Source organism: Pedobacter alluvionis (assembly GCF_003664035.1).
GTDB lineage: Bacteria > Bacteroidota > Bacteroidia > Sphingobacteriales > Sphingobacteriaceae > Pedobacter > Pedobacter alluvionis.
Map to the genome: position 1 here is coordinate 57,672 of NZ_RCCK01000016.1, position 115,343 is coordinate 173,014.

Consider the following 115,343-nt stretch of genomic DNA (forward strand, 5'->3'; position numbering starts at 1 on the left):
ACGTTCCAGTTCTTCTTTTCTGATGCCCATCCCGTTATCGCAAACGGTAATGTTGGCTAGGTCGTCTTTAATTACACAACTGATTTGGATCAGGCAAGTCTGTTTGTCGTTATACCTTACTGAGTTGGTTAATAGGTTGATCATGATCTGCTGGAGCGCGATTGCTGAAGTGCTGATCTCTATCTTTGCTTCCGGGAAGCTGATTTGTACATTTTCGGGAATGCTGAGCATAGATACCGTTTTACGAAGGAAGCCACTAAGTTCGATGGGTTCGTGTTGCGCCGTCAGAATTTCTGGTCTGATAGAATAGTCGAGCATATCGTTAATCAGTTTCGCGAGGGCTTTTGCACCATTTAGGCTGGTCGATGCCAACCTTTGCCCCTTTTGGTCACCACTATGCTCCAGGTGACGAGTCAAAAGCTCTGCACTCATAGAAATGGTACTTAATGGGTTTTTGATGTCGTGGGCAGCAGCTGTAGCAAACTGTTGCATAAATTGATTGGTCTCAGTAAGATGTCTGTTCGCCTCGCTGAGCAGTAGCAGTTTCTTTCTCAGCTCCATGTGGGCAATTACCTGTTTACCCAGTACCTTCAGCGACCATAGCTGCTGTTCATCTAGTGTTCGTGGTACAGTATCGATCACGCATAGCGAACCTAGTTGCATCCCTTCCGGGGTCTGCAGAGAAATCCCAGCATAGAAGGCAATATTGGGGTCATCTGTAACAAGCGGGTTTTCGGCAAATCGCCGGTCTTCCTTTGCGTTGCTCACTATCAGTATTCCAGATGGATCAGTAATGGTATGTGCGCAAAAAGCATGTTCTCTGGGGGTTTGCTGAACATCAATGCCCAGCTTACTTTTAAACCATTGGCGCGAGCTGTCTACCAAGGTAATCAGTGCGATGGGTGTTCCACAAATCTGGGAAGCCATTTTGGTGAGCTCATCGAAATCCTCTTCAGGCAGGCTATCCATAATCTGGTAGGAATCTAAGGCTTGCAGACGCTGTTTTTCGTAATCGGGGAGGTTTGGTGTATTGTTCAAATCTTGGTAAATGTAGCGTTAAATTTTTCTTTATGGTCAGTTCCTGGTTGCCTTGAGCTTTCCGCTCTTTTGGTACTGCTGGGTTTTGATGTTTTCCCACATGATCAGCTTGTCCTCGATTCTGGAAAATACGCGGATATCCCCATCCTGGGAAATGACTATACCAAGGCTGCCGGGATGCGACCAGCAGTGGGCGATCATTGAGCGGTGCCGGGTACCAAAATGTTTGGGATCTATGGGGATCAATGATTTAGGGGTTGCGGTGGCCGTAGAAGATATATAGATCTTCCCTGGCATCTTTTTCGATCGGATTACCCCACCAAAGCCGCGCGCCACCATGTCCTGTCCAAATAAAACTACGCCGTCTACGCAGCTTTGCGAAGCGATGAAGCTCACTGAGCCCTTAATCTCGTTTGCCACTTCTGTTTTTGCAAGTAGGGCGAGTGTTTCCTGCTGGTAGAGCGATCTGGTAACCGTTTGCTTGCCTGAAGCCAGCCGCTGGTCGATCATATGTTCCGTCACATAACTGTTTATGGTCTGTTTAAGGTAACCGCTGATGGCAAGTAGCAATCTTTTATAGTTCAGTGCATATTTAATGTCGACGGCGCTACTATCTTCGGAGATCAGCACCGCTCCGCCATGATGGTAGTTTTGAATTTTGAGCAGCAATCTGGAAAGTGTCTGGGTCCAGATACTGTCTACAAATTCTTCCCAGTCTGCAAAATCTTCCCCCGGGTGTGAGGCAAACAGGAAGGCCTTGATCTCGGCCCTTATTGCGCCGGCATTTTTCCTGATGATCTTGGATACTGGTCCAATGGTGAATACATCCAGGTACCGGGTCACCAGTACATTTTGTTTTAAGGTAGCCAGGAGTTCGTAGTCGAACATGACCTTAAGCGTGGCAATATCATCTATAAATACCTGGAACAGCCCGGGCTGCTCTGATCCCGATTCGGATTCGTAGTTCAGAAAGCTCTGGTAGTGCATCGCCTGGTCGATCATTCCCCAGATAAAAAGTTTTCCATCCTGATCATAATAGACTGCCAGCGAAGTTCCAGACGGGTCGGCTGCCTTAGACAGCTTGGTCAGTGACCTGATGTCGAGAGGAATGTGCTGGGCGAATTCTACACAGCTCCATCTTTCTGAAACGATCTGCCGTGGTGGATTGGGATCAGGATTTGCAGGATCGATCAGCGTAACGGCCACCTTTGTCAGCTCGCCCTCTTCGGTTCTCATCGAGGTGTAGAAAAGGCACTCGAAAAGTTCTTCAAGAACAATTAATGGGGGAGTTGCCAGCGCCAATCTGCTATGCTTCAGCTTGGCATGGATGTGCGCTGCAAGGTCCGTTGTTTTTGATTTTTCCTCAATCATTGCTAGATCGCACTTGTTATTTTGGTTTTATATACGGTTTATAACAACATATGGATGTATTGTGTTTTTAAAAAAAATAATTAACCACATATAGGAAGGATGCACACAGATATGAAAATCCGTGTTTATCTGTGTTCTTCTTTGGTTAAACTCTTAACTTAGTGGTATTGGGGAGTAGGGATTGGCTCAATATGATTAAGTAAAGCCATTCGACCAGCAAAAATAATTAACCACAGATGGGAAGGATGCACACAGATATGAAAATCGGTGTCTATCTGTGCTCACCTTTGGTTAAACTCTTAACTTAATGGTATAGGGATTATGGATTGGCCCAATGTGATTAAGTAAAGCCATTCGACCAGCAAAATAATTAACCACAGATGCACACAGATATGAAAATCAGTGTCTATCTGTGCTCACCTTTGGTTAAACTCTTAACTTAATGGTATTGGGATTATGGATTGGCCCAATGTGATTAAGTAAAGCCATTCGACCAGCAAAAATAATTAACCACAGATAGGAAGGATGCACACAGATATTAAAATCCGTGTTTATCTGTGCTCATCTGTGGTTAAAAGCTCTTAACTTAATGACATTAGGGATTGGCATTGCATTACTGAGCATTCTGAAATAGAAAGCTTAATATATAGTTAACATGGAGGCTGTATTTTTGGACAAAATATTTTTGGTCAATCTAATTCTTCATGGTAAAGCATCAATTTCAAAACGATCCGTTGCATAACAGGGACGTTTTCGATCAGATTTACAAGGAGTACCATAAGGCTGTATATGCCAATATTTTTAAGCTGATCAAGGATCCTTCTATCGCCGAGGATATTCTACAGGATGTATTTTTTGCACTTTGGGAAAATAAGGCTAAACTAGATCCTGAACAACCGGTATCGGCATGGTTATTTGTAGTGAGTTACAACAGATCAATATCTTACCTCAGAAAGAAAATAAAACAAAATATCAGCTATGTAGATAGTTATGATCCTTTTCATACTGTTGCAGAAGAAATATTTCCTGATCAATACCTGATCGAAGAAGAACTTAGCATGCTTGAGGAAGCTATAAATGCACTCTCACCCCAAAAACAAAAGGTATTCAGGCTATGCCGGTTTGAAGGAAAATCGCAAAAAGAAACTGCACAGCTCCTGGGATTATCTACTGAATCGGTAAAAGACTACCTCAAACAATCCAAATACTTCATCAGGGAATATATGCTTTCCAGAAATCCAACTGGCGGAATTATCAGTGTGTCGGTTTTGGTTATGTTAGTATATCTATAGTTTTCTTAATGGTAATTTAATGTTTTAATAACATAGTTAGTCACCCCCATTTCATCCTCTTCAGCGTATTTACAGGCAGATGAAAGAAATAAAGGAACTCATAGATAAACTATGGGCTAACGAGACCAGTTTAGAAGAGCAGCATAAACTTCTTGAATCTTTACAAAAAGATTCAGCTGAGTTAAAGTCTGATTTAAAAACTGGCTATGATCTGGAGCTATCAGAGGGTAAGAAAGAAATTACGGAAAAGCGATTCGACCACATTTTAGCCAGGCTCCATATCCGGATGGATGATCAGGAGGTAAAGCAAAGCGCAAAAATATTTCCACTCTACCATTGGATAAAAATGGTTGCTGCTTTATTAGTTGTTGCCTTAGCTACAGCACTATATTTTAACCATAACCATACCCCACAGAAGAAAGGACCAGCCGATCAATATGTACAGGTAAAAAAAGAAATACTCAGGCAGCCATACAATTCTGGCAAAAGTGCAATGATTATAAATCTTTCTGATGGTTCACGCGTTACCCTTCAGCCCAAGAGTTCATTGAGTTATTATGAACCTTTTGATAGCAGAAGCAGAAATATCAGCATGAAAGGTGAGGCTACTTTCAAAGTTGCTAAAGATAAGCACCATCCTTTTATCGTAAGTGCAAATGGCTTTACCACAACTGCACTGGGTACCGAATTTACCGTTAACACCAATAAAGAGAATCGGCTTACGGTAAAGCTGATAGAAGGGAAGGTCGTTGTTAAAGCTGGCTCCGAAAGCAGGATGAAAATGAGCGATGTTTATTTAATTCCCGGAGAACAGTTATCCATTAATACCAAACTCAAGGTGCATAGCCTGATCAATTTTAAAGATTCGGATAAAGCAGTTAAGCCGCAACCAGTACTCAGCGCAGCCACAAAGGATGCATTATTATTTAATGAAACAACTTTGAGTGAGGTGTTTAGCAGCTTATCGAAACGCTATGACACCAATCTTGTTTATGAAGGAATTGAAGAGGCCGAACTGCAGAAATTATACTTTACCGGTAGCGTTGGTGCTGCCGAAAAATTGAATACGATACTGCCTGTTATCTGTAACATGAACGGGTTAACCTATAAACTTACCGCTAAAAGCATCACCATCAGCAAACAAAAATAATTTTTAAACCCTGGTTTTTAACCAAAATGAATGTCCCCCTAAACGGGATAAAGGGACGCTATTGCTTAATTTTTAATCATATCATGCAAACAAACAAACTTAAAAAGACAATCAGAAAATTCAAATGTTTTGCCGCATTTGCGCTGCTGACCATGATTACCCATGCTGTTTATGCACAGCAGAATACCTCAGTTAAAGGAACCGTAGTTGATGAAAAAGGTGCTACGCTTCCCGGGGTATCGGTAATGATGGTAGATCAGACAACTAAAAAACAAGAAAGTACCGTTACCGATTTAAAAGGAATATTTGTTTTTAACAATGTTAAAATAGGAAACAGGTACGATTTTTCTTTTAATTATGTCGGTTACGAAAAGAAGACATCACCGGCCTTCCTAATCAATCCGGGTACCAATAACTCTATCCTCATCCGTATGGAAACCAGTTCTTCAGGATTGAATGATGTGGTGGTGGTAGGTTATGGCAGCCAGCGAAAAACCAAGATTACCGGAGCAATTTCGCAGGTAAAATCAGAGGAACTGAATAAATATGCTGGCAGTAACTTCGCCCAGCAACTTGCCGGTAAAGCAGCTGGTGTGGTGATTAATGATGCTTCGGCGCAGCCAGGTACCGATCCACAGATCGTGATTCGCGGTATCGGTACGCTTACGGCGGGTGTAAGTCCTCTGGTAGTTGTAGATGGTTTTCCACTTTCTGAAGGAAGTTCACTCAATACAGTGAATCCCCAGGATATAGAAACCATTGATATCTTGAAGGATCCGGCATCAGCAGCCATTTATGGTTCAAGGGCTGCCAATGGGGTGATCCTGATTACCACTAAAAATGGCCGTTCAGATAAGAATACCGTTTCTTTCGACTTTTATACTGGTGCGCAGGTGCGTGCAGATAAAGTAGATCTTGTAGACGGTTATCAGTTCGCCCAGCTAAATACCGAAGCACGGGACTGGGGCTATGTATCCAGAAACCCAACAAACAGAAGTATTAGCGATGATTATGCCACCAGGGTTTCGAAAGGTGCGAATAAAAGAGATTTAAGGTTAAACTACATTCAGCCCTACTTAAATAACCAGCCAGGTTTAACCAATACCGATTGGCTGGATGAGATTTTTCGAACGGCGCCCATCAGCAGTTATAATGTTGCGGTTTCAGGCGGAAACGATAAATCTAAATACTATTTCTCGGGCAATTATTTTGATCAGGACGGGATCGTGATAGAAACCGGACTGAAACGTTACAGCATGTCGTTTAAGTTTGATTCCAAACTCTCTAAATCATTTGATATAGGTTTGAGCATTAACCCAAGTTACAACCGTCAGAATTTTTTCCAGAATGATGCGAGCAGGAGCAGTGATGCCATTGGTGCCGCACTGATTATGTATCCTTTTTTCCCTGCAAGAAACAACGACGGCTCTTTGGCCATAAGCCAGCAGATTACTGCGAATACACCAGAAGATGGTGCCCTTGGTGAAAATCCTGTTGCGATAATGGAAAAAACGAAATACAATAAAAACCTGTTCCGCACCTTTGGTAATGCCTACCTTAATTTTAAACCAGTTGCAGGGCTTACCTTTAAATCACTTTTAGGTGGAGATTACAGCAATAGTTTTATCGACTTTTTTACCCCATCTGATGTGGGTGAATACCGTACGGCAGCACCAAAACCAGCCCGGGCGAGCGAAACAAATGGCTCGGTGATCAATTACCTTTGGGAGAACACCCTTACTTTTGAGAAGACCTTTGGGAAACACGACATCAATGTGCTGGCCGGAACCACTTTTCAGAAAGAATCTGGTAACAATACGCTGGTTTCAGGTACCGGAATTCCTGATAATAACATTGACAACATTGCCGGAGCATCTTCATTTTCTGTGGTTCCGCAAAGGTATATCTGGACACAGCTTTCTTACCTGACCCGATTACAGTATGCTTATGCAAACAAATACCTGTTTTCGGCAGCCATCAGGAGAGATGGTTCTTCAAGGTTTGGCCAGGATGCCAAATGGGGTAATTTCCCATCGGTAACCGGGGGATGGATTGTGAGTAGAGAAGATTTTTTTCCAAAGGTAAACTGGATTGATTTATTAAAGTTCAGGGCGACTTACGGCAAGGCCGGAAATAATCAGATTGGTAATTACAGTTCTTATGCCCTTGCAAATCCGCTAAGTTATGTAAGTGGATCAACACTTCTTCCAGGCTTCGCTGCAGTTAACCCGGCAAACAGTACACTATCCTGGGAAACTAAAACCTCTTATAATTTTGGAATGGACTTAGGGCTTTTCAAAGTCTTGAACCTTTCTGCCAATTATTATTCGATGGTCACTTCAGATCTTTTATTGCAGGTTCCCGTACCCTCGCAATCGGGTTATGATAGTGCATTGCAAAACGTGGGCAGGGCCAGCAACAAAGGTCTGGAGCTCGAACTCTCTGGTACAAATATTAAACTTGGTCCTTTAAACTGGAATTTTGGTGCCAACATCGCCAGCAATAAAAATAAGGTATTGGAACTGGGGCCGGGCCAGAACCAGATTGTTACTGGTACCAATAGCGCATTCAGAACCAAAGTTGGTGGGCCAATTGCCGAGCTTTATGGTTATAATGTAACTGGTTTGTATAAAAACCAAAGTGAGATAGACAACAGTCCGCACGTTGCCGGAACCCTGCTGGGCGATTATATTGTGCAGGATGTAAACGGCGATGGAAAAATAACGCCCGACGACCGGATGGGCTTCGGTACATACGCACCAAAAATTACCTATGGTTTCAACAGTAGTCTGGCTTATAAAAGCTTTGAACTGAGTTTCTCTATCAACGGAATATGGGGAAGAAAAATTTATGATAATGGATTAGTCAATATGGAATCCGGAGAAGGTTTCTCGATGGCCGATACTTATTATTACGAGAACAGGTACCATCCTGTTAATAACCCAAATGGTTTTTTGGCGCAACCCAATACCAATTATTCTGCCAACAGGCTAAATACCAATGCCTCGAATATTTTCTTCCAAAAGGCTGATTATATCCGCCTGCGTAATGTTCAGCTTACTTACAACCTGTCTTCAAAATTATTGTCTAAACTAAAAGTATCCAGGGCAAGTGTATATGTAACCGGGAATAACCTGCTCACCGTAACTAATTTTAGGGGATTCAATCCTGATGCCACCAGCGATAACGTACTTACTTCAGGCTATTCTAATTCCAACTATCCTGTGGCCAGGTCTTTTGTAGCAGGTTTCAATTTAACCTTTTAAAGTAAAGCAACATCTTAATTGTATGAAACCCTCATCAAGCTTGTCGCTTAAAAACCATAATATACCGATGAAAAAAATAATCAATAAAATACTTTTTACAGGAGGAATTTTCTGTCTTTTAGGAATAACTTCCTGTACTAAAGAACTCGATCAACAGCCCATTACGGCTAAATCACTCACTAATTTTCTCACCACAGAAATCGAAGTTGAAGAGTATGTGAACGCGGTTTACGGTACCTTACAATTAAACGGCTTATATGGCCTTTACCTGCCGGCCATCGGAGAAATTCCCTCAGACAATACATTTGATGAGGTGCCTGCAAATGACAGCGGGATGTATGGCCAGCTCGATCAGTTTACCACCGTTGCCTCCAATGGCATGCTTTCAGATTTATGGAAGAATTCCTACCAGGGCATTCAGCGTACCAATACCGTGCTGAACAGGATTGATGGTATTTCTTATGCCAGCGCTGCAGTAAAACAGGCTAGAAAAGGAGAGATGCACTTTATCCGTGCCCTGCTCTACTTTAATATGGTCAGGGTATTTGGCGATGTACCTTTAGTGACCAAAGAAACCACTAATCCTAACGAGTTTTTTGGGCAGGGGCGCACAAATAAAGATCTGGTATATGCGCAGATCATTTCAGACCTGACCAATGCCATACAAGAATTGCCTGCAAGTACCACTACACCAGGAAAAGCTGTTAAAACAGCTGCCCAATCTTTAATCGGGAAAGTCTATCTGACCTTGGGCAAATTTGCAGAAAGCAAAGCCGTACTGGCAGATGTAGTTGCCTCGGGAAGGCACCAGTTGCTTGCTGAGCCAGCTGACATTTTCGCATTGACTAACAAGAATAATAATGAAGTTATTTTTGCCGTCCAGTTTGCATCTGGCATAAACGGAAACAGCGAAGGCAGTTCAGCTTACCAGCAGTTCAGTCCATCGGGTACCATCAGCGGCGCCAAAGGCCATAATCTGCCAACCAAAAGTTTCTATCAGCTGTATAGTGCTTCAGATAAACGCAAAACAGCTTATGTTGGCCTAACCAGTGCCGGAACTCCTTTTTCTACCAAGCTGAAAGCTTCGGCAACAACTCCGGTAGACGGAGGCAGTAATTTTGTGGTGTTGCGTTATGCAGATGTATTGTTGATGCTGGCAGAAGATGAAAATGAGCTGGGGAATGCTGAGACAGCAAAAACTTACCTGAATCTGGTACGAAGAAGAGCGGGCCTGACCGATGCCACACAGCAGAGTCAGGTAGATGTTAGGGATGCAATTACGCTGGAGAGAAGATTGGAACTGATAGGGGAAGGCCATCGTTGGTTTGATCTGCTTAGAACAGGTACTGCCATTTCGGTAATGAACGCCTGGTTTGCCTCACAAAATATAACCACCAGAATTACAAACCACGATCTCTTGCAGCCTATTCCGCAAGACCAGATTGATACAGATCCCGCAATTAAACAAAATCCATAAATACCATCCAATTTTAATAAAAACGAAATGAAAAGAATTATTTTACAGTTATCAATAGCATGTATTGCTTTTAGTGGGTTTGCACAATCGGTACCAGAAGTTAGTTTAAAAGAAGTACTTAACCCTAAAAGCCAAAGGGTATTGGTTACTGCCCATCGTGGCGACTGGCGCAATACGCCTGAAAATTCAATTCAGGCCCTTAAAAACTGTATTGCTATGGGAGTAGACATTATGGAACTGGATCTGAAGAAAACAAAAGACGGCCAGCTGGTGATCATGCACGATCAAACCATTGATAGAACCACAACAGGAAAAGGTGACGTTTCTGATTATACCCTAGCCGAATTGAAAACCTTTTTCCTACGCTCAGGTTCAGGGCATCCAACTAAACACCATGTACCAACCTTTATTGAAATACTGACCATTGCGAAAAATAAGATCATTATTGATGTAGATAAGGGATATGATTATTATCCTCAGGTAATTAAGGAACTGCGTGAACAGGGAATGATCGGCCAGGCCATCGTTAATGTAAAAGGAAGTACACCATTACCCCAGATAGAACAGGAGGTAGGTAAAATTGAGGATGACATTACCATCATGCCAATAGTGGATATGAAAAGAGCTGATGCTTCAGAAATTATTGCAAGTTATAAACCCCATCAAAAAACCATTATCCAGGCCAACTTCAGTACCGATACCTTGTCGGTTTTAAAAAAAATTGCCAGCCTGAGAACAAATTATGGTTTATGGATCAATAGCTTATGGCCAGAACAGAACGGTGGTCATGATGATGACATGGCAGTTGAAGAAAACAAAAAGGATGAAAGCTGGGGTTGGCTGATTAGCCATAAAGCAAACCTGATCCAGACCGACCGGCCAAAAGAACTTATTGAATATTTAAAATCAAAAAAACTTCATCACTAGTTTTTCTAACTGGATTTTGATTAAGTATAGCTAAGGATTGCATAGAGGCTGTATCATAAAGACTCCAATAGAATGGTCATCATCTCGACCGGAGCAACGCGAAGTGGAGAGATCTATTTAGTTAGATTTCTCGACTGCGTTGCACTCCGCTCGAAATGACGGTAACACAAGGTAATTTTTACGTGAAGATTAATTAGGTCATTTATATTGATTTTTATAAAATAAATTATCCCTCAGATTGACAGTTCAATATTTATGATACAGCTTCTTGTTTAAATTTCGTTCAGTTCAAATTTTATGCGCTGGAATCAATAGTTTGAGGTTTTTCCAGACTGGCTATTAAATTTAACCGCTTTCCTTTATCTTTGCCGCTAATTTAATATTCCCAGTTCGTGATTAATGTAAATAATATCTCCGTTTCATTTGGCGGAACTACCCTTTTTAGCGATGTAACCTTTTCGATAAACGAGAACGATAAAATCGCCCTAATGGGTAAAAATGGTGCAGGCAAGTCGACCATACTAAAAATAATTGCTGATGTAGCTAAACCTACTTCTGGTAACGTAACAGGTCCGAAAGAAGCGGTGATTGCCTATTTGCCTCAACATTTGCTCACTCATGACAATGTTACTGTTTTTGAGGAAACCATGAAAGCCTTTGCAGAGGTAAACCAGATGCAAAAAGAGCTTGATGAACTGAACGAGCAACTTACTATCCGTACCGATTACGAAAGTGATGATTATATGAAGCTTATCGAGCGCGTATCGGAACTAAGTGAGCAATTTTATTCCATTGAAGAAATCAATTATGATGCGGAAGTAGAGAAAGTGTTAAAAGGTTTGGGTTTTGAGCGCAAAGATTTTAGCCGCCAAACTTCTGAGTTTTCGGGTGGATGGCGTATGCGCATTGAGTTAGCCAAGATTTTATTAAAGAAACCTGATCTGATCTTACTGGATGAGCCTACCAACCACATGGATATCGAAAGTATTCAATGGCTGGAAGATTTCCTGATCAATTCGGCAAAAGCCGTAATGGTCATCTCTCACGATCGTACTTTTGTAGATAACATTACCAACCGTACCATTGAGGTAACGATGGGCAGGATATATGATTATAAAGCCAAATATACCCATTACCTTCAACTGCGTGCTGATCGTCGTATACACCAGTTAAAGGCTTATGAAGAACAGCAACGTTTTATTGCCGATAACCAGGAGTTTATTGATCGTTTTAGGGGAACTTATTCTAAAACCTTACAGGTGCAATCGCGTGTTAAAATGCTCGAGAAGCTTGAAGTAATTGAGATTGATGAAGTAGATACATCGGCATTGAGATTAAAGTTTCCGCCATCGCCACGTTCAGGTCAGTATCCGGTAATGGTAGAAGAACTTACTAAAACTTATGGCGATCATGTGGTTTTCGAAAAAGCATCCATGGTGATCGAACGGGGAGAAAAAGTAGCTTTCGTTGGTAAAAATGGCGAAGGTAAATCGACTATGATTAAAGCCATTATGGGCGAGATAGATTTTGAAGGCGGTTTAAAAGTAGGACACAATGCTAAAATTGGCTATTTTGCGCAAAACCAGGCCGCATTACTTGATGAGAATCTCACCGTATTCGAAACCATTGATCAAATTCCTTTAAGCGACGGCTCAATAAAAATCAAAGACCTTTTAGGTGCCTTTATGTTTAGTGGCGATGATACCACTAAAAAGGTTAAAGTGCTTTCTGGTGGCGAGAAAACACGTTTAGCTATGATTAAATTGTTGTTAGAGCCTGTAAATGTATTAATCCTGGATGAGCCGACCAACCATTTGGATATGAAGACCAAAGACATTATTAAAGATGCATTGAAAGATTTTGATGGTACTTTAATTTTGGTATCGCATGACCGGGATTTCTTAGATGGATTGGTGCAAAAAGTATTTGAATTTGGTAATAAACGTGTTCGTGAACACTTTGAAGATATCAAAGGATTCTTAGCCTATAAAAAAATGAATAGCCTGAAGGAAATTGAGCAAAGCTAAATAAGTACCGCGGTCGTCAGTCTGAGCGTAGTCGAATACTTTTTGAGATGGATAAATCGCAAATAAATGCCCTTCGACTACGCTCAGGGTGACATCTTTTTGCGATTTATCTCTTAACTTAATGACATTGACCCTTAGCCCAGGTTTGAAAGCAGTTCTGAAGAGAGCTGCTTTTTTTTTAGCTAGCACCGCGAGTGGTTTCGAAGCATCGTCATTTCGACCGCAGTGGAGAAATCTTTTAACATAGTTCAAAGATCTCTCCATTTCGCTGCGCTACATCCGATAGCTATTGATAAGAGTGACTACCACCCGATATAAAAAATTGATCAAGTTAAGGAACAAGAGCGGCAATTTCCTCCTCAGAGGTTTCTACCCGGCTAACATCCGTTTGGGCAGCCGCAAAATGATCAATAGTCAAATTGGTTGCTTTGCCCATAATCAAAGCATGACGATTGGTATTACCTTTTAGTTTTAACGTACTGCTGTCGAGAATTTCAGTATATAGCCCCTCAGTACTGGTGTCAATATCGGCAAAGGCATTTCCCTTAAGAATGATCTGGAGAAATTTCGTGGTGAATTTTGCTTCTGTTTTCACTACCGCATTTTCATCTGCCTCAATGCGGTAGATATCGTTTACATAAATAATAAGTTTACACTTTTCTTTATCGAGGCTGGTAATACGTAGGATCTCGCCCTGTTGCGTAACTTTCGCACTACCTGCGTTATCATCTGCGTAAGATACTCCAATGGAAGTTCCTTGAACCAATATCACTTCTACATTGCCCTTTATCAAAATCTTTCTAAAGTTTTGAATGTTGCAAAGTAATATCCTGTTTTTTTCTGCAGCCCTTAAATTGTTTGGAAGAGTAGCCATCAAGGTTGTTAAGGCAAATGTCATGGTGATCAGCGTTTTAATTGAGGTTTTCATCTGTGTTTAATTAAATGTTATTTTTTTATACTATGGTAGTCTGTCTGCTACTGCGAATCAGTTTGTACCAATGTTATTCATTTGCAGGGTTAACCAAGCTGGTGCCAAAATACAAATGTGTCCTTAATTGCTTCTTAAGAGGTGTTTCTGCTCATTTGCTTATTGAGGGCTGTTCATTTCTGAACAGTTGATGTGCGACGGCGAACAGTTTTTTTATAGCGCTTATAAAGAACTCCTGTTAAATATGGAAGTAGTTAACCTATTGATTAATAGTTGTTTGAAAAATAATGTCAATGATGGAGTCAATTTATTGCCTAAAATCGGTATGAAAGACAGGGAATTTAAACGAATTAATTGACCGCGAAGAATCGTCATCAGATTGCTATCGGATGCGAGAAGGCTTTTTCAGCCGGCAAAGCATTCTTACAACGATCGCTACCAGCGTGGGCTTTAAGACTGCTTCGTGCCTTATAATGACGTTTATGTAAACAACTGATATTTAGTGTTATTTTTTTGACCATATAAGACATTTAAGGACATATAAGCTTAGATGTTCTTTGTATGGTGTGAAAGCTTAAAAGATTATTTAATGAATTAGATGTTCTTAGGTGTCTAAGGTGGTTAATTAAACTGCGTAGTCTTTAAATTTTACGACCATCTTAGACATCTTAGCTCAATGAGTTTTGCAGGATGCAAAATCTTAAACCTAATACTTTTGGAATTGCAATAGTACGTCATTCCTATTTTTTTCAGGCTACAGACCTGATGGTTACTCGCAATGACGACCATTTTATTGGATTCTTTCAATGGTAACCTGTCGAAGGACTAGATTAAATAGGCCTTGGCAGGGTGTTTCGACAAGCTCAACGTGACAATACGAGTTGAAATTAACTTTGTGATACAGCTTCATTATGCTTAAAAAGCTTCGAGGTTCAAAATCTGTGCCTTATACGCTGCCGGAAGAATTAAGTTTCGTAACGGTTTGTTCACTTTCAGTTTTCGGCTTATTTTATATAAAGCAAGCACTGATTTAATAGGTTTTCCTTCCCCGAGTTTAAGCAAGTCATTCACTTTAAGTGGAACGATCAGTGCCTGTATTTTTCGCATTAACAGATACCTCAGCGCACCGAGGTGTTTTTTATATTGATCAAAAAGATCATGAGAGAAGCAGCTATAAATTAAGTTTTCCTGGAGCTGTTGTTCATGCATCATTTGCCATGCCGCAAAATCGGTTGGGAGCCCGTTTATTTTCATGCGGTATCCAACTTGATAGAAAGTGGTAAATATTTCCTCCTTTTCCATTAAAGTAAGTTTTCTTTCCAGCACTTCAAAAGCGCGGATAGAATAGCTAATCAGCATAAATAATACATCTCTATAGGCCCAATCTGGAATTTTAGCATTTCTTCCAGCTTCAACATGCTGATGGATCATGTTAATCTGATCTATCGCCGCATTGGCTTCAGTTAAAGTAGAAAATACGATTTTTTGCGCATAAGCAACGGTAGAAAATAGTCTTCCTAGTGGATCTTTAGGTAGTTTGCCTGTAAAATACAACCAATCAACAGCTTTATTCAGGCTAAATTCTGCTGCGGCGCCAGCAAAAATAAAAAGAACAACATCTGTATTGCCCCATATTTTCCTTACGATGGAATGTTTATCTACAAAGTCCATAATGCGCTTCTAATATTTCAATTTTTTTAATGTTGATTCGGCATAGTATCAACGGGATAATTCCGAGAATGCCAAAAGAACAATCAATCATTTGCCAAAATATGGGGATATGACGGATATTTCCCGCAATTATAGCCAATGGTATAATTGCAATACAACAGATCATACCAAAGTCGATCACCCATTTGTTTTTTAAAGGATCTTTTAATGGGCCGATAAAAAGCAGGGCCAGCATGAGATGCGCAAAAGCCAGCCAATCGGTACCATAACTTAAAAATGGATAATGTAGATTGGTCATTTTGAGCGCATGATAAATTTCTCCAAGCCAAAGTTGCAGGCTAATTGGTAAAATTTCCACATGTTTAACCAGATAGGCCATTTCGGTTTCTAAGGGAAATGCAGTTAATCCGCTTACCGCCAATCCTGCAATAATTGTACAGATGTATATTTTGGCATATTGCCTGAGTTTTTGTTCTTCTTTGTGCATAGCTTGCTGTTAGATAATATCGATTTGCAGATATTGTAAACCTGATGGAATAAACTACTTCACTTTTCTATGTTAAGTAAAGTGCTTTGTGTTTCAAAGTAAAAACTAAAAATTGAATATTCCAAAAAAAATTGAAGGTTTCGACATGATGAATTTTTTTATCTTATTGTATTGAAATTGGAAATAGGGAGCGAGTTGTGCTTAAAGATGGTGGAGCAGGGGGGGCTACTTGAAGTGAATTTACACCAGGTAAGGGTATAATTTAAAAAGCAAAAGCGCCAGCATCGCGCTGGCGCTCTTGTTATCATTAACTAAACTAAATCAACGCACTGCTTCTGGCAGTTGTCTCATTTGTCAAACAAATATCCTTCGGATTGACAATTAAAACGAAGAGGGTTGTTAAATAGGGAAAATGTCCTGCTGAGTGGGTTTTGGCGGAATTTAATTTCGTTTGTAGTTTTAATTATACTTTTAAGCAAAATTTTGTTCTTTTTTTTATGATCTGCATAAGGGTTTAATAGAGAGTATTCATATATTTGGGTATTCATTATAAAACTAAGCCTAAAAGAAATAAATAGACTAACTACTATAATGGAATTATACACTCCTGACCAAACTGACAGAGATATTTTAGCACTTTTACAAAAAGATGCAAGGCTAACCTACAAAGAACTTGCCGCTATACTACATCTTTCAAAATCTCCGATTCAGGAACGTGTAAAACGCCTGGAACGTTTAGGGTTCATTTCATCTGTGGTGGCATTAATTGATCCCAATAAATTCGGCAACTGTATGATCTGCTATCTGCAGGTTCAGCTTACCAATCATTCTGTTAACACCTTCAGGTTATTTCAGCAGGAGGTAAGCAAATTCGATGAAGTATTGGAATGTTACCATACTACAGGCGGCTTTGATTTTATGCTAAAGGTTGTTGCCAGAAATATGGTCGCTTATAACGATTTTCTAACCAATAAATTTGGTCGTTTAGATAACATAGGTACCCTGAATAGTTCACTTGTAATTACACAGGCCAAACGCGAAACTGCTCTGCCTGTTTAGGGCTTAAAATAATATATTTTACTTTAATGATTTCTAACTGATCAACCTCATGTAAACTTGATCGAAAACTGTGTTTCGTTAGGTTGTATTGTTTTTAGCGAGAAATCAAAGTTATGGTTTAAAAGAATTTCGCGCACTAAGGTCAGTCCAATTCCCTGTCCATCTTTTTTAGTGCTGAAGAATGGGCTGAACAGCTGTTCAGTATCTTGTTGAGAGATTCCCTTTCCGGTATCTGAAATGGTGAGCATTTGCTTAGACTGATCTAACGTTAACGTAATTTTTCCTGTATTTTCGATGGCTTCAATTGCATTTTTAACAACATTGATCAGTGCCTGTTCCATTTGTTCAACATCGGCCGAGATAAAATAGCTTTCATGGGTACTTTCGAAATCAATTTTAATATTTTTTTCGTTTGCCGGAAAATACATGAGCTCAGTAACCGATTTTATCAGCTCAACCAGATTTATTTTTTTTCTGTTTGCCGCTGGTAGTTTAACCAGATCTGCAAAGTTGCGCATAAAAATATTTAGGTTCTGATTCCTGTCTGCAGCAACCTTTAACGCATTTTTCAAAGAATAGTCCTGTTCGTTTAGCCAGAGGTTTTGTTGTGACAGCGCGGTATTGATGATCGAATTTACCGGTCCTATAGTATTGTTTACTTCGTGTGCCATCATTCGTATCACTTTATTGTACACACCTTTCTCAGCCGCAAAAATTTCGGCAGTTACCTCTTCTATCATGATGAAAATACGCTCAAAACCCCGGTCAATAAACCTTGATTTCTGGATCTTGTAGGTATGCACCCCGTTAACTCGCACTACTTTAGAACTGCCTGTTTTTATTTCATGTATCTGGTTTTCAAGTAGATGCTGGTTGTTGTTTAAAATTTCGGTCGCTTTTGGGTTAATCTGTTTAACCTGCTTATCGTAATCTAAAATAATAATGCCGGTAGGCGAGGTTTGAATCAGTTTTTCGAGAAAAAAGTGCTGTTCTTGTTGTTTGGTCCGTTCGGTTCTAAGTTCATCGATCATCCGGTTGTAAACATCTACCAGCTCATCTACTTCCTTTTTGCCGGTAGACAGAAATTTAACATTAAAATCTTTATCCTTTATTGCCGAAACACCCTGACTCAAATAGCTAAGCGGCGCAATTAACTGTTTGTATAAACTCAGCGAAATCAATATCGAAATGATAATAAATACCTCAGCAAGCAAGAAAATAAACTTATTTTCTTTAAAAATTAAGTAGCTCATCACCAGACAGATCAGGTGGAGCAGCACTAAAAAAAGGATATATTTAGTCTTCAGTTTCATTAAAAGGGATTTGATATTTTTCCAACCGGCGGTAAAGTGCATTTCGCGTAATACCCAAAGATGCAGCGGCCTTTGTAATCCTGTTTTTATGGAAATTCATGGCTTGTTTAACCATTTCAGCTTCCATTTGCTCTAAAGTCATCGTGCCAACGCCAGGCAATTTAACTTTTTCGTTCCTTAAAGGGGATAAACTCAATTGTGATTGAAATTCATCGACTCCCAATTCATTTTTATGGCTGATCAATACTGTTCGTTCTACCAGGTTTTTTAACTGCCTGATGTTTCCTGGCAAGGCCAGTTGTTGCAACCAGCGCATTGCTGCTGAGGAGATGGATAAATCAGGACGGTTGTAAATCTCTTTCATATTGTTAATGAAGAAATTTACAAGTAACGGAATATCTGATGGACGTTCTCTTAAAGCAGGAAGATGAATGGTAATTAAATTGATCCGGTACAATAAATCTTCTCTGAATAGACCCGAAGCCACCATTTCGTTCAGGTTTTTATTGGTGGCGCAAACTACCCTTGTATCAACCGTTTTGGTGCGGCTGCTGCCCAAAACCTCGTAAGTTCTGTCTTGCAGTACCCTTAATAGTTTTACCTGACTCGAAGCTTCAAGGTCGCCAATTTCATCCAGAAATATGGTACCCTTGTTTGCCATTTCAAAACGGCCTGTTCTGTCAAAACGGGCATCAGTAAATGCACCCCGAACATGGCCAAACATTTCACTCTCAAATAAAGAGGAAGAAATGCCGCCCAGGTTTACTTTTACAAAAGCTTTATTCATGCGGTTGCTGTTTTCATGGATGGCTTCCGCAATCAGTTCTTTTCCCGTTCCACTTTCACCTGTAATCAGAATTGAGGCATTGGTAGATGCTACACGACCAACGGTTTCAAGAATGGTCAGCAAACCCGGATCTTCGCCAATAATCTGCTTAAAATTATATTTTTTATCGAGTTCTTTTCGGCTTCTTGATATTACTTTTTTGCCGTTTAACTGTAGTAACGTTTCTACCGACTGTAATACATATTCATTGTTCCATGGTTTATTGATAAAATCATTTGCACCCAGTTTCATTCCTTCTACAGCGAGTTCGATGCTTGCCCAGCCCGTGATCAATATTATGGGTAAAGCGGCATCGAAATCCCTGATTTTTTTGAGCAGGTCCATACCTTCTTTACCCGAAGTACCAATCGAAAAGTTCAGATCCAGAATAATAAGTTCAGGCTTTTGGGTTTTTACCACCTCAAAAGCCTGAACAGGACTATCTGTACTTACGATTTCATTCCCAGTGTTTTTTAAAAGAAGCGAAAGTGAAGTACGTACAGCTATATCGTCATCAACAATTAATATCATATGCGAAGTTAAGATAAGTTATTCTTCATGCAATGCAACAGCAGGATGGATGTTAGCCGCCTGTTTACCGGGATATAAAGAGCAAAACAAAACCAATAGATAAATGAATGCCACCGATAAGAGCATCGCAATGATATAAACACTTGCAGGAATATTAAAAACACTCAGTAATGGGAATTGGCCAGCAAAAAAACAACCAACCAGTAACGATATGGTAGCCAATATAATCGCTTCCATAACCAATTGATAAGAAACCGATCGGCCGCTTGCACCAATAGCCCTGCGCAAGCCGATTTCTCCTTTTCTCTTATTAATATTGTACCACAATACGCCAAATAAACCCAATGCTACATTGATAATCAAAAAACTGGCAATAATGATAAAAATAACCATTGGAATAATGGTTTGCTTATTTTTCGAATTGCGCATTTCATCCAGGTGTTTTATTTCCACCGCATTTTTTACTGTATTTGCCATAAACTTATACAGCTGACTTTCAAAAGTAGCATCTGCACCCTCGCGCACTTTTATTAAAATATTGTGGGTGTATTTATGAAAAGCAGTATCAATTGGGTTAAAAATAGCGCTGCCAGCAGGCAAGAAATCACCACTTGCTTTAATGTCTTGCATCACTCCAATTACCTTTAACTTCTCTTTTTCATCGTAATTACCAATTAATTTCCCAGTTGCTTGTGCATTGCCAAAAAGCTGTTTCTTAAGTGTTTCATTGATAACGATATTTTTATTGTTGCTAACTACATCTTCTGGTAAAAACCATCTGCCTTCCAATAATGGCACATTCCATACTTTTTTGTAATCGATACCAACTGTATAATTAGCTATATAATTGAACTTTTTTCCATTTTGTGTTAAACCCGTACTCGAAAAAGAATCTGAGTAGGGGTAGTTAGCGCCAGAGTATGCAACTTCTTCTATCTGAGGCATTGATTTTAAAGCTTTTTGAAGGTTATCGTAGAAAATTTTTAGCGAATCATTATTTTTGGTCAGCTCCCCATTGTTGTAAGTAATACACCAAACTCTTTTATAATCAAATCCCAATGGTTTGCTGTAGTTTTGGTAATAGTAAGTGAGGAATGAAAAAACTGCAAATATAACCAGAAAAGAAACTAGTATTTCGGAAAGAAACAGGAAATTCTGTCTCCGTTTATTCCATATCAATTTAAATAAATGTTTAAACATAATAATATATTTTAATGGTTTATTGTGCTTTAAGGGCTTTTACAACATTTAATTTAGACATTCTCCATGCGGGGTAAACACCCGAAAATAAACCAAAAAATATGCAGGCGATTAAGCTGTAAAACAATACGGTAAAATTCATGCTGAGGTGCATGTTCGAAATAAGATTTGCTCCATTGATCAAATGAATAACAATTACTGATAAAATAATCCCGATCACGCCACCTAAAAAAGTAAGAACTAGATTTTCTACAATAAACTGGTATACTAAGGTTTTAGAAGATGCACCGAATGCTTTGCGTACCCCAATTTCAGAGGAACGTTCCATAATTCTTGTAATATTGATATTGACTAAGTTTATGGTGGGCAGCAATAAAAACAATAGTGTAAAAAGACTAATGATCGAAACCACTTTTGTTAAGCCATTAGAAGTTCCATCACCTGCGATTCTTCTGGTTATATTGGCAAAAAACGGATCGGCGTTACAATATATTTTGTCGAAATCTTTCGGTAATGGTAATTTTTTAACCATCTGATCAAATTCCTTTTTCATTTTAGGCACATTAGCCTCACTTTTGGCCAGCAATATGGCATTGTATCCCCCCATTAAATCAATGTCTTTATAATCTTTTGAAATCGTGTAGGGCAGGTACATATCACCACTAAAATTATAAAGCGTTTTCGACACATTTTCTACCACTCCAATTACCCTGTAGTTAATGTTATCGGCTGATATATATTTGCCAATTACGGTTTTTCTATCACCGAAATAAGCTTTTTTTGTTTCTTCAGAAATTACCGCAACCAATTCTGCATTGTCTATTTCTCTTTGTTGAAAAGCTTTGCCTTCTAAAAACTGGTATTCCAGTACATTCCAGTAATCGGCATTGGTGTACTTGTATTCGATTACCAGTTTTTTATTGTTTACATAAGCATTTGATGCTTTTGCATTAGAAGAAATGGCCATCTTTTGCACCGTTTTTAAGGTAGAAACATAATGTTCGAAAAAATAAAAAGAAACATCGCTTCTGTTCATCCAACCTTCTTTGGTGTTTTTATATTCCATTGTGGAAACGTAAAGCGAGCGGATTCTTTTATAGTCTGGGTAATCAGGGCTTAAAATTTTATCCATAAAAGCGGTTGCCACCATTAAAATGGTGAGTGTAAAGCTGATCCCGAACAGGCTGATGAAGGTGAAGAATTTTCTCCGTTTCAATACAGCCAAGGCTATTTTAAAGTAGTTTTTTAGCATGATTTCGGGTTATTGAACTTGTGAACCATCAAATAGACGTACCAGACGGTGTGTTTTATGTGCCATGCTTTCATCATGCGTTACCATCACAATGGTGGTACCTTCATTTTTATTCAGGTTGATCAGGATATCCATAATCTCGTTCCCCATGGCACTATCTAAATTTCCGGTGGGTTCATCGGCTAAAATAATCTGTGGGTTGCCAACAATAGCCCTTGCAATGGCCACACGCTGCCGCTGACCGCCCGAGAGCTGTGTAGGGAAATGTTTTAAGCGGTTGCTTAAACCAACTTTTTCTAAAGCTGCAGTAGCAAGCACTTTTCGTTCTTTGGCTGATGAAGTACGGTACAATAGTGGCAATTCTACATTGTCCAATACCCGCAAATCATTGATCAGGTGATAACTTTGAAAGATAAAACCCAGTTTTTGATTTCTGAATTTTGCCAGTTTCTGATCAGAGAACCGGCTGATATCCTGTTCATCAATTTTAATGTTTCCTTTTGATGGCTCATCCAGTAAACCCATGATATTCAGGAGCGTACTTTTACCACAGCCCGATGGACCCATGATCGAAAGAAACTCACCTTTGGCAATATCCAGGCTGATTCCGTTGATGGCAAGTGTCTCCACTGTATCGGTCCGATAAACTTTTTCAATGTTTTGTAAGCGAATCATAATGTATAATTAGTAATTAAGATTTATTAATAGGTTATTTTTCTGTTTTTTTCGAAATCGTAAAGCGAGAGGTAACGGAGCTGATAGTAAGCACCCCAGAAATCGCGCAGGGAGGAAACATAATCGCGTTTTGCCCTGTCGTTTTCCTGAAAGGCGATACTGAGGTCCGTAATGCTCAGATTGCCCAAAACATAGCGCTCGCTGGCAATTTTATATTTTTCTGCAGCAATATTTTCGGCTTCATCAGTAAGCAGGATTTGTTCTTTCATCATATTAAAAAGTGTTACCTGGGTTACAATCTGCTGTTTAAACGTCTGTTTATCCTGCTCTACAGCGTAGGTGATAAATTGCTCGTTGGCCTGAGCAGTTTTGGTACGCGATTTAGATCTTCCCCAATCCATTACAGGGATAGCAAGCTTTAATTCGACGGATTGCTGGTTTTTTGGCGACCGGTAGATGTCGAAAGCGCTGTTTGCCGCATTGGAGAAACCGAGGTTAGCACTCAAGGTTGCAACTAAGCCATTTTCACCTTTTGCTTTGGCTACATCTCTTTTGGCTTCGGCCAAACGGCGGATAAAGCCAATGGCATCCGAACGGTTTTCGAAAGCCTCGGCCAAAACTTTCTCTGTAATTACGGTCATTTGAGCCACTACTGCAGGCATATCCAGTTTAATCCTGTCGTCGCCTTCAATGCCAATGTAGCTCCGCAAGTTTAAGGTGGCAATTTCTACATCGCGTTTTGCGGTACCTACTGCTTTCTGCGCATTTAAAACTTCTAACTGAAGCTGCAACATTTCGTTTTTAGAGATTTTGCCCAATTCGAATTTTGTACCGGCAATGGTTAAAATGCGTTTGGTGTTTCCATAATTTAAATCGGCAATGTTCAGGTTGACCTGTGCCAGTAACAAATCGAAAAAATACTCTGTAACGGTAATGGAGATTTTTTCCTGCGTTTCTATAAAAACCTGTTTGCTTTCATTGAATTTTAATGGTTCTATTTTCTTGTCCCATTTTAGGCTGTTAAACTGTAGTAAGGGCTGTGTATAACCAATGCCGTATGGGATTCCATTGTAAAGCACGCTATTCCTGTCGAAATCATCAAAACGTTGGAGCTGTGTGGTTCCATAAACAGTTCCTCCGGTAGCAGCTATGCTCTGGCTAAAATTTAATGTCAATGAGGAGTTATCGTAGTGTACCGGTTGAAAAAGGATACTTCCATTGGGCTGTTGAACCTGCGTGTAGGTTTTGGTGTATCCCGGTAAAATCCCTTCCAGTGCGAGTTGTGGTTGGTAATTTGATTTAAATGTGCGCCACTCCCAATATTTGGTTTCTTTTACGGTGATGGCCTGTTTAGCGGCGATAGAATTTGCCTTCGCCATTTCCACAACCTGCTGTAAGGTGAATTTCAGGGTGTCTGTTTTTGGCAATGCGAAACCTTCCAAAGTAACCATGATCAATAAACCCATAAATAAAAATTTCCCTCGCATAGTCTTAATTACTGATGGTTATGGTTTTTGTGTTTTTATAATCGCCCATATCTGAGGTAATTACCTCATCGCCGGCCTTTAATCCGCTTAAAATTTCTACATAATCGAAATTGCTTAAACCGGTTTTAACGGCTCTGCGTTCAGCAATCCCATTTTTAAGTACAAAAACTTCTTGTAGGTTAGAACCATTAAATGCCGGACCATTGGCAATCCTTAATACGCCGTTTCTGGTGGCAGTAACCAGAAAAACATCGACTTTTTGGTTTGGACGAAGTTCTTTACTGTCTTTTTGGTTCAATTGAATATCGAATGAAACAATGGCGTTGCTTACTGAAGGAGAGATGTTTACAATGGAGCCGCGTAGCTGTGTATTGCCTATGCGGATAATGGCAGCCATATTGTTGTGGATTTTATCCAGCAGGTTATCTGACATGCTCCCCGCAACTTTAAAACCGCTTAAATCGGCAATTTTAACTAAAGCATCACCCTCATGTACACTCGAACCTATATTTTTGTTTACCCAGGTAATTACGCCGGGCCTTGTTGCAATTACATCAGCCAGATCGAGTTTTCGTTTTAGCGCATCAAGATCATTCCGCTGGATGGCCAAAGCAATTTCAGCTTCCCTGATTTCAATTTTCATGGTCTGCTGTTTGCTCCTGATCTCATTTTCCAGTTGAAGTTTTTCCAGTTCAGCAACTTTTAAGTCAAGTTCTGCACGTTCTACATCTTCCTTTGTTCCGCCGCCGGCTTTTAATAATCTTTTAGCTGAAGAAACCGCATCTTTAAGGTTACTGATGCGTAATTGTTTAATGCTGTTATTGGATTTGATATCGAAAAAACTCTTCTCCAGATCCAGTTTCAGCTTACGGATCTCATTTTCTTTTGATTCCATTTGAAACTGAAGTTTTCCATAATCCGTTTGGCTAACCGATTTGTCAAGCGATAAAATCGATTGACCTTTATTTACTTTGTTACCGGCATCCATTAATACATTTTTAATCGATGCATTTATCGGACTTGTTAAAACCTCTTCGAATTCAGGTAGTACCTCGCCGGTAGCATTAATGGTATTTTCGATTATTCCGGTCTCTACCCTGGCTGTATTAATATCAGCATCGGTTAGCGATGGCTTAAAATAAAACCGCACCAGCCATACAATAACCGCGAGAATAATGATGATGATAAAAATGATGAGGTAAGTTTTCTTTTTCCTTTTCGAAGAAACTTCTTCTTCAATGAGTTTGTCCATTTAAATAATTTACACCAGGCTTTACAATAGGGGTGCCATTGTTAAGTTGTTGTTTATTAGTTGTTTAATTTTTGTTTTGGATTTAGAAATGCCCGATATCGAACATCCTGTTTATTATCGGGCAAAAAAATGAAATGCTGGGTTGTGAACAGATTTGCGATAAAGGATTTAAGGTCAAATATTTGTTACGGATAAAATCTTGCTGAATAACTACTTTAGTTAGATATTGGGTAACGGTTTATCTTATAACAAGATCATATTCGCTTGTTGTAGCCTGCCAAATGCCACAAAAAGTATTTTTTAGAACTGAACTCAAATTAACATCATACTATGTCGAACCAAAATAACTCAGCTGATACTACCGGAGCCTTAACAGATGCGGGGATAAGCCCGGATAAGAAAACATTTCTGCAATCACTCACCGAAGATTGGTGGGCGGTGATATTGGGAACAGTGATCATTGCCACGGTACTTTATTTAACCAGCAATGGCACTGCAATCAGTTTGCCGGCATTTAAATGGACAAACAGTGAAGATCTTTTGGGCAAGATATTATCAGCAGCTAACTTATTGCGGATTGTTGAAATGGGTGCTGTTTTTCTGGCTTTAGCTTCAGTAGCTATAGGTTTATCAGGAGGTAATGTTGCACGGTTTGCTGGTGGTTTTGTGCTTATCTATTTGTTAGCCATTGTTTCCTTTATTATCGGAGGCAATAAAAGTGTATCCTATTTTGGATTGGAATATGTGGTATTTGCATTGCTTATCGGTATTGCGTTAGGTAACTTAATCAAGTTGCCATCCTGGCTAAAAGAAGCGGTACGATCTGAGTTTTATATTAAGACAGGTTTAGTCATATTGGGAACTACTATTTTGTCGGCCGATTTGATTAAAGCCGGTTTACCTGGTATTATACAGGCGGTTATTGTTGTTACCGTAGTATGGTTTTTTTCGATGTGGTTGAGCCGCAAGTTAAAAGTTGATGATGAATTTGGTGTGATATTAGCGTCAGCAGTATCTATATGTGGGGTTTCTGCTGCAATTGTAGCAGCTGGCGCCATTAATGGCGATAAACGGAAATTGTCTTATGTAACCACTTTAGTATTGATTATGGCTATCCCAATGATGATCATTTTGCCTTGGGCGGTAAAGTATTTTCATATACCTGAAGTAATTGGAGGTGCATGGCTTGGCGGTACTTTAGATACCACGGCAACCGTAACTGCTGCAGGCGATTTGGTTGGTCCAATAGCTGTTAAAGCGGGTGTTATTGCCAAGTTTTCGCAGAATGTTTTTATTGGTGTCGCTGCATTTTTTATCGCAATATGGTGGGCCTATAAAAAACCTAAGGGTGATGATGGCGTAATCCTTAAAGCAGAACGCCCGGGATTGAAAATTGTGTGGGAGCGATTCCCGAAATTTGTATTGGGTTTTGTTGCGGCATCTTTAGTATTTTCTTTTCTTTTATCTCCTGCAGCGGCAAAAAGTGTTGCGCCAACCTTAAATGGTTTACGCACCGTGTGGTTTGCAATCGCATTTATTTCTATTGGAATGGAAGCCAAATTTTCATCATTGGTAAAACTTCAGGGAGGGAAACCCGCACTTACTTTTGTTACCGCGCAAATATTCAATATATTCTGGACACTTTTATGGTCGTACATTTTATTTGGCGGATATTTATTACCTGTGCCTGATTTTAAATAGCTGAAGCATTGGGTTTACTCTAGTCCATCGAAAAGCTACATTGACATTATTTTACAAATCATTATTAATCATAGCTTTAATTACTTTAGTATTTCCGCCCAGCTAGGCCATAGCACGATATCTCCGTTCTACTTAAATCCGGCCTAACAAATTTTTCGGGCTGCACTGTCCAAGCCAACCTACTAGCTTCGAAAGAAAAATTTTCAGCCGGTGTTTTTTGTTTCTTTTTGACAACAAAAAGAAAGAGCCTTTCGGCGGCGGCGAGCCGAGGCAAGACCGCGCCGTAGGATAAGAGGAGACAATAGTACGTCACTCATATTGATTTTAAACAATTAATTAATCCTTAGGATGACAATTCTATATTTATGAGACAGCCTCTTTTTTACTCTTTTTGTTTTGTTATTTTACCAATGCAACAATTTGAAGTGCATTTGTATCCGGGTTAGTCATTTCTGTGGTTAGTGCAGCAAATCGATCCAGGTTCAATTTTGGTGTTTTACCCATTACCAGGTTATGTTTTTCAGTAGCTCCGCTCAATTTTAGATCGGCGTTGTTTTCGATTACGGTATATAAACTCTGCTTATTTTGTTTACTTCCAATATGTGATTTTACTGATACAAAACTTAATGGGCAGATTTTATATTATCTTTAAACAAGGATCTCCGGCGCTTATAGCTAAGCTATTCGTTTAATTGGGCGAGGGGAGAACCTTGAGAATCCATTTTTAACCAAATCATTTGAATAACAATATGAGAAGTACAAAATTTAGCTATCTGGCTTTTTTGATTTGCCTGATTTATATCGGTTTTTGTGGTTTTAGTTCTGATAAACAGGTGTATCCGAGTTTAGGCATTGTATCTGGTTTAACACAGGATAGTTTAGCTTATGCTTCTGGTTTTAAGGTGATCGGCGAATCGGTTCCGAAGATACTTTCACCTGCATTAAGCGATGATCAGTTTAATGCCAATTTAAAAAAGATTAAGGCTGCAAAATGTAAAGTGCTAAGCTGTAATCTTTTTTACCCCGCAAGTTTAAAAATAGCTGGTCCGGAGGTAGATGAGGCGGAGGTTTTAACTTATACCGAAACTGTTCTTTCGAGAGCCGGTAAGGCAGGAGTTAAGTTTATCGTTTTGGGCAGCTCTGGTGCGAGGAGCATTCCCGCAGATTATAATATCGTTAAGGCAAAATCTGACTTCGTTATTTTAGCTGGAAAGCTAGCGCGAATTGCCGGAAAATATAAGGTTACCATTTTATTAGAAAACCTTGAGACTACCGAAACTAACTTTATCACCTCATTAAAGTTGGCAGCAGAAATTGTGAGGGAAGTTGATCACCCTAATTTCAAACTTAACGCCGATATATTTCATATGATGCGTGAAGGAGAATCTCCTAATGAAATTATTGAGGCAGGTGAATTGATTGGATTTTCAGAGGTTGCAGAAAAACAAAGCAGGACATTGCCTGGTGTTATGGGCGACGATTTTAAACCTTATTTAAGAGCTTTGCACAAAATAAACTATAAAGGGTTCATTTTTATTGAGGGAAGCATCAAAAATGCAGCTACCGAAATGCCACTTGCTTTTAAATATCTGTCTGCTCAGATTGCAGAAGTATATTCAGAAAAGAAAACGGATTGATTATTTCTTTCCTAATTGCAATAAGGGATGTAAATGCGGTTATTTAGATAATAAAACTAACGATTGGGTGTTTGTTTTATCTGCAGTATGATCAATATTTGGTAAACGCATTTTTGCAATGCTGGTTTCAACAGTTAAAGATGGGTTTTCTTTTTTAGCAAGTGTAGCTATGTCTCGCACGGTGCTTGATAACATTTTAAGCGTAAGCATAAATTTACGTTCGTTATGCCTGATCTTTTGAAGATCTGCATTTGGATTAAAGCGTTCAGCATTTGAACACGCACAGAGGTTAAATTGGATACTATCTAAAACAACCAGTTTGTCTGTAATTTGGTTCAATACTTTATCCGAAAGATTTAACCCCTGAATAGCTATTACCTTGTTGTTTTTTACATAATAATCTAAGCCATTAAAACTAATCAGGGTTAAGTTTTTTCTGTTTATGATGTATTCTTCCTTTGGAAAGTTATTGTCTGAAAAATTTTTATTATATGAATTGTGCTGATCTGCCAGTCGCTTAATGATCGCATTTCCGTCCAATTTCTCTATATTCTCGGAAATGTTAGCTGGTTCTGTTGGATTATTTTGGGCAAGAGCACCAATTGTTAAGCAAGAAAATGAGGTAATTAAAGAAAATATTAGAGCGGTTGATTTGATAAATTTCATACTGCAAAAATAAGTTTTTAATCCTACTAAACGAATTTCTGTAGATTTAATATTACGGTTTGTTTGTATTTTTTTAATTTTTTTTGATGATAAAAATCAACTTTTTGGTAGTTAAGTTATTTGTCATTTATGATTATACGTGAAGGTATGGCTTTGATGTATAAAATCTATGGAGCAGGACCAGTAGTTTAGGCCTATTATTTCAGCGTAATTTAATTGTTAAAAGGAAATAACTTGTTCACTCTTTTTACCTTTAGCTTCTGTTGTTAATGCATCTAAGGAAATACTGATATTTAAAGTGTAGAAACCTTCTTCGTCAATTCCTGCGGTCATTTCTGCATTTTGATGGTAGGCATATTTGAGTCGGTTACTGATATTATCCATTCCTGAACCAAAGCCTACCTTGCTTTTTATTGATCTCGGTAAATTACGGCTCTCAATATGCAATTTGCCATCAAAAGTGTAAACATCTATAGTGGCCTTATTTTCTATCTCGTTAAGGTTTCCATGTTTAAACATATTTTCTAAAATAGTAAGCAAAACAAGTGGAATTAATTTAATTTCATCAAGGTCAGGTCCGCTGGCAAACTCAATATAAATTGCACCTTGGGTAATTCGGTGCAGGCAGATCAGGTTTTCACACTGCGAAATTTCATCACTTAAACGGACATCACCTTCATTGTGTTGCGTGTTCGCTGCAAAGCGCATCATGTCGGAAAGGTAAAGCATTACTTTGGCATCTTCCGGAGCGTAAGCACTTAGTTTTTGGTGCACAAACTCAAATGTATTAAAAAGCAGATGGGGATTGATCTGTGCTTTCATGAAAGCATTTTTGGACATGGCCAGTTCTTTATCCATCTTTTCCTTCTCAATAAGCATTTGAAAACGCTGTTTTTCGATACGGGATTTTTCTGTCCTTTCACTGATAAACTGCTTTAGAAAATAGTAACCTGTAGAAAAAAGCAGGAAAAATGAACCTCTATAAAGCACCCTGGATATTCTGATCCTAAAATTCGGCAATTCCCCTGGTAAAATATTGGTATAAGTATTTAACAGAATGTCAACACCAGTAACTACACCTAAATAAATTGAAATTGTAAAGATAACAACTAGAGGAACCTTCCATACGGCTCCTTTAGGAAACGCTGTTGCTTTTTCTATCAGTAAGGGATAGGTGTAAAATAAGGTCATGTTAATCATATAATGAATAGCATAGTTGCCGAATGTTCCTAAAATACCTGTGAAATAAAGAATAATTAGCGTTTCCCAGATGATAAATACGGCCCATGCAATTATGTGTATCCGGTAAGTGTGCAGCCAGTTTCGCAACATAGTATTGCTCCATTTTAACCTATTCATAAAGACTTATTTACTATTTGTGTAACGATTAAAGTTATACCGTGCCATCGCAGCTAGTTTTCAAAAAAAAACAAATTATGAAAACTCAAAAATTAGCTAAAAGAACACTTTTTGTATTTAAAAAAAAATATAGTGCAAAGATAAATAGACCAACAACCGTTTCCGAACCAACCACGTCAGGAGTTACGACTACTTCCGGAATATATTAATACTATTCTGGTTCATCAGTAGCCGTTATTTTTTGCGGCTACTGATGATTAACCTTTCGGAAATAAAACTTTTGAATTCATTATGATAAATATCTCCAACGGTAAAACTAATGTGGTTGTTCATGGTAATCCGATTGCCATCAATATACAAAATCTTATCAATGGCTACGATATAACCACGGTGTAATTGGATAAAACCGTTTTTAATGCTAAGCTGTTCCCGAACATCTTTTAAACTTAAGTAAGCAATAATTATTTTTCCCAGGGTATGTAATTTAATATAATTATGAAAACTTTCAAAGGCAATAATATCTTCATATTTAACCATTACCGCACGGTGCTCTTCTTCCTTGTTTTTCACCAGAAAATAATCTTCGTTAGCCCCGCCAGTCATTTCATGTCCGAAAAGCCGGGTAATTGTGGTGGCAAATTTAGCATAGCTATATGGTTTAAGCAAATAAGCGTCACCTGCTGCTTCAAAAGCATCAAAAGCATACTCCTGGTGTGAAGTAGTGAAGATGAGTTTTCTGGTTCTGAAGCGAATGGCTTTGGCCAGTTCCAGGCCTGAAATTTGGGGCATTTCCACGTCCATAAAAATTATATCAACCGTTTCTGAAGTGGCTAGCTCCCTTAAGGCAGTAATTGGGTCAGTATATTGCTGCACAAGCCGCATGTTTGGAGTATCTTCTATATATTTCTGTAGTCCCACTAAGGAACTGTACTGGTCATCTATGGCTATGCACTTAATCATCTTCAAAAAATCTGGTTCTCTTATAACGAAATTACGCCTTTTTGTAACGAAAAGAATACTATCTGTACGCTTTAATTTTTAATTTTTCCCATATTCACTAATTCAAAGCATAATTTATCAATTAAGTTTACTAGATGCAGGCAATAGCCACAATCCATAAAATATATTCCACCTTTAATGGGTTTGCTAATCTATTATAAGTTTGAAATTTATTCAAATTAAGAGCACAGGCTCGTCCTCTTTGTTACAAGAATATACATATCCCTACACCTGTGTAGTTGTAGCTGATTAATTATGCCTTTTCATTTTTTGTGTCAATATATTGCAACGTGCGGTACTCATTATGTTGGCTAAACGTCATATATATTCATTTAAAACGAGACTTGGTTTTATTAAAGATATTTTTGCAATACAGATTTTATCCCTTTTATTTATGGCTGATCACTTATTGAAAAATGTACTTTATTCCGTTCTCGATCTTGCAACCGTTTTAGATGGTTTTACTGCTGCAGATACCTTTAAAACCAGTCTCGATTTAGCTAAACAATCTGAAACTTTAGGGTATACACGTTACTGGTTTGCCGAGCACCATAATATGGCTGGTGTAGCCAGTTCGGCAACGGCGGTACTTATTGGTTATATTGCCGGTAATACCAATAATATACGCGTAGGTTCCGGAGGTATTATGCTGCCCAATCACGCACCCTTAATTGTAGCAGAACAATTTGGTACATTGGCCTCACTTTATCCTAATCGGATCGATCTGGGTTTGGGTAGGGCACCAGGAACCGATCAGGTTACCGCAATGGCCATCCGCGGCGAAAACTTTAATGCTGCTCATAGCTTTCCCAGGGATATTGAAAAACTGCAACAGTTGTTCTCTGCCAGTAATAACCGTGCAAGTGTAAGGGCCATGCCAGGAGAAGGCCTGGATATTCCAATCTGGATTTTAGGTTCGAGTACAGATAGCGCACGCTTAGCTGCAGAGAAAGGACTTCCTTATGCTTTTGCAAGTCATTTTGCCCCAACCTATTTCGAACAGGCGATATCCATTTATAGAAATAATTTTAAACCATCAGCATTTTTACAGGAACCCTATGTAATGGCCTGTGTGAATGTGGTGGCTGCAGATACCGATGCAGAAGCAGAACGTTTATCAAGCTCTGTAAAACGGATGTTTTTAGGTGTAATAACAGGCAAAAGAGAATTACTAAAGCCTGCTGTTGATAATATTAATGTATATTGGGATCAGTTGGAAAAAGAAGCCGTAGAGCAGATGTTGTATTATTCTTTTATTGGCAGCGGCAATACCATTAAAGAAAATTTAGAAACATTTGTTGCTAAATATGGTATAAACGAAATCATGAGCACCTCGCATATTTATGATCATCAGGCAAAATTGCATTCGAATAAAATTTTTGCAGGGTTGTTTGGGTAAGCGATTAGGAGTCATTGCGAATATGTCTCCTTCATAATTTGTCATTTCGAGCGGAGTGCAACGCAGTCGAGAAATCTATCTAGTTAGACCTCTCCATTCCGTTGCACTTCAGTCGAGATGACGACCGTTTTATAGAAGATATCGAAGATGTGCGCAGAACCCTGTCCATCTTACCTTTTCCTTCATTCACCACCGAGTTCACAGAGAAAAAATCACAGAGAACACAAAGTTAGTCCGATACAAGTTCCGCGGTAGTCTTCTTAAATCTGTGGGAGCTAATCGCTTAATGTTCCTGCAGATATCGCTGAAGCGCGCAGAATCCCGCCCATTTTACATCTTACATTTTCCATCATCACTTACTCTTTAAGATTTCTTAATAATAAGGGAATATTGAGCTGGTAGCTTTGCAGTGAAAAAAAGCACCATCCCTTGAGCGAAACTTTACTTTCATCTTTACAGTGCGGAAGCCATCGGGCCATGGAAAAAATCTACCAGTTTTATTGGGAAGATATTTTTGATGCTGCACTAAAAAAAACGGGTGATGAAGCCCTTGCACAGGATATTACCCAGGAGATTTTCATTTCACTTTGGGAAAATCATAAAGCGATTAACCTGTCTGGAAGTCTCGGTGCTTATCTCCATGGCGCTGTAAAATATAAAGTAATTAACTATTTTAGGTCGGGCAGTATTAAAGAACAGCACCAAGCTGCGCTTACAGCCCTTATGGATGAGCAGCATATTGCTGCGGCTGATGATAAATTAATTTTAAAAGAGCTTTACCAGGAGGTAGATGCCGCCATTGCGCTTTTACCCGAAAAAATGCAATTGGTATTTTCGATGAGCCGGAAACAGGAGAAATCCATCAAAGAAATCGCTGCTGAACTCGAAATTTCTGTACAAACGGTAAAAAACCAGATCTCTGCAGCAATAAAGCTTCTTAAGAAAAGTCTTTCCTATATCCTGTTAATTGCTGTATTGATTGGCTTAACATAAAGTTAATCTATAGATAACATTTTTGGTTAGTACCGATCTTCTTTTCAACTGACATGTATTTAAATGACAGAAGAACAGGCAAAGGAACTGCTGCAGAAATATCTCGATCAGCAGGCTAGTCCGCAAGAGCAAAAAAAAGTTGAAGAGTGGTACGCCACACTTCAGGCAAAAGATGTGGTGTTATCCGCCGATCGGAAAGCAGCGATAGGGGCGCAAATGTTCGCTAACCTTCAGATCGCTATGCATGGGAAGCCAGAACGCGGCAAAGTATTCAAACTTCAGTCTTTTATAAGGATTGCCGCCGCTGTATTCTTCATCATTACAATTGGAATAAGCGTTTGGAAACTCAATACCAACGTGGTTTCTGAAAATCAGGTAACCGTAGTTACCGGAAGTACACAAAAGAAGCGAATTACTTTATCAGATGGTTCGGTGGTTTTGTTGGGGCCGTCAGCAAAACTCTGCTATCCTAAAGCCTTTGCTTCAAACAGCCGCCATATTGCACTTAAGGAAGGGGAAGTTTTTTTTGATATTGCACATCAGGAAAAAAGGCCGTTTACAGTACATACAAGCGCTGGGGTAGACATTAAAGTTTTAGGGACCTCTTTCAAAGTCAAATCTTATCAGGACAATAAACAGCTTGAGGTTGTGGTAGTTACGGGTAAAGTTGCAGTGAGCAATCAGAAAGGCAACCTGGCTACGCTGGTTAAGGATGAGTTTTTAACTTACGATAAAAATGATGGTCGCGCTGCCATCCGTAAAATCAAAGCATCTGCTTTCATCAAGTTCGCTTTCGATGGTGCGAATCTCGATCAGGTGATCTCTAAACTCCAATATGTTTACAGCATTAAAATTTTGCTGAACGATACGGCTTTAGGCAAACTTAAAACTACTGCATCTTTCAGCAGCAAACAATCGCCTGAAGAGATTTTGGATATTATCTGCAGTCTGCATCACCTCAGATTCAATGCATCAAAAAATCATAAAACATTTAATATATACAGATGAGATAGGATATAGAAATTTTCTACGGTGCCGATCAGATCGTTTGCCGCAATCTTTCTTCCTGGCAACAAAAGCCAGTATAATTAAAGCTTTACAAAAATAAAATCAAACAAATTAAGCAATGAAAACAACCTCCGCTAAGAGGACACCAGCTCTTTACAAGATCATGAAATACTCATGTTTAACATTTACAATCCTCTGCATTTTTTGCAGTTCTATCCTCGCTTCAGCAGGGATGGCACAAAAATTAGAGAAAACTACGGTTAGCATTACCCTCAATAAAGGCCGTAAGATGACCGAGATCATCAAAGAAATTGAATCCCGTACCGGAATTAGTTTCGTGTACAATCCAGATCAGCTGCAACAAAAAAATATGTTCTTAAGCGGCGATTTTAATACAGAACCCGTAAGATCACTTTTAGACAGGCTTGGTTTGCAGGTTTTGGAAAAAGGTGGATATGTGATTTTAAACAATGCCGTGATGAATAAGCCTGACCGGGTAGTTACAGGCGTAGTAAAAGATACCACAGGTTTGGCACTTCCAGGTGTTTCGGTGAAAGTATTGGGCACACAAAGTGGTACTATTACCGATGGAAATGGTGCTTATCGCATTGCAGTTGGCGCTGATGCTGTGCTGTCATTCTCCATGATCGGTTACCAGACCAAAGAAGCAAAAGTTGGCGAAAACCAGGTTATTAATATTGTTTTGAAAGAAGAACGCTCCACACTTGCCGATGTAGTGGTTGTGGGTTATGGTACGCAGAAAAAAGAAACCTTAACCGGGGCAATTAGTATTGTGGGGATGGATAAACTTTCTTCACGTTCGTTAAACAGTGTAGGTGAGGTGCTTGCCGGAAAAACCCCGGGTGTTATTGTTACTAATGAGGGGGGCGATCCAACTTCTACACCGCGTATCAACGTTCGTGGCTCAGGTGGTCTTAATGGAGAAAATGTGCTCTACGTAATTGACGGATCCATTTTTTCGGGTACGCCACAGCTTAACCCTAACGATATCGAATCCATTTCGGTGCTAAAAGATGGATCGGCAGCGATTTACGGCGCAAGAGCTTCAGGAGGTGTAATCTTAATTACGACCAAAAAAGGCAAAAATGGTAAAATGCAGATCAGTTTTGATGCCAAGGTAGGCCAACAAAGCGCCTGGAAAAAGCTAGAACCCCTAAATGCACAGCAACGTTCACAGGTGGCAGCAACAGCGGCCAAAAATGGGGGAACTACGATTTTGCCTTCCTTTGATGCCGCAAAATACCCTGACGGACAGATTACCCGCACCAATTGGATGGACGAGGTTTTTAGGGATGGATTGTTACAGGACTACAATGCCGCAATAAACGGTGGTAGCGAAAAATCGAACTATTATCTAAGTTTTAATTACCGCAATGCAGAAGGTATTGTGTTAAACACCAAAGCCAAACGTTACAACTTCAGGATCAATACCGAACATGAGGTGACCAATTGGTTAAAAGTTGGCGAAAACCTTTCTTATAGCAGTACAAATGGCAATGGTGCAAACACCAGCAGCGATTACACAGGAGCCTTGCTATCGGCCATTTATTACCCAACCAATGGTACGCCTTATAATGCCGATGGAAGTTTTGCAGGTTTGCCAGGACCGTATGCAGGAGATTACGGGGATGTAGTTAACCCTGTTGCTGAGTTGAAACGTATCGATGTCAATAACCCTATAAATGTGCTGGTAATTAATCCTTACGCCAATATTAAACTGGCCAAAGGTTTAACCTTCAGGTCTAACTTAAGCATCACCAAAACAGATGCTTCATTTAAAAGCTTTACACCTAAAAGACCTGAGGTGGGAAAACCAGTACTAAGTAATAGTTTACAAGAAAGTAGTAACCGTAATAGTGATTTCCTAACAGAGCAGGTATTAAATTACAAAACTACCTTTGGTAACCATCAGCTCGATCTTACCGGTGGTTATTCATTTCAAAAAACGCAGTATAGAAGTTTATTTGCTTCAGGATCTGGTTTTGATGATGAATCGCCACAATACAGGTATTTGATGAATGCTACAGTAATACAGCCTTCATCGAGTGGTTATATTGCACAGGCACTTTCATCACTGTTTCTGAGGGCGAACTATAACTATCGTGAAAAATATTTGGTATCGTTAATCGGTCGTCGTGATGGATCATCGTTACTCACCAAAAATAACAGGACCCGGAATTATGGTTCGGCTTCGGTTGGATGGGTAATGAGCAAAGAAGATTTTCTTAAAGATGTAAGTTGGTTAAATGAATTGAAATTAAGGGGCAGCTACGGCTTTCTCGGTAATTTAGCTTCACTAACTACCGATGCAGTTAATCCATTATTAACGCCGACGCAAAGTTATTTTGGGCAAACGCCAACTTTGCAAAATGGTTATGTGCAAAACATTTTGGCCAACCCTAATATAGCATGGGCAGAATCAAAACAAACCAATCTTGGTGTTGATGTGGCGGTACTGGGACGGATAAATCTTTCAGCAGATTATTTTATCAAAGAAATCGATAGAATGATCTTAACCAGAACATTGCCTGGAACGGCAGGTTTAAATACTCAAATCATTAATGCAGGTAAGGTAAAAGATAAAGGTATTGAGTTAGGGTTAACTTACAACAGTGATAAAAATACAGCTTTTACCTACTCGGTAAATGCTACTTTAACCAAAATAAACAACAATATAGAAGAACTTATACCGGGTATAGAAAACCAGGTTGTATCTACCAATTTCAGGAATGAGGTTGCTCCCCTTACCAATAGGGTAGGACAGCCGTTATATAGTTATTTTGTATTAAAAACAGATGGCATTTTCCAGAGTCAGGCAGAAGCCGATAACTACAAAAATGCTAAAGGAACCAAGATTCAGCCGAATGCAAAAGCAGGTGATTTTAAATTTGTTGATATCAACGGCGATGGATCTATCGATAGTAAAGACCGTTATTTCGCTGGCAGCGCTTATCCTGATTTCTCTTACGGATTGAGCTTTAATGCAAGTTATAAAAACTTCGATTTCAACATTTTTGCGCAAGGTGTACAGGGTAATAAATTGTTTAATGCGGTAAAACGTACTACTTATAGTGCCAGTGGGCCATCTTACAACAAACTGGTCGGTATTCTTGATGCCTGGTCGCCAGAGAATCCAGGAGGCAAAGTACCGATTATTTCGACCAGCGATGCCAATGGAAACTTTGCAGCTTCTGATTTTTATATCGAAGATGGTTCTTATCTGCGCATCCGCAACGTAACCCTGGGTTACAGTTTGCCAAAATCAATCGCCAATAAATTAAAAACAGGTGGGGTAAGGCTTTATGCTACGGCAAACAATCTTTTTACCATTACTAAATATTCAGGCTTTGATCCGGAAATCGGAATGGACAACAACGGAGTGGATGTTGGACGATATCCACAAGCCAGAAGCTTTATCCTTGGTTTAAGTGTAAATCTATAATCACAAAATAACAATGAAAACGAATTTAAAATATATGGCATTTGCCGCCCTTGCTTTTTTCTCTTCATGTACAAAAGAACTTGATATTGTGCCTGAAGGATCTCCATCAGCACAAAATTTCTGGAAAACCAAAGAAGATGCTGTAAAAGCAGAAGCAGGGATGTACGAAAACTACAACGCCGAAGACTTTTATGGTCGCGGGATGTTCTGGTTTATCAATGCCAGCGATGATATGGTTACTGGCCGCAACAAGCCAGAGGCCGATAACATTAAAAACTTTAACCGTACTTACGTAGGCGGTGGTTATACCGAAACGCAGTGGAGCATGCGTTATGCCATCATCAAACGTGCCAACGATATCATTATCAATGTACCAAAGATCAATATGGATGAAAGTTTAAAGAAACAGATTATTGGCGATGCTTATTTTAATGCAGGTTTGGTTTATTTTCAGCTGGCTGCAAATTATGGAAACGATAAAGCGGGTGTACCAATTGTTAAGCCTGAAACCGATGCATCTCAGCCCATTCCCCGCGCCAGCAATGTAAACGAGAACTACGATTATATTATTTCACTTTTATTAAAAGCAGCCGATAACCTTCCATTATTCTCTGCAATGAAAGCTGCAGATTATGGTAAAGCGCACAAAACTGCTGCATGGGCCTACCTATCTAAAGTGTACCTGTACAAAAAAGATTATGCCAATGCCGCTAAATATGCCGATATGGTCATCACTTCAGGTCAGCATGATTTAATTAATACGGGTTTTGCCGATGTTTTTAAAGCGTCAAACAACTGGTCTAAAGAGTATATCTGGTCGGTAGTTTGTACGCCAAGCGGTGGCGGAACAGGCTGGGGCAGCAAGCTCCCTGGTGTAATGTTAACCAATAAAGCATGGGGTATTTACAATGGATGGGGCTATTACCTGCCAACCAAAGAACTTTACGATTCTTACGAAACTGGCGATCAGCGCCGTGAAGCCACTATTTTGAAACCTGGCGATAAATTTATGTTCTTTGGTGCTGAGCGTAGCTTTACCAAAGATGCAGGAGCGACTTCAAATTACCAGTTTAAAAAATACATGGAGCCGTTTTCTTATGCCAACCCAATTCCCACACATGTTAACCCTAACGGTGATAATGGAACTACGGATTTAAATGTGCCATTAATGCGTTATGCCGAAGTTTTGCTGATTAAAGCTGAAGCTGCCATTAACCTTAGCGGTGCAGGAGCGGGCGATACCGAACTGAACAAAATCAGGCTTCGTGCAGGTTTAAGTACTAAAACAGGAATGACGATTGATGACCTTAAACGCGAACGCCGCAATGAGCTTGCCGGAGAATGGGCAGATCGTCACCGCGATTTAGTAAGATGGGGTGATGCACAATCCACTTATGCTAAACCATTACACGATTTTGATGGAACTGTAATCTGGCCGGCAAGAACTTTCAATCCACAGGTACACGATGTTTGGGCGGTGCCACAAAGAGAAATCGATAACAGCGCAGGTGTAATTAAACAAAATCCAGGATGGTAAAAAAAATAGGGATAAACTTTGCAGTGCTGGCCTTTGTGCTGGGGCTGCAAATTGCATCAGCCCAGGTAAAGCTAAGTGCGAACCGTGGCCATAGCCATAACGATTATAAGCAGGAAATACCCCTTTTATCGGCATATTATGCCGAAATGGGATCTATTGAGGCGGATGTATTTTTAAAAGACGGACAATTATATGTAGCACATGAAGCTTCAGAAATTAAGCCTGGTTTTACACTTAAAAAAATATACCTCGATCCGCTGGCTCAATTTTTTAAAGCAAAAGGAAATCATCCTTATACCAACACTGGCTTAAAACTGCAATTGGTAGTTGATGTAAAAGAAGATTACAAGCATGTACTCCCTGTATTACTAAAAGAACTCGAAGGTTATGCTGAGGTATTCGATGCAAAAAAGAATGCCAATGCAATTAAAGTAGTGGTTAGTGGTGATATGCCTGCACCAGCCGATTTTAAAAATTATAATGAGAAATTATTTTTCGACGGCAGGCCAACAACCACTTATACTGATGCGCAGTTGGCAAGGGTAGCGATGATCAGCGATGATTTGAAAAATCATACTGTATGGAATGGAAAGGGTAATCCTACCAAAACTGATGAAGCAGAGATGAGAGCCACGATAGAGCAGGCACATCGTAAGGGCAAACCTTTCCGCTTCTGGGCTTCGCAGGATAGTCCGAATACCTGGATTGTGCTCGAAAGGCTTGGTGCAGATTGGATTAATACGGATAAACCGACCAAACTGAAAGATTTTTATCTTCATCAGGATAAATTGAGTTATACCAATCCAAAACCATATACGGCCTATACACCAACTTATAAAACCGACGGACAAAACAAAGCACCCAAACATGTCATTTTGTTAATTGGTGATGGGATGGGGCTGGCTGCAATCCACGCTGGCTTGATTGCCAATCATGGAGATCTGAACATGGCAAAGTTCCATTACATTGGTTTTTCTGAAACCGCTGCTGCTGATGCCGGAAACACTGATTCTGCTGCGGGAGGTAGTGCCATGGCGATAGGTTATAAAACCAATAACCGTTACATTGGTATCGGACCTGATGATCAGAGTAAAACCAATTTGGTTGATACCCTATCCCTTTTCGGTATCAAAAGTGGTATCATCACCGCAGGCGATTTGACTGATGCAACACCAGCAGTATTTTACGCCCATCAGCTGGACCGTTCATACAACGGCGCAATTGCGAATGATCTGTTAAGCAGTAAGGCAGAAGTTTTAGTCGGTTCTAACCGCAAAGCTTTCGAGCAGAATAAAAACAGCAGGCTTTTGCCAGATCTAAAAACTAAAGGTTTTCAGGTAACAAATAGTTTAACTGATTTTGAAAAGCAACATGAAGGTAAACAATTGGTTTTGCTGGATGATTCGGCTACCCGGCCTGTAATAAAAGGCCGTGGCGATATGCTTAAAAAATCTTTATCACATACCACGCAGATTTTATTGAAAAATAAACCTGGTTTCTTCATTATGGCCGAAGGTGCACAGATCGATTACGGTGGTCATACCAACGATCTGCCTTATCTTGTTACCGAATTACACGATTTTGACCGTACCGTTGCCGAAGCTCTTCGCTTTGCTGATCAGGATGGTGAAACATTGGTTATCGTAACTGCCGATCATGAAACCGGAGGATTAACACTTTTAGATGGTGCCGCCGAAAAAGGAATGGTAAGGGGCGAATTCAGCACCAATGATCATACCGGTATTATGGTTCCGGTGTTTGCCTACGGGCCTGGCTCGCAAAACTTTACTGGTGTTTATCCTAATAACCAGATTTTTCATAAAATCATCAAGGCTTATCGTTTAGCGAAGGCTAAATAAAAAAAGAATAAACCAAATCGCAATGGCGTGTTTGTATACCAGAGCACAATGTCATTAACCACTGATGCACACAGATAAACACGGATCTATATCTGTGTGCATCCTTTTTATCTGTGGTCAAATATATTTACCTGTACCTAATGCTTAACTTATGCCATTATTTACAACACTACTTTTAATTAGTGTTGAGTTAACATATGGCTAATTTATATCATAATAAGGTATAAGTTGAAAATAATGTATAATTAGTAAGTCTGTTAATACCGTAATTTTACCCTTTCTGTGCCTTTCTGTATGGATTCGGATTAAGATTGTTAAGTTTGGTATAGCCTATCTAATTTGCCTATGTATTACAGTTGTGCAATTGTTGACGATGAACAGCACGCCATTGATGTACTTCATGATTATATTGAAGACACCGGTTTTTTGAAACTGTTTAATATCTTTAATGATCCCATTGATGCTTTAAAAACAATTAGTGCCGGAGATAAAATCGATTTTCTTTTTTTAGACATAGATATGGATGGAATGAAGGGAACTGAATTATCACGACATCTCCGCTCTAAAGCCAGGTTTGTGATCTATGCATCTTCTCATCTTGAAAATGAGGTGAGAAAAATAGATTCTAGCTTTGACTGTTATCTGGGCAAACCGATCTCAATGAAACGTTTTGCAGGTACCATTGATAAACTGATAAGACTTAATAATCTGCCGATAAACAATTGAAATAGTTTATGATCGAACTTACTTACCTTTTTAAACAGGAATTTTTAGACGATGTATCCTATCAGTTAATCCGGGCAGGTACGAAAGATCCTTGGCTAGTATTATCCGGATGCAAAGTGCTGGGTATTATCGATGAAGTTGAAGGCACATGGACACAAATTGTTGGTGAAGATATTCCTCCAATGGCTGTTAAAAAGATGGGTGATTTAATTAGTATACAGCAATTTAGCTGGTTGCCAGATCTGATTAAAAAACAATGGCCAAAATACGTACTCGATGTAGTTGTAGAAAATCTAGAATGTTACGAAATAATTTGCCATGCTGAGACTTGTTTTAAACGTTTTTTACGACGCTTTATACCAGGCATTCATGCGTTGGCGCAAAGAGAATCGGCCCTTGTTTTTAAAGTGAGGTGCTTTGGGAAATCGGATTGTTATGAGGTGTTTAAAGCGCCAGCCGCCGACCGGTACGTTTAATATTTCCAAAATATTTTAAGGTAAATACAGCTGTATTTCAAAAATTATATTAATTTCTACTTGTTTTAAGCGCTGATGTGAATGTAATATTTAAATTTGGCCCGATAAAACAACCCTCAATATGACCTTTGTAGAAAAATTGGAGGCCTTACGCCAATTAATGCTTGCTCAACAGGTAGATGCTTATATTATTACCGCTGCAGATCCACATATCAGTGAGTATTTACCGGCACATTATAAGGCTATACCTTTTGCTTGCGGATTTACAGGGTCGGCTGGTACGCTGGTCATTACTCAGGATTTTGCAGGTCTGTGGACTGATTCGCGATATTTTACACAGGCTGAATCAGAATTGAGTGGTACTGGTTACGAATTGGTAAAGTTAAAAGTGCCACATACACCAGAATATATCAATTGGTTGCTCGAAATTTTGCCAAATGGTGCAAAAGTAGGTTTTAACCACGAACTCATTACGGTGGCATTAGCACTTGAGATGCAGAATAGTTTAGCCCACCGTGAAATAGAAATCATAGATATTGATTTTGTAAGTACGATTTGGCAGGATAGGGTAGGTCTACCTGCAGAAAAGGCTTTTTTAATTGATGAAGAAGCTGCGGGCCTTAGTATTACGGCTAAAATAAACGAAGTAAGAGCGGCGTTAAAAACAAATGGAGCGGATTATCATTTTATTTCTTCGCTTGATGACATCGCATGGCTTTTTAACTTAAGGGGAAAAGATGTAGATTATAATCCTGTAACTCTAAGTTTTGCTTTAATAACACCTGCAGCGGTAAAATTCTTTATCGACAAGCAAAAGCTATTGCAAACTGATATTAATATTTTAAATAAGCAGGGCGTAACTTTGCATCCTTATGGTGATGTAGCTGAGGCATTAAAAAATCTCACTAAAGACGCTAAGATTTTTATCGATCCAAAACGTACCAGTTTCGGCTTGTTTGAATGTTTGCCAAAAAGTTCCAAGATAATTCAGGGAATTAATCCAAGTACGCATTTAAAGAGCTTAAAGAATAATACTGAAATTGATCACATCCGCAAGGCGATGTTGCAAGATGGGGTTGCTTTAACCAGGTTCTTTAAATGGATGGAAGATCATTTGGGCAAAGAAAAAATTACAGAATGGTCTGCAGCAGAGAAATTGGCCAAATTTAGGGCAGAACAAACATCTTTCGCGGGTTTGAGTTTTAATACCATTGCTGGTTATAATGCTAACGGGGCCTTGCCACATTATAACGTAACTGCAGAAAGTGATCAGGAAATTTTAGGTAATGGTTTGTTTCTTGTCGATTCGGGAGGTCAGTATTGGTATGGTACAACCGATATTACCAGGGTAATGCCTATTGGTAATTGTTCAGCAACTCACGCTGATGATTATACTTTGGTACTAAAAGGCCTGATTGAAGGTTCTAAACTAATTTTTCCCGAAGGTACCAAAGGTTATCAAATCGATTCCATCTGTAGAAAACCGCTGTGGGAACACGCTATAAATTTTGGTCATGGAACAGGGCATGGTATAGGTTTTTTCCTCAATGTACATGAAGGACCCCAGAATATTAGTCCGGCAAATGTAGATGTTGCCTTTAAGTCAGGAATGGTAACCTCCATCGAACCTGGGATTTATCGTCCTGGGAAACATGGCGTGCGTATTGAAAATCTGGTTTTATGTGTACCTAAGGGAAATAGTGAATTTGGCGATTTTCTCACTTTTGAAACTTTAACTTTATGTTTTATTGATACCACCATCATTAATAAAACACTTTTAGCAGCAGATCAAATCACCTGGTTAAATCAATACAATCAAATGGTATCTGAGAAGCTTCAACCCATGTTATCTGATAAAGAAGCGGAGTGGTTGAAATTAAAGTGTCAGCCTATTTAATCATTTTCTGGCAATGATTCTAAAGAATGGTCGTCATTCCCGCGCAGGGCTTTCATTTGGACACATCTTTTGGTTTGGGTTTTTTATACGTTTTGCTAGCTTGCTTTAATAAATTACAGGTTTTACCGAAGAACGCCGTCAATCCCAAGGGCCAGGGAAATCAAAAAAACAGGATTAGTTCATTACAACTGGCACGAACAAACCTGAAACGCAGTGGTTTTGTGTTCATAACCGATGATTTAATTTTAAAAAAGGATTGAACACAAAACAAAGTGCCGCTGTTTTTTTGATATGCGTGAGATTGTGTAAAGGGCGCATTGCTGGATTGACAAAGCGCTTTGGGTACTTTGGCGCTCCAAAATGCGCCAGCATTCTTGAGCACAGCTAAAAACAACTTGATCTGCGAAAAACTACCATGCCACCGCGCCATAGAGCGGAAAACAACAACATTTATCTCCAAAGTATATTTTTTAAGATATCAAGGATTGCTATTAGCAGGAAAGATGCTGAAATAAATCTGATAGCTATCATATGCTAGGTTTTTCCTCATGTATGATAATCAGCGCTTTTTGCGTAATCTGCGGGATAACATAATACCCGAAGGCCAAACTTCCCGTAAATACACCAATTCTTTACCGATTTTGCGTTATTTATAACTTCCATGCCCGCTTTACTTTTTAAAGTTTATTTTTGATTAACTACATTCCTAAATCTGCTTTTTCGCTATGATTATCGAACCAAAAAAGAAAAGAGTCTTATCCATAATAACTTTTAAAGCAATATTTTGCTGTATTTTAACTTTTATAAATATTGAGGTCATTCAGGCGCAATCGCCATGGATTGCTTTAGGCAAAAAGCCATCCACTTTGGGTTTGGAAAATGGTTTTTCGACTTACAATGCCGGGGCATTTAATCTAAAGCTCGTTAAGTCATCGCAAACCGTGGCAGGTCTTCAACCTAAAATGGTTAAAGATTTCGATTTTGTACCCAGCGATAGTTTAAAAGTGCGGAGTTCTGATGGTTTGTACCATTTGGGCGATATCAATTTAAAATTGCGCAATGTTGGTGAAGAAGCCTGGAAAAACTATAGCACTGCGGCAAAACGAAGCCCTATAAAAAATATAGTGCCAGGAAAAAATGTACTCGCCGCTGCCGATCTTGCTGCAACACTTCCGGCTGATATTCCATTGCAGGTTAAAAGGATCTGGGAAATGTTGAACGGAAAGCTAGTGCTGCGCTTCGAGCTAAAAAACAAGACCGATAAAAACGTCGAAATTGGTGCGCTTGGGATCCCAATGATTTTCGATAATATTTTAGAAGGCCGTACATTGGAGCAAACTCATGCTAAAAATGTATTTTACGATCCCTACATCGGGAAAGATGCTGGTTATTTGCAGGTTACCCGCTTAAGTGGGCATGCGCCTTCTTTGCTGGTTGCGCCATTAGGACATACACCATTTGAAGCTTATAATCCGCTTAATGACGACCGCACACCAAGGGGAATTGCTTTTGAAGGCTTTTACGAATGGATGGTGTATAGTAAAGCTTATGCTGAAAACGAATGGAAAAATGCCGAGCAATGGAATACGGCAACTTCAACCTTTTTAAAGCCTGGTGAAAGCCGGAGTTATGCCCTTCAGTTTATCCTTTCAGGAACCGCAAAAGATATAGAAAGCAAACTGATCGAAAATAAAAGGCCGGTTGCCATATCCGTTCCAGGTTATGTACTGCCTAAAGATGTGGAAGGGAAATTGTTTATCAACTACTCAAAAAAGGTTAAAACTATTCAGGTTCAACCTGAAAATGCCTTAACAATAGTTGCATCAGGCACAACCAAAAATGGTTGGAAAAGTTACGCGGTTAAAGGGAATACTTGGGGTAGAGCAAGATTATCTATTACTTACGAAGATGGATTGGAACAAAGCATAAATTATAAGATAATACAGCCAGAAAGCGAAGTAATAGCCAGTTACGGCAATTTTTTAACCACTAAACAATGGTTTAACCAGGCTGATCCTGTTTTTAATAGAAGTCCTTCTGCCATTACCTATGATAATGAAAAACAGCAGCAGGTAATTCAGGATAACCGTGCCTGGATAGCGGGTTTAAGCGACGAAGGTGGGGCAGGATCGTGGTTAGGTGCAATAATGAAGCAGTTCGTGCAACCCAAAAAAGAGGAGGTTGATAAACTGAAACAATTTGTTGATAGTGTAATGTTTGGGAGGATACAACTTAAAAATGGTCCTCAGAAATATGGGGTAAAAAAGAGTTTATTTTATTATGCGCCAGATTCGCTGCCTAAAGGTACTTATGATGCAAATATCAATTTTAAAATATGGTCTGCATGGCCAAAAAAAGAAGCTGATAACCTGGGACGGTCTTATAACTATCCACATGTCGCGGCAGCCCATTGGGTAATGTACCGGTTGGCTCGTAATTACAAAGGACTTGTTGACGAACAAAGCTGGAAACAACATCTTATAGATGCTGCTGAAACAGGTATGGCTATGGTTAATATTGCTCCTTATTATGCGCAGTTCGGTCAGATGGAAGGTACAGTCTTTTATCTCATCTTAAACGATCTTAAAAACGAAGGACTAACAGACGAAGCAACCAGGCTGGAAAATGAAATGAAGAAGCGAGCCAATCACTGGCGATCTTTACAATATCCATTTGGTAGTGAGATGCCTTGGGACTCTACAGGTCAAGAAGAGGTTTATGTATGGTCGAACTATTTTGGTTACCAGGATAAAGCGAATGTAACGCTTGATGCGATACTAGCTTATATGCCGGTAGTACCGCATTGGGCTTACAACGGTAATGCCCGAAGATATTGGGATTTTCTTTATGGAGGTAAACTCTCGCGTATCGAGCGGATGATCCATCATTACGGTTCGGCGCTTAATGCCATTCCTGTGTTAATGGATTACCGCAAAAATCCCGGCGATTTCTATCTATTAAGCGCCGGTTACGGTGGGTTATTGGGTTCGATCTCCAATATCACTCAGGAAGGTTTTGCGCCTGCAGCCTTTCATGCTTATCCATCCACCTTAAAAAATGACGGCATTACCGGCGATTATGGATCTGGCTTTTTTGGCTACGCTGTTAATACATCATCATACATTTTACAGCATCCTGAATTTGGCTGGTTAGCTTTTGGTGGTAATCTGAACAAAAAGGGGAACATTATCAATGTTAAATTAACCACGGCGGCAAAATCGTCGGTTTACATTGCGCCTGCCGGGCTTTGGATTAGTCTTGATGCCGGAACCATTGATGAGGTTGATTATAATACGGTAAATGGTGAAATTCGCTTGAAATTGAGTAAAGCGGATGATTATACACCTCATGCGATGTTGAGGTTAGCTCAGCCTGCTAAGGTTAATGGCATTGGTGTTTATTCAATAAAAGGCAATGGCATGAAGAAAAGGGGAGGATACGAATTTCTGCTTGCAAAAGATCATACAACTGAAATCATACTTCAACGATAATATCAATTCATCTACCTTTCTGAGCCTCGTGAAATAAAATTTACGGGGCTTTTTCGGATAATCAATGTATAAATGATGTAGATTTTTCTTGTTTATAACGAGGATGATGATAAAGGTGAATTTATTAAATAAATTAAGCATATTATTTGGTAGATCTATATAGAAAGGTCGTCATTATAAGGCACGAAGCAATCTTAAAACGATCGCTAACTGCGTGCGCATTAAGATTGCTTCGTCGGCAGAAAAAGCCTTCTCGCAATGACGATTCCTCACAGCCTATAGCTGCAATAAAAATACGCCGTCATCTATATTGATTTTTATACAATAGATTATCTCTCAGGATGACAAAAGAAACTTGATAAATGTTCTGTGTATCCGCTAAAAATTGTTAACGCTATGATAAACTTTCTTTAATCACGCTTATTGTATGTAGATTTTACCCTTATTTTTCGCTAACCTGAAATTTATTGTGATTTTTGTGCCATAACCATAGCTTATAATTTGCAGATATAAACCATATTTTATCCATTCATTTTAATTCTGATGTAATGAATATGGCTTTTTGGATATTTGCTTAACAGATGAAAAATATGTTTGAAAAGAAAGTTTACCTTCAAAGAAGAGCAGCATTAAAATCAAAGATAAATTCGGGAATATTACTCTTTTTGGGTAATGAAGAGAGCCCGATGAATTATAAAGACAATACCTATCATTTTAGGCAGGATAGTACCTTTTTATATTATTTTGGGATCAGTGAGCCATCTTTGGGCGCTATTATCGACCTGGATGAAGATCAGTCCATTCTTTTTGGCGATGAAATGGGCATTGATGATATTGTATGGATGGGCAGGCAAAAAACACTCGAAGAAAAGAGTCTGGACGCTGGCCTAACCAAAGTTCTGCCTTTTGCGCAACTAAATACTTATCTTAAACAATACCAGGACAAAAATCGTGAGGTTCATTTTTTACCTCCTTACCGTGCTGAGAATAAGATTAAATTGGCCAACTGGCTTAACCTGCCAATCGATCAACTTAAAGAAAAAGCTTCGCTAAACTTTATCAAAGCTGTTGTTGCACAACGGTCGGTTAAATCTGTCGAAGAAATTGAAGAGTTGGATCGTGCTGCAGCAATATCTGCCGATATTCATTTAATGGTGATGCAGCAGGCAAAACCTGGCATGTATGAACGCGAACTTGCTGCAAAAATTCAGGCTGCTGCGCTGGCTTCGGGTGGTAACCTGGCCTATCCGGTCATTTTGACCGTTCGCGGTGAAATTCTGCATAACCACTACCATGGCAACCAACTTCAGGAAGGACAACTGGTTTTAAACGATTCCGGCGTAGAAACTGCTTTAGGTTATGCTGGCGATCTTACGCGTACTTTTCCGGTAGGCAAAAAGTTTAGCGCCGGGCAGAAAGATGTTTATGATATTGTATTGAATGCTTATACGCATGGCAAAGATATGCTGGCGCCGGGGGTAAGGTACTTAGATGTACATTTGGCTTCGTGTAAAATGCTGGCACAGGGTTTAAAAGATATTGGCCTGATGAAAGGTAATGTAGACGATGCCGTACAGGCTGGTGCACATGCCATGTTTTTTCAATGTGGAACAGGGCATATGATGGGCTTAGATGTACACGATATGGAAGATTTAGGTGAGCAGTACGTAGGTTATACAGATGAGTTGACTAAAAACACCTCCCAGTTCGGATTGAAATCGTTAAGGTTAGGCAAAGCGCTGGAAGCAGGTTATGTATTAACGGTAGAACCAGGTGTTTACATTATCCCGGAACTAATAGACCGATGGAAAGCCACTAACCAGTTTGCCGAATTTATTAACTACGATAAATTGGAGCAGTTCAGAAATTTTAGCGGCATTAGGGTCGAAGACGATTTTCTGGTGACCGAAAACGGAAGCCGGATGTTAGGGAAGCATTTAGCTTTAACTACAGATGAAATTGAATCGATTAGGAGCGAAGCTTATTAGTAACGTTGGTTATTTGGAATAACTGCTGTTTTTTGTTTTGGAGCGCAGGGTTTCTCGATTTTTTTAAAGATAGCCCCGACAGAAGCACAGAACTAGGGTTAAATAAACCTGATAGAACTGATGCTCCCGATTCTTCATCGGAGCAGGAGGGATAGCAGGACTACCGTAACCGATGAAAAGCTGCATTTGCTTTTCAAATTAATATTTTGCTATTGCTTTTGGAGCGCAGGTCCATTCGATTTTTTTAAAGGATATTCCTGCCATCCGCTTTATCCCGATGCTAATTAAGTGCCGATTTATCGGTAAAGGATCGGAATGCCCGCTGCTGTCAGGGCTAGATACCTCGGCAGAAGCACAGAACCAGGGTTAAATAAACCTGATAGAACGGATGCTCCCGGTTCTTCATCGGAGCAGGAGGGATAGCAGGACTACCATAACCGATGAAAAACTGAAACTGCTTTTTAAATTAATAATACGCTATTGCAACATGATAACCAGCAAAAAGATATGAAAAAAATAACCTCCTTAACCCTAATCTTCTTAACGTTTAAGACCCTGCTTTTTGCACAAAACCCCAAAAAGGTTTACACTTTGGCCGATACCTTAAGGGGAAGCTTAAATGCCGAACGGACCTGGTGGGATGTACAGCGTTACGAACTTTCGGTTAAGCCCGATTACAATGATAAGAGCATAACAGGCTCAAATAAAATCGTTTACAAAGTAGTGCAGCACAATAATGGTAATACCCGTATGCAGATCGATTTACAGGAGCCATTAATCATTGATAGTGTTTTATATAATGGCGGTTCAAAGGTAAAATTCGAACATGTCGGCAGTGTCTGGTATGTACATGTGCCTGCGCAAAAGTTATCGGCGCTGAATAATGTCCATATATTTTACCATGGAAAAGTACACCAGGCCAAAAGAGCACCCTGGGATGGTGGTTTTATTTTTACTACCGATTCGCTTTCGCGTCCGTGGATGACAGTAGCCTGCCAGGGCTTGGGCGCTTCGGTTTGGTATCCAAATAAGGATCATCAAAGCGACGAGCCTAATTTGGGTGCATCTTTAACCATGACTGTTCCGGATACATTGGTAGCAGTAGGTAACGGGCGCCTGGTATTTAAAAAAGATAACCACGATGGTACCACGACCTATCAGTACAATGTTAAAAATCCAATCAGTAATTATTGCATTATCCCTTACATAGGTAAGTATGTTAATTTTAAGGAGAAATATGCAGGCGAAAAAGGTGCCCTTGATGTGAATTATTGGGTGCTTGATTACAATTACCCAAAGGCTAAAACCTACATGCCGGATCAGGTGCATAAAATGATGAAAAGTATGGAGCATTGGTTTGGCCCATATCCTTTTTATGAAGATGGTTATCAGTTAATCGATGCTTCGCATACGGGTATGGAGCATCAATCGGCAGTTTCTTATGGCAATGGTTACAAGTTTGGCTATAGAGGCAGAGATATGTCTGGCAACGGCTGGGGTTTGAAATGGGATTTTATCATTATTCACGAAAGCGGACACGAATGGTTCGGCAACAACATTACCACCAACGATCTGGCCGATATGTGGGTGCACGAAGGTTTTACTAACTACAGCGAAACCCTTTTTGTCGATTATATTTTTGGTAATCAGGCTGGAAATGAATACAATTTTGGCATTAGAAAAGGCATCAAAAATGATAGCCCGATTATCCCCCCTTATGGTGTAAATGCACAAGGCAGTGGCGATATGTATCCAAAAGGAGGTAACATGCTGCATTCCATCAGGCATAGTTTAAATAACGACGAACTTTTTAGAGCCATATTGCGTGGGCTTAACCAAACCTTTTACCACCAAACGGTAACCACTGCGCAAATCGAAAATTATGTTTCTAAAAAAGCAGGTTATAATTTTTCAAAGGTTTTTGATCAATATTTACGTACGGTACAGGTTCCCACTTTTGAATACTATCTTAAAGATGGTAAAGCCTTTTACCGGTATAGCGATTGTGTTAAGGGCTTCAATTTGCCTTTAAGTGTTAAAAAAGAAGGAATTAAACCGCTTAAAATTATTCCTTCACAAAACTGGCAGCAGGTTACGTTAGCCAAAGGGCAGGATGCACTTTTTACAAAACCGGCTATTGAATTTATGTACTACCTTCAGGTGAAAAACACAAAATAATCATTTTGAAATAAAAAGGGAAGGAGGACGTTCTCTATCTAGCTGATTTTAAAGGTATTCTTGTTTGAGGTGTTAGCTTTTTTATGGTATCTAATTTCTTTTACAAATGCTCCAGGCTTTTTCTAATTAAATCTGTCTGATTGAAATGGCGTATTTATGACCAATATCGGTTAAAATACAACAATATTGAAGTTTGGTAATTCCCTAACTTTGAATATCGTTTATATGATTCTATCTTCGATAATCTGATTAAATGATGCTTGCCAATTACATCCGGTTTTGGATTAATGGCCGGATTAATTTTTTAAAATATTTATTAAAACATAAACATTACAATGGGTATCAAATGGACTGGGGTTTTCCCTGCTGTAACTACTAAATTTACAGCAAATGATGAGTTAGATTTTCCGGCTTTCGATTTAAATATCGAAGCGCAATTAGAAGCAGGTGCTGAAGGGATAATTTTAGGTGGATCGCTTGGTGAAGCCAGTGTATTAACCGATGAGGAAAAGTTTGGTCTTTTATCGCATACCTTAACCGTGGTAAATGGTCGCGTGCCGGTTTTATTGAACATTGCCGAGTCAACTACAAAAAAAGCAATCGAAGTAGCTCAAAAAGCCGAATCGCTTGGTGCGCAAGGTTTAATGTTGTTGCCGCCAATGCGCTACAATGCTGCTCCAGACGAAACCTTGGCCTTTTTTGGTGCCATTGCTGAAAGCACAAGCCTGCCGATCATGATTTATAACAATCCTGTTGATTATAAAATCGAGGTAACTTTAGATATGTTCGAGGTTTTGACCAAATACGATAATATACAGGCGATCAAAGAATCAACAAGAGATGTGTCAAATGTAACGCGGTTAATCAACCGTTTTGGCGACCGTTTCAAAATCTTTACCGGAGTAGATCCATTAGCGATGGAAAGCATTGTGATGGGTGCACACGGATGGGTTGCGGGTTTGGTTGATGCTTTCCCAAGAGAAACCGTTGCTATTTTCAGATTGATTAAAGAAAATCGCATTGCTGAAGCACTAACGATTTACCGTTGGTTTTTACCTGTGCTTGAGTTGGATATTCATGCGAAATTGGTGCAATACATTAAACTCGCAGAGGTTGCAACAGGATTAGGAACCGAAGCCGTTCGTGCACCACGCTTACCATTAAGTGGCGCAGAAAGAGAGAAAGTATTAAAAATTATTAATGATGCACTAGCTGTTCGTCCGGAACTACCTGCAGGTAGCTGGGGGAAATAGTTTAAAAACCAAATATGAACGGGAAAAATATTGTAGCCAGCACTTATAGTGAAATTAATGAAAAAAGCCTTAAAGCTGTTAATCCCGCAACGGGATTAACGCTTGATGGTGAATTTTTTAAAGCGAACGAAAACCTGGTTGATGAGGCTTTAAAATCAGCAACATCGGCTTTCCAAAGTTATAGAAATCTAAACAAAGACCTTAAAGCAGCTTTTTTAAATGCCATTGCCGATGAAATCGCCAATCTTGGCGAGGAACTGGTAAACAGGGCTTCGGCAGAAAGTGGTTTGCCTTTAGGTCGTTTACAGGGTGAATTGGGCAGAACTACTGGCCAATTAAGGTTATTTGCCAATTTAGTTGCAGAAGGCTCTTGGGTTGATGCCATTATTGACACCGCATTACCTGAAAGACAACCTTTACCGCGACCTGATATCAGGAGAATGCTGATCCCAATCGGACCGGTAGTAGTTTTTGGTGCAAGTAATTTTCCGCTTGCTTTTTCAGTTGCAGGTGGCGATACCGCATCAGCACTAGCTTCTGGTTGCCCTGTAGTTGTGAAAGCTCATCCCGCACATTACGGAACCAGTGCTTTGGTAGGTGGTGCCATTATTAAAGCTGCAGAAAAAACAGGAATGCCTAAAGGTGTTTTCTCTTTGTTGTATGATGATGGTTATACCATTGGCGCTGGCCTGGTTCAGCATCCGTTAACTAAAGCAGTAACTTTTACAGGTTCGTTTAAAGGTGGAATGGCCTTAATTAATCTTGCTCAACAGCGCGAACAACCTATTCCGGTTTTTGCCGAAATGGGAAGTATTAACCCGGTAATCTTTCTTCCGCTGGCCATAGAAAATCAGGCAGAAGAACTGGCTAAAAAATATGCCGCCTCTATTACCCTGGGCGCCGGTCAGTTTTGTACTAACCCAGGTTTATTGTTAGCAGTACAATCACCTGCACTCGAAAATTTTAAAGCCGTTTTAAAAGAAGCTATTTCAACTATTCCTTCGGCAACCATGCTTACTGAAGGTATTGCCAATAATTATGGTAAACTTTCTGCCGGGGTAGTAAACGAAAGCGGTGTTGCCCTTTTATCGGCATCAACCGTAAAAAATACCGAGCTTCAAAATCAATCAGAAGCTAAAATTGCTCAGGTAAGTGCTGCCGATTTTATTAAAAATCCAAAACTCCGTGAAGAAATTTTCGGTCCGTACTCGTTATTGGTTGTTGCTCAGGATCGTGCAGAACTAGAGCAGGCTATTGAAGTTTTGGAAGGACAGCTTACTGTAACCTTAATGGCCGAAAAACAGGAACTTCAGCATTACCAGACTTTGGTAAATAAGTTGACTGATAGAACCGGAAGAATTATACTGAATGGTGTGCCTACAGGCGTAGAAGTTTGTGCGGCCATGCAACACGGTGGACCATTTCCGGCTACTAACGATAGCCGTTTTACTTCTGTTGGTTCTACTGCAATCAATCGTTTTGTAAGGCCATTGGCTTACCAGGATTGGGAACAGGAATTATTGCCAGATGAATTGAAAGATGGTAATCCATTGGATATTTTCAGAACGGTAAATCAAAAATTAACGAAATCTCATGAGTAAAACTTTTTTTTGTGTAGATGCCCATACATGCGGAAATCCGGTTAGATTAGTTGCAGGTGGAGGACCTCAGCTTATTGGCTCAAACATGAGCGAAAAGCGTCAGCATTTTCTGAAAGAATTTGATTGGATCAGAAAAGGTTTAATGTTCGAACCTCGTGGACATGATATGATGTCGGGTAGTATTCTTTATCCGCCTCACGACCCTGCTAATGATGTAGCTGTACTTTTTATCGAAACCAGTGGCTGCCTCCCGATGTGTGGACATGGTACAATTGGCACAATCACCATTGCTATTGAAGAAGGACTGATCCAACCGAAAATACCAGGGGTGATCAGAATGGAAGCGCCAGCCGGACTGGTATTGATTGAATACAAACAGGAAGGGAAAAAAGTAAAGTCTGTTAAGCTGAAAAATGTGGCGTCTTACCTGGCTGCTGAAAGTCTTCAGGTAGAGTGCCCTGATTTAGGCACACTTACTTTCGATGTAGCTTATGGTGGCAATTTTTATGCAATCGTTGATCCACAGGAGAATTTCCCCGGACTGGAAAACTACACCGCTTCGCAACTGATTAACTGGAGCCAGATCATAAGGAAACGGATTAATGAACTTTACAGCTTCGTTCATCCACAAGACCCTACGATAAATGGCTGTAGCCATATCTTGTGGACAGGAAAAACAATAGATCCTACATCAACAGCCAGGAATGCAGTTTTTTATGGTGATAAAGCCATCGATCGTTCGCCATGTGGTACGGGTACCTCAGCCCGTTTGGCACAGTGGTTTGCTAAAGGAAAACTAAAACAGGGAGAGGATTTTATCCATGAAAGTTTTATAGGCAGCAAGTTTATTGGAAGAGTAGAAGAGGTTGTAGACCTGAACGGAATTAAAGCCATTATACCAAGTGTAGAGGGCTGGGCAAAGGTTTACGGCTACAATACTATAAAAATCGATGCCGAAGATGATCCGTATGCCTACGGATTTCAGGTGATTTAATTAGTTTTTAAAAAGAATATCAGCAGTATAAATTAAAAGCATGTCGAAAATATTAATTATAGGTGGTGGAATAGTAGGTTTAACTTCAGCATATTACTTGCAGAAAAGAGGCTACGAAGTAACAATTTTGGATAAAGGAGATATTACCGACAATTGCTCATTTGGTAATGCTGGCATGATTGTTCCAAGCCATTTTGTTCCTTTGGCTGCACCCGGAATGATCAAGCAGGGGATCCGTTGGATGTTCGACAGCAAAAGCCCCTTTTATGTTCGCCCATCTTTAAATATGAACCTCGTTAATTGGGGTTTGAAATTTATGAAACATGCTACGGCAAAACATGTAAGCCAGGCGGCAGTCCCATTACGCGATTTATCTTTACTGAGCAAAAAACTATATGAAGGCCTGGCAAAAGAGTCTGATTTCGATTTTGAATTAACCAATAATGGTATTCTGGCATTTTATAAAACAGAAAAAGCAGGAGAAGAAGAAGCACATTTAGCTGCAAGGGCAATTGAACTGGGCCTGGACATGGCGGTACTAACCGCCGACGAATGTCGCGCTTTACAACCAGATTTAAAGTTAGATGTTTTAGGAGCGGTACATTATCGTTGCGATGCACACCTTTATCCAACAAAGTTGATGAATGCTTTGCTTAAGTATTTATTAAACAATGGAGTTAAAATAGTGCATAATAAAGAAGTTGATAAAATTGAAACGGCAGGTAATCGCATTACAAAGGTTTTTACAGGTGATATCGCCTGGGAAGCCGATCAGTATGTTCTGGCAACTGGTTCTTGGTCGCCTGCTGTGGCTAAAATGGCCGATATTAAAATATCTTTAATGCCCGGAAAAGGTTACTCTTTTATGGAGCCTGAACCTCAGCAGCGTTTAACTATTCCGGCATTGTTATGTGAAGCCAGGGTAGCCATAACACCAATGAACGGTCAGATCAGATATGGTGGTACGATGGAGCTGGATAAAATCAATACCCGGATCAATATGCAAAGAGTTAAAGGGATTGTAGAGTCGGTTCCGGCATATTTTCCCGATTTAAAACCTGTGGTTCCTGCAGAGAAAGATATCTGGTATGGTTTCCGTCCTTCATCGCCTGATGGTTTGCCATACATTGGCAGAAGTGAAAAAAGAGAAAATCTAATCATTGCTACCGGCCACGGGATGATGGGTTTAAGTTTAGGGCCAGCAACAGGTTTGTTGGTTAGCCAGATTGCTTCAGGCATGGCCACTGATCTGAAAATGGAACCATACAGAGTAGTGCGATAGTATAATAAGGAAGGCAAGGTTCCTGGGATGCGTCGCCCTGTTAGTCGGGATTTGTAATCCCGTCTCCATTAGTCCTTTACCAGTGGATTGAAAATCCCCAGTACTTCGGTCTGGATTACAAATCCAGACCAGCATATTTGTATATATCTAAGATGTCTGTATGACTAACTCTGTTAGTCGGGATTTGTAATCCCGACTCCATTATATTTCAATTCTTTACCGATGGATTGAAAATCCACTTGTGTGTTGGTTCGATTCTAATTTAAATTAATCTTTTATGCATTACCTTATAATTGGTTAACTAGATATGTAGTAATTATTTGCCGCAGAATTCATAATTAAATCCGTCGTATATTATCAAATTATAGCAGGATTTTAACCTTATTTAGGTTTTATTGGTTTATTTGAGTTAATATTCATACATTCAATTCATAATCAACAACCAAACCGAACTAACTGAATCATGAAAGTATTACCATTTACCATGCTTGTTCCCGATGACAAGAGTGTGATATCGGAACATATTGAATTGCCTTTTTTTTACCAATATCTACACCGCCACGATGAATGGCAGATCACGTATATCGAAAAAGGAGAGGGAACGTTAATTGCGGGCAATGATATGCATGCCTTCCGATCGGGCGATATTTTTGTAATTGGGGCAAAACTTCCACACTTATTTAAAAGTAACCCCGAATATTTCGCTGGTGATTGCAATAAAACAATCAAAGCATGTTCCATTTACTTTAATCCGAACGGTATTCTAGCGGCTTTGTTTAATCTTCCCGAAATGAAGATGGCAAGCGGGTTTTTAGCTAAAAATAAACATGGTTTCAAGGTTCCCGCTGCTGCCACCAAAAACATGATCACCAAAATGTTGAATGTTCATGAGGCATCGGGAGTTGATGTATTGTTTAACTTTCTGAAATTGGTTAACAGTTTTCAGGATTTAAATGAAGATGTAGAGTCCTTATGTTCAGATATGTATTCTTCTAACGTAACTGAAAATGAAGGTATGCGTTTGAGTAAGATCATTAACTTCATTACTGAAAACTACAATAATCAAATTTCATTAGAAGATGTGGCCAATGCTGCGTTTATGACGCCACAGGCATTTTGCAGGTATTTTAAAAAACATACCGGACATACTTTCGTTTCATTTTTAAATGAAGTGAGAATTAATGATGCTTGTAAAAGTCTTATCTCAGGAGAAAAAGCCGATTGCATTTCAGGTGTGGCTTACAAGGCAGGCTTTAATAGTATTACCAATTTTAACAGGGTATTTAAAAGTATTATTGGTCAATCGCCGAGAGCATATATCGATACTTATAATAATGTAAGCAGGGTGAGCTATATAGGCGCTTAAGCAAAAAACCATTCTTTTATTAAATAAGCTAACCATTTTTTCAAGTGGAGGCAAATGTTATTTGCCTGTTTTAACCAAACCAAATGCAAAACAAATTAAACTTTTTTGCCATTTTTTTAATGGTTAGTCTGTTATCAGGCACTTTTGTACTGGCTCAAACATCAAATGAGAGCTTGTACGAACAAACCAGCGAAATGGGTACGCTGATTGTATGTTACCAAAGAGACGTTGATGCCATTAATGATTTCTACTATCCTTATTCCGCAGGAGGTACTTATTCTTATCCGATGACTACTTTTAAAAGTCCGGAGCAAAGAAAACGTCTGCAGGATATCAATAATGATTATTTAAGCAAGTTAAAATCGGCCAAATTTGAAGCCTTTAGTACTTATGGTAAAGTAGATTATATCCTTCTTAAAAAGCAGATCGAATCTTCTGTCTGGCTCTTAGCAAAAGAGGAAACAGACTATAAAGCCCTGTCGAAGTATTTTACCTTTGCAGATGCAATTTATGCACTCGAAAAATTAAGAAGAAGAGGGACTTATAAAGAAGGTGCCTTGTTAGCTGCCGAGATGGATGAAATTTCTAAGCAGGTTGATGTCCTGAATTCAAATTTTAAGAAAGGAATATTAACACGCGATCAGCTTAAAACGGCAGCGGCGATAACCACAAGTTTAAAACACCGTTTAAAGGGTTTTTATCAGTTTTATATGGATTATGAACCTGGCTTTACCTGGTGGGCACCTAAACCTTACGAAAAGTTAGACCTGGCCTTAACCAATTACGCTAAACTTTTTAGCGATAATACCAATGCGGCTCTTTCCGTAAAATCAAATAAAGCAGAAATTAAAGGAAATCCTATTGGAAGGGAAGAGTTGATCAGGCAATTAAATGCCGAACTTATTCCTTATACACCAGAAGAGCTGATTAAACTTGCTGAAAAAGAATTTAAGTTTTGCGATGAAGAGCTTTTGAAAGCATCAGCAGCAATGGGCTTCGGAAATGACTGGAAAAAAGCCCAGGAAAAAATCAAAAACAGCTATGTGCCATTAGGTAAACAGCCAGAGTTGATTGTAAAACTACAGGATGATGCCTTAAGTTTTATAAAGGCTAACGATCTGATCACTATTCCGGCATTGGCAGAAGAAACCTGGGGTATGGTCATGATGTCGGCCGAACGCCAATTGGTGAATCCGTTTTTTACTGGTGGCCGCGAAATCAGCATTTCTTATCCAACAAATTCGATGGAGGAAGATGATAAGTTAATGAGTATGCGTGGGAACAATCCTTATTTTTCGAGAGGAACGGTTCAGCACGAACTCTTACCAGGCCATCATTACCAGTATTTTATGAATAACCGTTATAAAAGCTATCGCGATCCTTTTAAAACACCTTTCAGCGTAGAGGGCTGGCCGTTATATTGGGAGCTTTTGCTTTATGATAAAGGTTTTGCCAAAACTCCTGAAGAAAAAATGGGGATGCTTTTCTGGCGGATGCACCGTTGCGCCAGGATTCTTTTTTCACTGAACTTTCACCTCGGTAAATGGACACCTCAGCAGTGTGTCGATTTCTTGGTAGACCGTGTAGGGCACGAACGTGCCAATGCAGAAGGCGAAGTACGCAGATCTTTCAAAGGCGATTATAGCCCTTTATACCAGGTCGCTTACCTTACCGGTGGTCTTCAGCTTTTTGCACTAAAAAAAGAATTGGTTGATAGTGGCAAAATGAGTTTTAAGGATTTTCACGACGCAGTGATTAAGGAAAACTTAATTCCTGTTGAAATGATCAGGGCTACCTTAACTAATCAATCCTTAACACGCGATTTTAAAACTTCGTGGCATTTTTACGATCAGCTTAAATAAATAAACTCAACCAACCTTAGAACCACCAAGCAAAGAACAGATGATTGAAAAAGAAACCACACAATTTAAACCTTCACTTAAACTGATGGATGCAACCATGCTTGTAGCCGGAAGTATGATAGGCTCAGGTATTTTTATTGTAAGTGCAGATATTACCCGAAATGTAGGCAGCTCTGGCTGGCTGTTAGTGGTTTGGCTAATTACAGGCTTTATGACGCTTACTGCTGCATTAAGTTATGGCGAATTAAGTGCCATGTTTCCAAAAGCAGGCGGACAGTATATTTATTTAAAGGAAGCATACAATCCACTCATCAGTTTTTTATATGGCTGGAGCTTTTTTACAGTTATCCAAACCGCAACGATTGCCGCAGTAGGCGTGGCATTTGCCAAATTTACCGCTTATCTCGTACCTGCATTAAGTGAAGATTTAGTTGCCGTAGATTTAGGCTTCTTTACCATCTCACCGGCACAACTGCTGGCTATTGGGGTAATTATATTATTAACTTATATCAATAGTAGGGGGGTAAATGGCGGTAAAGTAATCCAGACAACCTTTACAGTGGCCAAATTATTAAGCTTGTTTGGTCTGATCGCTTTTGGACTTTTCTTTTTAGATAAAGGAATCTGGAAAACCAACTGGGAAAATATGTGGGTTTTGGGATCCTTATCTACCGATGGAAATATTGGTTCTTATACCACTTTGGCTGCCTTCGGAGCTATTGCTGCCGCGATGGTAGGTTCGATATTCAGTAGCGATTCCTGGCACAATGTTACCTTTATTGCCGGCGAAATTAAAAATCCTGCACGCAATATTGGTTTGAGTTTAGCCCTGGGGACGATTATGGTAACGGTGCTCTACATTCTTACCAATGTGATGTACACCAGTGTACTTTCATTACACGATATTGCCTACGCTGATAAAGATCGGGTGGCGGTTTCTGCTGCCAACCATATTTTCGGTACAGCGGGTACCATCATTATTGCACTAATGATTATGGTGTCGACTTTCGGTTGTAATAACGGTTTAATTATGGCGGGTGCCAGGGTATATTACTCAATGGCCAAAGATGGGCTTTTCTTTAAAAAAGTGGGTACATTGAACAAAAATGCAGTTCCTGGATTTGGACTCTGGATACAGTGTGTTTTTGCTTGTTTATGGTGCATTAGCGGAAAATATGGCGATCTGTTGGATATGATCTCATTTGTGGTGGTGATGTTTTACATGCTCACCATTTTCGGAATTTTTATCCTTCGTAAAAAACGACCTGATGCCGAAAGACCTTACAAAGCCTTTGGTTATCCTGTCCTGCCAATTATCTATATGGTTATGGGACTGGCCTTTTGCATATTGCTGATTATGTTTAAACCCAAATTTACCTGGCCCGGATTAATCATCACATTAATCGGTATCCCGGTTTATTACCTCATTAAAGGAAATATATTGCGCCAGGATTTAAAATCAAAAGATCGGTTGATGTGAATGGTTAAAATATTAATGTTATTCATCAAAATCTAAAAGAAACCTGCAAAACTGCAGTATTATAATATTTACCCGCAAAAAATCTGTAATGATCATTTACGCAACCGCTAAAAAATCAATAGTTTTCATCTTATTAAGTTTTGTTTCCGCTCAACTGCTGGCACAGCAAGCCAGATTGCAGCCTTATGCCCCTAATGCTGCTGAAGTGGCTGATGCTTATCAATTATCATTGAAAATGGATACCACTTTACGTAATATTCCAACCAACAATGATATTATTCCTTTCTGGAAAAAGGATGGAACCGCATTTTGGTATAAAAAGAATCTTCCTGATAGAACATGGGAATATTATTATGTTGATGCTGCAACAGGTAAACGCCAGGCCGCATTTGATCATCATAAACTTGCGCAGAATCTAGAAAAGGTTACCGGTAAAAAACAGAACCCACTAAAAATTCAACTTGCTGAGTTATATTTCGCCGATCAGGGTAATACGGCAAAACTAAAAATACAGGATAAATGGTATGAATTAAACTTAGGCGATTACACTTTAGCGGACATTAAAGACACTACAATTTATCGTTACAATGCCAAAAGACCTCTGCAACAAAGGAGATCGCGCTGGCAGGGAAACCGCCAATCCAAAAAATCGCCGGATGGCAAAAGTGAAATCCTGATTCGCGGAGGCAACCTTTTTGTAATTGATTTAGCAACAAAGGCAGAAACCCAGCTGAGTACCGATGGTAATGCCGATAAACCTTACGGCGAATTTGCATGGTCTCCTGATGGAAAAAACATTGTTGCTTACAAAATCGATCCCAAAGAAATCAAAAAAGTATATTATGTATTAAGTTCTGTTCCAGGTACTACACGCGGCGAATTAAAATCGAGAGAATATGCACAACCTGGTGATGACTTTACAGCTTATCAGCCCTATGTTTTTAATGTATCGAAAAAAACTGCCATTAAAGTAGATGCAGATCCCATTGATTTCTTTGGCGCACCGGAACTACATTGGCGGGGAAATAGCAGCAGGTATTATACTTATGAGAAAGTAGACCGGGGGCATCAGCGTTTCAGGGTAATTGAAGTAGATGTTTTAACAGGGAAAACCAAAAATATCATCGACGAGAAAACCAAAACCTTCATTTACGAAAATCGCATTTATACCAGATACCTGCCTAAAACAAATGAAATATTGTGGACGAGTGAGCAAGATGGTTGGCAACACCTTTATCTGGTAAATGTCTTAACCGGAAAGCAGCAGTTAATTACAAAAGGAAATTATGTAGTTCGGGATATTGATAGTATAGATATCGTAAAACGCCAGGTTTGGTTCCGGGCAAATGGAATGCATGCTGACGAAGATCCGTACTTTATCCATTACTATCGGATCGGTTTTGATGGAAAAGGCCTGGTAAACCTCACACCAGAAAAAGGGAACCATAACCTCAGCTTTTCTCCTGATCGTAAATATTATATCGATACCTACTCACAAGTAAATGTACCACCGGTTAGCGAATTAAGGTTAACGGCAAGCACCAAAAAATTAAGCGAAATAGAACATGGAAAAACAGATGCTTATTTGGCTACAGGGGTTAAATTGCCTGAGGTGTTTGTAGCCAAAGGAAGAGATGGCAAAACCGATATTTGGGGTATTGTTTGCCTCCCTTCAAAAATGGATCCGAATAAAACTTATCCTGTAATCGAAAATATTTATGCAGGTCCTCATGATAGCTTTGTGCCTAAAAGTTTCTTGCCAGCCAGTGAAATGCAGAGCATTGCCGAATTGGGTTTTATTGTAGTACAGATTGATGGAATGGGCACAGCCAACCGGTCTAAAGCTTTTCATGATGTATGTTGGAAAAATATAGCCGATTCCGGATTTCCTGACAGGATATTATGGATGAAAGCCATGGCGGTTAAATATCCAAATGCTGACATATCACGGGTAGGGATTTATGGCACTTCGGCGGGTGGGCAAAGCTCAACAGGAGCACTGTTATCTCACCCTGAGTTTTATAAGGCTGCAGTTTCTGCATGTGGTTGTCATGATAACCGCATCGATAAACAATGGTGGAACGAACAATGGATGGGCTACCCGGTAGGACCACATTATGGAGAACAATCTAATATTACAAATGCAGGTAAATTACAGGGTAATCTATTTTTAATTGTTGGCGAAGCAGATGAAAATGTACCGCCAGAATCGACCTATCGACTTGCCGATGCATTGATCAAAGCCAATAAAAATTTCGATATTTTAAGCATTCCTGGCATGGGACACAGTGATGGCGGAGTTTACGGAAGAAGACGTAAACGCGACTTCTTTGTGAAACATTTACTAAATGCCGAACCTCCAAATCCAAATATTTCAAAGTAAGATGCTTCATTGGTCATTGGTAACTGTAAACTGTTTATTGCAACGGAACTGGTAATTGTAAATTGCAAACTGTCAACTGAAAATTGGTCGCTGATTCGTTCATTCTATAATTGGATATAATTAGTTATTTTAGCTGTAATAAATTACGCTATGAAAAATAACTTTTTGATTTTGGCTTTCTTATTCTTTTCTATTTCGGCTTTTGCACAAATAAAAAAGGCTGCGGTAAAAGATTTGGCATTTATGTCTGGAACCTGGGTGCAGAAAAGTGAATGGGGCGATCTGGAAGAATTTTGGAGCCAGCCAAACGGCGAAAGCATGATGAGCAGCTTTAGGTGTGTTAAAGATGGGAAAGCTTTATTTTACGAATTCGTTGTGATTGAACTTGAAGAGGGTTTACCTGTGATGAAGATGCGGCATTTTAACCGCGGAAGCATTGCCTGGGAAGAAAAAGAAAAACCACTGTTTTTTCCGCTGGTAACCTTAAAGGGAAAACTTGCTGTTTTTGAAATGAAAGATAAATCGGTAAGGTTAAGCTATCAATTGATTACTGAAAATAAATTAAGCGTTGTGCTGGAAGAAAAGGATAAAAATGGTCAGCCTAAAAAAGATATTTTCAGTTTTACCCGAAAACTTTATTAATTTTCTATTCAAATCAGTCAATCTTAACATGTCGCCTAAAATTAAAATATCCAGTCTGTTTTTACTTGTGCTATTATTTAGCGCATTTGCCGCTAATGCATCGATAGATTTCTATCAGATCAAAATTTACCACTTAAAAACCGATGCGCAGGAAAAAACAGTAGATGAATTTTTGCAAAAAGCATATTTGCCCGCTTTACACCGCTGTGACATAGCTAAAGTTGGTGTGTTTAAACCAATTGTAAGTGACCAGGCTTTAGATACAGAAAAACTGATTTATGTATTTATTCCTTTAAAATCATTTAATGGAATTTTAGAACTGGATAAAAAGCTGGCAAAAGACAAACAATATGCCGTTGATGGGAAAACCTATCTGGATGCAGTCTACACGGAGGCACCTTTCGAGCGCTTAGAATCCATTGTATTAAAAGCCTTTGAAGACGCACCTCATTTTATGCTGCCAAATCTAAAATCGCCGATGAAAGAACGGGTGTACGAATTAAGAAGCTATGAGGCACCTACTGAGAAGTATTTTCAGAATAAAGTTCAAATGTTTAATAAAGGCGACGAAATCGGTTTATTCAAAAGATTAAATTTTAATGCCGTATTCTATGGAGAAGTAATCGCCGGAAGTCGTATGCCTAACCTGATGTATTTAACCACTTTCGAAAATAAAACAGATAGAGATGCGCACTGGAAAGCATTCTCAGCGGATGAATATTGGAAGAAACTATCGGCAATGCCAGAGTATCAGCACAATGTTTCTAAAAACGATACTAAATTTGTTTATCCAACAGACTATTCAGATTTTTAGGATAAAGCTTAAAGACTAAAGCTGAAAGCAAAAAGGTAAAATTAAATTCCGTGCAAATCTGTGCTTCAGTAGTAGAAAATAATGCAAGCCAGATAAATCCTGAAACAAGTTACCATTGACAGACTCCAATAGAATGGTCGTCATCTCGACCGAAGCAACGCGAAGTGGAGAGATCTTTGGACTAAGGTATTGAATCAAATTTAAAAGATTTTGCTTCGCAGAGCCTTCGGGTTCTCCACTGCGGTCCAAATGACGATATTTTCTAGACCAATCAACTTCTTTATCCATCTGTCCATTCATATTGAATTTTATAAAATAAATTACCCTTTAGGAGTACGATCGCAGGAGCTGAGCGGTAAAAACCTTAATTTCCTTAACTGCTTAATGGTAGAAAAGGTAAAAGCTTAAAGACTAAAGCTCAAAGTAAAAGGTAAACTAAATTCCATGCAAATCTGTGTTTCCGTGGCAAAAAACTAACCAGAAAGATTCTGAAATAAATCCGATAGCAATCGGATCAGAATGATGCAACTTTTTAGATCCTAAAACAAGTTCAGGATGACGATAGAAGGATCTGAGTGATGAAAATCTTAATTTCCTTAACTGTTTAAATGGTAGAAAATGCAAAAGCTGAAAGACTTTTCAGATAAATAGAACTACAGATTGACAGGTTTTTGTGTAACAATAATTTAGCAAATTGTATCTTTACATCCGCTAAAAGATTTTTTTTCAGCTATTCTGTCGGTTTGCCCTTCTAATGATGAGATTTATTAAAGCATTTGGTTTAATTATGCAATTCTGGCTGTTTTTTAACAGCGTTAATGCGCAGGTAGTAGATCAAACTTCTATTCCAGAACATTATGTGCTTAAAACGTATGGCATTAACGATGGACTCCCATCTAAAAATACCACCGTCGCTTTAAAGGATAAAAGAGGTTTCGTGTGGATAGGTACAGAAAATGGGCTCTGTAAGTTTGATGGTTATTCTTTTAAAGTTTATGTAAATATTGTTGGTGATAGCACCTCTTTAACCAACAATTATATTAATGCTATAGTAGAAGACAGCAATGGTTTTTTTTGGGTGGGGACTATGAATGGTTTAAACAGGTTTGACCCGGTTACCGAAAAATTTGAACGTTTTTACCATAAAGAAAACGATAGAACTTCGCTAAGCAATAATAAAGTATGGTCTTTACTGATCGACAAAACGAATAAATTGTGGGTTGGTACCGATGATGGATTTAACCTTTATAACAAAAATTCAAAAACTTATAAGGTTTATCAACCCGATGCAAAAAATCAGTATGCTATAAAAGGAAAATCGGTTAATGCTATTGCGGAAGATGCATCTGGCAATTTATGGTTGGGCAACTGGAGCGCCGGCCTGAATAAATTCGATCAAAAAACAAAGCGGTTTACCAATTACATGCAAAAGGAAATCGCGAATCAAAAAAATCCAAACGACATCTGGACCCTCTGCCTTGATCATGATGGCATGATATGGATTGGATGTTATTGGAAAGGTGATCTGTTCCGCTTTGATCCGAAAAGTGAAAAGTTTACAACCTATCCAGGTGTGGGGACAGGTAATTCTTCCATATTTAATGTTTTAAATTTAGGTGCCGAAAAATTACTGGTAGGTGGCAGCGCCGGAATATTCTGGGTAAATACAAAACTAAATAAATGGGAAAAAATAGATCAGCTCGAATTTTTTGCCAATGGTGGTTTATATCGTGATAAAAGCGGAATGATATGGCTCTGTGGTAAAAACGGCCTTACTAAAATTGATTTTAACCAATATAAATTTAATTTTATTTCACTTCCTTTAGGCCAGGCAGAAATCAGATCGATAATTAGTGATCGTGGCAATTTTTGGTTGGGTACCAGCAAGGGCCTTTATAAATACAACCCAAATAACCGCTCTGTTACCAAATTTTCGCACACCGGTAGCTTAAACAGTTTATCCAGTAATGATATTATTAACCTGTCTGTTGATTTAAAAGGTCAGTTATGGGTAATGAGCGAGAATGGATTTGACCGGTATAGCGAAAAGGAGAACAAGTTTGTACATCACCACCATCGTTCTGCACTTGGAAGTTTTTTTAACGAAGATGTTTTTAGAGACCTGATAGAGGTAAATGATGGTGAATATTATTTAGCTACAGATGCAGGGTTAAAAATCTATAATGATAAAAGTAAAGCTTATACACATTACTATAACGATCCTAAAAATTTGGGCTCTCTGAGTAATAACCATTTATACTGCCTTTTAAAAGATGCGCAAGGGAATATCTGGATAGGCACATACGGGAGTGGCCTCAGCCGTTTTAACCCTAAAACAAAAAAGTTCAGCAATTACATGATCAATAATTCAAAAACGGGCGGCATTAGCAATAACATTGTAAATAGCCTGTATCTGGATTCGCACCAAAATGTTTGGATCTGCACCCGCGATGGATTGAATAAATATGTAGCTAAAACAAATACTTTTGAGATCTATTCAAAACAAAACGGTTTTGCCAGCAATGTTTTTACTGATCTGGTAGAAGATAACAATGGCAAGCTGTGGGTAACTACTGAGCAAGGTGTATCACTTTTCGATCCGGTAAACAAAACGGTTAAAAATTACGATGAGAAAGATGGTGTGTATGCCAATGCTGCCATCTGTAAAAATACAAAAGGAGAAATTTTCCTGGCAGGAAGTAAAGGCATCGTTTATTTTAATCCACAACAACTTAAGTATAATAAAGAAGCTCCTGCAGTTTACTTTTCTGATTTTTCAGTTTTTAATAAACTGATTCTCCCCGGCAAAGATTCTCCTTTAAAATTGCCTGTTTATATGACGAAAAGTGTCACATTGCCTTATGATCAGAGTGTACTTTCTTTTGGCTTTGTGGCCTTAAACTATACGCTTTCAGAAAAAAACCAGTATGCTTATTTTCTCGAAGGTTTTGATAAAAAGTGGAATTATAGCGGTAGCGAACATAAAGTTACCTATACCAATTTAAACCCTGGCAAATACACCTTAAGGGTAAGGGCATCAAATAACGATGGCGTTTGGAATAGTAAAGGAAATTCGCTCCAGATCATCATTACGCCACCCTGGTACCGTACCTGGTGGGCTTTTTGTTTTTATGGCCTGGCTTTCTTTGGTCTTGTGTATGCCTATCTTAAATATCGTGAGCACCAGTCTAACTTAAAATTCCAGATTAAACTGGCCCATGTAGAAAGCGAAAAAGAAAAGGAGTTGAGTGAAAAGAAACTATCCTTTTTTACCAACGTATCTCACGAGTTCCGCACGCCGCTTACGTTAATTATCAACCCGGTTAAAGAGCTTTTGTATAAGAATGATAATAATGTGGATACCACTGATTTAAATATTGTGTACAGGAATGCCAAACGGCTTTTAAGTTTGGTAGATCAGCTGTTGTTGTTTAGAAAAGCAGATACTTATGGCGAAAAGTTAAAAGTGGCACCGATAAATCTGGTGAGTTTGTGCAAAGAGGTATTCCTTTGTTTTATACACCAGGCCCGGTCAAAAAATGTAATACTCGAATTTAGCTGTGCCGATGAGGTGATTGCTTTTTATGCCGATCGGGAAAAAATTGAAATCGTGTTCTTTAATTTACTTTCTAATGCGATAAAATTTACACCAGAAGGAGGTAAGGTTAGGATGATTGTAGATAACAGCAAGGAAAATGTAATCATTAGTATTGAAGACTCAGGCTGTGGTATTACAGATGTGGCAGGAGAAAAATTGTACGAGAAATTTTATCAGGATCCTGGAAACAAATCAGCTAAAGGTGGTTTTGGAATTGGTTTATACCTCGCTAAAAATTTTATTGAAATGCACGGAGGTACCATAAACTACTCCAGTATAGAAAATAAAGGTACTACCTTTAATATTGCTTTATTAAGAGGTGTGAGTCATTTTAAAGATGCCATCATATTGCAGGAAGAATTAGTCGATACCGACTCTTCATTATTTAAAGAATTGATAGAAGATGAGATCAGCGCTAATAAAGTTGTAGAAGCTGCTGAAGAACCAATAGTAGACAACCAGCTGTCCATCGAGTTAAAAAGCATGCTTATTATTGATGATAATATTGAAATAAGAGAATACCTTAAACAGGTTTTTAGAATGGATTATCATCTTTATGAAGCCAGTAACGGAGAAAAGGGCTATGAGATGACGAAAGAGCTATTACCCGATATTGTGATCTGCGATGTAATGATGGATGGTATAACGGGTATAGAACTATGCAGTAAAATAAAAGAAGATGTTTCCATCTCTCATATTCCAATTATTTTACTTACTGCAATCTCTGCTCCGGAGGTTAAGCTTAAAGGAATAGAAGGTGGCGCCGATGACTATATCAGTAAACCTTTTGATAAGGATTTTTTAAAGGCAAGGGTAGCCAGTATATTAAAGAGTAAAAATGCCCTGCAAAAGTATTTTTATAATGAAATTACACTCAACTCGAACAATACCAAGATCTCTGCAGAATACAAAGAGTTTTTAGATAACTGTATCCGCATTGTAGAAGAACACCTTACCGATCCTGATTTTAATATCGATACCCTGTCGACCGTCCTGGGCATGTCGAGATCTAATTTATACCGTAAAATAAAATCCATTTCGGGTCAGTCGGCCAATGGGTTTATCCGTTTCATCAGGTTAAGAAAAGCGGCCGAAATTTTTATCAATACAGATAAAACCATTCAGGAAACTTCTTACATGGTGGGCATTAACGATCCAAAATATTTTAGAGAGCAGTTTTATAAGCTGTTTAACATGAATCCATCACAGTATATTAAAAAATTCAGAAAGCCGTTTTCTAATCATATCCAATTAAATTCAACTGGCAAAAAAGGTAAATCATAATTGTGTTTATTTGCCCGTTTTTCTGCAATAGGCCTTAAAACCTGATTTAGGCCATTTTTCGGTCTGTTTACCCCTCTAATTTGGATTGTTTGCACCCTATAGGAGTTGTTTGTTGGCGCTAATTTAGCCCTCGATAAAGCAGTGTTATAATCGCGATTCCGATAGAGGGTTCTGTTGGGTAGGTTATAAAATTGATCTGCTAACCAAATATTAAACTTGCAAACAAATATGAGAAGAAAAGTTCTGAAAGGATTTTTGCCAAAATTCTTTACAATTAAAACACTGGCATTTCTATTTATCGTATCCATCAGTTTACCGGCAATGGCATCTTTAGTTTCTGTTAAAACAGGGATAAAGAACAAGCTTAGAGAAATTGTGGTAACGGGTACAGTAACAAACGAAACCGGAGCTACATTCCCCGGAGTAGCGGTTAAAATTAAGGGAACCGAAAAAGCGGTTCAGACCGATGCAAAAGGTAAATTTAGTATTAGTGTTACAGCCACTACAGACGTACTTGTTTTTTCTTATGTAGGCTACACCAGTCAGGAGCAAACAGTTGGCGATAGAACAACCATTAATGTTCAGCTTGGTTCCGATACCAAAACACTAAACGAGTTAGTAGTGGTTGGTTACGGAACACAAAAGAAAGCAACACTTACGGGGTCAATATCGCAGGTAAAGGGAGCCGACCTGGTAAAGAGTCCGCAACCAAACCTGTCAAACTCTTTGGCAGGCCGGTTTTCGGGGGTAATCGTAAATAACCGCAGTGGCGAACCTGGTGTTGATGGTTCTACCATTACAGTAAGGGGGCTTGCTACTACCGGGAGCAATAATGTATTAATTGTTGTAGACGGAGTTCCAGGTCAGATTGGTGGCCTTGAGCGTTTAGATCCCAATGATATCGAAAGTGTATCGGTATTAAAAGATGCTTCTGCAGCTATTTATGGTAACAGAGCCGCAAATGGCGTAATATTGGTGACTACTAAAAAAGGAAAAACTGGTAAACCAAGTATAAATTATAGTTTTAACCAGGGGTTTAGCTCGCCAACAAGGTTGCCTAAAATGGCTGATGCCGCAACTTATGCACAGATTATGAACGAAATTAGTTTCGATTCCAATTCTGCAGGCGGTCTTAATCAATCTTATACAGCAGATCAGATCGAAAAATTTCGTAATGGTTCCGATCCGTTATTATACCCTAACACCGATTGGTTAGATCAAACTTTAGAAAAAACAGCCTTACAGAGCCAGCACAGCCTTTCTATTAATGGTGGTAGTGAAGATGTGAAATATTATATGTCCTTAGGGACTGTTTCTCAGGATGGGTTGTACAAAAATGGTGCAACCAAATACAATCAATACAATTTCCGTACGAATATAGATGCCAATGTTTCTAAATACCTTAAAGTTGGCTTATCGGTATCCGGCAGACAGGAAAATCGTTTGTTCCCTCAGGTTGCAGCTGGCGATATTTTCAGATCCATTTATAGGGCAAAACCAATTGCGGCAGCATATTACCCAAATGGTTTGCCAACAACTGGTATAGAAAACGCAAACCCTGCTGTGCAGGTTACCGATATCGGTGGCACCAATAAAAATCCTACACAGGTTTTAAACGGAATCTTAAGGGCTACATTTATTATACCAGGTGTAGAGGGACTTTCTGTAGATGGCTTTTTCTCGGCAGATAAATCAAATGTTTTTAGTAAAAGTTTTAACAAACCTTACCTGTTGTATCAATACGATAAAGGTTCACAAATCTACAAAAGTGTAATCGTTGGTGGCAACAATCAAAAAGCAACTTTAACCGAAAGCCATAAAAACGAATCGCTGCTTACTTCAAATATTAAATTGAACTATGCCCGTAAGTTTAACCTGCATGATATCAATGCTTTTGTAGGTTACGAACAGAGCGAAAACCATTTAGAATATTTCGATGCACAACGTTTTAATTATTTATCTACATCACTGCCTGAACTTTCCCAAGGCGGCACAGCCGCTACAGATTTTCTGAACTCGGGCTATAGCTCTAATTACAACCGCCGGAGTATAATCAGCCGTTTAGCTTACACTTATGATGACAAGTATCTTTTTGAAGGCCAGTTGCGTGTTGATGGATCATCCATTTTTCCAAAAGGGAAACAGTATGGTGTTTTCCCATCCGCTTCTGCAGGTTGGGTGATCTCAAAAGAAAAATGGTTTAATGAAAGCATTAAATTTATTGATAACTTAAAAATCCGTGCATCGTATGGTGCGTTGGGTAACGATAATGTAAATGGTTTCCAGTATTTTGATAATTATGTACTGGTTGGCAATGGATTCGTAGCTCAAAGCCCTGGTGCAACAACATCAACCATACAACCTGGCGTAAACTTAGTTAAACTTGCAAACCCTAACATTACCTGGGAAGTAGCAAAAAAACTCGATATCGGAATTAACGCTACAGTATTTAAAAACTTTAGCATCGAAGCCATTTATTTCCAGCAAAAACGCTCCGATATTTTAACCAACAGAAATGCTTCGGTACCAGGTTCTTCAGGTATCGTAAATCCATTTGATGATAAGAGTGTGAACTATACGCCATTAGTACCCTCAGAAAATATTGGAAAAGTAAACAGTAATGGCTTTGAGGCTACTTTAGGCTATAACCATAATGGCGAAAATCTGAAATGGAATATTTCTGGAAATATAACCTACGCAAAAAGCAAAGTAATTTTTATTGATGAAGCCAGTGGTACGCCAGATCATCAACGCAAAACGGGCAGACCATTAAATGTTGACTTGCTTTACAATAGTATTGGCATATTTAGAACGCAACAAGAGTTAGATGCTTACCCACATGTAAGTGGTGCTAAAATTGGCGATCTTAAATATCTTGATTATAACAATGATGGTCAGATTACTGCCGATGATCAAACAAGATCAAAATATAGCAATACCCCTCAAATTACTTATGGTTTAAATTTCGGAGCTTCGTACAAGAATTTCGATTTATCACTTGTCTTATCAGGTCAAGGACAAGTTAGTCAATACGTTTTACCGGAAGCAGGAAGCGTAGGTAACTTTTACAGCAGCTGGGCCGATAACAGGTTTAGTGCCGCAAATCCGAATGGAACTTATCCAAGGGTTACTGACCGTTCTTCGAATGCCATCAGTGGCGGACAGTTTTCCAATACGTTTTGGTTAAATGATGCCTCTTTTTTAAGACTTAAAAACGTAGAGCTTGCTTACAATGTTAAAGCGGCGTTTCTGCAAAAAATAAATGTATCTGGCTTAAGGTTTTATGCGAGTGCATTTAACTTATTGACCTTTTCAAAAGTTAAAGATTACGATCCTGAAGGAAACAGTGGTAGTGGCCAGTTCTATCCACAGCAACGCATTATTAATTTAGGCGCTAATATTAAATTCTAAACACCATGAATAACAAATCAATATATATATCACTTTTAGGCCTGTCTCTTATCTCCATGAGTATTGTGGGCTGTAAGAAAGATTTTTTAAATGTAGAACCAACAGATCGTATCGCGACCACCACTGTAGAAACAGATACTGCAGTATTGGAAGCTTTTATAACGAACAGATACATTGGCACACGATTGCAGGAGAAAGAAGCCGATGGCTCTGCACCAGGTTTTGGCAGAGGTTTTGAGTATAGCATGTGGAGTTCTTTTACCGATGAATCTGTTTACAATAATGACGATGCTACCTGGTTAATCCAAAGAGGACAGCTGGAACCTGAAAATTTAGGAAGTGCGGGTGTATATTGGGGCAGGAGTTACAGAAGTATAAGAGAATGTAATTATGCGCTTGGTGTGCTTGCTAAAATTGAAATGAGCGCCGTGCATAAAAAACAATTGGTGGCAGAGCTTAAATTTGTAAGGGCTTTCCGCTACCAGGATTTAATTCGCAACTATGGTCGCGTAGTTTTAATGGGCGATAAGGTAACCAACCTAACTGATAATTTGCAGGATCCGGCATTGTTTGAACGTGCCCCGATTAAAGAATGTATAGATTATGTAGCTGCACAGCTTGACCAGGCTGCAGCAGATTTACCTTTAGATAATAGCGGAAGCTGGATAGTAGGAAGGGCAACAAAAGGCGCGGCACTAGCGCTTAAATCGCGCTTGTTGTTATATGCAGCGAGTCCGTTGTATAATGCTGGTACCTGGCAGGCGGCCATTACAGCAGCGCAGGCAGTTATTTCTTTAAATAAATACGGAATATATAGTGGTGGCTATGCAAACTTGTTTTTAACTGACCAAAGCAATGAAGTTATTTTTGCAAGGTTGTTTACCAAAAATGCCAACCATACCCATTTAGAAATTGCCAACGGGCCAAACGGTTATGGCGGCTGGGGAGGAAATCTGCCGATGCAGAACCTGGTAGATGATTATGAAATGGCCAACGGTAAAGCTATTACCGATCCTACTTCTGGTTACGATAGCAATGAACCTTACAAAGGCCGTGATCCACGTTTTGCAGCAACCATTTTATACAATGGAGCAGCATATCGCGAGCGTAATATAGAAACTTTTATTCCTGGTGGAAAAGACAGTAAAGATGGAAATGATAACTGGAATACCAGCAAAACCGGTTATTACCTTAAAAAATTCATGAATGATGCTTATCCATTGCAAAACCCCTGGGGCAATGCAGGTTTTCAGCCATGGATCTATTTCAGATATGCAGAAATTTTGCTTAACTATGCTGAAGCGGCTAATGAAGCTTACGGGCCTGACGCTGTTCCTGCCGGATCGACTATGTCGGCCAGACAAGCCATAAATATGGTAAGGGCAAGGGCAGGTGTTAACATGCCTGAATTGGCTGTTGGACTTACACAATCACAAATGCGTGATGCGGTTCGTTATGAGCGTAGAGTAGAGCTAGCCTTTGAAGAACATCGCTTTTATGATGTAAGAAGGTGGAAAATTGCCGATGTAACCGAAAACAAACCTGCCAGGGGAGTGATTATTACCCAAACAGGTAGTGGATTTACTTATACACCTAAAGTTGCTTTAGATGGGCGCAAGTTTGAAACTAAACATTATTGGTTACCTATACCAAGGGCCGAAATTTTAGCTTCAGGTGGTAAATTGGAGCAAAACCCTGGTTATAACAAATAGAAATTAAATTTTACATGGTAAAGTCACATCAACATCTTAACCGTTTTTTTATCTGTCTGGCCTTATTTTTCTGTGGTAGAACAACTCTTGCACAAGAAACCGTTCTAAAAATAGAAATTGATCCTGCCAACACCTTTCAGACCATAGAAGGCTTTGGTGCTTCTGATGCCTGGACTTGTCAGTTTGCCGGATTATGGTCTGCAGAGAAAAGGGATAAGATGGCTGATTTGCTTTTTAGTACCCAAACCACAAAAGAGGGGCAACCCCTTGGTATTGGGCTTAACATGTGGCGTTTCAGTATTGGTGGTGGTAGTGCCGCCCAAGGTAAGGCAAGCGATATTGGCGACGAATGGCGTCGTCAATATGCTTTTTTGCAGCTAAATGGTACCTATAAATGGAACGCAATGCCAGGACAAGTCTGGTTCTTAAAGGCAGCCAAAACCCGGGGAGTGAAACAGTTTATCGGATTTGTAAACAGTCCGCATGTACTGTTCACCAAAAACGGGAAAGCCTATTCTACAGATGGCCATTGCAATCTGAATTTTGACAAACTTCCTGAATTTGCCGCCGATCTTGTTGCTACCATCAAAGGAATAAAAAAAACAACCGGGATAGAACTAAATTACCTGAGCCCTGCAAATGAGCCGCAGTGGAAATGGAATGAACACAAACAGGAAGGCTGTCCTTATAACAATAACGAACTTGCTCAACTTTACAGGGGTGTTAATGAAGCCTTTGTTAAAAATCAGGTCAAAACCAAAATACAAATAGGAGAGGCTGGCCAGCTCGATTATTTATATAATAATGGCAATAGTGTAAAAGGAAACCAGGTATATCAGTTCTTTAATCCTTCATCACCCAATTATGTCGGCAACCTAGCGGGCATAGATCAATCTATTTCTGGCCATAGCTATTTTACAACAAGTCCGGAGCAAAAGTTTATTACTGTGCGAAAAAAAACAGGGGCGGCAGTAGCGCAAATAAAAGGTTTAAGGTATTGGATGTCTGAATATTGCATTTTAGGCGATAGTTTAATGAAAGGAGAAAAACGTGACCTGGGTATGGCACCTGCATTATTTATCGCCCGGTTGATCCATCACGACCTGGTTTTGTCTAACGCTACCTCATGGCAGTGGTGGCTGGGCATATCAGCCAGCGATTATAAAGATGGTTTGGTTTATATAGACAAAAATAAAACAGACGGGCAGGTTTACGATAGTAAAATGTTGTGGGCCCTGGGTAATTATAGTCGTTTTGTTAGCCCTGGTAGTAAGCGCCTTCAGGTTAAAACACTAGGAGCAAATGTACTTCAGGTTGATGTATCATCTTATCTGCAAAATAAAAAACTCGTAACAGTAGTGGTTAACCCTACAGAAAAAGATCTTGATCTGGATATTGAAGTAAAGGGAAATAAACAAAGTTTTGTACAAACCTATGTTACCTCAGCCAAATACAACTTATCACCCTATAAACAATACCAGGATACCGAACATGTTCGTATTCCGGCTAAATCTGTTACCACAGTACTCAGTAATTAAGCCTGATTGAATTTGAAACTATAACGCACCTCATTTTTTATCCCATCCTATTTGGTTGAACTGAAAAGCAATTATAAATCGATATGGGAAAACTATGTTTTTGATTTTTTAATACTTAACACACCTTAAATGAAACCTACCCTAAAACTCGTAATGATTAAAGTAATTTTAATTGCTTGTTTTGCCAGCTTTAGTGCATTTGCACAAGTTCAGCACACTTTTAAACTTGCAGACTCTGTTTTTCTGCTCGATAATAAACCTTTTCAGATCATTTCGGGAGAAATGCATTATCCGCGTATACCGCGAGAAGCCTGGCGCGACAGAATGAAAATGGCCAAAGCCATGGGCTTAAATACGATTGGTACCTATGTATTTTGGAATGTGCACGAGCCTCAGAAAGATCAGTTTGATTTTTCTGGTAATAATGATATTGCCGAATTTGTGCGTATTGCAAAAGAAGAAGGTTTATGGGTATTGCTTCGCCCTAGTCCGTATGTATGTGCTGAATGGGAATTTGGCGGTTATCCATTTTGGTTACAGAACATTAAAGGTTTACAGGTAAGGAGTAAAGAAGCGCAATATTTAAAAGAATATAAAGAATATCTTACAGAGATCGGTAAACGTTTGGCGCCGTTGCAAATTAACCATGGTGGCAACATCTTAATGGTACAGGTTGAAAACGAATATGGTTCTTATGGGAATGACAAAGAATACCTGAAAATTAATACCCAGTTGTTTAAAGATGCCGGTTTTGATGGTGTACTTTCCACCTGCGATCCCGTTCCGGCACTGGATGGCGGTCATTTGGCAGGCTTGCTTCCGGGAGTAAACGGTATCGATAATCCAGCTCAGATCAGAACGTTAATCAACAAGTATAACAATGGTTCCGGACCTTACTTTGTGCCAGAATGGTATCCGGCCTGGTTCGATTGGTGGGGTACAAAACACCATGAGGTAGACCCGAAAACATACGCCAATAAACTAGATACTGTACTTAAAGGCGGAATTTCTATTAATATGTACATGTTTCATGGCGGTACAACCAGAGGATTTATGAACGGGGCAAACTTTAATGATTCTACAGCTTACGAACCACAGATTAGTAGTTATGATTATGATGCACCTTTAGATGAAGCAGGTAATGCAACAGCAAAGTTTATGCTTTTTCGCGAAGCGATTAAAAAGAATCTGCCTGCAAACCAAACACTTCCCGAGGTACCCAACGCTAAGCCAGCGGCGGCATTGCCTACAATTACATTTACCAAATCAACCGATATTTTTAGCCTGATTGGGAAACCAAAATTAAGTGAAAAACCACTAACCTTCGAAGCACTCAACCAGCCCTATGGTTTTGTATTGTACAGCAGCAAAATAAAAGGTGGGCGTAAAGGTGTAATTAAAATCAACGAGCTGCGCGATTATGGATTGGTATATATCAATAAAAAACTTGTAGGTGTTTTAGACAGAAGGCTTTATCAGGATAGTTTAGTACTTAATCTCCCTGCCGGCAATGTACAATTGGATATTTTGGTAGAAAACATGGGGAGGATTAATTTTGGCCCTTACTTACTTAAAAATAATAAAGGGATTACTAAAAACGTAACTTTTAATGGTAAAGAAATTAAATCGTGGAAAATGTATCCATTACCATTTGATAAAATAGAGACCCAAAAAATACACGCCAAAGTAAGTAGCCAATCTGCAGCAGTACTTAAATCAGCTAGCTTTAATTTAACAAAAGTTGCCGATACTTATTTAGACATGCGCAAATGGGGGAAAGGACTGGTTTGGGTTAACGGACATAACTTAGGTAAATATTGGGGCATTGGACCACAACAAACTATTTATTTACCAGCAGAATGGCTTAAAAAAGGAAAGAATGAAATTGTAGTTTTTGAACTGCTTAAACCTGGGCAGAAGACGTTAACCAGTTTAGATAAAGCCATTTTAAATGAATTGAAAAGTAAATAATATTTCGATTTTCTTCCGGTTAGCTTCATTAACCAATATTAATTACATAATATAAGAAAATTAAAATGTCAATTGTAACAATAGCGATTATGTTAATTATGCTTTAACATAATCGCTATTGCTGCTTTCATCATTAGCCATTGAACTTGTTTTTTAGCAATACATCTGTCTTGCTCGAACGTTTGATGCGTCAATATGGAAGGTATTTCTTTGCTGTTTTAATTAAGGCTTGTTCCTTATTCTACTCAATGTTTCGAGCCTCATGCCTGTAAATGAGGCCACATACTTTAATGGTACGCGATTAATCAGGTGTGGGTAAGAAATCAAGAACCTTTGGTAACGTTTAAATGCGGTAGGAAGCCTGCAGATATAGGCTCTTTCAGATGCTCCCTGAAAATAAATTTCGGTCATCTTTCTACCTACATAGTTAGCAATGGGAAAATTTTCGTAAAGTAGTTTCGTCATTTCATGCGGAATGGCAATCGCAAATACCTGATCTATTGTTTCAATATACTCGTCAGAGCTTTCATTTTCCCATAAATTCCTGATTGTTCCTGCCAATTCATTTTCTGCAGCAATCCAGGTGGTAATCTTTTTATTGCCCATTTTAAGGTAGCCATGTACTGCTCCTTCTAAAATAAGGAAAATGTAGCGGTTGTATTTTAATGGCGAGGCAATATGTTTGTTTTTAGCAAAACGTACAGGGAATGTGTCACGGTTAATGATGTCTTCCATTTCTGGAGTGAGTGCATGGTAAGACCTGAAGACTGTAATAATTGGAGAGAAACCACCAAGCGCAGCCCATTTATCTTCACCATAAATATTTTCAATATTCATTGAGAAAAAGAGTGTGTATTAAAAAGTGAAAATAATTATAAAAATAAAAAAATCATTATTCTTCTTACAACAGAAGAGAATATTAATGCTGAATAGGTATAGAATTCATAAAAAACAAGGGGCCAAAACGTTCATTATTAAGTTTTTATTTATTATTTATGAAAGAATGCACGGATAAAAAAATATTTTAGTTCTTAGTAAACGTATTCCTTTTAATGGTTTATAAATTTGTAGTCAGTAGGCTATAAAAAATAGAAAAATGATTTTTTTTTATTCGCGTTTAACCTGATGATTCCTAAATATTTAGCTGCATTTTATTCAGTTAATGTTAACTTTCTATTAAATATCTTGGGTTTACCTTTTGCAAGAATGGATTTAATTCCTAACTTCGCAGCCTCGAAAGGGAGAAAATGATTCCGTAGCTCAGCTGGTAGAGCATTACACTTTTAATGTAGTGGTCCTGGGTTCGAATCCCAGCGGGATCACAAAAAACCTCACAGAAATGTGAGGTTTTTTTGTTTTATTCCCGTTAGGGTTCGAACCTGACAAACATATAAATAACATTGTGAAACGTTTTGGAAAGCTCAGTAAGCAGCCAATGACAACAGAATCATACTGATCCCTTAAGAACGAATAAAACAATTTAGGAATTCGAAATTATTGAAGTTGATTTCAAATAAAAACATCATCTTCAGGTAGATTAAAATTTAACATTACAACGTTTATGTCATTATTCTTGCACCGTATTAGTCTGGCAACAATTTTAGCTTTTGTCATTTCTATTACGCAGGCTCAGCAGCAATCCACATCATTAAATAATGGTAAGAACAATTGGACTACATTGCAAAGGGATTCGGTACGGAGGGTAATTTCTTCGGAGTTAACCCAACCCTCGTGGATTTTTAAAAGTAACCTGTTACTTTATAACACCAGTTCTAAATCAGGATTAAAGACATTTTATATTGCAGATCCGGCGAATAACAAAACAACCCGGTTATTTGATGCGAATGAACTTGTAGAACTTACCTCCCCTTATTTTTCACAGTCAATCCACCCAACGAAGGTAGATTTTATTGTTCGTGGTGTTTCTCCTACAAACCAGGCCATCTTATTATGTGTGGTGCAGGGAAAAGAATTACAGTACGATTTAAAAAGCCGTACTTTCACTGAGCCTGTTTCAGCTGATACCCCAAAAGGACTTCCATCTTCTCGTCAATTGCCCCCTGGTAATGATAGGGCGACATTATATTCAAGGGATCGCGCCTATGGTGTGTACGCTGAAAACCATAATCTTTTCTTATTAAAACCAGGAACTTCCGGAAAGGATTCGCTGGTTCAGTTGACGTATGATGGTGATTCCAATAATTCATTTGCACGAAAAACGCTTTCCAGCCAAATGCGAGCGCAGCGCGGACCCTGGCTTGGTGAATGGTTAGGTGATACACATATAGGATTCGCACTACGTTCTGATCAACGCAAAGTTAGAGACCTGACCTTAATAAATAGTCTGGCGCCGCACGCCCCCGTTCCTATATCTTATAAATACGAATTACCCGGAGACGAAAATGTTACGCAGTTTGAGTTGTGGCTATTAAATGCAGACAGCGCGAAGATGCACAAAGTAAATATTGATCATTTTCAGGACCAAGTCGTAAAACTGAATCAAGGCCAACAATCGGGAGGGATCTATTTCACCAGAGAGAGCCGAACTGTAGATACCATCCAGTTGTGCCAGGTAGATCCCCATACCTTGAAAACAACTGTGCTTATAACTGAAGTTGGAAAACCATTTTTAAATGATTTATTGCAGACCTACGCAGTGATTAATGATGGCAAAGACATTCTATGGTGGTCTGAACGAACCGGTAAAGGAGCCTACTATTTGTATGACGGAAAAGGGAAGCTAAAAAATGCGGTAACCAAAGGTGATTTCGTTGCCGGCAATATTTACTATATGGATGCTGAATCACGTTACATGATTATCGAAGGTTTTGGCTACAAATCAGCCAATAACCCATATCACAAAAATTTTTACAAAGTTAATCTGGACGGCACCGGATTTGTTGAATTAACCCCAGGTCAGGGCGATCATTATATCAGTGCCTCATTAGACAAAAAATTTATAATTGATCAATACTCATCTGTTGATTGCTTACCAAAATGTGAAATCAGAGATATGAAAGGGCGGCTGCGCATCTCCATTCCTATGCCGGATAATAGTATCTTAAAAGCTAAGGGATTGAAGACGCCTATCTTAGAAAAAGTAAAGGCGGCTGATCATACGACAGACTTATATGGTGTGATATATACACCAGCTGATTTCGATCCGAATAAAAAATATCCTGTTATTTGCAATGTCTATCCAGGCCCTCAGGATGATGGTATACCTCAGGGGTTTAATATTGTGCCAGCTCAAAACGAACGGCTTGCCGATCTTGGCTTTATCGTGCTGCAATTTGGGTTCAGGGGATCATCACCACTTCGGGGACGAGACTTCTATACCTTTGGCTATGGTAATCTACGTGATTATGCTCTGGCTGACTGCAAGTATATGGTGGAACAACTTGCAGCGCGTTATAGCTACATCGATTTAGATCGTGTAGGTATTTACGGGCATTCGGGAGGAGGCTTTATGACGGCTGCGGCAATGATGACCTATCCTGATTTTTTTAAAGTAGGTGTGTCCTCATCTGGTAATCACGATAATAATATTTATGCAAAATTCTGGACAGAAACTTATCAGGGTATTCAGCAAACCAAAACAAGTGTAGATTCATTAGGAAATCCACACACATCATTCGTGAGTAATCCACGAACTACAATAGAGCTGGCAAAAAACCTTAAGGGACGACTTTTATTAATAACCGGTGACATGGACAATAATGTAAATCCTGCAAACACCATGCGGTTGGCAAATGCGTTAATTAAAAATAACAAAAGATTTGACCTGATGATATTGCCAGGTGTCGCTCATGAGATAAGTGGCGATTACTATAGGGGGCTGATCAATAATTACTTCACGGATTATTTAAAATCATGGAAAGGCTACAATGCCGATATGATCAAATAATATTTTTTATAGTTCATTATCTATATCCGTTGGGTTTGATCTGGTTTAATTAAACCTCGTTGAACTGTATTGGGTGAAAGATGAAAAAAAAATATTTCCAGATTTGCCACTATATCATGAAGTTTATGCTATTCCAGTCCGGCGTTAAAGTCTATTCCAAAATCAAGAAGTACTGTTGGATGGATTTTTAAACCTATAGCCAATCTCATTATTGTAATGAAACTTGGACTGGTTTCTCCATTTTCATATATAAGAAAGTTTCTGTTTCTCTTTTAAAGATTTTAAATGCTGACCGAATTTTTTCAGAATTATTTTTCCTTTCTCACTAATCATTTTATTACCAATAAAAATAATCAACAGTGTCTTTTAATTTTTAATTAAAATCGTCATGTATTTATGCAAATGAATAAAGAATTAAACATTTTAATAGAAGTTATATTGATGGATGTAATAAAACACTTTAAAAAAGCAACTGGGCAGAGTATCGAAAAATAACTGTGCCAGTCAGTTTATTTAGCTACAACCATATCATAAACTAGCCCTCACACAGAGGATACACATTCTTTAGGGGTTTGAAAAAAATATTTTTCTTATTTTAGATGGATTAATATTCTGAAAATTATTTTCCTTATGACTAAAAAGCTGTTATTCATTTTGGTGCTAAGCTTAGTGTTAGCTTTAAAATCTAAAGCACAGCACAAATCGATGATTCCATCTGATGTAATTCCGTTTCAGGTAACTGTCGAAAAATCTGTCTATAAAGGTAAAAATGCCTTAGCCCTGGAAATAAAAGGTCAGCCTGATGGAGATAATACACTTGCAATTTTGAAAGATATTGAATTTCATAATGGGGTAATTGAAGCGACAATTAGTGGGCAACCACTTGCAGGTGCCGGAGCAACAGCTCGTGGGTTTGTAGGTATTGCGTTCAGGGCGGCTTTAGACGCTTCTAAAATGGAGGTTTTTTATTTACGTCCTACCAATGGTAGGGCAGATGATCAATTACGCAGAAACCACTCCAGCCAGTATATTTCTATTCCCGGATATCCCTGGGAAAAATTAAGAAAGGAAACGCCAGGACAGTATGAAGCGTATGTTGATATATTGCCTGCAGAATGGATGAAAATAAAGATTGTAGTAAAGGATGAAACTGCCAGGCTGTATATTAACGGGGCAGCTCAGCCTACTTTAATTGTAAATGACCTAAAACAGGGTAAAAATATTCGGGGAAGCATTGGGTTGTGGATAGGGCCAGGAACATTAGGCCACTTTACTGATGTTAAAGTAACCAAAGAAGATTGATAAATATATAAATCCCGGTATCGAATCTACAATTAAAAATCTCATGAATCTATAAAATATTCAAACACCAGACGTTTATATTAATGAACTTAATGCTTTTTCTAATTCGGTAATACCGGTTGCAAGCGCTGTTCCTGTAAGCCAACATTTACTACTTATTGGACCAGGGATTTCGTGTTTCGGTTTCTGAAAAAAGGGATAACCAAATTAATGGTTACCCCCAATCTAAATTAACGCTCTCAGGCTTTCGCCGGATGTAGGACTCTCACCCCCTATATTACCATATACGCAAAAATATATTGCCTGGTTTTTTGTTTCTATAAATATTGGCAATTTTGATAATACTAATGGCAAACCACTGCTGTTTTATCCTATAATCATATTATCGTTAGCAACTGCTGATTTTTGCTCGCCTTGTCTTCTTACCCAATAAGGATGGTCTTTCCAACGGGTCTCCTTATGGTACAGGTCTGCACGTTGCTTTTCATACAAACGGAAGGCGAGTTGGATCTTTTGATCATAATGAGTTCCCGCTGCTGAAATACCCGCTAGTTCATCTTTCGCAGCAAGGCCCGCATCAATGCCACTACGCAATGCAAAAGCGATACCATGGGAAGACAATGGATCGAACGCACAGGCGGCATCGCCAGCCGCCAACCAACCTTCTCCAGCGTAATACTCCAAATGATGGCTTCCTGCTGAAGTATATTGGAGAGGCAATACATCGCTGTAACGACTTACGGGCACCCGATGTTTTACAAAGCATGTTTGCGTACTCTTCCTGCGCCAATATAAGGGATCCAGCCAGTCTGCCCGATCATGCAGGTCAGGATCTGTAAAAAAGATGCGAACTACCTTTCCTTCTCCACCTTCCGAAACATACCACCATCCGTCAGGAACTGCTTCAATAAGACTTTGTTGACTCCTTAAGGGATTAGGGGAGGCCAGCAAGCTAACCACCGCGATCTGATTATCCTTGCGAATGCGTTTTATACCAAGTTGCCTGCTCAGCCAGCTGTTCCTGCCACTGGCATCGATTATTGTAGCAGCGTTGATGCGGGAATTACCTTCCTTATATTGCCAACGCATTCCTTTCCTTATAAGCACGAAGGCCCGGTTCGTTTCGATGAACGTAACTCCGGCGGCTACTGCTTTTTGGAGCAGCATAGACTGAAAAGCTGTACGATTGACATACCAGCCCTCTCCGAACGATGATTGGATAAAATCATAGAAGAACAGCCGGTCATCACCCCAGCAAGAGGAATTGCCATAGCAGGGTGAGTGCCCTGTAGCTAAAAAGTCATCCCATAAATCAAGTTCGATAAGTGAGTAACGGGCGGAAGCCGCGAGGCTTTCTCCCGCCCGGATAACATCCATGGCAGGCCGGTGCACCACCGTTACCGATGCACCGGCCTGCCGTAAAGTGATTGCTGAAGCCAACCCGGCAGGGCCGTTACCTATAATCAGCACATCTGTTATCATCCTCTCTTTCTCTTTTCAGCCCGCTCTACCATCCACAGGTAACCTGAATCTTCTGCTGGTTGTCCCTGCTCTGGCGCAGCCTTCAGCATTGCGTCCGCAGTAACCTGTTCTTCTCCTATGGTTCGTCCATTCTCTACCCAAATCTTATTAGGGAAGTTGGCATCACCAGTACCTTCTTTCTGGATGAGAATACCCACATCAGGCCATTGAGTGATAAAATCATTGATGCCTTTGGTATAAGGGCTTACCTTTACTGAAGGATAACCATACTGATACACTATGCCACGCAACCACTTAACCCGATTGCTGAAAGCAGCATTCTTCTCCTCCAGGCTGGCATTTTCATTCATCATTACCTCATAATCGGCCTCAGTAAGTACATCATTTGGTACCCGGACCGGCCAAAAGGTTGGTATATACTGCCCCATAATGCCTACATAACCACTCAGGCAGCTGGAAGTATCCGTTTGCCAGGGCACTGCCATCCATTTAGTAATGTCACCGGCAGCTGATCCATCCAGAGGCCCGCCGGTCTCCAGTGCGATCTGTGAATTAAGTATAGGTCCATATGTCATCGGATCATTAAGCCGGCGCTTAATTCGGAAAGGCGCAGAATACAGTATCGGCTGTCTCATTGGCCAGGTAAATTCGCATCCCGGATGGAAAGGCCCTCCGATGGTCTCATCAAGTGATGTACGGTCTAGATGGACGGCTTGTTCCGCCGGAGTGATGTCATTCCAGCTTCTGGTTTCCGGCCTGGTGCCTATAGTGAAATTGCCATTTGCCCATTGTTGTAGATATTCATACTGGAACGGCATTACGGCCATGAAATTACGCGGGTCGGTATCGCTGCTTTTGAAACTCTGCAGTCCATCACCATAAACAGGCGGAAAAAGTTCGGCCTGCATAGTTAAATAATCAGGGTTTCTGAACTGGCGAAAAATAGCCTGGCGAAGTTCGAAATACAGATTAGAAGCATTTGAAAGCTTTGCCACCATTTCAGGTGTAGAGAGATTACCCGGACTTCCCCAGCCATTTTGCTTAAAAATACCAGCATTTACCCAGCCGTTGAGCGGCATACGCTCGAGCATTGGATAGATATGCTCCCAAAATTCCGGAATTGCCGGCAGTACAGATTGCCCCATATCCACAGCTGTTTGTGCCAGGAGGTCATATCCAGTCACAAATGCCTGTACCCCCGGAGAATAATCGGGCGGTGCAGTGAGCACCCATGCACCAGTAGCTTCGAACACTTCTCCTGTTTTAAGCATGATTTTTGCGTCAACTGGTCCGTCTGAAGTATCATCATGCCATGTATCGTTATTGGCAAAGGTAACTGCAGGATCATTGTTGTATGACGCAGACAGGCCATAACCACCCAGGAAAAGCAAACGGCCATTGTCATCAGTTCGCAGCTCACCAAGGTAAACCGGTTTATCATTACCATCCGGAGAATAAAAAGTACCGTTGTCAAATGCAAATTCCCGGTCATTGCCATCGGTGTTGGTATTAATTCCGGAGATCGCCACTATACCTCCATCAATCACAAGCCTGGATCGGTCGGCATCACTGATAATAGATACATTGCGCAAGGTACTTTCAACTGGCGGGTACCCTGAGAAAGCGCCTGTAGCCTGGGGTATATCCAGGGCAAGATCGAAATTGTACCAGGCTGCCTTTTTATTGGCCAGATGTACAGTCCAGGTGATATCACCATCTTCTGCAGTAAGTTCCCGGATAATATTACCATGCTCATCGGCACCGTAAAGCCGGAAACGGGCCGCCTGACGTTTAATACGCCCTTCGCTATCTCGGAAATTGCCAGGATCGGTGATTGGCTCGTTAATGAGATCAGGCAGAAGGAAATATTCCTTCGGACTGTTGCCTACCCGGGCAACTCCTATGGCCGGATGGATGATTACTTGTTTGATTTCAGACATGGGGTATATATTTTGGTTATTAACTGAATTTTATTGCGTATTTATTTATCAAAATGAGTAAGCATATTAGCATCCCTTAAGCCGTAAAACTGGAATAGTCTCCATTTGCCGGATACCCCTGGTTAATTGGCGACAAAAAACCGCTTTATAAAAGGCTAAAAAGTGCTGGCTACCTAAAAAAAAGCGGCTTTGGGAAAACTTATATTGAGTTTGCCCATGCTATTTTATCAGATAATCGTTTTTCTGCTACTCAGTATATTGTCTGGGTCTTTACTATAGGTTTCTTTTATTTCTTTAAGCCTATCATAACTCTCCTGAAAATAAACACGGGTTGGAATGCTGCTGTCTTTGAAACTGATGAAGGCTCCGTAAGTAGCAGGGATCTCATAATCCCGGCAAGCCTCCAGCCAATCCAGAGCCCGGTTTACATAAGGTTGCACTTTTGGGTTTTCAATACCATCATTGTCCCACCAGGCCTGATATTGGATCGTGTAAAAAGTTTTTTTGTATGCAAAAGAACTGCCTTCCGGAAATTGGTTTGCATTAAAATCATAATCCCGGTAATAACTCCCCGTAATAGCGCCCAAAGTAAAATAAGTATTCATACCTTGATTTTCACCCTCAGTAACTAAAAGGTTTGATTCAAGACTTTCTATCAATTTAATTCTCCTTTCCAGGGCAAGTTTTTCATCATCGGTAACCATGGCAAACCTTGAAGTGATTTTATGTGGGGCAGGTTTGTCTATTTCAGGTGGAATAGCTTGAAAATGAGGAGGCAAGCTCTCGGTATCGTATGTGCCTTCCAGTACCGGATGTTTATCTTGCCCGGTATCCCATTTCACAATTCTGTCCCAGGCTGAGAATGTACTCCATTGTCGCTTGTTGTCATCAGGTATGGCCGTCAGTTTACCGGAGCCATTGGTAACATTATTGGATAATACGGCCTCTATACTGTCTTCAAAATTAACATTGTACTGTCCAAACTGATCCTCTGGAAACCAATTTTCTTCAATAATCTTTCTCAGGTTGGCTTCAAAATCCTGCTGATTCAGGAAATTGTCTTTATTACCCATGAAATATCCGTAGAAATAGCAATCATGTAAAGATTTATCCACCGGAGTTGTATCCTGTACATCTTTAAATTTGGCAACTATTTTAAGATTGGTACCCAGTAAGTCAGGATTTTTATTATAGCCTATAAGCGCTTCCCAGCGTTTAAGTATATCAACAGCAGGAGGAATATCCTGACCAAATTTTTGCTGCCATGCAACAGTGAATTTAGTCGTATAATCAGGCAAAGTGAAAGTTTTATAAATGAGTTCAGTAACAATGCCGTAACTCATGCCACCGCCACCGCGTAAGGCCCATAAAAGTTTGCGGTCTTCTTCGTTAAGATCTGCCACTGGTTGGCCTACATACTCTGGGATAAGCTTATTATCTATGATTGTCCGGTATGAGCCATCGCCCAATACAAGGGTTACACCGGCAAGACTTTCGCATCCCATTCCCTTTTGACGGGTCCAGGGACCCCATCCGCCACCAAATGTAAAACCAGCAATGCGTACAGAATAGCATGTGCCGTGCGGCAATCCCACATTCCTGGCATTCATCTGTTTAATCAGGTCCATAAACATAATGCCCGGCTGGATGGTGGCATAATTGAGTTCTGCCTTAATATCAACCATTGTCATTTTTGAAAGGTCTATTACAAGGCCATCGGTTGCCGAACATTCTCCTTCATGATCATGGCCACCAGAACGGACGCTCAAGGGGCCAGTGTAATCGTATTTTCTGATACATTTAATCACTTCCGAGACCTGTTCTGTATTGGTACAGAATACAATTGCCGTCGGACGGAATTGGAAATAGGTATTAAATATTTGTCTTTTGTCGTTGTACTCTTTATTTGTTAAAGGCGAGTCAAACAATATTTCAGGCATATTGTCCTGTGGGAGATGTTTTTTTAATATCTCTACGATATGGAGCAGCGTTACTTTCATAAAATGTTGGTTTAATGGTGTTTAGTTATAATGGTTTACGAAGGGGGAGATACTGATTAAGATTACGATCAACGTAGTCAATCTGAATTTATTAAAGCATTATTTACCCGGTGTTCTTTAATGAGAAGCTGGAAACGGATGCGAATGGATAAAAAGTGGATCATTCAAACAGGAAATTCCAGGAAAGCCCTGATGGGCCTCCAAAGCTAGTGAGAGCGTTTTTTTGAGCATGGTTTTAGATTTGATGTTTAAAAATACTAATTTATAGCATATAAAACTACAAAATATATATTTTAAATCATACGTCGACTAAAATCTTATATCAGAGGCTATGAAAGCAGATTGATGTCTTTGCAAGGAGTATAATTAGATATTCCTTTCCTGGATCACCATTAAAATATATTGACGTAAAGGGGGGGAAGATGAGTGATGCATAATTACCATCCGCTAATAAAAATAAACGGCAGAAATTATGCATAATCTCATGGAAAGATGATTCGATGAGCCACCTTACATCGTTCAGGGGTGGAGATTGGGAAGCCAATACTGAAAGTTGGGTGGCCTTTGACTTATATTATACTTTATATTGGCCAACCTTTGGTTGTCAATGCAATGTCTGGTGAAATCAGCTACCTGGTGGCCCCAAAAAAACCGGACATCGTTGACAGGGCATTGGCATGGTGCATCATTTCCCCGTTTTTCAATGATTCCATCGCCATTTCTGAAGCTCTTTTCCGCATCGCTGTTTCATACGATATAATGGCTTCGTATATAGAAATATGCTGGCTACTTGTCAGGCTTTCACTCAATTCCAGGGCATCAAGCATCGCCATATTAACGCCTTCTCCTGCAAAGGGCGGCATTAGATGGGCAGCATCGCCGATCATGGTAGCATCAGGTAGGCTGTTCCAGGTTTGATCTAAGGGCATGCAGTTGATTGGCCTCGGAATAAAAGGAGCCGAAGTATTTTCAAACAGCCTGTACCAAATATCACTCCATCCGGTATATTCTTTCTTAAACCATTCCAACACCTGCAATCGGCTCGAAAAATCTAAACCGCTTCTTTTCGCCCAATTTTCTTCAGTTTTAAAACTTGCATAGAATCCGATTTCCCCACCTGCTTTCTGTCCCATTAGAATATTCTTTTCATTTCCGAAGGCCATTAATTTACCGCCACGGAGAAGTCTGGTAATTTCGGGTACCTGTTGTTCAGCATCATCTATATTTCCCTCCAACATCGTAATACCTGAATAAAACGCATTAATACCAGTGATGTAGGGCCTGATTTTTGAGTTGGCACCGTCTGCTCCAATCACCAGGTCAGCATACGCTTCCGATCCATTTTTAAAATGTAACCGCCAGCCATCTTTTTGTTTTTCCATAAACAGGAATTGGCTGTCCCAAATTATATTTTCAGGATGCAATGAGTCCAGTAATATCTTCCGTAAAGCACCTCTGTCTATTTCAGGACGGAAATGTTCATGCCCGAAATCTTCTTCTTTCATGCGTTCGAGGTCATGGTCGCTAAAAACCACTTCACCGTTTTCATCGGTAATCGTTGTTTTGTCGGCTTCAGGCATATAATTGTTTTTAAATGCATCCAGCAATCCTGCTTTCCGTATGGCGGCCAGCCCCGAATGTTCGTGCAGGTCAAGCGGAGCGCCCTGTACCCGTGCATTTCGGTTAGCATCCCTTTCATATACTTTAACATCAATGTCCATCTGTTGTAAAAGCCTTGCCAGCGTAAGTCCGCCCGGGCCACCGCCTATAATGGCCACCTGCTTGTTTTTTAGTAACATATCTTTAAATTAGACTACAAAATTACTTTTGGTCGTCAACTAAAAATTGTAAAAAACGGTCATTTTTATTTTTATACAACTCTTTGGGCGAAACCCCCGAAAGGCGTTTAACTTCTTTAATAAAATGAGACTGATCGGTAAAATTAAGTTGGGGATAAAGCGTCCCGGCTTTGATATGGGAGAGGGAAGCCTGAAAACGAAGGATTTTGCAATACGCTTTCAACGGAAGTCCGAACTGTTGATTAAAATACCGGTTAATCTGGCGCGGGCTCCACGAAATCTTTTCACAGAGTTCAGCAACGGAAATCTCGCCGTCCAGCGCAAAAACCAGTTCAAACAATTTACGTTTCCGTACATCCACGTCTTCAGGTAGAAGCGCAGTGATTTTCCTTGTCATCATATCACAAAAGGCATCAAAATGATCGAGGTCTTCTATTTTCAAACCCCAGAAATCATCTGGCATCAGCCTCCCGCTATTGATGATATCAGCCACCGGAAAGCCGAAAATATACTCTATGGCTAGCGGATTAAAACTGACTGAACAGAAATCCGATATTTCCTGATCCGGATATTTAGGTTGGGTTTCCAACCCCAGTAATGCAACCTGTATTTTGTTGTTATTGGTTTTTGAACAAATCAGGTCAATTCTTCCATTGGGAGTAACTACCGCCTTGTGGTCATTGGAAAAATTCTTCAGCGAGGAAAAACAATAAACAAAATCTTTTATCGATTCCTCAGGTTGAACGAGTTTAAAATCCAATGTGCCTCCCATGGTTAAAAAATATTTCTAGTAAAATTAAAAGTATTATTTCACCCTGCATCAAAATCGCGCTCCAATAGCGACTATATTTTCCGCCTTTTTCTGGCTGTTCCAAATGTTCATTAAGTTAAATTATTGGTACAGGTAAAAATAATTTAACCACAGATCTAAAAACCTGTGTAGATCGGTGCTTAAAAACCTTATAAACTTTACTCTTTTATTAACCAGGCTCTTTGGCAAGATCCGAATTATCCCTATCCGGCAGGTGTTTTTGTTTCCTTTTTAAAAGGTAATGTGCATTGAAAACAACAACCGATATGAAAATGATACTATAGGCCGCCATTTGTAATGGACTAATGGGCTCATGGAATACCAAAGCTGCTATAATAAATCCAATAATCGGATTAATGTTGAGCAACATCCCCACTGTTGACGAGTTCAAGCCCTTTAAAGCATACAAATTCAAAAACAGGGGAATCACTGTAAAACCAACAGCTATCACTTCTATGAGCAACCAAAATAGTGTCTCAGCAGGTACAGGTCCGCTGTAGGCAGGGTAAAAGGGCAAAAGTAGGAGTGCGGAAAGCGAAATGTGAAAGGTGAGCAGGATGAACTTATCAAACCCAACATTTTTACGCTGGCTTACCAGGTAAGCGGCGTAGCTAAACCCAATCACAATGCCGTAAACCATATCCATAATATTGGCATAAGATAACATCAGGCAGCCAAATATACTTAAGCCAACGGCCGTCCATTGTACTTTGTTAAGCTTTTCATGCAAAAGCCAGTAAGCGAGTAAGGTAGTAATAATAGGGCAAGCGAGGTAGCCTTAATGCTTACCTGATTAAGCACGTAAATAAAGGAGAACCAGTTGATGTTTAAGAAGATACTCCCGCCAATATTCAGCAAAAGCATATTTCGCCTCTGTTTGGAAGGTAAGGCCTTAATATTTGAAAAAGTTTTAACTAATTCGGCACGTTTAAACAACGCGGTAATTAAGAGCATCAATATCGAGCAGCTAAAAATGCGGTAAAATAAAATATCTACCGAAGAGTATGCACTTAAAGGTTTTAAAACTAAACTAAAAAAGCCCCAGATCGCATAAGCGAATATAGCAGCTAAGTAATATTTTGCGGTTTTCACGGGTTGTTATGATCTTGATCTGACAAATATGATAAAATCCCGGTGGTTATTAAGCCAAACCATTAAAAATACTAGAGAGTCACGCCACATCTTCTGCCAGGAGCCTATCCATTATATTTTTAAGAAATTTGGTTTTGTTCTTTTTTACTGCTTTAAGAAAGGGGGAAGATTCATCAGTATCGGCCAGGTGTTTTCCACCCCAAAGGGCTATTTCGATCACCGCAGGTATTATGTCAACACCTTTTTTACTGAGTTGATAGAGCATTTTTACTTTGTTATCCGGATAGGGTAATTTGATAATTATTCCATGATCCTCCAGTACCTGTAATCTATTTGCTAATATATTCGTCGCTATTTTTTCTTCCGACTTTGTAAAATCACCGTAAGTGCGGGTTTTATGGAGCATGAGGTCCCTGACAATCAATAGCGACCACCTGTCTCCGAAAATATCCAGCGATGAACTGATGGGGCAATCGGAGCGCTTTTCACTTGTTTTCATGTTTTTTTAATTATACTGCTTTCATATTGAAAGTAATTTTTTAATTTTTTACTTGCAATTAAAAAGTATTAATTGTTGTTTTGTACTTGCAAATAAAAAGCAAATTTAATGATTTTAAATAATAAAAAGAAGATGACAGACTATTCAACAACACCAGGGGGTGAAAAAGTATTGGTAACCGGGGTTACCGGTTCTATCGGAAAAGCTACGGTTGAGCAATTATTGAAAAAAGGAATTCCTGCGAGCCAGATTATCGGGCTTTCCCGCAAAAAAGAACAAATAAAAGATCTGGCAGCTAAAGGTATCGAAGTCCGTTTCGGCGATTATTTAGATTATGATTCGCTACTACGCGCATTTGAAGGAATTGATAAAGTAATGCTCACTAGTGCGGTCGCTTTCACAGACCGGTCTACCCAACATTTCAATGCAATCACCGCCGCGCGCCAGGCCGGTGTTAAACATCTGGTGTATATGGCCATCATGCGTAAGGAAGGTTCAGGACGTATCATGCCTGAGGTTACGGAGTCAGACCTTTTTACCGAACAGGTACTTAAATCTTCAGGAATCGATTACACCATCGTGTACCATCCGCCTTTTATGGATGTTTTATCGCTCTACTTTGATCCCAATCCTTACGAAAATGGAATAAAAGTTCCTGCAAGTAACGGAAAGATGGCTCCGGCTACAAGAGATGAGCTGGCAGAAGCCCATGCCATCATACTTTCTACGCCGGGGCACACAAATAAAACCTATTCATTAGGCGGCAGCCATCTTGTTTCATTTGCCGGCATTGCAAAAATCCTTGCGGAAATAAAAGGGCAGGCTGTTCCTTTTACCACCATTACAACAGCTCAATATATTGATGGAATAATGGCAAACGGGGTTCCGCGTCAGGTTGCCGAATTTATAACGGCCTGGGTAACCGCGATTGATGAAGGTGAATTCGAATATCAATCAGGCGATCTGGAACGTTTATTGGGTAGAAAGACAAAAACTTACCAGGCGTACCTGGAATCAACGTTGGCTTAGCACAGAGTCCGTTTATCATAAATGGAGTGGCGGGCAATTTACATCGAAACCAGTAATTTTATCAGCGTATAAAAAGCAAAACTAAGTGGTTTGGGTAGGAAGGGGGATAAAGTAGACCGGCTTTACCAGCCCAATCTTATCTATAGTAGCTAACAGAAAATGAAAAGCACAGGAGTTTAGCTGCCAGCTTTTTGAAAGAGCTGGACTGGTTTACCAAATATAAATGTCTTCCACTCAAACTATATACGATTACAGCTGTTCAACATCAAAATAAAACCTAAATATGAAGCATCATTTACGAACAGCTTTAACGCTTTTAATCGCGCTGACGCTTGCCTTTCCGGCATGCAAAAAAAGAACAACAGATGAACCCACTTCTCCTCCTGAGCCATCTGTGTTGGATATCTATGCGGCCGGGCGGGAGGGCTATGTAGCCAAATACTGGAAGAACGGGAAAGAAGTTAATCTTGGAAATGGCACCACATCCTCCGATGCAAGCGCTATGGCCATTGCCGGGAATGACGTGCATATAGCCGGCTTCGAAATTAATGCTGCTGGAAAATATGTAGCCAAATACTGGAAAAATGGTGTATCGAGCGCACTAACTGATGGGAGCCGCGATGCATTTGCAAATGACATCTTTATACAGGGAAACGATGTGTACATTGCCGGACAGGAAATTGCTCCCGGAAAGTCCACCTACCAGGCAAAGTACTGGAAAAACGGAACACCTGTAGTGTTAACAGATGGTACGCAGCAGGCTATTGCAACAGGGATAGCCCTGATCGGGAATGATGTTTATGTAACAGGAGAGCGGAGAAACCTGGACTGGCTTAACCCGGTTACTGTTTACTGGAAGAACGGTGTGCTTTTTGATCTTGCAGACCGGACTACAACTGCCGGAGATCAGGCCATAACAGTATCGGGTAACGATTTATATTTACTATGGTCTGAAACGTATAACAGTTCCGGCCAGTCACAAACCAGGTACAGCAAAAACTTAGGTAGCCCGGTACTGATCAACGACGGTACCGCAGACGTTAGGGGCAATTCAATCTTCGTAAATGGGGGTGATGTGTATGTTGCCGGATCGGGTACTGCGAATGGAAGTAACGCCATCATGGCAAAATACTGGAAAAACGGATCTCCTGTCATTTTATCCAATGGACCTGAAAGTGCTTTTGGTTTATCTATAGCCGTTTCGGGTGCTGATGTTTTTGTAGGCGGGTACCGGGATGGGGGATCAGGAACAGCCCAATACTGGAAAAATGGTACGGTTGTACCGCTTACTGATGGATCACGGGCCGCACTCGTCCACAAAATCGTCGTAGTTAGGAAGTAAGTATTTAAACCGATTTTATGGCCCTGTTTGCTGTTCGCATCCAATCTTTTTTCTACCTTTTTTAACATTAGGTTTCTAAACGTTAGAAGAGGGTAGTAATAACCGAACTCAGGTTTATAAATAATAAAGACCTTGCTTAATCGGGCATTAGCATTTGCGAATGGCAAACGGAGCCCATAATTAATAACAGTTTTAAGCTAATTATCGTTTAGCATTAATTAGCTTAAAACAACATATTGATTAGGGAAATAGCCTTTTTGCTAAAAGCATCAGGAATTCACCACAAAGTTACCTACTGTATCTAAGCGCTGTGTCATTCAAACTATTCGCTGTGTAAAGCAAGATACATTGGGGTGAAAATATCTGCTGTGCACTATGGCCTGCGCTTGTTTCTAAGTTGAGTCCCTTCAAGTTCCAGCACCTTTTGAAACATAGGATCCTTTTCATATAAGAATTCGCGCCCAAAAATATCGTCTGATGAAGTGACCCTTCGGTAAAGTTCCTCTATGGTATAGCTTACCGGATGTTCCACATGATTTTGAAAAGCATCCACAGCTGATTTTGCGCCGGTAAAATCAATCTGTGGCTCGATCCTAAAAATAATCTTACTATGTGGCAACTGCAGAATCGAAGGATTCGTCTGAAGTCCGCCCAAAAGATTTGGTGTTTCGCCGATGCTGACCAGCTGATCATTCCTGGCTGCAAGATTGGAAAGGTTGGAGGCAGACGAATAGATATATCTGTCCTGCAGCACATAAACCTTCCCCTTAAAGCTATAGTTCAGGCTGTCAGGCAGTACAAAGGTAAAGTTCGGAATGGAAATAAAATACATCTTGGGCTGCTTAAGCGTAGCTACGTCAACGTTGAAGGAAAAACCCTTTTTACTCTTTACGGAATCTGCATTGACATTAAACTGTTTTTGGTTGTATGGGCTGAAATTCCTCCCAACTACAACATCCTGCTTCAGGGTATCCTTCATAATCCGGCCTAAAAAATTAGCGTAGGTATTGTCGCTTCCACCACTATTCCCCCTTATATCAAGTACTATAGACTTTACAATGCTTCTTTCGATAAAAGGCTTTAGCTGCTTTGCCAGGGAATCGCCATAAGCCTCCACCATCTGTGGCATTTTCGCATAAAAAATACCTTCCTTTTCAAAGTAATGTGTGGTCAGGGGAACTGATTCATCATTATAACCAAAGGGGTGCAGAATTTTTTTACCGAAGCTGACCGTGTCTCCCAGGGATACATTTAGTTGCCTCCTGTTGCCCTGTTTATCTTCAAAAACTAACCGAAGACCTCCTCTTTTAAAGAATTCGGCAGCTTTGTAGAAGGCCTCATGGTAGACCTTTCTGTTGGCCCTGTCCCATCTCAGCGGAGAAATATGGGCATATTGCTTTTTCACAAACGCATGTACCTTTAAACCATTGCAGCTACTGAGCCTCATTGATGCCGGAAATTTAACACCCTTGTAGGAGAAGGGCAGCATGTTATAATAATCCCCATCGGTATACACCAGGTTCAGCTCCAGCTTATTAGTAAAATTACGGTTGGCAAACTTTTCGTAGGCATGCCCATACACCATAGAAATGCTGTCAATATGTTTGATGATTCCATTGGGTATCCAATTGGTCCTCATGATATTCAGCTGCCAGCTTCCAAGCCTGCCCGAATGCCCATCCTGTGCCACATTCAGTGTCATGTCTACAATATGCAGGAAATCTGCCATCGTTGTTTTAGGGGTGATGCTCTTCCTTAACCGGCGGGCATAACGATCAAAATCTATTCCGCGAACCTCTTTGTTGAAATAAATAACGGGGCTTACCTGATGGATAAGGGAGACTAGTGAATCATGGTCCTCCAACATTTGCGTGTGGCTTAGCCGGGGAACCGTTTCCAGACCCGCCAAAGGGAAGCCTGGCGTATTAGTATTTCTTAAGGCACACGAAGTGAAAAAACAGATCGCTGAGAGAATGATAAGTTTGCGCATAAAAATCTTTATTTTGCACAAAGAAATACATTAGCTATGCCAAATAATTGTAAAAATCATTCATGTTTGGATTCTTCAAAAATCCAGGCTAGGTGATCCTGGGCTAAAGATACCTTTCCTTGCAACTTCTTTGGAGCCAGCCCGGCAAAAGCCCTGAAATCCTTTATGAAATGTGCCTGATCATAATAATTGTGATCCAGACCAATCTGAGTAAGCGGGGCTTCCTTGCCGAGTAATACCGGCAATGCTCTCCTGAACCGAACGGTTTTAAGAAACTGCTGGGGGTTTTGGCCCAGATGGGTCTTGAAAAGGCGGTACAGCGTGGTGTCACTGATACCCAGCTTCTTGCAGAGCAGCTCTATAATGGTATCCTGACCTGAATAACTGGCCAGTCTGATGTGTTCGAGCGCTTCCCGTAGCCTGTAAGGAATACGGTCGTTAAACTTTCCAACCAATGCTTTTTCCAACAGCCTTGCCCTCAAAACCGGATGGTGCTCATCAAAAACCTGCTCTAACAGAAAGCCATCTTTAAACCGCAGAAAATCCTCCACAGCCCGATCGGAGGTACCAATCCCATCCAGACCCTCACCTGTAAATGCACCAAGGGCAGCGGCGCGGAATATAATGCAGACCTGGTCAAGTTCCCCTTGTAGATTCACTTTAAAGGGGCTGGTATGAAAACCATATATCCGGCTTGAAAATCTGTTTTCCCCCACAGCTATACTACAAATATTATTTTTACCATCGTTAACATAGGTCACTTTATTCTGTTTATAGATGGCCAAACAAAGGTTGCTATTGGGAAAAGTGGTGTAGTTGATCAGGTTATGGTCTGATTTTTTCAAAAAAAGAAAATATTCTACATATTTTTTCAGCAGCTCATTTTCAGGTCTTAAAATAATCGTCTCCATGGGCATATTTTCTAGCGATTCATAACGCTAACAACGACAAAGATAGAATTTGGCCTCACGAATCAATAATACAATCACCTCCAATTAATATTCTTGCCTTAATTTCCCATTGGGAGTTCAACGCTGAATGTGGTTCCTTCGCTGTTACTTTTCTCAACGCTAATCTGGCCATCATGCAGCGCTATAATTTCGCGACAGAGATAAAGACCAATCCCGAAGCCGGAAATTGATCCGATTTGAGGATTCTGGACCCTGTGGTAACGTTCAAAAATAAGGTGTTGGTCTTCGCTTGCAATTCCTATACCCTCATCACTTACGGTTAACTTCAGCCTGTTTTGATCAATAGCCAAGCAGGCAATGGTAATGCGTGTGCCCATTTCCGAATATTTAACGGCGTTTCCTACCAGGTTATGGATCACCTGCGAGATTTTTTCGCGGTCTGCGTATAATGTTAACGCTTGCACAGGTTCGAACACAATGATATGGGTATGTATAGAGGAAAGCATTTCTTCCTCCAGCTCTGCAAAGAGTTGCTGGAGGTCGATTTTTGATTTTTCAATCAACATTTTTCCAGAATCCAGCCTTGAAATATTCAGAAAGCTATTGATCATGGAATTCATATTGCGCACCTGTTTGATTGATTTGGCCAGTACGTTTTGCTGAGTGGTGTTATCTGTAAGGTTAGCCTGTCGCTGGAGCACCTGCAGATAAGCCTGCAAGGATGTTAATGGCGTTTTAAGTTCGTGGCTTACCATACCCATAAAATCGTCTTTCCGCTGTTCGTCTTTTTTCTGCTCCGTAATATCTCTTAGTGTACCGTTCAGGGTGGCCGCTTTACCGTTCGGACCATAAAACACTTTTCCCCTTGCCTGTACGAGTCTGGGGCTCGGCTCCTGTGGGTTGTTTATCCGGTATTCGATAGAGTATTGTCCGTCCGATCCATCTCTTAGCGATTCCTTTATCGCATCAGTTACCCTTTCTCGGTCTTCATCATGGATGGAGCTGAGGGCCAGTGAAAGGTCCAGGTGTTCTTCGGCTGAAAGTCCGAACCAGGATTTTAGCAAGGCATTGCCAGAGAAGAGGTTGCTCCCGGGTTCATAATAGAAGGTAGCCAATTCACCCGCATCTATGGCCAGCGTAAGCATCTGCTGGTCTTTCTCATTTTTACGGCGGTCAAGCACCTGCTGGGTAATTTCTTCCAGAATAACCAGTATTCCGGTAACTTTACCCGAAGAGATAATGGGCTGATAGATTGAGTTTACGATGGCCTCCCTCAGTCCGCCTCCATCACGGAGCTTTACCAAAAACTCCTTATTAATCTTTGGCTTTCCGGTTGCATATACATCATCCAGCCACATGTTTACCGGCTGGCCTTTGAGCTCCGGCCTGGCGGTATGATGGGCATGTCCTATTACTTCTTTCCCTTCGCGCCCCCAGGTTTTTAGTATCGCCGTATTGGCCATTTCAATAATATGGTCGGGCCCCTGTAATACCGCAATACCTACCGGTGCCTGTTCGATGATGGTCTTCACATGTTCCCGGCTTTCCTCCAGCAATTTCATAGAAATGTTAAGGTCTTCATTAGTAGAGGTGAGCTCTTCCATGGTGGTAGCCATTTCTTCAATAAGCGCCTGTTCTTTTTCTTCTTTTTGCTGTATCCGCTCCAGGTACGCCCTTCTTGATGTAACCTCTTTGGCGGTATTCAAGATGCACCAGGTTTTGTTGTCTGCTGAAAGCAAAGCTTTGTATTCATAATCAAAGTAATCCGTTGTCGGCATCCCGTTTTTAATCAGCCTGGCAGGGGCATCCGCTACCGAATAGCTGATGCCGGAACGCCATACCTGTTCAAGGATGGGCAGAAAGGGCTGGCCTGCAAGTTCGGGTATTGCCTGTATCAGCGGTTTCCCGATCACCGAAATGTCTTTGCCCCATAGCGCAAGCATTCCTGCATTCGCAAAACGGATAATCATTTCTTCACCAGTATATATGGCGGTTGGATCTGGAGAGGACTGGAGGGCCAGGATAATCATCTCTTCGCTAAAATAGTTGTCGTGCGGTCTTTCTTCGGCATTCATCGATAATCCAAAGATAAAAAAAACGGCATATTTTTTCTTCCTTTTCTACTATTGGGTTTGGTGTTGTAACTTAACGCGATGAAAATAATGTTTTTAACGCTCACCTTGATTTTTTGTGGTAGGGCAGGCTTTTCTCAGGAAAATGACTGGACGAAACAGTGTAAAATTTCTGAGGTGATCGATTTTGAAAGGAAGCTAGATCCGGATGCAAAATTTCTTTCTTACCATGTATCGCTTTCTAAAGAGTACTATCCGCTTGCAGACCGTTATCCGACTGTAAACCCTGTTATTGTGCAGCGTAAGGCGGTTGGTGCGCTCCCGGTTTATGCAGAATATTTTTATACGGCAAAGGATTCGCTACTGCGCCTGGTCGAATCTATCTCCTTACACGTGAGTGAAGATTTTATTTGGTAACCTTAGTTCGATTAATATTTACCCGTTGTGATCAATTTTAGTCTCTTTTTCCTAATGCGATCGTCATGCTGAACTTGTTTCAGCATCTTTCCTGCTAGATAGACCCTGAAATAAATCCAATAGCTATCGGATCAGGGTGACGACGCTGAGTTGAAAATATCTACAGAAGATCTTTAAAGGCATGTTATTAATTGAACTCAGGTTGGGTAGTATTTATTTAAGTGCTTAATGTCCATTTCACCACGCTAACCAACGGTTTTACCACGTTAATCCTGGGGTTTAATGGCTTGTCTAATTTATCCTCTTACAATGAAGCGCAAACATTTCGGGTCTCAGGCCCTTTGCAGGTTACAGGGTTCATGGTAAAAATATCTTTTGTAAACCAATTCAAGACTTCCGTCTCTGGACTGATCAATCGGCCAGGTACTTAAATGAGCTTATATTTTATATGGTAAAAACTCAAAAACGGCTCAATCTTTGCTCCAACCGAAGCTTAAATTTAATAAGGAAAACCATTTAGATCATGAACAATTTACAAGCACTATCCCAAAAATCAAGATTCGCTATTTTAATCCTCCTCACTCTTTTTTTCTCCGCCTGCTCCGAAACCCCTCAACGTTTCTTCGACATCGCCATCCTTAACACTAATATGATCAACGATTTTGCCAGCGAAGATCTGGCCCGTCATATTAACGATGAAACGAAAGAATATCCTGATATTCCATCCAGTAAAAAGAAAGGTGACGAAGCTGCAGTTAGCCTCAATAACAAAATATTATACCTCGAACAATCGCTAGAAAAAGTGAAAAAACTTTCAGCTTCAGGAGAAGAAGAAAAAGAAATTAAAGCCCTTTCCCAGCAATTATATGAGCTCGTTATCCCTGTTTATAAAAATGAATATCTTACTTACGCTAAATTGTGCGATAGTAAAGGCAGCCAAAGCGCCAAAGATGAAATCATTAAAAATATCGATGAAAAATATGGAGCACGTTTCGAAGAACATTTTAATGCCTTAATGGAAAAAGGAAAGGCTTATGCTCAAAAGCACAATATCCAGGTAAACTGGGCCCAATAAAACAGGTAATGGCTTAATTCGGGTGTGATCAATTTGGGTAAATCAAAATTACTAGCGACATTTTTTAAGCAACAACCTTTCGAAATCAAACTTTTTTTTGAAAAAATCCTGATTACCCAAATAACCATGAATCTATACCAGTAAGCACAAAAAAAAAGTTATTCCATTATAGAAAAAAAGGTGGAAGCCAATCTGGTACTTTTTAATAATACTGCTTTGCCAAACGCAGTAAATGTTAAGTTGGCATCGTTTTTCTTAAAGCAATTTTTCAATATAGAGTGCAGGCGGTGTCAACTTCCTGCACTTTTTATTAAAACGTTAAGCAACTTGTTGTTAACCTGCTTTAATTGCCGTAGGTGAACCAACGGCCCTGGCTTTATTGATTTTCTTTAATCTGCTTTTTGATTTTTTCGATCTCCAGCTGGGCTTTCAGAAGTTCTAGGTCGGTTTGCAGACTATCTAACTTACTTTTTGGCGTAGGTAACTGATCGGTAAGCGATGCTTTAAGATCTTTGATTTCCTTGTCTTTCTTCAGCTGATCTATCTTCTGGTCATACTTCATCTCGTATAGTGTAGTCTTTATCATGGATGCGCTGTTTTCGAAACTTTTAGCTAAAGCCTCTGATGGCGCGCCATGTTCGGTATCCAGTTTAACCAGAGTGCCTGTTATGGGATCAAATTCAATCGAAGTCTTCTTTGTGGTAAATGATTTTGAACTAACGGGTACACAGGCAAGGCTTCCAAACTGTGGAAACGCAACGGATTGACGAAATACGATCTGGTTTTTGCCATAAGCTACTCCCTTCATCTGCACCTCATAATAATCCGGAACGGTATATAAGATTCCTGGAACTGTTTTCGTCGTTTGATCAAAATTGGTCTTGATTACAGCAGTTTTACTAGAGGAGAGCCTTGTGATGTCGACGGTGATTGTCGCTGGGCCATCTATAGTCTGTGTACCCTGTTGGGGATCAATGACCTGGCTATACAAAACCTCTGTGATCTGCTCGACTGTTTTATTCTTTTCTTCAAGTACTTTCAAAAGGGCATAATATTCTGTTATCTCTTCTTTGATTGCGGCGATCTGTTTTTTGTCTTTTTTTGCTATTGCAGTGATGAGTCTGGTCTGTGCAGCAGTAATTTTTTTATTAAGGCTCCCAATCATCACGGAGTTTCCTGTCCCTGCCATAGCGATCGTTTTAACTATCGATCCAGCACCTTTCAGCACACTTTCAAAGGTCTGTAGGGATTTATCCTCAAGTTCAGATTGTACACTTTGCAACACCCCCGCGCCACTTAGCCTGATGTTGGTATTGTTGCGCATAAAGAACAGTGCCTTTTCGTTTCCCTTTGCTAAAAATTGTCTGTCTGCATCATTTACGGTTACCGGCGAGACCTCGATATCTTTTATTGAAAATTCGGGAGCTTCCTCGGTACCGATCCCGTCAATGTATTTGATCTTAATGGTTTTAAAGTAAGTAACCTTGATACTTAATAGAGTCTTTGGCGAAAAGTACACCAGTTCCCCAAGATTAGGCGTGTAGTTTCCGCTTAACTGACTGGTCTCCAGACGGTATGTTGAGCAACTGGCAAGGGTAATGCCGAGCATGGCGATAGCGTAGATAGATTTCATATGTATATAAATTTGATGGCATTTTGGTTTGATAGGGAAAGAAAATCACTGGCCTTTTTTAAATTATCGAATATTAAAAAATCGCGGTCGTCAGACTGTGTGTTCAGGAGAAAAACCTCCCTGGTATCGGTAATCCCAAAATTGAAAGCATGGAGCGTAGTTAATAAAAAACCAATAGAGAGTGGATAATTGTTTCCCGGAGTATTGGCGGCAAACAGGCTGACTTTTGTTTTTAAGTACATAACATAGTCATCGCAATCGAAAATATCCCTTCTGTATTTCTTGGGAGCAAGCTGGGCGTCTGTTTTGACCACAGACTGCAACCACGTTGCCGAGCTAACGGTCTGATAAGAGCTATCGGCAACTATTGTGATAAACCCGAAATGGTTTGGATCAACCAGTTTTCCAAGTGAAGTCAGCAGATCCTGATAGATAGTATTTTGTGATAAAATAGGCATGAGAGATACGTTTAAAAGTTATAAAAGAGTTAAGGATGATAAAAGCAGCACAATTTTAAGGTAAATGCTGTTAAAATATAATGCACCGGTGTTTGATTTATTGTCGACAAGTTTGTTGCTGACAACTTTATGGAATAAATATAGCTGTATACCATTACGCAATCAATACCTATTACTGGGTATTTTTTAGTGAAGTGAATAGTAGTAAGTAGCCTTTTTTGATTGTTAGTAAGCTTTTCACACAATAGTTAAAAGAGCATCGGCCAGATATTGATCTGTTAGTTTTGATGGATCTTTTATCGGCCGGAACACTGTTGAAGTATAAAAACAGCCTGTCGTAAAGTATAGTTATTCTTTATTGCCCTGTGCAGTGCGGATCATTAAGCGTTCCATTTCAACGAAGATCTTAAATTCTTCCAAGATAAATTCTTTTGAATTTTCAGCCGTTAGTCCTGAAGTTATCCAAACTGAATGATCATACTTTATATAATCCAGATCCTCGTTAATATTAAAAAAAGGTGGGTAGCGGTACTCATAGTCAGAAGCATAAACGATTTTGAACATTTGGCTGAAAGCATAATCAATACCGATCTCTTTTTTGATGGCCTTACCTGCAATCATCAATGCATAACAGTAAATCAGTTCGCCTTCGGTTCTTTCTACCTCAATTTAGAGGTCTTGAACTGATTTGCAGAAATATTTTTCCCGTTCCTCAGTAAGCTCATCATCCAGGCCCGTCAAAATAAAAAGATTTTCACTTTCACAGCCCCGCTTTAAAGCACTTACTGCCCATTCAACAAGCTTTTTGCTGTCAAACTGTATGCGTTATCCGGCAATGATTTTACATTTGACGTGAATAATCCGGAAGAGCCGAAAATTGTTAGTATCGGCGACAACCCTCAGAAACTGCAAATCTACGGGGCAGTGATTTCGTTTTACATTTCCAGGATGATTAAGCTGGTCAACCGCAAGGGGCAGCAGAAAAGCAGTCTGGTATTTGATGAGTTCCCGACCATTTATTTCAATAATATGGACAGCCTGATCGCAACGGCAAGGAGCAATAAAGTGGCTACGACGATTGCCGTCCAGGACTTTAGTCAGCTGAAAAAGGATTACGGCGCAGAACAGGCGGAAGTGATTACTGGCATTGTAGGTAACGTCATTAGCGGGCAGGTGACCGGGGGAACGGCAAAGAACATTTCGGACAGCTTCGGGAAAATTGAACAGGACATTAGTGAGAACTATAAAAAGATAAAACGGAAAGTTGACGAACTGATAGGGACGGAGCTTGATTTGTTAAGCGCAAAATAGGCCGTAAGGGACTCCGAGCAGAAAGCGGCAGAGGAAGCATCGGAACTGGATGGCCAGGATCCAAATGCACCGGAAAAGCAGCAGGACGATGGGCAACAAGCGCCCGATCAGGCCTTGTCAATGTAATTCGCTCCTTTGCTTTAAGCTGCCTGACCTGCATCGTTTATTCGTTTCCATGTCAGTATACAAGGTGGAAACTTAATTATTTGTTAACAGTAGTGTGTTACTTTTACAAGTAAATCCTAATTAAGCCATTATGAGAAGTACATTACATATCTCTAAAAGGAGCTGTCTGAATTGGATGTGTATGGCTGCCTGCCTGGTAGTCATTCAGACCTCTTGTAAAAAAGACAAAAATACCAGGCCGGATTATCCAGTCGGCTCCAACGAAAACATCAATACCTGGATATTAGACAGCTTGAAACGTTATTATTACTGGACGGAATCACTTCCAGCTAAGCCAAACCTTAGCATTGCGCCGAAGGAATTTTTCACCTCAATTCGCAGCGGTTCGGATCGCTTCTCCTATATCATATTGCCAAACGACCCCGCGTCTTACCCCCCAAGCAGTAGAGGCAAATATGGCTTTGATTATAGTACGGTCAAAGAATTGAATACAGGACAAGTAATTGGCGTCATCAGGCAGGTTTTAAGTGAGTCACCAGCCTCTAGAAACGGATTAAAAAGAGGTGATCTTATAAGAAAAATCAACGGAAAACTGCTTAGCGAAGCAAATGCAGAAACACTACAGGCGGAGCTACTGGCTTCAAATCAGGTAAGCCTTGGTCTGGCCGAACTATCTGGCAACTCTTTGGTAGATACGCGTTCGGTGGAAGTTTCAACGGGTGTAATATTAGACCAGCGCGAGATTAGCCGCATATTAGAAAGTGGGGGCAGAACAATTGGTTACCTTAATTTTGATACTTTCAATCCAGGCCTTGCCGGTTCCCTGCTTAATGTTTTTGCAAATTTTAAAGGAAGTGGTATTTCAGATCTGATACTTGACCTGCGCTATAATGGAGGGGGACAAGTTGCAGAGGCGGCTGGATTATGTACGCTCATTGCAGGGCTCCCTTACGATAAACCATTCATAACATATAGAGGCAATAAAAACGGAGGGACAAGAACAGAGTCTATAGGAAGTGCCGCAACATTTGACGGAACCGTAAATTTTAGCACGCTTTTGCAGAATAATCTGGGATTGACCAAAGTGTATATACTGGGCACTGGAGCTACAGCTTCGGCATCAGAGGTAATGATCAACAACCTGAAACCGTACATACAGGTCATTTTGATCGGTGAAAAGACAAGGGGTAAAGATGAGGCATCTTTTAGAATCTTTGATGATCGCAAGCCAAAACTGGTAGATTGGGAAATGCATCCAATCATTTATAAATTATTCAATGCTGCCGGTAATGGTGGGTATAGTAACGGGATCGGCCCAGACATCAGCGTTAATGAACTGGAAACGCTTCCTTTACTACCTTTTGGGGATGTAAATGATCCGCTAATAAAAGCAGCATTATCCAGAATTACTGGTAAAACGAAGGTGGCACTGTCAGCTTTAAAGCAAGATAGGGCTGGTGCATTTAAGATAGGTAGTGTGTTAACCAATACACACCTACTAGCGACAGAAAATAGCATAGTTATTACACATAGATAATCTTGATTATTTAATACTTAGTTAATATTAGGCTGGTAACTTTCCACCGTTAACCTCATCACCTATGAAACAACACATGGAAAACCTAACTAATCAACAAATGCTTGGGCTGGTACGCTCAGGAGATGATTCAGCTTTTCATGAATTTTACCGCCGGAACCGAAATAAGGTGATGGGTTTTGCTTACCGCTTTCTGAAGGATCAGGAAGAAGCAAAGGAATTGACCCAGGAGATATTTGTCAATCTTTGGGAAAATAAGGAAAAAATAGATCCCGATAAGCAACCGGAAGCCTTATTGTTTATTATGGTTCGAAGCAGGTTTCTTGATTCCTTAAAGCGTAAGGCAAGTCAGTCCCGTTATGTGGAGCGGGAGCTTCAGGTGGAACCATGCACTTCTTCAACGGATCACTACATAAACTTTAAAGATTGCGGAGAGATCGCATCACTGGCTATTGAGAACTTACCAAAACAGGCTAAGATAATCTATTTGTTAAGCCGGAACAACGGGTGGTCACATAAGGAAATCTCTGATCACATGCACATTTCAAAAAAGACGGTCAATAATCAGATCACAAAGTCAATCGGGCACATCCGCGGCTATTTCAAACACCTATCTCCTGAAACTGTGCTAATGGCATTCCTGCTATTTCGGTCACTTCTTCCCGAATATCTTTAGTTCATTCTGCGCTGACAATAACCCATCCTCGATCTTTTTTTATTTGCCCTTACGGGCAATTTGTGTTTTAAGATCTCGACACCCTAGTTTGGCGCGTTGCGGACCCGCTACTTTCAGGTTACACCCAAAAATTGCCAGTCAACATATACAGCATATCCCAACTACACTGTCATTTAAGTAATTGATAATTGCCTGTTAATTATCAAAGATTTGCCTATAGGCTTGGTGGCTGCTTCCAGTCCCACATTTCAAGACACCTGCGTTTTTGTACGTAGACAGGCATAGCCTTGATAGGCGCCTTTTTCATCGTAGCTGCTAAAATTATTTAGCTGTAAATGAGTTAATTAAAAATTTTTGTTAAAAGCGGATAGGTATATAGGCGGTTTCATTCTTAATACATATATATAAGAGATGGAAGCTACAGAAACATCATCAAGCGTAAGCATCTTTTAAATATAAGTTGAAAATTATAATGCTGAAAATGAATTGATTACAATTATTTTAAAATAAAATGCAATACCGGATGGGTATAGGGGCGATCTCAGTCGTACCACATATATACGACATCATTAAATTAAAATACAAAACTGAATAGTGAAAAATAACGAAGAAATAAGAAAACTGTTTAAACTCTATCTGGAAGGCAAAGCAGACCAGCAGCAGGAGGAAACATTGCTGCGCTATCTGGATAGTGCAAAAAGTGATGACAGTCAGTTTTCTGACCTGATACAAGAAGCCTGGAGTAAAGAAGCTTCAGTACGGGAGGACTCTTCAGAAGTAGATTTGGAATTTGGAGAAATATTAGCGAAAGCGACTATAAGACAGCAACGGAAAAGTCAGCGCTTTCAGGTACTAAAGTATGCTGCGTCGATTGCCCTTGTTTTTTCAGCTGTATTAGGCTGGTACAGCTACCAGAGAAATCAGGTGAAGCCAGCAGAAGCCATTAAAATGCTTAGCCTGACTACGCTTCAGGGAGAAAAAGTAAAGATTCTTCTTTCAGACAGTACTGTTGTATTTCTGGGAGGCTCCTCTACACTAAAATGGCCTTCACGTTTTGTTAAAGGCCATCATCGTAATATCCGCTTGGAAGGAGAAGGATTTTTTGAAGTAAAACGTGATATACTTAGTCCTTTTGTTGTTCACTCAGGCAACATTCAAACCCAGGTTTTAGGCACTTCCTTTAACATCACTGCCTACCCTTCCGATAATATATTCAGTGTGGCGGTGCGGACGGGTAAAGTTCGTGTATCTGAAAGTGATAAAGGCGTATTAAAAAAATTGTCCCTGCTCACTCCGGGCATGAAGCTCGATTACTATAACAAAGATCAGCGGTATGTGGTCGGCACGGCGAAAGCCAGAGACATCAACAGCTGGACAACAAACCGCTTTATTTTTAAGGATGATAACCTCTTTACCATGCTCAGTAAATTGGAAAGGTACTATAAGGTGCGGTTTGAGCTGAAGTCGCCTTGCCTGGCAGGCAGACGTCAGTTTAATGCGACATTCAATCAGAAAAGCATTAAAGAGGTAATGGAACAGGTACGGATGATGAGTGGAGATAATATACACTATAAAATAACCAAGGACACACTAATTACTGTATGGGGGGAGGACTGTAAATGATCATTTAATTACTTAAGGAACCCGCGCCAAATAAAGCTTTTAAGCTGGCCTAAATAAGTATAGCAAATAAATTTTAACAAAAACCGCCCTGCGTCAACAGGGCGGCCGTAAAAAAAAATGTTTTTAACTCGTGAAAATTAAAAAACACAATAAACCTATGAAAATAGGTTCATACTTCGATATACTAAAGTATTTTTTCCTTGAAAGGTTCAGGGCAATGTCAGCATTGTGCCTGCTGCCCCTTGTATTATTCCAACCAGTATCAGTATACGCAACTGTAAACCAGGCCGCAGACAAAAAAATCAGCATGAAACTAAATTCGGTGACATTGCCGCAAGCAATTACCGAGCTACAACATAAAGCTGACTGTATTATAAATTATGACAAATTGATTTTTAATGCGGGCCAGAAAGTTAGCGTGGAATTTAAAGACGAATACCTTCAAAATGCCCTAAAGAAGCTTTTGGCCAACACACGTGTAGGTTTCAGGAATATTGATGACAATACGATCATTTTATATAAACTGCCGGATCCTGTAAAACCGGGAAAAATTTCCGGTAAAATTGTGGATGAAAAGGGAGAAACCCTGCCTGGTGCTTCTATTAAGGTAGTCGAAACAGGTGCAGGTACACAGACCGGAGTAGATGGAAGTTATACGTTAAGTGTCAATCCGGGAACATATACAGTAGAAGTAAGCTATATTTCTTTTCAGACCCAGCGAATAACTGGTGTCGTAGTAAAAGAGGGCAAAAATACACCTTTGGAAATTTCTCTTAAGCCTGATACCAAAGGACTGAAAGAAGTAGTGGTCACGGCAGGCTATAAAAAAGCCTCGACTGCGGGCCTTTTGACTAAACAAAAAAACGCTTCCGAAATCAGCAATGGTATTAGTGCCGAGCAGATCGCAAGAACTCCCGATAAGAACATCGGAGAAAGCTTAAAAAGGATCAGTGGGGTGAGTACGGTGGATAATAAATTCATCTTGGTCCGGGGTATTGGCGAACGCTATAATTCCGCAATGTTAGACGGAACTGTGTTGCCCAGTACCGAAGCGCAGAGCCGGAATTTTTCTTTTGACCTGATCCCTTCTAACCTGGTAGATAACGTAGTGGTAAGCAAAACGGTTACCCCGGATATGAATGCCAGTTTTGGTGGTGGACTGATCCAGATCAACACAAAAGATATACCGAATGAAAACTTTATGAGCTTTACTACCGGGGCTTCTTACAATGACCAAACTACAGGGAAGGATTTTTTGAGCCATAAACGGGGGAAGTATGATTACTTAGGTTTTGATGATGGTAGGCGCAAATTTCCGAAAAATTTGGTGCCAGTTCAGGGTGCAACGGAGGAATTTGTCACCGAACAAAGCAAAAAATTCACTAATGACAATTTCACGATTTATAACTATAAGGCGGCTCCTTCACAGAATTATCAGTTCAGTATGGGCCGTTTGTTGGCATTGGATACATTAAGTACCAATAAATTTGGCTTTACTGGTTCTTTAAGTTATCGGAATACCCAAAATATTAATGAGATTAACCAACAGACAAGAAGTAATTCCTGGTACGACCTAACCAATAATACAGGGAAGTCTTATGGTTTTAATACGACTCTTGGCGGCTTGCTTAATTTTGGTTTACAACTAGGTAAAAACCGCTTTAGTTTGCGCAATACATATACTCATTTATATGACAACACATTGGTACGCATTACAGGCTATAATGACAACGCTGAACCTTTTGATCCTGTTACATTACCTCCTAACCGTATTCAGGAAGCTGACGATCCCGCTTTTACCGATCTTCTTCAAAATAAGCTAAGTGGTCAACATCAATTGAAGAAATTAAAAATCGAATGGGATTTTGCCAGAACAACGGTTAACAGAGAGGAGAAGGATTTGGGTATCGCTGAAAAGGCATTGAGGAAAGTTGGGCCGGAATATCAGTATTTTTACATATTCGGTAACACCACGGAACCGCGTATTGATCCTACCTCAAGACAGTACTATCACAATAAAGAACAGCATTATTCGTGGGATATCGCCGCAACAGTTCCATTTGATCTCGGACAATCAAGGAATACGATGAAGACAGGTTATTTTGGAAATCGGAAAAAGGCAGAATTTGACTGGCAGATTGTACCTTTTGTAGCAAATTTTGCTACGCTAACGGACAGTTTAGTTTACCTTCCCATTGGCGAAATGATCAAGCCTGAAAACCTTGGGCCAAACGGGTTTAAGTTTATACCAATATATGCCGACAGTTATTCCGGTAGAAGCAGTAATCATGCGGGCTTTGTCATGTTTGACAACCGTCTGATGGATAAACTGCGCATAGTATGGGGTTTAAGAGCTGAATATTATAAATATACGGAAATCAACAATGGAAGTAATTCAAAGGAAAGCGTCTTTAGTATCAAACCTGATCCCCGTTGGCAATGGCTGCCCTCTGCTAATGTAACATATAGTCCATTTTCTTCGCTAAACCTAAGGGCTGCTTATTCAAGTAGTGTTGTTCGTCCTGAGATGATGGACAATAGCCAATTCTTTCGTTACAGCGCCTATTTGGGGGCTCAATATGGTAATCAGGGTCTATTCAGTACGCGCATCAATAGCTGGGACATTAAATCAGAATGGTTTCCTGGTCTTGGTGAGATCCTTTCGGTTGGCGGGTTTTACAAAAAATTTGATAAACCTGCGGAGCTGACTGTGTTTCCTAATGGAAGCGGTGAACCGCAATACTACTTAAGGAGTTCTGATTATGCCAAAGTTTATGGATTAGAGCTGGAACTGCGCAAGAGCTTAGGATTTATTTTTGATTCGGAACTTATTCGAAATGTAAGCCTTTTCGGTAACCTAACTCTACAAAAATCCGAAGTTAAAAGTACTTTTACCGAAAATAATCCAAATCCGGATCTTCCGCCACTCGAGCTTTCCAGCAAACAGAACCGCTCAATGTATGGGCAGACACCCTATATGATAAACGGCGGAATGCAATATACGGGACAGCACCTTGGCTTAAATCTAATGTACAATAAATCAGGGACAAAGACCTATCTGGCAAGCTCACAGTCGGATTTTGTGGAATACGAAAGGCCTCGTGCACAGATAGATGTACAGGTAAGTTACCGATTTTTAAAGAATAAATTGGAGATAAAAATAAACGCAGGGAATCTTCTGAATCAGGCTTCAACTTTATATAGAAACTCTAACAGTTATGAAACTAACCCAGACTATGTTCCCGGTGTATCTGGCGATGTGAGTAATGCCTTACGTTTAAAACCCGGGTTTTCCGATAAATATGAAGAAGGAGATCAGATCATGTTCAGCCAGAAATTCGGTCGGACATATAGTACCTCACTAACCTATACATTTTAAGGGAATACATAATGAATGTAGATATAGAAGTTGAACAATTTTTAACAAGAAAGGAGGAAACCTAAAAGTATGGTTTCCTGACCACCCGGCCATAAAAAAACGAAGGGCAGCTTTCAACCCAGCCCCTCGCTTAATAACCGATCTTATTCGACGGCAAATCAGGATTAAACCCGAAATAATATGTAAATCTTGTTTTTAATCTGCCAAGGGCAGGAAACGCAAGTCTTTAAGTCAAAATTAATTGGCTCCGAAGATATAAAAATTATGTGACAATATCAGTGCTGGCGACATTTTAATCTCTCAATTTAAAAATGAGACTCCTCACAAAAGGAAATTATCATTTCAACAGCGGTATATAGCACAGTTAAAGTAATGTTATTATAAACAGCCAGGAATAATCAATCATCCTGTCAAAATTGATAAAAAATGTTAAAAAAAATCAACATCGGTTCCTTTGTTAAGAATAACATAGTTGAGCCAGCCAAAAAACTAAAAAACTCATTAAGAACAGTCGCTGTTCTTTCACTTGGTGCAGCTTCTCTTACTGCATGCAAAAAAGATTTAAACAGCGGTTCTGACAGCTTTGGTAACAGAAGTACCTCTGCTGATTATAACGCTACAATAGTAAGCAGACCGGTTGTTGTTGTTAGCGGCGATATTACTACCGCTGTTCATTGGACTGCTGCCAATACCTATGAGATTAATGGTGTTGTGACAGTTAGAGGTGGTGGAAGTTTAGAAATTGATCCCGGAACTTTTATTAAATCATCAGTAAATCCTACTGGAACTGGTGCACCTGCAAATGGTGTCCTCGTGATTGCTACAGATGGAACGATCGATGCTGAGGGTACACCGACAAATCCAATTGTATTCACCAGCCGTTATGAATTAGACGGGCTTGCTTCACCGCTTCCAAAACCAGGTGACTTTGGTGGAATAATTATATTGGGTGATGCCAGGGTCAACACAGCAACCGGCACAAATAACATTGAAGGCCTACCAGCTACAGACCCTCGTTTCATCTATGGAGGTACAGATAACTTAGATAACCGTGGTAAATTCAGATACGTGCGTATTGAGTATGCTGGTTTCCAACTTGCAGCTAACATCGAGGTAAATGGTTTAACTTTAGGTG

The 115,343-nt window shown here is 39.8% G+C and carries 79 protein-coding genes, 1 tRNA gene and 1 pseudogene (2 of these 81 cut by a window edge); 50 read left to right on the top strand and 31 right to left on the bottom strand.

Annotation, left to right across the window (positions count from 1 at the left end):
- Both BCL90_RS24240 and BCL90_RS24245 read right to left on the bottom strand, forming a co-directional pair.
- Nucleotides 1-1,038: the 5' portion of a GAF domain-containing sensor histidine kinase gene (locus BCL90_RS24240; protein ID WP_121287888.1), read on the bottom strand. Its footprint begins 177 nt before the window's first position; the window shows 1,038 of its 1,215 coding nt (coding positions 1-1,038); it begins with the start codon at nucleotides 1,036-1,038; its stop codon lies beyond the left edge, outside the window.
- A 36-nt stretch (nucleotides 1,039-1,074) separates the two neighbouring features.
- The gene (locus BCL90_RS24245; RefSeq protein WP_121287889.1) at nucleotides 1,075-2,409 is read right to left on the bottom strand and encodes a putative sensor domain DACNV-containing protein; all 1,335 of its coding nucleotides are present in this window, start codon (nucleotides 2,407-2,409) and stop codon (nucleotides 1,075-1,077) included.
- 704 nt (nucleotides 2,410-3,113) lie between these two features.
- Between BCL90_RS24245 and BCL90_RS24250 the strand changes: the two genes are divergently transcribed.
- From BCL90_RS24250 to BCL90_RS24275, 6 genes are all read left to right on the top strand, one after another.
- Entirely contained in the window at nucleotides 3,114-3,701 is a 588-nt protein-coding gene (locus BCL90_RS24250) for an RNA polymerase sigma factor (RefSeq protein WP_121287890.1), read from the top strand.
- Between the two features lie 79 nt (nucleotides 3,702-3,780).
- Nucleotides 3,781-4,851, top strand: coding sequence for a FecR family protein (locus tag BCL90_RS24255; protein WP_121287891.1), 1,071 nt, complete (start codon nucleotides 3,781-3,783; stop codon nucleotides 4,849-4,851).
- An 83-nt stretch (nucleotides 4,852-4,934) separates the two neighbouring features.
- Nucleotides 4,935-8,117: a SusC/RagA family TonB-linked outer membrane protein gene (locus BCL90_RS24260; protein WP_166792278.1), complete on the top strand. Its 3,183-nt coding sequence runs from the start codon at nucleotides 4,935-4,937 to the stop codon at nucleotides 8,115-8,117.
- Nucleotides 8,118-8,184: 67 nt separating this feature from the next.
- Nucleotides 8,185-9,594: a RagB/SusD family nutrient uptake outer membrane protein gene (locus BCL90_RS24265; protein ID WP_121288009.1), complete on the top strand. Its 1,410-nt coding sequence runs from the start codon at nucleotides 8,185-8,187 to the stop codon at nucleotides 9,592-9,594.
- A gap of 27 nt (nucleotides 9,595-9,621) precedes the next feature.
- Nucleotides 9,622-10,521, top strand: coding sequence for a glycerophosphodiester phosphodiesterase family protein (locus BCL90_RS24270; protein WP_121287893.1), 900 nt, complete (start codon nucleotides 9,622-9,624; stop codon nucleotides 10,519-10,521).
- Nucleotides 10,522-10,913: 392 nt separating this feature from the next.
- A complete protein-coding gene (locus BCL90_RS24275; protein ID WP_121287894.1) occupies nucleotides 10,914-12,548 on the top strand; it encodes an ABC-F family ATP-binding cassette domain-containing protein in 1,635 nt (544 codons plus the stop codon).
- Nucleotides 12,549-12,879: 331 nt separating this feature from the next.
- Here the strand turns inward: BCL90_RS24275 and BCL90_RS24285 are convergent, their stop codons facing one another.
- The 3 genes from BCL90_RS24285 to BCL90_RS24295 form a co-directional block, all read right to left on the bottom strand.
- Nucleotides 12,880-13,476: a GIN domain-containing protein gene (locus tag BCL90_RS24285; RefSeq protein WP_121287896.1), complete on the bottom strand. Its 597-nt coding sequence runs from the start codon at nucleotides 13,474-13,476 to the stop codon at nucleotides 12,880-12,882.
- A gap of 915 nt (nucleotides 13,477-14,391) precedes the next feature.
- Entirely contained in the window at nucleotides 14,392-15,147 is a 756-nt protein-coding gene (locus BCL90_RS24290; RefSeq protein ID WP_121287897.1) for an oxygenase MpaB family protein, read from the bottom strand.
- The gene (locus BCL90_RS24295) at nucleotides 15,131-15,634 is read right to left on the bottom strand and encodes a hypothetical protein (RefSeq protein WP_121287898.1); all 504 of its coding nucleotides are present in this window, start codon (nucleotides 15,632-15,634) and stop codon (nucleotides 15,131-15,133) included. Before BCL90_RS24295 ends, BCL90_RS24290 begins: the two co-directional genes overlap by 17 nt.
- A 591-nt stretch (nucleotides 15,635-16,225) precedes the next feature.
- Here BCL90_RS24295 and BCL90_RS24300 point away from each other — a divergent pair.
- Complete coding sequence (locus BCL90_RS24300) at nucleotides 16,226-16,693, top strand: Lrp/AsnC family transcriptional regulator (RefSeq protein WP_121287899.1); 468 nt, start codon at nucleotides 16,226-16,228, stop codon at nucleotides 16,691-16,693.
- A 47-nt stretch (nucleotides 16,694-16,740) separates the two neighbouring features.
- Here the strand turns inward: BCL90_RS24300 and BCL90_RS24305 are convergent, their stop codons facing one another.
- Genes BCL90_RS24305 through BCL90_RS24335 form a run of 7 tightly spaced genes read right to left on the bottom strand, consistent with a single transcriptional unit; the run spans nucleotide 16,741 to nucleotide 25,229 of the window.
- Nucleotides 16,741-18,006: a sensor histidine kinase gene (locus BCL90_RS24305; protein ID WP_121287900.1), complete on the bottom strand. Its 1,266-nt coding sequence runs from the start codon at nucleotides 18,004-18,006 to the stop codon at nucleotides 16,741-16,743.
- Nucleotides 17,990-19,363 (bottom strand): sigma-54-dependent transcriptional regulator, encoded by a 1,374-nt coding sequence (locus BCL90_RS24310; protein WP_121287901.1) that lies wholly within the window; start codon nucleotides 19,361-19,363, stop codon nucleotides 17,990-17,992. The genes BCL90_RS24305 and BCL90_RS24310 overlap by 17 nt, the downstream gene beginning before the upstream one ends.
- 18 nt (nucleotides 19,364-19,381) lie before the next feature.
- Nucleotides 19,382-20,563 carry an ABC transporter permease gene (locus BCL90_RS24315; protein ID WP_121287902.1) on the bottom strand — a complete coding sequence of 394 codons (1,182 nt, stop codon included), beginning with the start codon at nucleotides 20,561-20,563 and terminating at the stop codon, nucleotides 19,382-19,384.
- A gap of 19 nt (nucleotides 20,564-20,582) precedes the next feature.
- Nucleotides 20,583-21,815 (bottom strand): ABC transporter permease, encoded by a 1,233-nt coding sequence (locus tag BCL90_RS24320; RefSeq protein ID WP_121287903.1) that lies wholly within the window; start codon nucleotides 21,813-21,815, stop codon nucleotides 20,583-20,585.
- A gap of 9 nt (nucleotides 21,816-21,824) precedes the next feature.
- Nucleotides 21,825-22,490 (bottom strand): ABC transporter ATP-binding protein, encoded by a 666-nt coding sequence (locus tag BCL90_RS24325; protein ID WP_121287904.1) that lies wholly within the window; start codon nucleotides 22,488-22,490, stop codon nucleotides 21,825-21,827.
- Between the two features lie 26 nt (nucleotides 22,491-22,516).
- A complete protein-coding gene (locus BCL90_RS24330; protein ID WP_121287905.1) occupies nucleotides 22,517-23,977 on the bottom strand; it encodes a TolC family protein in 1,461 nt (486 codons plus the stop codon).
- Nucleotides 23,978-23,981: 4 nt separating this feature from the next.
- Nucleotides 23,982-25,229 carry an efflux RND transporter periplasmic adaptor subunit gene (locus BCL90_RS24335; protein ID WP_121287906.1) on the bottom strand — a complete coding sequence of 416 codons (1,248 nt, stop codon included), beginning with the start codon at nucleotides 25,227-25,229 and terminating at the stop codon, nucleotides 23,982-23,984.
- Between the two features lie 330 nt (nucleotides 25,230-25,559).
- On the opposite strand from BCL90_RS24335, the gene BCL90_RS24340 reads away from it, so the two are divergent.
- Nucleotides 25,560-26,930, top strand: coding sequence for a YeiH family protein (locus BCL90_RS24340; protein WP_121287907.1), 1,371 nt, complete (start codon nucleotides 25,560-25,562; stop codon nucleotides 26,928-26,930).
- A gap of 399 nt (nucleotides 26,931-27,329) precedes the next feature.
- Here BCL90_RS24340 and BCL90_RS25855 read toward each other — a convergent pair whose 3' ends face one another.
- A complete protein-coding gene (locus BCL90_RS25855; protein WP_166792277.1) occupies nucleotides 27,330-27,467 on the bottom strand; it encodes a hypothetical protein in 138 nt (45 codons plus the stop codon).
- Nucleotides 27,468-27,679: 212 nt separating this feature from the next.
- Between BCL90_RS25855 and BCL90_RS24345 the strand changes: the two genes are divergently transcribed.
- A complete protein-coding gene (locus BCL90_RS24345; protein WP_121287908.1) occupies nucleotides 27,680-28,567 on the top strand; it encodes a sugar phosphate isomerase/epimerase family protein in 888 nt (295 codons plus the stop codon).
- A gap of 39 nt (nucleotides 28,568-28,606) precedes the next feature.
- On the opposite strand, the gene BCL90_RS24350 is transcribed toward BCL90_RS24345, so the two are convergent.
- Together BCL90_RS24350 and BCL90_RS24355 are read right to left on the bottom strand one after the other, a co-directional pair.
- The gene (locus BCL90_RS24350) at nucleotides 28,607-29,233 is read right to left on the bottom strand and encodes a hypothetical protein (protein ID WP_121287909.1); all 627 of its coding nucleotides are present in this window, start codon (nucleotides 29,231-29,233) and stop codon (nucleotides 28,607-28,609) included.
- 219 nt (nucleotides 29,234-29,452) lie between these two features.
- The gene (locus BCL90_RS24355; RefSeq protein ID WP_121287910.1) at nucleotides 29,453-30,592 is read right to left on the bottom strand and encodes a sensor histidine kinase; all 1,140 of its coding nucleotides are present in this window, start codon (nucleotides 30,590-30,592) and stop codon (nucleotides 29,453-29,455) included.
- Between the two features lie 77 nt (nucleotides 30,593-30,669).
- Here BCL90_RS24355 and BCL90_RS26145 point away from each other — a divergent pair, with 77 nt between their 5' ends.
- Nucleotides 30,670-30,801, top strand: a complete 132-nt coding sequence (locus BCL90_RS26145; protein ID WP_262707560.1) for a hypothetical protein — start codon at nucleotides 30,670-30,672, stop codon at nucleotides 30,799-30,801.
- A gap of 25 nt (nucleotides 30,802-30,826) precedes the next feature.
- On the opposite strand, the gene BCL90_RS24360 is transcribed toward BCL90_RS26145, so the two are convergent.
- On the bottom strand, nucleotides 30,827-31,552 hold the full coding sequence (locus BCL90_RS24360) for a LytR/AlgR family response regulator transcription factor (RefSeq protein ID WP_121287911.1): 726 nt from the start codon (nucleotides 31,550-31,552) through the stop codon (nucleotides 30,827-30,829).
- A gap of 433 nt (nucleotides 31,553-31,985) precedes the next feature.
- On the opposite strand from BCL90_RS24360, the gene BCL90_RS24365 reads away from it, so the two are divergent.
- The 27 genes from BCL90_RS24365 to BCL90_RS24510 all read left to right on the top strand — a co-directional run bounded on the left by BCL90_RS24365 (nucleotide 31,986) and on the right by BCL90_RS24510 (nucleotide 79,797).
- Nucleotides 31,986-32,990 carry an LLM class flavin-dependent oxidoreductase gene (locus BCL90_RS24365; protein ID WP_121288010.1) on the top strand — a complete coding sequence of 335 codons (1,005 nt, stop codon included), beginning with the start codon at nucleotides 31,986-31,988 and terminating at the stop codon, nucleotides 32,988-32,990.
- A gap of 429 nt (nucleotides 32,991-33,419) precedes the next feature.
- Nucleotides 33,420-33,983: an RNA polymerase sigma-70 factor gene (locus BCL90_RS24370; RefSeq protein ID WP_394341723.1), complete on the top strand. Its 564-nt coding sequence runs from the start codon at nucleotides 33,420-33,422 to the stop codon at nucleotides 33,981-33,983.
- A gap of 63 nt (nucleotides 33,984-34,046) precedes the next feature.
- On the top strand, nucleotides 34,047-34,991 hold the full coding sequence (locus BCL90_RS24375; RefSeq protein ID WP_121287913.1) for a FecR family protein: 945 nt from the start codon (nucleotides 34,047-34,049) through the stop codon (nucleotides 34,989-34,991).
- A 232-nt stretch (nucleotides 34,992-35,223) separates the two neighbouring features.
- Nucleotides 35,224-38,454 (top strand): SusC/RagA family TonB-linked outer membrane protein, encoded by a 3,231-nt coding sequence (locus BCL90_RS24380; protein WP_244095145.1) that lies wholly within the window; start codon nucleotides 35,224-35,226, stop codon nucleotides 38,452-38,454.
- Between the two features lie 13 nt (nucleotides 38,455-38,467).
- A complete protein-coding gene (locus BCL90_RS24385; protein ID WP_121287914.1) occupies nucleotides 38,468-39,991 on the top strand; it encodes a RagB/SusD family nutrient uptake outer membrane protein in 1,524 nt (507 codons plus the stop codon).
- Nucleotides 39,985-41,850, top strand: coding sequence for an alkaline phosphatase (locus BCL90_RS24390; protein WP_244095144.1), 1,866 nt, complete (start codon nucleotides 39,985-39,987; stop codon nucleotides 41,848-41,850). Before BCL90_RS24385 ends, BCL90_RS24390 begins: the two co-directional genes overlap by 7 nt.
- A 345-nt stretch (nucleotides 41,851-42,195) precedes the next feature.
- On the top strand, nucleotides 42,196-42,576 hold the full coding sequence (locus BCL90_RS24395) for a LytR/AlgR family response regulator transcription factor (protein ID WP_121287915.1): 381 nt from the start codon (nucleotides 42,196-42,198) through the stop codon (nucleotides 42,574-42,576).
- A gap of 8 nt (nucleotides 42,577-42,584) precedes the next feature.
- The gene (locus BCL90_RS24400; RefSeq protein ID WP_121287916.1) at nucleotides 42,585-43,052 is read left to right on the top strand and encodes a hypothetical protein; all 468 of its coding nucleotides are present in this window, start codon (nucleotides 42,585-42,587) and stop codon (nucleotides 43,050-43,052) included.
- A gap of 121 nt (nucleotides 43,053-43,173) precedes the next feature.
- Nucleotides 43,174-44,949 (top strand): aminopeptidase P family protein, encoded by a 1,776-nt coding sequence (locus BCL90_RS24405; RefSeq protein ID WP_121287917.1) that lies wholly within the window; start codon nucleotides 43,174-43,176, stop codon nucleotides 44,947-44,949.
- A 725-nt stretch (nucleotides 44,950-45,674) separates the two neighbouring features.
- Nucleotides 45,675-48,440 carry a DUF5695 domain-containing protein gene (locus BCL90_RS24415; protein ID WP_121287919.1) on the top strand — a complete coding sequence of 922 codons (2,766 nt, stop codon included), beginning with the start codon at nucleotides 45,675-45,677 and terminating at the stop codon, nucleotides 48,438-48,440.
- Between the two features lie 581 nt (nucleotides 48,441-49,021).
- Nucleotides 49,022-50,428, top strand: a complete 1,407-nt coding sequence (locus BCL90_RS24420; protein ID WP_244095143.1) for an aminopeptidase P family protein — start codon at nucleotides 49,022-49,024, stop codon at nucleotides 50,426-50,428.
- Nucleotides 50,429-50,935: 507 nt separating this feature from the next.
- Nucleotides 50,936-52,606 carry a M1 family metallopeptidase gene (locus BCL90_RS24425; protein WP_121288013.1) on the top strand — a complete coding sequence of 557 codons (1,671 nt, stop codon included), beginning with the start codon at nucleotides 50,936-50,938 and terminating at the stop codon, nucleotides 52,604-52,606.
- Nucleotides 52,607-52,941: 335 nt separating this feature from the next.
- On the top strand, nucleotides 52,942-53,859 hold the full coding sequence (locus BCL90_RS24430) for a dihydrodipicolinate synthase family protein (RefSeq protein WP_121287921.1): 918 nt from the start codon (nucleotides 52,942-52,944) through the stop codon (nucleotides 53,857-53,859).
- A gap of 14 nt (nucleotides 53,860-53,873) precedes the next feature.
- A complete protein-coding gene (locus BCL90_RS24435; RefSeq protein WP_121287922.1) occupies nucleotides 53,874-55,460 on the top strand; it encodes an aldehyde dehydrogenase (NADP(+)) in 1,587 nt (528 codons plus the stop codon).
- Complete coding sequence (locus tag BCL90_RS24440) at nucleotides 55,453-56,454, top strand: 4-hydroxyproline epimerase (protein ID WP_121287923.1); 1,002 nt, start codon at nucleotides 55,453-55,455, stop codon at nucleotides 56,452-56,454. The genes BCL90_RS24435 and BCL90_RS24440 overlap by 8 nt, the downstream gene beginning before the upstream one ends.
- A gap of 40 nt (nucleotides 56,455-56,494) precedes the next feature.
- Nucleotides 56,495-57,736 (top strand): NAD(P)/FAD-dependent oxidoreductase, encoded by a 1,242-nt coding sequence (locus tag BCL90_RS24445; RefSeq protein WP_121287924.1) that lies wholly within the window; start codon nucleotides 56,495-56,497, stop codon nucleotides 57,734-57,736.
- A 463-nt stretch (nucleotides 57,737-58,199) separates the two neighbouring features.
- Nucleotides 58,200-59,102, top strand: coding sequence for an AraC family transcriptional regulator (locus BCL90_RS24450; protein WP_121287925.1), 903 nt, complete (start codon nucleotides 58,200-58,202; stop codon nucleotides 59,100-59,102).
- An 83-nt stretch (nucleotides 59,103-59,185) separates the two neighbouring features.
- Nucleotides 59,186-60,964: a DUF885 family protein gene (locus BCL90_RS24455; RefSeq protein ID WP_121287926.1), complete on the top strand. Its 1,779-nt coding sequence runs from the start codon at nucleotides 59,186-59,188 to the stop codon at nucleotides 60,962-60,964.
- Between the two features lie 40 nt (nucleotides 60,965-61,004).
- Complete coding sequence (locus BCL90_RS24460) at nucleotides 61,005-62,444, top strand: APC family permease (protein WP_121287927.1); 1,440 nt, start codon at nucleotides 61,005-61,007, stop codon at nucleotides 62,442-62,444.
- A gap of 88 nt (nucleotides 62,445-62,532) precedes the next feature.
- Nucleotides 62,533-64,827: a S9 family peptidase gene (locus tag BCL90_RS24465; RefSeq protein ID WP_121287928.1), complete on the top strand. Its 2,295-nt coding sequence runs from the start codon at nucleotides 62,533-62,535 to the stop codon at nucleotides 64,825-64,827.
- Nucleotides 64,828-64,977: 150 nt separating this feature from the next.
- Complete coding sequence (locus tag BCL90_RS24470; protein ID WP_121287929.1) at nucleotides 64,978-65,469, top strand: DUF6265 family protein; 492 nt, start codon at nucleotides 64,978-64,980, stop codon at nucleotides 65,467-65,469.
- A 28-nt stretch (nucleotides 65,470-65,497) separates the two neighbouring features.
- Entirely contained in the window at nucleotides 65,498-66,283 is a 786-nt protein-coding gene (locus BCL90_RS24475; protein ID WP_121287930.1) for an NIPSNAP family protein, read from the top strand.
- 754 nt (nucleotides 66,284-67,037) lie between these two features.
- A complete protein-coding gene (locus BCL90_RS24485) occupies nucleotides 67,038-71,165 on the top strand; it encodes a hybrid sensor histidine kinase/response regulator transcription factor (RefSeq protein ID WP_121287932.1) in 4,128 nt (1,375 codons plus the stop codon).
- A 228-nt stretch (nucleotides 71,166-71,393) separates the two neighbouring features.
- On the top strand, nucleotides 71,394-74,576 hold the full coding sequence (locus tag BCL90_RS24495) for a SusC/RagA family TonB-linked outer membrane protein (RefSeq protein WP_208529929.1): 3,183 nt from the start codon (nucleotides 71,394-71,396) through the stop codon (nucleotides 74,574-74,576).
- A gap of 5 nt (nucleotides 74,577-74,581) precedes the next feature.
- Nucleotides 74,582-76,288, top strand: a complete 1,707-nt coding sequence (locus BCL90_RS24500) for a RagB/SusD family nutrient uptake outer membrane protein (RefSeq protein WP_121287935.1) — start codon at nucleotides 74,582-74,584, stop codon at nucleotides 76,286-76,288.
- 14 nt (nucleotides 76,289-76,302) lie between these two features.
- Nucleotides 76,303-77,826, top strand: coding sequence for a glycoside hydrolase (locus BCL90_RS24505; RefSeq protein WP_121287936.1), 1,524 nt, complete (start codon nucleotides 76,303-76,305; stop codon nucleotides 77,824-77,826).
- Nucleotides 77,827-77,955: 129 nt separating this feature from the next.
- Entirely contained in the window at nucleotides 77,956-79,797 is a 1,842-nt protein-coding gene (locus BCL90_RS24510; RefSeq protein WP_121287937.1) for a glycoside hydrolase family 35 protein, read from the top strand.
- A 222-nt stretch (nucleotides 79,798-80,019) separates the two neighbouring features.
- Here the strand turns inward: BCL90_RS24510 and BCL90_RS24515 are convergent, their stop codons facing one another.
- Nucleotides 80,020-80,634: a Crp/Fnr family transcriptional regulator gene (locus tag BCL90_RS24515; protein ID WP_121287938.1), complete on the bottom strand. Its 615-nt coding sequence runs from the start codon at nucleotides 80,632-80,634 to the stop codon at nucleotides 80,020-80,022.
- A gap of 412 nt (nucleotides 80,635-81,046) precedes the next feature.
- Here BCL90_RS24515 and BCL90_RS24520 point away from each other — a divergent pair.
- The 3 genes from BCL90_RS24520 (at nucleotide 81,047) to BCL90_RS24530 (ending at nucleotide 85,006) form a co-directional block, all read left to right on the top strand.
- Nucleotides 81,047-81,119 (top strand) — tRNA-Lys (locus BCL90_RS24520).
- Nucleotides 81,120-81,358: 239 nt separating this feature from the next.
- Nucleotides 81,359-83,704: a S9 family peptidase gene (locus BCL90_RS24525; RefSeq protein ID WP_121287939.1), complete on the top strand. Its 2,346-nt coding sequence runs from the start codon at nucleotides 81,359-81,361 to the stop codon at nucleotides 83,702-83,704.
- Between the two features lie 630 nt (nucleotides 83,705-84,334).
- On the top strand, nucleotides 84,335-85,006 hold the full coding sequence (locus tag BCL90_RS24530; protein ID WP_121287940.1) for a hypothetical protein: 672 nt from the start codon (nucleotides 84,335-84,337) through the stop codon (nucleotides 85,004-85,006).
- Between the two features lie 366 nt (nucleotides 85,007-85,372).
- Here BCL90_RS24530 and BCL90_RS24535 read toward each other — a convergent pair whose 3' ends face one another.
- From BCL90_RS24535 to BCL90_RS24565, 8 genes are all read right to left on the bottom strand, one after another.
- Nucleotides 85,373-86,488, bottom strand: coding sequence for an NAD(P)/FAD-dependent oxidoreductase (locus BCL90_RS24535; RefSeq protein ID WP_121287941.1), 1,116 nt, complete (start codon nucleotides 86,486-86,488; stop codon nucleotides 85,373-85,375).
- Nucleotides 86,485-88,428: a LodA/GoxA family CTQ-dependent oxidase gene (locus tag BCL90_RS25460; protein WP_147438326.1), complete on the bottom strand. Its 1,944-nt coding sequence runs from the start codon at nucleotides 88,426-88,428 to the stop codon at nucleotides 86,485-86,487. The genes BCL90_RS24535 and BCL90_RS25460 overlap by 4 nt, the downstream gene beginning before the upstream one ends.
- A 227-nt stretch (nucleotides 88,429-88,655) precedes the next feature.
- On the bottom strand, nucleotides 88,656-90,428 hold the full coding sequence (locus BCL90_RS24545; protein WP_121287942.1) for an FAD-dependent oxidoreductase: 1,773 nt from the start codon (nucleotides 90,426-90,428) through the stop codon (nucleotides 88,656-88,658).
- 629 nt (nucleotides 90,429-91,057) lie between these two features.
- Complete coding sequence (locus BCL90_RS24550; protein ID WP_121287943.1) at nucleotides 91,058-92,227, bottom strand: FAD-dependent oxidoreductase; 1,170 nt, start codon at nucleotides 92,225-92,227, stop codon at nucleotides 91,058-91,060.
- Between the two features lie 22 nt (nucleotides 92,228-92,249).
- Nucleotides 92,250-92,999 (bottom strand): helix-turn-helix domain-containing protein, encoded by a 750-nt coding sequence (locus tag BCL90_RS24555; RefSeq protein ID WP_121287944.1) that lies wholly within the window; start codon nucleotides 92,997-92,999, stop codon nucleotides 92,250-92,252.
- A 208-nt stretch (nucleotides 93,000-93,207) separates the two neighbouring features.
- Nucleotides 93,208-93,768 carry an EamA family transporter gene (locus tag BCL90_RS25955; RefSeq protein WP_208529928.1) on the bottom strand — a complete coding sequence of 187 codons (561 nt, stop codon included), beginning with the start codon at nucleotides 93,766-93,768 and terminating at the stop codon, nucleotides 93,208-93,210.
- Nucleotides 93,723-94,130 (bottom strand): EamA family transporter, encoded by a 408-nt coding sequence (locus BCL90_RS25960; RefSeq protein ID WP_208529927.1) that lies wholly within the window; start codon nucleotides 94,128-94,130, stop codon nucleotides 93,723-93,725. The genes BCL90_RS25955 and BCL90_RS25960 overlap by 46 nt, the downstream gene beginning before the upstream one ends.
- 79 nt (nucleotides 94,131-94,209) lie before the next feature.
- Complete coding sequence (locus BCL90_RS24565; RefSeq protein ID WP_121287945.1) at nucleotides 94,210-94,629, bottom strand: winged helix-turn-helix transcriptional regulator; 420 nt, start codon at nucleotides 94,627-94,629, stop codon at nucleotides 94,210-94,212.
- Between the two features lie 108 nt (nucleotides 94,630-94,737).
- Here BCL90_RS24565 and BCL90_RS24570 point away from each other — a divergent pair, with 108 nt between their 5' ends.
- A complete protein-coding gene (locus tag BCL90_RS24570; protein ID WP_208529926.1) occupies nucleotides 94,738-95,658 on the top strand; it encodes an SDR family oxidoreductase in 921 nt (306 codons plus the stop codon).
- Between the two features lie 283 nt (nucleotides 95,659-95,941).
- Nucleotides 95,942-97,000 carry a Kelch repeat-containing protein gene (locus tag BCL90_RS24575; protein ID WP_121287946.1) on the top strand — a complete coding sequence of 353 codons (1,059 nt, stop codon included), beginning with the start codon at nucleotides 95,942-95,944 and terminating at the stop codon, nucleotides 96,998-97,000.
- Nucleotides 97,001-97,373: 373 nt separating this feature from the next.
- Here BCL90_RS24575 and BCL90_RS24580 read toward each other — a convergent pair whose 3' ends face one another.
- The 3 genes from BCL90_RS24580 to BCL90_RS24590 all read right to left on the bottom strand — a co-directional run bounded on the left by BCL90_RS24580 (nucleotide 97,374) and on the right by BCL90_RS24590 (nucleotide 101,976).
- The gene (locus BCL90_RS24580) at nucleotides 97,374-98,990 is read right to left on the bottom strand and encodes a S41 family peptidase (protein WP_121287947.1); all 1,617 of its coding nucleotides are present in this window, start codon (nucleotides 98,988-98,990) and stop codon (nucleotides 97,374-97,376) included.
- Nucleotides 98,991-99,046: 56 nt separating this feature from the next.
- Nucleotides 99,047-99,901 (bottom strand): AraC family transcriptional regulator, encoded by an 855-nt coding sequence (locus BCL90_RS24585; RefSeq protein WP_166792276.1) that lies wholly within the window; start codon nucleotides 99,899-99,901, stop codon nucleotides 99,047-99,049.
- A 98-nt stretch (nucleotides 99,902-99,999) separates the two neighbouring features.
- Nucleotides 100,000-101,976, bottom strand: a complete 1,977-nt coding sequence (locus BCL90_RS24590) for a PAS domain-containing sensor histidine kinase (protein ID WP_121287949.1) — start codon at nucleotides 101,974-101,976, stop codon at nucleotides 100,000-100,002.
- A 78-nt stretch (nucleotides 101,977-102,054) separates the two neighbouring features.
- Between BCL90_RS24590 and BCL90_RS24595 the strand changes: the two genes are divergently transcribed.
- On the top strand, nucleotides 102,055-102,390 hold the full coding sequence (locus tag BCL90_RS24595; RefSeq protein WP_134380779.1) for a hypothetical protein: 336 nt from the start codon (nucleotides 102,055-102,057) through the stop codon (nucleotides 102,388-102,390).
- A gap of 523 nt (nucleotides 102,391-102,913) precedes the next feature.
- Nucleotides 102,914-103,465, top strand: coding sequence for a hypothetical protein (locus tag BCL90_RS24600; protein ID WP_134380777.1), 552 nt, complete (start codon nucleotides 102,914-102,916; stop codon nucleotides 103,463-103,465).
- A 376-nt stretch (nucleotides 103,466-103,841) separates the two neighbouring features.
- On the opposite strand, the gene BCL90_RS24605 is transcribed toward BCL90_RS24600, so the two are convergent.
- The 3 genes from BCL90_RS24605 to BCL90_RS24615 all read right to left on the bottom strand — a co-directional run bounded on the left by BCL90_RS24605 (nucleotide 103,842) and on the right by BCL90_RS24615 (nucleotide 106,177).
- Complete coding sequence (locus BCL90_RS24605) at nucleotides 103,842-105,098, bottom strand: hypothetical protein (RefSeq protein ID WP_121287952.1); 1,257 nt, start codon at nucleotides 105,096-105,098, stop codon at nucleotides 103,842-103,844.
- Nucleotides 105,095-105,556, bottom strand: coding sequence for a hypothetical protein (locus BCL90_RS24610; protein WP_121287953.1), 462 nt, complete (start codon nucleotides 105,554-105,556; stop codon nucleotides 105,095-105,097). Before BCL90_RS24610 ends, BCL90_RS24605 begins: the two co-directional genes overlap by 4 nt.
- 348 nt (nucleotides 105,557-105,904) lie before the next feature.
- Nucleotides 105,905-106,177, bottom strand: coding sequence for a hypothetical protein (locus BCL90_RS24615; protein WP_121287954.1), 273 nt, complete (start codon nucleotides 106,175-106,177; stop codon nucleotides 105,905-105,907).
- A gap of 198 nt (nucleotides 106,178-106,375) precedes the next feature.
- On the opposite strand from BCL90_RS24615, the pseudogene BCL90_RS24620 reads away from it, so the two are divergent.
- The 6 genes and pseudogenes from BCL90_RS24620 to BCL90_RS24645 all read left to right on the top strand — a co-directional run.
- Nucleotides 106,376-106,867 (top strand): annotated as a pseudogene (locus BCL90_RS24620) (TraM recognition domain-containing protein); the annotation flags it as partial.
- Nucleotides 106,868-107,123: 256 nt separating this feature from the next.
- Complete coding sequence (locus BCL90_RS24625; protein WP_121287955.1) at nucleotides 107,124-108,530, top strand: S41 family peptidase; 1,407 nt, start codon at nucleotides 107,124-107,126, stop codon at nucleotides 108,528-108,530.
- Between the two features lie 64 nt (nucleotides 108,531-108,594).
- Nucleotides 108,595-109,206, top strand: coding sequence for an RNA polymerase sigma-70 factor (locus BCL90_RS24630; RefSeq protein WP_121287956.1), 612 nt, complete (start codon nucleotides 108,595-108,597; stop codon nucleotides 109,204-109,206).
- A 594-nt stretch (nucleotides 109,207-109,800) separates the two neighbouring features.
- Nucleotides 109,801-110,829 (top strand): FecR family protein, encoded by a 1,029-nt coding sequence (locus BCL90_RS24635; protein WP_121287957.1) that lies wholly within the window; start codon nucleotides 109,801-109,803, stop codon nucleotides 110,827-110,829.
- Between the two features lie 307 nt (nucleotides 110,830-111,136).
- Nucleotides 111,137-114,208, top strand: coding sequence for a TonB-dependent receptor (locus BCL90_RS24640; protein WP_166792275.1), 3,072 nt, complete (start codon nucleotides 111,137-111,139; stop codon nucleotides 114,206-114,208).
- Between the two features lie 426 nt (nucleotides 114,209-114,634).
- A protein-coding gene (locus tag BCL90_RS24645) for a hypothetical protein (RefSeq protein ID WP_121287959.1) crosses the window boundary here: on the top strand, nucleotides 114,635-115,343 show its 5' portion. Its footprint extends 668 nt past the window's final position; the window shows 709 of its 1,377 coding nt (coding positions 1-709); its start codon is at nucleotides 114,635-114,637; the stop codon falls past the right edge of the window.

Bases quoted from the DNA above. Each gene is read 5' to 3' on its own strand.
- BCL90_RS24245 (WP_121287889.1), bottom strand. From the start codon at position 2,409: ATGATTGAGGAAAAATCAAAAACAACGGACCTTGCAGCGCACATCCAT.
- BCL90_RS24250 (WP_121287890.1), top strand. From the start codon at position 3,114: ATGGTAAAGCATCAATTTCAAAACGATCCGTTGCATAACAGGGACGTT.
- BCL90_RS24255 (WP_121287891.1), top strand. From the start codon at position 3,781: ATGAAAGAAATAAAGGAACTCATAGATAAACTATGGGCTAACGAGACC.
- BCL90_RS24260 (WP_166792278.1), top strand. From the start codon at position 4,935: ATGCAAACAAACAAACTTAAAAAGACAATCAGAAAATTCAAATGTTTT.
- BCL90_RS24265 (WP_121288009.1), top strand. From the start codon at position 8,185: ATGAAAAAAATAATCAATAAAATACTTTTTACAGGAGGAATTTTCTGT.
- BCL90_RS24270 (WP_121287893.1), top strand. From the start codon at position 9,622: ATGAAAAGAATTATTTTACAGTTATCAATAGCATGTATTGCTTTTAGT.
- BCL90_RS24285 (WP_121287896.1), bottom strand. From the start codon at position 13,476: ATGAAAACCTCAATTAAAACGCTGATCACCATGACATTTGCCTTAACA.
- BCL90_RS24290 (WP_121287897.1), bottom strand. From the start codon at position 15,147: ATGGACTTTGTAGATAAACATTCCATCGTAAGGAAAATATGGGGCAAT.
- BCL90_RS24295 (WP_121287898.1), bottom strand. From the start codon at position 15,634: ATGCACAAAGAAGAACAAAAACTCAGGCAATATGCCAAAATATACATC.
- BCL90_RS24300 (WP_121287899.1), top strand. From the start codon at position 16,226: ATGGAATTATACACTCCTGACCAAACTGACAGAGATATTTTAGCACTT.
- BCL90_RS24305 (WP_121287900.1), bottom strand. From the start codon at position 18,006: ATGAAACTGAAGACTAAATATATCCTTTTTTTAGTGCTGCTCCACCTG.
- BCL90_RS24310 (WP_121287901.1), bottom strand. From the start codon at position 19,363: ATGATATTAATTGTTGATGACGATATAGCTGTACGTACTTCACTTTCG.
- BCL90_RS24315 (WP_121287902.1), bottom strand. From the start codon at position 20,563: ATGTTTAAACATTTATTTAAATTGATATGGAATAAACGGAGACAGAAT.
- BCL90_RS24320 (WP_121287903.1), bottom strand. From the start codon at position 21,815: ATGCTAAAAAACTACTTTAAAATAGCCTTGGCTGTATTGAAACGGAGA.
- BCL90_RS24325 (WP_121287904.1), bottom strand. From the start codon at position 22,490: ATGATTCGCTTACAAAACATTGAAAAAGTTTATCGGACCGATACAGTG.
- BCL90_RS24330 (WP_121287905.1), bottom strand. From the start codon at position 23,977: ATGCGAGGGAAATTTTTATTTATGGGTTTATTGATCATGGTTACTTTG.
- BCL90_RS24335 (WP_121287906.1), bottom strand. From the start codon at position 25,229: ATGGACAAACTCATTGAAGAAGAAGTTTCTTCGAAAAGGAAAAAGAAA.
- BCL90_RS24340 (WP_121287907.1), top strand. From the start codon at position 25,560: ATGTCGAACCAAAATAACTCAGCTGATACTACCGGAGCCTTAACAGAT.
- BCL90_RS24345 (WP_121287908.1), top strand. From the start codon at position 27,680: ATGAGAAGTACAAAATTTAGCTATCTGGCTTTTTTGATTTGCCTGATT.
- BCL90_RS24350 (WP_121287909.1), bottom strand. From the start codon at position 29,233: ATGAAATTTATCAAATCAACCGCTCTAATATTTTCTTTAATTACCTCA.
- BCL90_RS24355 (WP_121287910.1), bottom strand. From the start codon at position 30,592: ATGAATAGGTTAAAATGGAGCAATACTATGTTGCGAAACTGGCTGCAC.
- BCL90_RS26145 (WP_262707560.1), top strand. From the start codon at position 30,670: ATGAAAACTCAAAAATTAGCTAAAAGAACACTTTTTGTATTTAAAAAA.
- BCL90_RS24360 (WP_121287911.1), bottom strand. From the start codon at position 31,552: ATGATTAAGTGCATAGCCATAGATGACCAGTACAGTTCCTTAGTGGGA.
- BCL90_RS24365 (WP_121288010.1), top strand. From the start codon at position 31,986: ATGGCTGATCACTTATTGAAAAATGTACTTTATTCCGTTCTCGATCTT.
- BCL90_RS24375 (WP_121287913.1), top strand. From the start codon at position 34,047: ATGACAGAAGAACAGGCAAAGGAACTGCTGCAGAAATATCTCGATCAG.
- BCL90_RS24380 (WP_244095145.1), top strand. From the start codon at position 35,224: ATGGCACAAAAATTAGAGAAAACTACGGTTAGCATTACCCTCAATAAA.
- BCL90_RS24385 (WP_121287914.1), top strand. From the start codon at position 38,468: ATGAAAACGAATTTAAAATATATGGCATTTGCCGCCCTTGCTTTTTTC.
- BCL90_RS24390 (WP_244095144.1), top strand. From the start codon at position 39,985: ATGGTAAAAAAAATAGGGATAAACTTTGCAGTGCTGGCCTTTGTGCTG.
- BCL90_RS24395 (WP_121287915.1), top strand. From the start codon at position 42,196: ATGTATTACAGTTGTGCAATTGTTGACGATGAACAGCACGCCATTGAT.
- BCL90_RS24400 (WP_121287916.1), top strand. From the start codon at position 42,585: ATGATCGAACTTACTTACCTTTTTAAACAGGAATTTTTAGACGATGTA.
- BCL90_RS24405 (WP_121287917.1), top strand. From the start codon at position 43,174: ATGACCTTTGTAGAAAAATTGGAGGCCTTACGCCAATTAATGCTTGCT.
- BCL90_RS24415 (WP_121287919.1), top strand. From the start codon at position 45,675: ATGATTATCGAACCAAAAAAGAAAAGAGTCTTATCCATAATAACTTTT.
- BCL90_RS24420 (WP_244095143.1), top strand. From the start codon at position 49,022: ATGAAAAATATGTTTGAAAAGAAAGTTTACCTTCAAAGAAGAGCAGCA.
- BCL90_RS24425 (WP_121288013.1), top strand. From the start codon at position 50,936: ATGAAAAAAATAACCTCCTTAACCCTAATCTTCTTAACGTTTAAGACC.
- BCL90_RS24430 (WP_121287921.1), top strand. From the start codon at position 52,942: ATGGGTATCAAATGGACTGGGGTTTTCCCTGCTGTAACTACTAAATTT.
- BCL90_RS24435 (WP_121287922.1), top strand. From the start codon at position 53,874: ATGAACGGGAAAAATATTGTAGCCAGCACTTATAGTGAAATTAATGAA.
- BCL90_RS24440 (WP_121287923.1), top strand. From the start codon at position 55,453: ATGAGTAAAACTTTTTTTTGTGTAGATGCCCATACATGCGGAAATCCG.
- BCL90_RS24445 (WP_121287924.1), top strand. From the start codon at position 56,495: ATGTCGAAAATATTAATTATAGGTGGTGGAATAGTAGGTTTAACTTCA.
- BCL90_RS24450 (WP_121287925.1), top strand. From the start codon at position 58,200: ATGAAAGTATTACCATTTACCATGCTTGTTCCCGATGACAAGAGTGTG.
- BCL90_RS24455 (WP_121287926.1), top strand. From the start codon at position 59,186: ATGCAAAACAAATTAAACTTTTTTGCCATTTTTTTAATGGTTAGTCTG.
- BCL90_RS24460 (WP_121287927.1), top strand. From the start codon at position 61,005: ATGATTGAAAAAGAAACCACACAATTTAAACCTTCACTTAAACTGATG.
- BCL90_RS24465 (WP_121287928.1), top strand. From the start codon at position 62,533: ATGATCATTTACGCAACCGCTAAAAAATCAATAGTTTTCATCTTATTA.
- BCL90_RS24470 (WP_121287929.1), top strand. From the start codon at position 64,978: ATGAAAAATAACTTTTTGATTTTGGCTTTCTTATTCTTTTCTATTTCG.
- BCL90_RS24475 (WP_121287930.1), top strand. From the start codon at position 65,498: ATGTCGCCTAAAATTAAAATATCCAGTCTGTTTTTACTTGTGCTATTA.
- BCL90_RS24485 (WP_121287932.1), top strand. From the start codon at position 67,038: ATGATGAGATTTATTAAAGCATTTGGTTTAATTATGCAATTCTGGCTG.
- BCL90_RS24495 (WP_208529929.1), top strand. From the start codon at position 71,394: ATGAGAAGAAAAGTTCTGAAAGGATTTTTGCCAAAATTCTTTACAATT.
- BCL90_RS24500 (WP_121287935.1), top strand. From the start codon at position 74,582: ATGAATAACAAATCAATATATATATCACTTTTAGGCCTGTCTCTTATC.
- BCL90_RS24505 (WP_121287936.1), top strand. From the start codon at position 76,303: ATGGTAAAGTCACATCAACATCTTAACCGTTTTTTTATCTGTCTGGCC.
- BCL90_RS24510 (WP_121287937.1), top strand. From the start codon at position 77,956: ATGAAACCTACCCTAAAACTCGTAATGATTAAAGTAATTTTAATTGCT.
- BCL90_RS24515 (WP_121287938.1), bottom strand. From the start codon at position 80,634: ATGAATATTGAAAATATTTATGGTGAAGATAAATGGGCTGCGCTTGGT.
- BCL90_RS24525 (WP_121287939.1), top strand. From the start codon at position 81,359: ATGTCATTATTCTTGCACCGTATTAGTCTGGCAACAATTTTAGCTTTT.
- BCL90_RS24530 (WP_121287940.1), top strand. From the start codon at position 84,335: ATGACTAAAAAGCTGTTATTCATTTTGGTGCTAAGCTTAGTGTTAGCT.
- BCL90_RS24535 (WP_121287941.1), bottom strand. From the start codon at position 86,488: ATGATAACAGATGTGCTGATTATAGGTAACGGCCCTGCCGGGTTGGCT.
- BCL90_RS25460 (WP_147438326.1), bottom strand. From the start codon at position 88,428: ATGTCTGAAATCAAACAAGTAATCATCCATCCGGCCATAGGAGTTGCC.
- BCL90_RS24545 (WP_121287942.1), bottom strand. From the start codon at position 90,428: ATGAAAGTAACGCTGCTCCATATCGTAGAGATATTAAAAAAACATCTC.
- BCL90_RS24550 (WP_121287943.1), bottom strand. From the start codon at position 92,227: ATGTTACTAAAAAACAAGCAGGTGGCCATTATAGGCGGTGGCCCGGGC.
- BCL90_RS24555 (WP_121287944.1), bottom strand. From the start codon at position 92,999: ATGGGAGGCACATTGGATTTTAAACTCGTTCAACCTGAGGAATCGATA.
- BCL90_RS24565 (WP_121287945.1), bottom strand. From the start codon at position 94,629: ATGAAAACAAGTGAAAAGCGCTCCGATTGCCCCATCAGTTCATCGCTG.
- BCL90_RS24570 (WP_208529926.1), top strand. From the start codon at position 94,738: ATGATTTTAAATAATAAAAAGAAGATGACAGACTATTCAACAACACCA.
- BCL90_RS24575 (WP_121287946.1), top strand. From the start codon at position 95,942: ATGAAGCATCATTTACGAACAGCTTTAACGCTTTTAATCGCGCTGACG.
- BCL90_RS24580 (WP_121287947.1), bottom strand. From the start codon at position 98,990: ATGCGCAAACTTATCATTCTCTCAGCGATCTGTTTTTTCACTTCGTGT.
- BCL90_RS24585 (WP_166792276.1), bottom strand. From the start codon at position 99,901: ATGGAGACGATTATTTTAAGACCTGAAAATGAGCTGCTGAAAAAATAT.
- BCL90_RS24590 (WP_121287949.1), bottom strand. From the start codon at position 101,976: ATGAATGCCGAAGAAAGACCGCACGACAACTATTTTAGCGAAGAGATG.
- BCL90_RS24595 (WP_134380779.1), top strand. From the start codon at position 102,055: ATGAAAATAATGTTTTTAACGCTCACCTTGATTTTTTGTGGTAGGGCA.
- BCL90_RS24600 (WP_134380777.1), top strand. From the start codon at position 102,914: ATGAACAATTTACAAGCACTATCCCAAAAATCAAGATTCGCTATTTTA.
- BCL90_RS24605 (WP_121287952.1), bottom strand. From the start codon at position 105,098: ATGAAATCTATCTACGCTATCGCCATGCTCGGCATTACCCTTGCCAGT.
- BCL90_RS24610 (WP_121287953.1), bottom strand. From the start codon at position 105,556: ATGCCTATTTTATCACAAAATACTATCTATCAGGATCTGCTGACTTCA.
- BCL90_RS24615 (WP_121287954.1), bottom strand. From the start codon at position 106,177: ATGATTGCAGGTAAGGCCATCAAAAAAGAGATCGGTATTGATTATGCT.
- BCL90_RS24625 (WP_121287955.1), top strand. From the start codon at position 107,124: ATGAGAAGTACATTACATATCTCTAAAAGGAGCTGTCTGAATTGGATG.
- BCL90_RS24630 (WP_121287956.1), top strand. From the start codon at position 108,595: ATGAAACAACACATGGAAAACCTAACTAATCAACAAATGCTTGGGCTG.
- BCL90_RS24640 (WP_166792275.1), top strand. From the start codon at position 111,137: ATGAAACTAAATTCGGTGACATTGCCGCAAGCAATTACCGAGCTACAA.